Source organism: Edaphobacter acidisoli, assembly GCF_014642855.1.
Lineage (GTDB): Bacteria > Acidobacteriota > Terriglobia > Terriglobales > Acidobacteriaceae > Edaphobacter > Edaphobacter acidisoli.
The window spans coordinates 1,439,250-1,554,592 of record NZ_BMJB01000001.1 but is presented as its reverse complement, the minus strand read 5'-3'; the positions used below and the strand labels follow the sequence as shown (position 1 = coordinate 1,554,592).

At 57.8% G+C, this 115,343-nt stretch carries 94 protein-coding genes, 1 tRNA gene and 1 riboswitch (1 of these 96 only partly in view); of the genes, 56 read left to right on the top strand and 39 right to left on the bottom strand.

All coding sequences use genetic code 11. The annotated features are described in order from the left end of the window. From nuoF to IEX36_RS06300, 9 genes are all read right to left on the bottom strand, one after another. A protein-coding gene (gene nuoF, locus IEX36_RS06340; protein ID WP_188758417.1) for an NADH-quinone oxidoreductase subunit NuoF crosses the window boundary here: on the bottom strand, positions 1-1,240 show its 5' portion. The gene continues 80 nt to the left of window position 1, outside the view; only the first 1,240 of its 1,320 coding nucleotides appear in the window; its start codon is at positions 1,238-1,240; its stop codon lies off the left edge, out of view. A gap of 1 nt (position 1,241) precedes the next feature. Continuing rightward, positions 1,242-1,751 carry an NADH-quinone oxidoreductase subunit NuoE family protein gene (locus IEX36_RS06335; protein WP_188758416.1) on the bottom strand — a complete coding sequence of 170 codons (510 nt, stop codon included), beginning with the start codon at positions 1,749-1,751 and terminating at the stop codon, positions 1,242-1,244. Further along, the gene (locus IEX36_RS06330) at positions 1,744-2,043 is read right to left on the bottom strand and encodes a transcriptional regulator (protein WP_188758415.1); all 300 of its coding nucleotides are present in this window, start codon (positions 2,041-2,043) and stop codon (positions 1,744-1,746) included. Before IEX36_RS06330 ends, IEX36_RS06335 begins: the two co-directional genes overlap by 8 nt. Then, positions 2,036-2,353, bottom strand: a complete 318-nt coding sequence (locus IEX36_RS06325; RefSeq protein WP_188758414.1) for a hypothetical protein — start codon at positions 2,351-2,353, stop codon at positions 2,036-2,038. The genes IEX36_RS06330 and IEX36_RS06325 overlap by 8 nt, the downstream gene beginning before the upstream one ends. Positions 2,354-2,396: 43 nt before the next feature. Beyond that, positions 2,397-3,656 carry an NADH dehydrogenase (quinone) subunit D gene (gene nuoD / locus IEX36_RS06320; protein ID WP_188758413.1) on the bottom strand — a complete coding sequence of 420 codons (1,260 nt, stop codon included), beginning with the start codon at positions 3,654-3,656 and terminating at the stop codon, positions 2,397-2,399. Beyond that, on the bottom strand, positions 3,656-4,138 hold the full coding sequence (locus tag IEX36_RS06315) for an NADH-quinone oxidoreductase subunit C (protein ID WP_188758412.1): 483 nt from the start codon (positions 4,136-4,138) through the stop codon (positions 3,656-3,658). The genes nuoD and IEX36_RS06315 overlap by 1 nt, the downstream gene beginning before the upstream one ends. Then, the gene (locus IEX36_RS06310) at positions 4,139-4,546 is read right to left on the bottom strand and encodes an NADH-quinone oxidoreductase subunit A (protein WP_188758411.1); all 408 of its coding nucleotides are present in this window, start codon (positions 4,544-4,546) and stop codon (positions 4,139-4,141) included. Between the two features lie 146 nt (positions 4,547-4,692). Further along, the gene (locus IEX36_RS06305; protein WP_229668760.1) at positions 4,693-5,628 is read right to left on the bottom strand and encodes a prepilin peptidase; all 936 of its coding nucleotides are present in this window, start codon (positions 5,626-5,628) and stop codon (positions 4,693-4,695) included. 27 nt (positions 5,629-5,655) lie between these two features. Beyond that, positions 5,656-7,137 (bottom strand): carbohydrate porin, encoded by a 1,482-nt coding sequence (locus IEX36_RS06300; RefSeq protein ID WP_229668759.1) that lies wholly within the window; start codon positions 7,135-7,137, stop codon positions 5,656-5,658. Positions 7,138-7,233: 96 nt separating this feature from the next. Here IEX36_RS06300 and IEX36_RS06295 point away from each other — a divergent pair, with 96 nt between their 5' ends. The 4 genes from IEX36_RS06295 to IEX36_RS06280 all read left to right on the top strand — a co-directional run bounded on the left by IEX36_RS06295 (position 7,234) and on the right by IEX36_RS06280 (position 9,885). Continuing rightward, positions 7,234-7,509 (top strand): metal/formaldehyde-sensitive transcriptional repressor, encoded by a 276-nt coding sequence (locus IEX36_RS06295; protein ID WP_188758410.1) that lies wholly within the window; start codon positions 7,234-7,236, stop codon positions 7,507-7,509. A gap of 324 nt (positions 7,510-7,833) precedes the next feature. Further along, positions 7,834-8,604 (top strand): thiazole synthase, encoded by a 771-nt coding sequence (locus IEX36_RS06290; protein ID WP_188758409.1) that lies wholly within the window; start codon positions 7,834-7,836, stop codon positions 8,602-8,604. A gap of 82 nt (positions 8,605-8,686) precedes the next feature. Further along, positions 8,687-9,196, top strand: a complete 510-nt coding sequence (gene ruvC, locus IEX36_RS06285; RefSeq protein ID WP_188758408.1) for a crossover junction endodeoxyribonuclease RuvC — start codon at positions 8,687-8,689, stop codon at positions 9,194-9,196. Further along, positions 9,193-9,885 (top strand): hypothetical protein, encoded by a 693-nt coding sequence (locus IEX36_RS06280; protein WP_188758407.1) that lies wholly within the window; start codon positions 9,193-9,195, stop codon positions 9,883-9,885. Before ruvC ends, IEX36_RS06280 begins: the two co-directional genes overlap by 4 nt. Positions 9,886-9,896: 11 nt before the next feature. Here the strand turns inward: IEX36_RS06280 and IEX36_RS06275 are convergent, their stop codons facing one another. Next, a complete protein-coding gene (locus tag IEX36_RS06275) occupies positions 9,897-11,390 on the bottom strand; it encodes a hypothetical protein (protein ID WP_188758406.1) in 1,494 nt (497 codons plus the stop codon). A 295-nt stretch (positions 11,391-11,685) separates the two neighbouring features. Between IEX36_RS06275 and cpaB the strand changes: the two genes are divergently transcribed. The 5 genes from cpaB (at position 11,686) to IEX36_RS06250 (ending at position 15,944) form a co-directional block, all read left to right on the top strand. After that, on the top strand, positions 11,686-12,540 hold the full coding sequence (gene cpaB, locus IEX36_RS06270; protein WP_188758405.1) for a Flp pilus assembly protein CpaB: 855 nt from the start codon (positions 11,686-11,688) through the stop codon (positions 12,538-12,540). Between the two features lie 62 nt (positions 12,541-12,602). Beyond that, positions 12,603-14,111: a type II and III secretion system protein family protein gene (locus tag IEX36_RS06265; protein ID WP_229668758.1), complete on the top strand. Its 1,509-nt coding sequence runs from the start codon at positions 12,603-12,605 to the stop codon at positions 14,109-14,111. A 17-nt stretch (positions 14,112-14,128) separates the two neighbouring features. Beyond that, positions 14,129-14,539: a DUF192 domain-containing protein gene (locus IEX36_RS06260; RefSeq protein ID WP_188758404.1), complete on the top strand. Its 411-nt coding sequence runs from the start codon at positions 14,129-14,131 to the stop codon at positions 14,537-14,539. Between the two features lie 228 nt (positions 14,540-14,767). Beyond that, positions 14,768-14,962 carry a Flp family type IVb pilin gene (locus tag IEX36_RS06255; protein WP_188758403.1) on the top strand — a complete coding sequence of 65 codons (195 nt, stop codon included), beginning with the start codon at positions 14,768-14,770 and terminating at the stop codon, positions 14,960-14,962. A 280-nt stretch (positions 14,963-15,242) separates the two neighbouring features. Beyond that, on the top strand, positions 15,243-15,944 hold the full coding sequence (locus IEX36_RS06250; RefSeq protein WP_188758402.1) for an L-ribulose-5-phosphate 4-epimerase: 702 nt from the start codon (positions 15,243-15,245) through the stop codon (positions 15,942-15,944). Positions 15,945-15,950: 6 nt separating this feature from the next. Here IEX36_RS06250 and IEX36_RS06245 read toward each other — a convergent pair whose 3' ends face one another. Together IEX36_RS06245 and xylB are read right to left on the bottom strand one after the other, a co-directional pair. Then, positions 15,951-17,024 (bottom strand): oxidoreductase, encoded by a 1,074-nt coding sequence (locus tag IEX36_RS06245; RefSeq protein ID WP_188758401.1) that lies wholly within the window; start codon positions 17,022-17,024, stop codon positions 15,951-15,953. A gap of 40 nt (positions 17,025-17,064) precedes the next feature. Next, positions 17,065-18,537 (bottom strand): xylulokinase, encoded by a 1,473-nt coding sequence (xylB, locus tag IEX36_RS06240; RefSeq protein ID WP_188758400.1) that lies wholly within the window; start codon positions 18,535-18,537, stop codon positions 17,065-17,067. Positions 18,538-18,823: 286 nt separating this feature from the next. Between xylB and IEX36_RS06235 the strand changes: the two genes are divergently transcribed. From IEX36_RS06235 to IEX36_RS06220, 4 genes are all read left to right on the top strand, one after another. Beyond that, positions 18,824-20,284, top strand: coding sequence for a TolC family protein (locus tag IEX36_RS06235; RefSeq protein ID WP_229668757.1), 1,461 nt, complete (start codon positions 18,824-18,826; stop codon positions 20,282-20,284). A 2-nt stretch (positions 20,285-20,286) separates the two neighbouring features. Then, positions 20,287-21,525: an HlyD family secretion protein gene (locus tag IEX36_RS06230; protein WP_188758398.1), complete on the top strand. Its 1,239-nt coding sequence runs from the start codon at positions 20,287-20,289 to the stop codon at positions 21,523-21,525. Between the two features lie 120 nt (positions 21,526-21,645). Then, positions 21,646-22,671 (top strand): VTT domain-containing protein, encoded by a 1,026-nt coding sequence (locus IEX36_RS06225; protein WP_188758397.1) that lies wholly within the window; start codon positions 21,646-21,648, stop codon positions 22,669-22,671. 110 nt (positions 22,672-22,781) lie between these two features. After that, a complete protein-coding gene (locus IEX36_RS06220; protein ID WP_188758396.1) occupies positions 22,782-23,087 on the top strand; it encodes a panthothenate synthetase in 306 nt (101 codons plus the stop codon). 13 nt (positions 23,088-23,100) lie between these two features. Here IEX36_RS06220 and IEX36_RS06215 read toward each other — a convergent pair whose 3' ends face one another. Next, positions 23,101-23,817 (bottom strand): energy transducer TonB, encoded by a 717-nt coding sequence (locus IEX36_RS06215; protein ID WP_188758395.1) that lies wholly within the window; start codon positions 23,815-23,817, stop codon positions 23,101-23,103. 246 nt (positions 23,818-24,063) lie between these two features. On the opposite strand from IEX36_RS06215, the gene IEX36_RS06210 reads away from it, so the two are divergent. Then, positions 24,064-25,632, top strand: a complete 1,569-nt coding sequence (locus IEX36_RS06210; protein WP_188758394.1) for a UbiD family decarboxylase — start codon at positions 24,064-24,066, stop codon at positions 25,630-25,632. Between the two features lie 9 nt (positions 25,633-25,641). On the opposite strand, the gene IEX36_RS06205 is transcribed toward IEX36_RS06210, so the two are convergent. Continuing rightward, positions 25,642-26,163, bottom strand: a complete 522-nt coding sequence (locus IEX36_RS06205; RefSeq protein WP_188758393.1) for a JmjC domain-containing protein — start codon at positions 26,161-26,163, stop codon at positions 25,642-25,644. Between the two features lie 45 nt (positions 26,164-26,208). Beyond that, positions 26,209-26,562, bottom strand: a complete 354-nt coding sequence (locus IEX36_RS06200) for a molybdopterin-dependent oxidoreductase (RefSeq protein ID WP_229668756.1) — start codon at positions 26,560-26,562, stop codon at positions 26,209-26,211. Positions 26,563-26,769: 207 nt separating this feature from the next. Between IEX36_RS06200 and nuoI the strand changes: the two genes are divergently transcribed. From nuoI to IEX36_RS06180, 4 genes are all read left to right on the top strand, one after another. Further along, complete coding sequence (gene nuoI / locus IEX36_RS06195) at positions 26,770-27,294, top strand: NADH-quinone oxidoreductase subunit NuoI (RefSeq protein ID WP_188759861.1); 525 nt, start codon at positions 26,770-26,772, stop codon at positions 27,292-27,294. Between the two features lie 88 nt (positions 27,295-27,382). Continuing rightward, complete coding sequence (locus IEX36_RS06190; protein ID WP_188758391.1) at positions 27,383-28,498, top strand: homocysteine S-methyltransferase family protein; 1,116 nt, start codon at positions 27,383-27,385, stop codon at positions 28,496-28,498. Then, a complete protein-coding gene (gene metH, locus IEX36_RS06185; RefSeq protein WP_229668754.1) occupies positions 28,495-31,245 on the top strand; it encodes a methionine synthase in 2,751 nt (916 codons plus the stop codon). The genes IEX36_RS06190 and metH overlap by 4 nt, the downstream gene beginning before the upstream one ends. A gap of 43 nt (positions 31,246-31,288) precedes the next feature. Then, the gene (locus tag IEX36_RS06180) at positions 31,289-31,657 is read left to right on the top strand and encodes a response regulator (protein WP_188758390.1); all 369 of its coding nucleotides are present in this window, start codon (positions 31,289-31,291) and stop codon (positions 31,655-31,657) included. Between the two features lie 29 nt (positions 31,658-31,686). Here the strand turns inward: IEX36_RS06180 and IEX36_RS06175 are convergent, their stop codons facing one another. Next, positions 31,687-32,325, bottom strand: coding sequence for a hypothetical protein (locus IEX36_RS06175; RefSeq protein ID WP_188758389.1), 639 nt, complete (start codon positions 32,323-32,325; stop codon positions 31,687-31,689). A 213-nt stretch (positions 32,326-32,538) separates the two neighbouring features. Beyond that, a riboswitch (SAM riboswitch) is annotated at positions 32,539-32,645 on the top strand. A 98-nt stretch (positions 32,646-32,743) separates the two neighbouring features. Here IEX36_RS06175 and thrC point away from each other — a divergent pair. Both thrC and IEX36_RS06165 read left to right on the top strand, forming a co-directional pair. Then, positions 32,744-34,027 (top strand): threonine synthase, encoded by a 1,284-nt coding sequence (gene thrC / locus IEX36_RS06170; RefSeq protein ID WP_188758388.1) that lies wholly within the window; start codon positions 32,744-32,746, stop codon positions 34,025-34,027. Then, positions 34,017-34,298, top strand: coding sequence for a MoaD/ThiS family protein (locus IEX36_RS06165; protein WP_188758387.1), 282 nt, complete (start codon positions 34,017-34,019; stop codon positions 34,296-34,298). Before thrC ends, IEX36_RS06165 begins: the two co-directional genes overlap by 11 nt. Positions 34,299-34,403: 105 nt before the next feature. Here the strand turns inward: IEX36_RS06165 and pgi are convergent, their stop codons facing one another. Further along, the gene (gene pgi, locus IEX36_RS06160; protein ID WP_188758386.1) at positions 34,404-36,035 is read right to left on the bottom strand and encodes a glucose-6-phosphate isomerase; all 1,632 of its coding nucleotides are present in this window, start codon (positions 36,033-36,035) and stop codon (positions 34,404-34,406) included. A 236-nt stretch (positions 36,036-36,271) separates the two neighbouring features. Between pgi and IEX36_RS06155 the strand changes: the two genes are divergently transcribed. Beyond that, positions 36,272-37,144, top strand: a complete 873-nt coding sequence (locus IEX36_RS06155; protein WP_188758385.1) for an IclR family transcriptional regulator domain-containing protein — start codon at positions 36,272-36,274, stop codon at positions 37,142-37,144. A 4-nt stretch (positions 37,145-37,148) separates the two neighbouring features. Here the strand turns inward: IEX36_RS06155 and IEX36_RS06150 are convergent, their stop codons facing one another. After that, entirely contained in the window at positions 37,149-38,060 is a 912-nt protein-coding gene (locus tag IEX36_RS06150; RefSeq protein WP_229668753.1) for a type I phosphomannose isomerase catalytic subunit, read from the bottom strand. Next, positions 38,050-40,830: a bifunctional YncE family protein/alkaline phosphatase family protein gene (locus tag IEX36_RS06145; RefSeq protein ID WP_229668752.1), complete on the bottom strand. Its 2,781-nt coding sequence runs from the start codon at positions 40,828-40,830 to the stop codon at positions 38,050-38,052. Before IEX36_RS06145 ends, IEX36_RS06150 begins: the two co-directional genes overlap by 11 nt. Before the next feature lie 286 nt (positions 40,831-41,116). On the opposite strand from IEX36_RS06145, the gene IEX36_RS06140 reads away from it, so the two are divergent. Together IEX36_RS06140 and IEX36_RS17700 are read left to right on the top strand one after the other, a co-directional pair. Further along, positions 41,117-41,998 (top strand): acyl-CoA desaturase, encoded by an 882-nt coding sequence (locus tag IEX36_RS06140; RefSeq protein ID WP_229668967.1) that lies wholly within the window; start codon positions 41,117-41,119, stop codon positions 41,996-41,998. Positions 41,999-42,152: 154 nt separating this feature from the next. Then, positions 42,153-42,836, top strand: a complete 684-nt coding sequence (locus IEX36_RS17700) for a DUF3011 domain-containing protein (RefSeq protein WP_188758381.1) — start codon at positions 42,153-42,155, stop codon at positions 42,834-42,836. A gap of 68 nt (positions 42,837-42,904) precedes the next feature. Here IEX36_RS17700 and IEX36_RS06130 read toward each other — a convergent pair whose 3' ends face one another. After that, the gene (locus IEX36_RS06130) at positions 42,905-43,330 is read right to left on the bottom strand and encodes an NIPSNAP family protein (RefSeq protein ID WP_188758380.1); all 426 of its coding nucleotides are present in this window, start codon (positions 43,328-43,330) and stop codon (positions 42,905-42,907) included. A 94-nt stretch (positions 43,331-43,424) separates the two neighbouring features. On the opposite strand from IEX36_RS06130, the gene IEX36_RS06125 reads away from it, so the two are divergent. The 5 genes from IEX36_RS06125 (at position 43,425) to IEX36_RS06105 (ending at position 51,835) form a co-directional block, all read left to right on the top strand. After that, on the top strand, positions 43,425-44,351 hold the full coding sequence (locus IEX36_RS06125) for a sensor histidine kinase (protein ID WP_188758379.1): 927 nt from the start codon (positions 43,425-43,427) through the stop codon (positions 44,349-44,351). 158 nt (positions 44,352-44,509) lie between these two features. Beyond that, positions 44,510-46,504 (top strand): DUF3857 domain-containing transglutaminase family protein, encoded by a 1,995-nt coding sequence (locus IEX36_RS06120; protein ID WP_188758378.1) that lies wholly within the window; start codon positions 44,510-44,512, stop codon positions 46,502-46,504. 42 nt (positions 46,505-46,546) lie between these two features. Then, positions 46,547-48,577 carry a transglutaminase family protein gene (locus tag IEX36_RS06115; RefSeq protein ID WP_229668751.1) on the top strand — a complete coding sequence of 677 codons (2,031 nt, stop codon included), beginning with the start codon at positions 46,547-46,549 and terminating at the stop codon, positions 48,575-48,577. A 175-nt stretch (positions 48,578-48,752) separates the two neighbouring features. Beyond that, positions 48,753-49,760, top strand: coding sequence for a lysylphosphatidylglycerol synthase transmembrane domain-containing protein (locus IEX36_RS06110; RefSeq protein WP_188758377.1), 1,008 nt, complete (start codon positions 48,753-48,755; stop codon positions 49,758-49,760). A 65-nt stretch (positions 49,761-49,825) separates the two neighbouring features. Further along, positions 49,826-51,835 (top strand): arginine--tRNA ligase, encoded by a 2,010-nt coding sequence (locus IEX36_RS06105; protein ID WP_188758376.1) that lies wholly within the window; start codon positions 49,826-49,828, stop codon positions 51,833-51,835. Between the two features lie 45 nt (positions 51,836-51,880). Here the strand turns inward: IEX36_RS06105 and IEX36_RS06100 are convergent, their stop codons facing one another. Then, the gene (locus IEX36_RS06100) at positions 51,881-53,425 is read right to left on the bottom strand and encodes a leucyl aminopeptidase (protein ID WP_188758375.1); all 1,545 of its coding nucleotides are present in this window, start codon (positions 53,423-53,425) and stop codon (positions 51,881-51,883) included. Positions 53,426-53,495: 70 nt separating this feature from the next. Next, complete coding sequence (smpB, locus tag IEX36_RS06095) at positions 53,496-54,035, bottom strand: SsrA-binding protein SmpB (protein WP_188758374.1); 540 nt, start codon at positions 54,033-54,035, stop codon at positions 53,496-53,498. A gap of 209 nt (positions 54,036-54,244) precedes the next feature. Between smpB and IEX36_RS06090 the strand changes: the two genes are divergently transcribed. The 5 genes from IEX36_RS06090 (at position 54,245) to queF (ending at position 59,486) form a co-directional block, all read left to right on the top strand. After that, positions 54,245-56,827, top strand: a complete 2,583-nt coding sequence (locus IEX36_RS06090; RefSeq protein WP_188758373.1) for a secretin GspD/PilQ domain-containing protein — start codon at positions 54,245-54,247, stop codon at positions 56,825-56,827. A 59-nt stretch (positions 56,828-56,886) separates the two neighbouring features. Further along, complete coding sequence (locus IEX36_RS06085; protein WP_188758372.1) at positions 56,887-57,345, top strand: type II secretion system protein; 459 nt, start codon at positions 56,887-56,889, stop codon at positions 57,343-57,345. Then, positions 57,339-57,767: a type II secretion system protein gene (locus IEX36_RS06080; protein WP_188758371.1), complete on the top strand. Its 429-nt coding sequence runs from the start codon at positions 57,339-57,341 to the stop codon at positions 57,765-57,767. Before IEX36_RS06085 ends, IEX36_RS06080 begins: the two co-directional genes overlap by 7 nt. Positions 57,768-57,871: 104 nt before the next feature. After that, positions 57,872-59,056 (top strand): M48 family metallopeptidase, encoded by a 1,185-nt coding sequence (locus IEX36_RS06075; protein WP_188758370.1) that lies wholly within the window; start codon positions 57,872-57,874, stop codon positions 59,054-59,056. Positions 59,057-59,069: 13 nt separating this feature from the next. After that, entirely contained in the window at positions 59,070-59,486 is a 417-nt protein-coding gene (queF, locus tag IEX36_RS06070) for a preQ(1) synthase (RefSeq protein WP_188758369.1), read from the top strand. 237 nt (positions 59,487-59,723) lie between these two features. Here queF and IEX36_RS06065 read toward each other — a convergent pair whose 3' ends face one another. The 4 genes from IEX36_RS06065 to IEX36_RS06050 form a co-directional block, all read right to left on the bottom strand. Further along, complete coding sequence (locus IEX36_RS06065; RefSeq protein ID WP_188758368.1) at positions 59,724-60,071, bottom strand: hypothetical protein; 348 nt, start codon at positions 60,069-60,071, stop codon at positions 59,724-59,726. Between the two features lie 398 nt (positions 60,072-60,469). Then, entirely contained in the window at positions 60,470-61,648 is a 1,179-nt protein-coding gene (locus IEX36_RS06060; protein ID WP_188758367.1) for a glycosyltransferase, read from the bottom strand. Then, positions 61,645-62,904, bottom strand: coding sequence for a spinster family MFS transporter (locus IEX36_RS06055; RefSeq protein WP_188759858.1), 1,260 nt, complete (start codon positions 62,902-62,904; stop codon positions 61,645-61,647). The genes IEX36_RS06060 and IEX36_RS06055 overlap by 4 nt, the downstream gene beginning before the upstream one ends. Before the next feature lie 134 nt (positions 62,905-63,038). Continuing rightward, the gene (locus tag IEX36_RS06050; RefSeq protein WP_188758366.1) at positions 63,039-65,612 is read right to left on the bottom strand and encodes a glycoside hydrolase family 2 protein; all 2,574 of its coding nucleotides are present in this window, start codon (positions 65,610-65,612) and stop codon (positions 63,039-63,041) included. A 329-nt stretch (positions 65,613-65,941) separates the two neighbouring features. Between IEX36_RS06050 and IEX36_RS06045 the strand changes: the two genes are divergently transcribed. Together IEX36_RS06045 and IEX36_RS06040 are read left to right on the top strand one after the other, a co-directional pair. Further along, positions 65,942-69,517 carry a TonB-dependent receptor gene (locus IEX36_RS06045; RefSeq protein WP_188758365.1) on the top strand — a complete coding sequence of 1,192 codons (3,576 nt, stop codon included), beginning with the start codon at positions 65,942-65,944 and terminating at the stop codon, positions 69,515-69,517. A gap of 135 nt (positions 69,518-69,652) precedes the next feature. Further along, complete coding sequence (locus tag IEX36_RS06040; RefSeq protein ID WP_188758364.1) at positions 69,653-71,860, top strand: endo-alpha-N-acetylgalactosaminidase family protein; 2,208 nt, start codon at positions 69,653-69,655, stop codon at positions 71,858-71,860. A 726-nt stretch (positions 71,861-72,586) separates the two neighbouring features. Here the strand turns inward: IEX36_RS06040 and IEX36_RS06035 are convergent. Beyond that, a tRNA-Arg gene (locus IEX36_RS06035) sits at positions 72,587-72,663 on the bottom strand. 172 nt (positions 72,664-72,835) lie between these two features. On the opposite strand from IEX36_RS06035, the gene ispG reads away from it, so the two are divergent. Next, positions 72,836-74,068, top strand: coding sequence for a flavodoxin-dependent (E)-4-hydroxy-3-methylbut-2-enyl-diphosphate synthase (gene ispG / locus IEX36_RS06030; RefSeq protein WP_188758363.1), 1,233 nt, complete (start codon positions 72,836-72,838; stop codon positions 74,066-74,068). An 11-nt stretch (positions 74,069-74,079) separates the two neighbouring features. Here the strand turns inward: ispG and IEX36_RS06025 are convergent, their stop codons facing one another. Continuing rightward, a complete protein-coding gene (locus IEX36_RS06025) occupies positions 74,080-74,229 on the bottom strand; it encodes a hypothetical protein (RefSeq protein WP_188758362.1) in 150 nt (49 codons plus the stop codon). Positions 74,230-74,400: 171 nt separating this feature from the next. On the opposite strand from IEX36_RS06025, the gene IEX36_RS06020 reads away from it, so the two are divergent. Further along, positions 74,401-75,375 carry a glycosyltransferase family 2 protein gene (locus IEX36_RS06020; RefSeq protein WP_188758361.1) on the top strand — a complete coding sequence of 325 codons (975 nt, stop codon included), beginning with the start codon at positions 74,401-74,403 and terminating at the stop codon, positions 75,373-75,375. Between the two features lie 86 nt (positions 75,376-75,461). On the opposite strand, the gene bla is transcribed toward IEX36_RS06020, so the two are convergent. Both bla and IEX36_RS06010 read right to left on the bottom strand, forming a co-directional pair. Beyond that, positions 75,462-76,328 carry a subclass B3 metallo-beta-lactamase gene (bla, locus tag IEX36_RS06015; RefSeq protein WP_188758360.1) on the bottom strand — a complete coding sequence of 289 codons (867 nt, stop codon included), beginning with the start codon at positions 76,326-76,328 and terminating at the stop codon, positions 75,462-75,464. 64 nt (positions 76,329-76,392) lie between these two features. Further along, entirely contained in the window at positions 76,393-76,965 is a 573-nt protein-coding gene (locus tag IEX36_RS06010; protein WP_188758359.1) for a hypothetical protein, read from the bottom strand. Between the two features lie 219 nt (positions 76,966-77,184). Here IEX36_RS06010 and IEX36_RS06005 point away from each other — a divergent pair, with 219 nt between their 5' ends. The 3 genes from IEX36_RS06005 (at position 77,185) to IEX36_RS05995 (ending at position 81,678) form a co-directional block, all read left to right on the top strand. Further along, positions 77,185-78,153 carry a quinone oxidoreductase family protein gene (locus IEX36_RS06005; protein WP_188758358.1) on the top strand — a complete coding sequence of 323 codons (969 nt, stop codon included), beginning with the start codon at positions 77,185-77,187 and terminating at the stop codon, positions 78,151-78,153. 24 nt (positions 78,154-78,177) lie between these two features. Next, complete coding sequence (locus IEX36_RS06000) at positions 78,178-80,658, top strand: TonB-dependent receptor (protein WP_229668750.1); 2,481 nt, start codon at positions 78,178-78,180, stop codon at positions 80,656-80,658. Positions 80,659-80,724: 66 nt separating this feature from the next. Then, a complete protein-coding gene (locus IEX36_RS05995) occupies positions 80,725-81,678 on the top strand; it encodes a vWA domain-containing protein (protein WP_188758356.1) in 954 nt (317 codons plus the stop codon). Between the two features lie 2 nt (positions 81,679-81,680). On the opposite strand, the gene IEX36_RS05990 is transcribed toward IEX36_RS05995, so the two are convergent. From IEX36_RS05990 to IEX36_RS05970, 5 genes are all read right to left on the bottom strand, one after another. Then, positions 81,681-82,784 carry a Gfo/Idh/MocA family protein gene (locus IEX36_RS05990; RefSeq protein ID WP_229668749.1) on the bottom strand — a complete coding sequence of 368 codons (1,104 nt, stop codon included), beginning with the start codon at positions 82,782-82,784 and terminating at the stop codon, positions 81,681-81,683. Positions 82,785-82,864: 80 nt separating this feature from the next. Next, complete coding sequence (locus tag IEX36_RS05985; RefSeq protein WP_188758355.1) at positions 82,865-84,640, bottom strand: chloride channel protein; 1,776 nt, start codon at positions 84,638-84,640, stop codon at positions 82,865-82,867. Between the two features lie 24 nt (positions 84,641-84,664). Then, positions 84,665-85,822, bottom strand: a complete 1,158-nt coding sequence (locus IEX36_RS05980; RefSeq protein ID WP_229668748.1) for a tetratricopeptide repeat protein — start codon at positions 85,820-85,822, stop codon at positions 84,665-84,667. 197 nt (positions 85,823-86,019) lie between these two features. Beyond that, positions 86,020-87,690, bottom strand: coding sequence for a chaperonin GroEL (gene groL / locus IEX36_RS05975; protein ID WP_188758353.1), 1,671 nt, complete (start codon positions 87,688-87,690; stop codon positions 86,020-86,022). Positions 87,691-87,791: 101 nt separating this feature from the next. Then, positions 87,792-88,091: a co-chaperone GroES gene (locus tag IEX36_RS05970; RefSeq protein WP_188758352.1), complete on the bottom strand. Its 300-nt coding sequence runs from the start codon at positions 88,089-88,091 to the stop codon at positions 87,792-87,794. Between the two features lie 485 nt (positions 88,092-88,576). On the opposite strand from IEX36_RS05970, the gene IEX36_RS05965 reads away from it, so the two are divergent. Continuing rightward, the gene (locus tag IEX36_RS05965) at positions 88,577-89,185 is read left to right on the top strand and encodes a hypothetical protein (RefSeq protein ID WP_188758351.1); all 609 of its coding nucleotides are present in this window, start codon (positions 88,577-88,579) and stop codon (positions 89,183-89,185) included. 21 nt (positions 89,186-89,206) lie between these two features. Next, positions 89,207-89,941, top strand: coding sequence for an SDR family NAD(P)-dependent oxidoreductase (locus tag IEX36_RS05960; protein WP_188758350.1), 735 nt, complete (start codon positions 89,207-89,209; stop codon positions 89,939-89,941). Between the two features lie 48 nt (positions 89,942-89,989). Here the strand turns inward: IEX36_RS05960 and IEX36_RS05955 are convergent, their stop codons facing one another. Continuing rightward, complete coding sequence (locus tag IEX36_RS05955; RefSeq protein WP_188758349.1) at positions 89,990-90,592, bottom strand: D-sedoheptulose 7-phosphate isomerase; 603 nt, start codon at positions 90,590-90,592, stop codon at positions 89,990-89,992. 135 nt (positions 90,593-90,727) lie between these two features. On the opposite strand from IEX36_RS05955, the gene IEX36_RS05950 reads away from it, so the two are divergent. From IEX36_RS05950 to IEX36_RS05900, 11 genes are all read left to right on the top strand, one after another. Next, positions 90,728-91,651 (top strand): alpha/beta hydrolase, encoded by a 924-nt coding sequence (locus IEX36_RS05950; protein ID WP_229668747.1) that lies wholly within the window; start codon positions 90,728-90,730, stop codon positions 91,649-91,651. Then, entirely contained in the window at positions 91,648-91,926 is a 279-nt protein-coding gene (locus tag IEX36_RS05945) for a hypothetical protein (RefSeq protein ID WP_188758348.1), read from the top strand. Before IEX36_RS05950 ends, IEX36_RS05945 begins: the two co-directional genes overlap by 4 nt. Positions 91,927-92,196: 270 nt before the next feature. Next, positions 92,197-93,654: an ammonium transporter gene (locus tag IEX36_RS05940; protein WP_373283029.1), complete on the top strand. Its 1,458-nt coding sequence runs from the start codon at positions 92,197-92,199 to the stop codon at positions 93,652-93,654. Between the two features lie 31 nt (positions 93,655-93,685). Then, positions 93,686-94,024 carry a P-II family nitrogen regulator gene (locus tag IEX36_RS05935; protein ID WP_188758347.1) on the top strand — a complete coding sequence of 113 codons (339 nt, stop codon included), beginning with the start codon at positions 93,686-93,688 and terminating at the stop codon, positions 94,022-94,024. Positions 94,025-94,082: 58 nt separating this feature from the next. Continuing rightward, on the top strand, positions 94,083-96,737 hold the full coding sequence (gene glnD / locus IEX36_RS05930; RefSeq protein WP_188758346.1) for a [protein-PII] uridylyltransferase: 2,655 nt from the start codon (positions 94,083-94,085) through the stop codon (positions 96,735-96,737). A gap of 150 nt (positions 96,738-96,887) precedes the next feature. Next, positions 96,888-97,505 (top strand): NADH-quinone oxidoreductase subunit B, encoded by a 618-nt coding sequence (locus IEX36_RS05925; protein ID WP_188758345.1) that lies wholly within the window; start codon positions 96,888-96,890, stop codon positions 97,503-97,505. Between the two features lie 224 nt (positions 97,506-97,729). Next, the gene (locus IEX36_RS05920) at positions 97,730-99,370 is read left to right on the top strand and encodes an OmpA family protein (RefSeq protein WP_229668746.1); all 1,641 of its coding nucleotides are present in this window, start codon (positions 97,730-97,732) and stop codon (positions 99,368-99,370) included. Between the two features lie 122 nt (positions 99,371-99,492). Beyond that, a complete protein-coding gene (locus IEX36_RS05915; protein ID WP_229668745.1) occupies positions 99,493-101,466 on the top strand; it encodes a WD40/YVTN/BNR-like repeat-containing protein in 1,974 nt (657 codons plus the stop codon). Between the two features lie 31 nt (positions 101,467-101,497). Next, complete coding sequence (gene mqnE / locus IEX36_RS05910) at positions 101,498-102,649, top strand: aminofutalosine synthase MqnE (protein WP_188758344.1); 1,152 nt, start codon at positions 101,498-101,500, stop codon at positions 102,647-102,649. 457 nt (positions 102,650-103,106) lie between these two features. After that, a complete protein-coding gene (locus IEX36_RS05905; RefSeq protein WP_188758343.1) occupies positions 103,107-104,102 on the top strand; it encodes an aldo/keto reductase in 996 nt (331 codons plus the stop codon). Between the two features lie 46 nt (positions 104,103-104,148). After that, positions 104,149-104,610, top strand: a complete 462-nt coding sequence (locus IEX36_RS05900) for a cupin domain-containing protein (protein WP_188758342.1) — start codon at positions 104,149-104,151, stop codon at positions 104,608-104,610. A gap of 198 nt (positions 104,611-104,808) precedes the next feature. Here IEX36_RS05900 and IEX36_RS05895 read toward each other — a convergent pair whose 3' ends face one another. Continuing rightward, a complete protein-coding gene (locus IEX36_RS05895) occupies positions 104,809-106,734 on the bottom strand; it encodes a hypothetical protein (protein WP_188758341.1) in 1,926 nt (641 codons plus the stop codon). Positions 106,735-108,039: 1,305 nt separating this feature from the next. Here IEX36_RS05895 and IEX36_RS05890 point away from each other — a divergent pair. The 3 genes from IEX36_RS05890 to IEX36_RS05880 all read left to right on the top strand — a co-directional run bounded on the left by IEX36_RS05890 (position 108,040) and on the right by IEX36_RS05880 (position 111,140). Continuing rightward, positions 108,040-108,690: a PEP-CTERM sorting domain-containing protein gene (locus IEX36_RS05890; RefSeq protein WP_229668744.1), complete on the top strand. Its 651-nt coding sequence runs from the start codon at positions 108,040-108,042 to the stop codon at positions 108,688-108,690. A 657-nt stretch (positions 108,691-109,347) separates the two neighbouring features. Further along, on the top strand, positions 109,348-109,959 hold the full coding sequence (locus IEX36_RS05885) for a PEP-CTERM sorting domain-containing protein (protein ID WP_229668743.1): 612 nt from the start codon (positions 109,348-109,350) through the stop codon (positions 109,957-109,959). A 557-nt stretch (positions 109,960-110,516) separates the two neighbouring features. Continuing rightward, complete coding sequence (locus tag IEX36_RS05880; RefSeq protein ID WP_188758339.1) at positions 110,517-111,140, top strand: PEP-CTERM sorting domain-containing protein; 624 nt, start codon at positions 110,517-110,519, stop codon at positions 111,138-111,140. Between the two features lie 662 nt (positions 111,141-111,802). Here IEX36_RS05880 and IEX36_RS05875 read toward each other — a convergent pair. Both IEX36_RS05875 and IEX36_RS05870 read right to left on the bottom strand, forming a co-directional pair. After that, positions 111,803-113,881 carry a beta-galactosidase gene (locus IEX36_RS05875; RefSeq protein WP_188758338.1) on the bottom strand — a complete coding sequence of 693 codons (2,079 nt, stop codon included), beginning with the start codon at positions 113,879-113,881 and terminating at the stop codon, positions 111,803-111,805. A 204-nt stretch (positions 113,882-114,085) separates the two neighbouring features. Continuing rightward, positions 114,086-115,270 carry an MFS transporter gene (locus IEX36_RS05870; protein ID WP_188758337.1) on the bottom strand — a complete coding sequence of 395 codons (1,185 nt, stop codon included), beginning with the start codon at positions 115,268-115,270 and terminating at the stop codon, positions 114,086-114,088. Between the last annotated feature and the right edge of the window lie 73 nt (positions 115,271-115,343).

Below are 115,343 nucleotides of genomic sequence, written 5' to 3'. Positions count from 1 at the left end.
TGCGGAACTTCTTGACGAATCCCAGCGTGGGCATTGCCGCTGCGTCGCCGAGCGGGCAGAACGTGCGGCCCATCATGTTTTCGGCCAGATACTGCACGTTGGCCACATCCTTCTTTGAGCCGCCGCCCTGATACACACGCGTCAATGTCTTCTTGATCCAGTCTGTGCCTTCGCGGCAGGGGATGCACCATCCGCAGCTTTCGTGCTGGTAGAAGCTGATGACGCGGAGGGCAAACTCGACGATGGAAACAGTCTCGTCGAGCACGACGATTCCGCCCGACCCAAGCATCGTTCCTGCTTTGGCCATCTGGTCGAAGTCGAGACCAACATCGATCTCTTCAGGTAAAAGCACCGGGCAGGAAGATCCACCGGGCACAACGGCCTTCAGCTTCTTCCCGTCCTTGATGCCGCCTGCGACTTCATAGATGGCGCGCTTCAGGTTGTAACCCATCGGCAGCTCATACACGCCAGGGCGCTCCACGTGACCTGAGATTCCAAACAGCCGCGTGCCCCCATTGCGCTCCGAGCCGATCTTCGCGTACGCCTCGCCACCCATCAGCAGAATGTGGGGCGCGCTGGCGATGGTCTCGGCGTTGTTGATGACAGTCGGGCCGCCGTACAGGCCGACGACAGCAGGGAAGGGCGGCTTGATGCGCGGCACTCCGCGCTTGCCTTCGAGCGACTCCATCAGTGCCGACTCTTCGCCGACTTCATATGCACCAGCGCCGCTCTGCGTGATGATGTCGAAGTCCACGCCTTCTTTGCCGAAGATGTTCTTGCCGAGGAAGCCTTTCGCGTAGGCGTCAGCCACGGCCTTTTCGACGATCTTCAGTAGGTAGCGATATTCACCACGCAGATAGATAAAGCCCAGCTTCGCGCCGATGGCGAGGCCAGCGATCATCGTGCCTTCAATCACCGCGTGCGGATCATGCAGAAAGATTACGTGGTCTTTGCAGGTGCCAGGCTCAGACTCGTCGCCGTTCACCAGCACATACTTCGGCTTCTCCGACTGCTTCGGCACGAACGACCACTTCATCCCTGTCGGAAAGCCAGCGCCACCGCGACCGCGCAGCCCTGAAGCCTTCATCGTGTTGATGACCCAGTCAGGTCCCTGTTCAATGGCCATCTGAACAGCCTTGTAGCCGTCCAGTTCGACGTACTTGTTGATGTCGGTCGCGCCCTGGCCAAACCGGCGGCTGATGACCTTCACTTCATCAGGGTGAGAGACGAGGGTAGGCATCTTATTTCACGTCCTTTCCCTGGCCCTTGCGGTACGTGTCCAAGATCTCGTCCACCTTCACCGTTGTCAGATTTTCGTGGAAGTCGTAGTTGACCTGCATGGCCGGAGCCCAGCAGCACGCGCCGATGCACTCGACCTCTTCGAGCGAAAACACGCCGTCTTTGGTGACTTCTTTGTGGCCGACGCCGAGCTTGTGTTTGCAGTGGTCGAGGATCTCATATCCGCCGCGCAACATGCAGCTGATGTTCGTGCAGACCTGCACGTTGTATTTGCCCGCCGGCTTGGTGCGCAGCATCGAGTAGTACGAAAGCACGTTGCGCACGTCCAACTCGAGAATGCCGATGCGCTCAGCGACCTCGGCGACCACGGCGTCGGAGACATAGCCAATCTCGTCCTGCGCGTAGAGCAGCATCGGCACCAGGGCCGAGCGGCGCACCGGGTAGATCGTCACCAGTTTGTCGAAGCGGGCAGCCGTCTCCGCTGAAAAAATCGTATTGGCGATTTCACTCACTTTGCATCATCTCCCGAGCCAGCTTTTCTGCGGCAAGGTCCATCTCTTGGGCGATACCATCCAGTTTAACAGTTCCGTCCTCCTGAAGACTGAAGACGGCACACCTTCCATCACTTCGTTCCATCGCTTCGTGGGTGAAGCGCAGCCAGCGGCTGCCCACGCGAAGCGTAATCTCCTCTGCTCCAACTTCCACTACCGCATGTTGCGGACTGTTCAGTCCGTGGGCCGCTGCGTAGGAGCGAAGCAGCGATGCCCAGGAGGTCCAGAGTTCAGTGTGTAGGGATCTAATCACGCTTGATTGCGCTCGCTTGATTAGAAGGCTGACTTCTACCGAGGTAGATTATCGCCGTCAGCAAGAGAGCCATCCCTATAGCTTCTTCAAGTAATGATATTGCGTTCATAATCGTCAGGCTGATTCCGATTTCGGGTTTTCTGAATAGCTGGCGATCTGCCAAGACGGCCACCCTTGACCAGAGAAAAGATGCTCCGAGCCATATAAATCCTATATTTCGCGTTCGGATGTAGTTAATCAACAACAATACAAAAGCTGCCACCCAAAGAAGAGTTGTGACGCAAAACGAAATAGCTAAGGACCAGTTCATCGTCTTCTCCTTTCATGGAATGGCGTAACACGCGGGTTAGCAGTTAGCGGTCGATCTCTCCGAGAACAATATCAATCGAACCGATCACAGCAACGACGTCGGCCAGCAGCCGTCCCTTGCACATGACTTCGAGCGCCTGCAATGTGGCGTAGGACGGGTTGCGCATATGGACGCGATACGGCTTGGCCGTTCCGTCCGAAACAACGTAGTAGCCCATCTCGCCGCGCGGCGACTCGACCGCCTGGAAGACCTCGCCCGCCGGAACAGGGAAGCCCTCGGTCACAATCTTGAAGTGATGGATCAGTGCTTCCATCTGGGTCTTCATCTTCTCGCGTTCGGGCAGAATGATCTTCGGCGCGTCGGCGGTGATGGGGCCTGAGGTGGGCATTCCGGCGAGCGCCTGCTGGCATATCTTCACCGACTCGCGCATCTCATCCATACGCACGATGTAACGCGCCCAGACGTCGCAGTCGTTTGAGACCGGCACCTTGAACTGGAACTTCTCGTAGCCCGAATAAGGCATATCGCGTCGCAAGTCCCAATCAACGCCCGAAGCCCGCAGCGGTGGCCCGGTCACGCCCAGCGCAATTGCGTCCGCTGCCGAAAGATAGCCTACGCCCTTGATGCGCTTCAGCCAGATGGGATTGCCCGTCAGCAGGTCTTCATACTGCTGGATGCGGCCGGGCATGATCTTCAGGAAGTTCTCGACCTGCTGGTAGAAGTCCAGCGGCGGCTCGAGCGATAGCCCGCCGACGCGGAAGTAGCTGGTCATCATGCGCTGGCCGGCCACGTTCTCGAAGATGCGGAGAATCTCTTCGCGCTCGCGGAAGCAGTAGAGGAAGACGGTCAGCGCGCCGATGTCCATCGCGTGCGTGCCCAGCCAGACCAGGTGCGACTGGATGCGTGTCAGCTCGTTCAACAGCACGCGGAGATACTGTGCCCGCTCCGGAATCTCCAACCCCAGCAACTTCTCCACTGCAAGGCAGTAGGCGAGGTTGTTCGTCATCGGACAGAGATAGTCGATGCGGTCAGTCAGTGGAACAACCTGCTGGTAGAACTTCGCCTCGCAGGTCTTCTCGATGCCTGTGTGCAGATATCCGATGTCTGGCGCGAGCGAGACAACCGTTTCGCCGTCAATCTCCAGCACAAGCCGCAGCACACCGTGGGTCGAAGGATGCTGCGGACCCAGGTTGATGACCATCGTCTGGTCTGCCGGTGGAGTAACGCCGTGCCTGCGCCGCGCGTCGGCTACAACATCTTCAACATCTGGAATCAGCATGTCAGGAGCAGATGTGGGTGCCATTAGCGATATCCCTCCACCGGATAGTCCTTGCGCAGGGGATGGCCGTTCCAGTCGGTCGGCATCATAATGCGGGTCAGGTTTGGGTGTCCGCCAAAGCGCACGCCGAAGAGGTCAAAGACCTCGCGCTCATAAAAATTCGCCGAGGGCCAGACACTGGTGATGCTGTCGAGCGAAGCATCTTCGCCATTCAGCCGCACGGCCACGCGGACGCGCTCCTTCAGCGAGTGCGAAAGGATGTGATAAGTGACTTGAAACCGCGGCTCAGAGGGATACCAATCGACCGCCGTAACATCTTCAAGAAAGTTATAGCCAGCCTGCTGCACTTCCTTGCAGGCGGCAATGATGTTCTCTCTCGCGACGGTAATGGTCAGCTCTTTGCGATCAAACTTTGCATCGGTTGCCAGGCTGGCAAGAGCCTTCACCGCGGCGTTCTCCGGGAGCGCCTCCAACACAGCTTGCGTGCCAAATACTCCGGCGTCCATTTACAAGTCTCCCTTGTCGTTGGCCCAGTCCAGGATGCCCTTCTTCCATACATAGAAGAGGCCGACGGCGACGAATCCGAGGTACACGAGCATCTCCCAGAAACCAAACAGGCGAGAGCCAGTCAGATGCGGCAGTCGCCGGTAGATCACCGCCCAGGGCAGCATGAAGACGGCTTCTACATCGAACAGGATGAAGAGCATCGCCACCAGGTAGAACCGCACGGTAAACCGTCCGCGGGCGTCCCCGATGGGATCCATGCCGCACTCGTAGGCGCCAGCTTTTGTACGTGAATTTTTGTGCTTGCCGACGAGGTAGGAAATCCCCACCATGCCGAGGGCAATTCCTAGTGCAAAGAGGGTCTGAAGAACGAGCGGAAGGTAGTTCCAGATGTATGGATACTCGCGCATGGCCATCTTCCACTCTAAGAGTGGGGCTGGCAAGTGTCAAATAATCAATGCGCGCTATTCGCGCAGGATCAATGAGCTGCAATATTCATCGAAAATTGCGGATGATTGCAATGTCATTTGGTGTTGCGATTGTGATCCGGTGCTGCCTAAGTGAGGAAGTCTGCATAAATTCCGATGATTTTTTCTCCATACACGGCCGCGATCAGACCGCCAATGGCGAGAAAGCTCCCAAACGCCAGTTTTGTCGAAGCGCTCGCGCGTCCTCGTGCAAGCAGGAAAACAGCATAGATACTGGCGAGCATCGAGCCGAGAAACAACGCAAGCATTGCAGGCCAGAAGCCGAGAAACGCAGCAATCATCGCCAGCAGCTTCACGTCTCCCAGGCCCATCCCCTCGCGCTTGCGCAGGGCCTTGTATCCCCAGCGGACGATGAGCAGCACCAGCGCCGCCATGCAGATGCCGAGAAGCCTGCCGTACAGCAGGTGCTCGGGTCCGGTCAGAAAAACATTACCCGTATCCACCGCGCTGCCTACGCTGGTCAGTTCGATGTGATTGTTGCCGAGCAGCACCTGGTCCTGGCCCGGCGCCAGAAATCCTGCGCGTACGCAGACCAGCACGTATCCCACGAAGATGCCCCAGAGCGTGAACTTGTTGGGCAGCAGATGCGTCTGCCAGTCCATCACCATCAGGCCAATCAGCAGAAATCCCAGAGCCGCAGCGCCCACACTGGCGACGATCAAACCCACGTAAAACTCAGTGACGGTCGAGCCGTGAAAGCTGCTCGCGGCGCGCAGGCAAAACGCGGCAATCCAGGTGAACCAGAGACCAAGTGCCAGCTCCACCAGCGGATATCGCCATGGAATCGGCTGCTTGCAATCGCGGCAACGGCGACCCAGCAGTACCCAGCTCAGCAACGGAATATTGTCGTACCAGCGAACCGCCGCTCCGCATTGGGGGCACCGTGATCGCGGACGCACTACCGACTCACGCTGCGGCATGCGCGAGATGCACACGTTCAGAAAGCTGCCAAACAAAAGCCCAAGGACAAACGCAGCAAGCACGATCAGGTCAGGATGTTCCACCGCACAAGTATACGGTTCGGCCCGTGATTAGAAGTCGACGTGCATCCGCACCGATTCCACCAGCACTGGCCCACGGTCCTGGTTGTATCCCGGATGGCTGATGTACTGGGCGTCGAGAGCGTAGTAAACACCCTTCCACGCGTGCAGGTTGTAGTAGCCCTCGATGATGTCTTCGCGCGCGTAGTTCAGGTTGCCGTCGCCCAGCAGAAATCCCAGGCCGCCTAGCTTCAAATACTCTTGATGGTCCTTCTTGATCGCATTCGTCACTAAGGTCAGACCTACTTTGTCATTTGGTCGTGACCATGCATGTCCGGTGTAATCTCCGCCGAACTCGAATGTCTGGTCTACCTCGGTGTAGGCGAAGGACTCATGCTGTCCCTCGTTCCAGCCGAACCGCCCGAAGAGCCGCAGGTTGCTTGTAATCTCCTGTTCCACGTTCAACCCAAAGCCGTACTTCACCGCTCCAAACTTCTCCACTGACACGATGTTCGGCGTCGGGGTGGTGCCGTCGAGATAGGCTTTCACCGCATCGTGATAGTTCCCCATGTGAGCATGGTTCACATAGCTCAGCACACGTACGACGCCCTTGCGATCGGGACTCACCAGTCCGCCCAGCAAGGACTTCCGCAGCTCAAACTCCATGTTTTGCCCGCTCGCCCGACGCAGGTCCCAGTCGAGGTCGATTCCGTTGGCGACCTTCGGCATCAGAGCCAACCCATAGCGTGCGGACCAGTCTTTGTCGTCGTACTCAGTCGTGACCGCATAGGTATAACCGCGCGTATCGGCCGCGTAGTCCCATGCGCCGTTATTATCTACGGTCCAGTTCAGGAATTGCAGATGGCTGTCGGTGCCAATGTCGTTGATGTCGAAGTAATCGGGCAGGCTCATCTTGCCTGCGTGAAACTCCAGCCTACGTTCTGGCGCTTTTGTTGCGAGCGAAAAAGGAGTGCGCTCCACATCGATCATCTTGTCTGTGAATCCAATCGTCTGGTGCACCTGCACGCGTGCAACATAAGGTGTCGAGCCCAGGTTTGGATTCCGTACGACATCCAGATTCGTAAACCCGGCCAGCCCCAAAGCCTCGCTGATGCCGCGTCCTCCGGAAGACTCCAGGTCGAAGATCACGTCCGTATTCGTCTTCGGATCGGTGCGAAGCTGGGCTCCAAGGAACAGCGTCCCCAGCAGAGAGGTCTTGTACTCACCACGGCTCAGCAGACTGTTCGTGCCGGAGTAATCTGCATGGAACGGACCGTGCGCCTGAAAGATGATGTTCGCCTGTCCCGCCATGAAGAAGCGCGAGCTCTCCGGATGCGGAAACACCGTCAGCGCCGCGTTCTCCGTCTGGGTCGCGGGTTCAGGCGCGTTCGGCAAGCCGGCATCTACGCTGGCCGCATCGGTCACCGTCTGGGCGTAAATCGGCATCCGCGCTGCGAGCAGAAAGAGCGGCAGCGAGGCAATCAGGCGTAACCTGAATTGCAGCCAGAAGCGTGGGTGCATAATAAACGTCATATTCTTTGCAGGTGAATAGAGTGCAAATCGCGCTCCGAGCATGGTTGTCCACCTGGATGTAATTATTATACCCCCCTATGGTATTTTGAGGAAACGATGAAAGAAGAATCCAGAGAGCGTACGAAGCTCATCAACCGCGTCAAACGCATTCGCGGCCAGATGGACTCGGTCGAGCGCGTGCTTGCCGACGGCGGCCGCGAGTGCAGTGAAGTGTTGATGTTGTTGGCCGCTGTTCGCGGAGGCATCAATGCGGTGATGGCCGAGGTGCTCGAAGACCATATCCGCCTCCACCTGCTCAAAGGCGGAAAAACTCCGCTCACGCCTGATCTTGGAGAAGAGCTGATCGATCTCGTCCGCGCCTATCTCAAATGAACCACTCGCGAACTCTTGCCCGTGCTGCGCGAGAGGAGTACTCTGCCTGTACACGGGAAAGGAGGATGATCCAGCCTATGAAAATTGACAGTAACAGTTGCACGACAACACGTGAGGTGACTGAGGCTTAGAGCGCGCCTTGCTCTAATTTCCTGGTAGAAGTTTTCACCGAGGAGTCCGGCATGGGCGCCTCAGGTCAATCTCAGCAGATCACCGGCAACGGCCCGCAGGCTCATTGAGCGCGGGCCGTTTGCTTTTTCATGAAACCAGGTTCCCCATCTTCGGCGCAGCTTTAGCGCTCATGAGGTGGGTTAAAATGGACACATGAACCCTCTCGTCATCGCAGGCCGTGCCTTTCAGTCGCGTCTTATCGTAGGAACAGGAAAGTACAAGGACGGCCCCGAGACGCAGGCTGCAATCGAGGCCTCCGGCGCAGAGATGGTCACAGTCGCAGTACGGCGCGTCAATCTTGACCGATCGAGCGAATCGCTGCTCGACTACATCGACCCGCGCCGCTACTTCCTATTGCCGAACACGGCTGGCTGCTATACCGCAGAGGAGGCCATCCGCGCAGCGCGCCTCGGCCGCGAAGTGGGCTTGTCCGACTGGGTGAAGATCGAAGTCATTGGCGATCAGAAGACGCTCTATCCCGATGTGCAGGCTACGCTCGAAGCCACGCGCGTGCTCGTCAAGGAAGGCTTCACGGTTCTGCCCTACACGTCGGACGACATTGTTTTTGCCAGGCGGCTCATCGATGCGGGCGCAGCAGCAGTCATGCCGCTTGGCGCGCCCATCGGCAGTGGGCTTGGCCTGCAGAATGTGGCGAACCTGCGCATTCTCCGCGAGCTGATCTCCGAGGTCCCGCTGATCGTCGACGCTGGCGTGGGTACGGCCTCGGACGCAGCTGTTGCGATGGAGCTGGGCTTCGATGCCGTGCTGATGAACACCGCCATCGCACAAGCCGCTGACCCGCTCCTCATGGCCGAGGCGATGCAGCATGCAGTGCTTGCGGGACGGCAGGCGTATCTTGCAGGCCGCATGCCGCGCAAGCTCTACGCAACTGCTAGCTCTCCACTGGAAGGCATCTCGAAGTAGGCGTCGTTCAGCCATTGCATCACTCGCTCCGTCTCCGTCGATTCGCGCCCTCCTCAGCGCAAAATGCAGTAAACTTTCGCCCATGCGGGTCTTCGGCATCGATTGCGGAACGGAGTTCACTGGGTACGGCGTCGTCGAATCCTGCTTGGGTTCAAAATCGTCAAGCCTCATTCGGATCGCAGCCGGGACCATTCGTCTCAGCAAGAAGGAAAAAACTCCGCAGCGGCTCGCCCAGGTCTACGCGGAGCTGACCGCACTGATTGCGCTGCACCAGCCTGAGGTAGTGGCGATTGAAGATGTCTTCTTCTCTGCAAATGCCAAGTCTGCACTCAAACTTGGACAGGTTCGTGGCGTCGCCATGCTTGCTGCGGCGAGTTGCAGTCTACCGGTTGCTGAATACGCACCGCTCTCGGTCAAAAGTTCGGTCGTGGGCCACGGTCTGGCTGCGAAGGAGCAGGTTCAGTTCATGGTGAAGCGGCTCTTGAACATCGAAAACGCCTTCGATTCGGCTGATGCTGCCGATGCGCTCGCCATCGCCATCTGCCACATCCACACCGCGCAGACGTTGGAGTTGCAGGGAGCAGCTCGATGAAGGCCGCCGTGCGGATTGCTCTTGGCGCAATGCTGACGTTGTCTCCTGTTCTGTTCGCGCAAGCGCCTGTAGCGGCTGCAATTCAACCGGTCATCAGCTTTCAGTTCGAGCGCACCGGGCTGCCAGTTCCGAAGTTCACCATCAAGGTCGAGGAAAACGGTTCGGGAACCTATCAGGCGGATGTTATTCCTGGCGTTGGTGACTCCGGATCAGGCGCACCTGCCGAGGCGACTCAGCACGTGAACCGAGCCATTACGCTTACTCCAGCGACGGTGGCTGAGATGTTCAAGACCGCAAGGGCGCTCAAATACTTCAGCGTCCAGTGCGACTCGAAGGCGAAGAACATCGCTAACACTGGCGCCAAGACACTGAGCTACTCCGGCGCCGATGGTCACGGTTCCTGTTCCTACAATTACTCCGAGAACAAGGATATAACTTCGCTCACGAATACGTTTCTCGCGATTGCCTTCACCCTCGATGAAGGGCGCAGGCTAGCTTTTCTGCATCGCTTCGACCGGCTTGGTCTCGATGCAGAGATCAACACGCTGGCTGATCAGGCAAAGTCCGGAGGCGCTCTCGAATTGGGCACGATAGCTCCGACATTGTCCTCGATCGCGAGCGACGATCAAGTGATGGAGCGCGTGAGGGTTCGTGCATCCAGGATGCTGGAGCAGGTCAAGGCGCAATAGCTACTTGCTCATTAATCTGTCTCCTCTGGAATAATCAGCAGCACTTCAACGACGGTTGCTTCTCCGTTCTGCTGCGCGGGGCGGAATTGCCACTGTTGAAGTGCATGAAGCAGAAAGCGTGCCTCGGCTAATCCATTGGGAAACACAACGGCAAGATTCTCAAAGCGGCCCGAGGTGTTCACGAATCCGTGGACCATAATTGCGTCGGCGTTCAGGTCCGGGTCGATGCTTGGGCGCAGGATGTCATAAGGCCAGGGAGCATCCAGCTTCACTACGCTGCCTGCGGCTGCGGCGTCCTTCGATCGAGGCAGCGAATACTGCAGTATCCAATTCTTCGTCGCTCCGACGTGCAGATAGACGGTATAGGCCAGCCTGCCGCTCCAGATCCCTACCGTCTCCGGGTAGTCCTCGGCGATGGACGAGCCTACGACGACGACGCCGAACCTGCCGTCTCTGGGCAATGAGACATGCGCGATGGTGTATGCGCCACCCGCATCGTTGCCGATTCCACCACCCAAGCCCTGGCCGCTGCCCCCGCCTGCGCCACCTGCGCCATGCCCTCCCGCTCCGCCTGCACCAACGCCGTTCCCACTCCCTGCTCCTGTGCCTGCGACGGTGGAGTTGCCCGCGCCATTTCCAGGCGTTGTGCCGGAACCGTTCCCGCTTAGCTTGCTGTTAGCGGCTCCTCTTCCAGTCTGTGCAGCTCCGCCCGGCTGTCCGGGAGCGAGCGGGCCAGGCAGTGCTCTCGCAGAGATCGCATTAAATTGCGGCACAGCGACTGTACCCTCTTTTAGCTGAACGTCAGAGAGCGAGATGACGCTGGCTGGCGCGAGTTCAACCTCGCCCTTGGTTGCTGTCTGGGGAATGTGGGCAGCGACGGGGGCCGCGGCCGCGACGGTCACTGGAGAAGTGGTGCTCGGCGGAGGAAGCGGTGTCACCGCTGGCGTAGGTGTCGGAGCGATGCGAATGTCAGCCAGCCGCTCTGCTCCATTGGGAGCAGCCAGCGAAGGCTTGGTGGTGATCGCGGCTACCTTCGGCTGTGGCGGGGTGACAATCTTCTTCACAGGTATCTGGCGCGCGCTCCATACCATCATCTGCGGCGGCGCCGCCTCTTGAGGAATGGCGAGGTTGTACTTCGCGTCAGGCTGAATGACGGTTACGGTCGTCTGCTTTATTACTGGCAATGGAACCGGAATGTGTGGCGCCGCGATCTGTCCAGCACTGCCCGCCGATGCGGATGCCTGCATCTCCGACGGCTGGCCGGGCAGCGTTGGCGGCTTTGGCGGATACCACTCGACCTGCGGTGGCGTGGGCTGAAGCTCCATGATGCGCACTTCGTATCGCTGTGGCGCAGGCTTTGGCGTTCGTGCAGGCTGCCCCGCGATGAGAAACGCAAAAACGCAGACGACTCCATGCACCAGAATGGACACCATCATCGCCGAAGGTTCCCGCGTAGGCGGCTCCGGCGGCGTGGCGAACAGCACGATCATTTGCGAAGAGCGCATGGTGTATTGAGCTACAGGTACAGCACTCCGTGTGCATGAAGCGAAGAGCAATTTCGAGGCCAACCGATATATCTGTAACTACCTGCTAAGTCGTGCGGCGGCGCTTGCAAGCGTGTCTCGAAAGCTACATCGGCGTCGCTGCTGGTATACAGGTGTTCACACCTGGGCCCCTCGGCAAGGGCTAAACCGCTGATTCTCCATCAAAACGCTGCTTTCGTCCTTTGGCACAGCAATTGCCACCTATAGCCAGCGAAGCGGAACGGCTCGGGAGCCGGCCGCGAGGGGAATCGCTCCAATGAATCGTCGAATCTTCATTATCTTGTTGAGCGCCTTTCTGATAGCTGTTGCCTGCAGCTATCTCGTCTTCCGTCTGGTGGGACACCGGCTGGCTGGATCGCACGCTGCGACGACAAGGGTTGTAGCCGCGGCTGCAGACATCAAACTTGGCTCCGTGCTCAAAAGCTCCGATCTGACGACAGTCGAAATATCCGGCACCCTGCCCAAGGGAGTTGTTCTGAAGCGGGAAGATGCCATCGGGCGCGGTGTCATCTCTGACCTGTACCAAGGCGAGCCGATTCTTGAGAGCCGGTTAGCTGCACCGGGATCTGGTGGCGGCCTCGCCGCGACAATTCCTCAGGGCATGAGAGCAGCAGCGATTAAGGTAAACGAGGTGGTGGGTGTCGCCGGGTTTGTGACGCCGGGCATGCGCGTCGATGTAGTGGTCTCCGGCACACCTCCAGGGCAGCAGCCCACCTCCGCGCAAGGATCAATGGCCAAGACCTTGCTGCAGAATATCCAGGTGCTTTCGGCCGGCACCGACATCCAGCGCGATGCCGAGGGTAAACCGCAACAAGTCCAGGTGGTGAACCTGCTGGTAAGCCCGGAGCAGGCGGAGATACTGAGCCTGGCCAGCAATGAAGCGCGTATTCAGCTTGTGCTGCGCAATCCTCTCGATACGCAGATCGCCACGCCGCCCGTCACGAACACGGCGGAGCTGTATTCGGGGGCCAGCGTGCCGGTGAAATCTCCGGTCGTGTACCACAAGCCGGCGCCCAAGGCCGCGGATACGTCGCGCGTGTACGTCGTTGAAGTTTTGAATGGCTCGAAGAAAACAGAAGCCAAATTCCCATCTGGCGAGGAAAAACAGTGAAACAGCGAAGCCGGATCTTCCTTATTCGTTTGACTGCGCTTTCTTTTGCAGCGTGTCTTGCCGTGGCGCCTCAAGCACATGGCCAGACTGCGGGCCTCAGTCAGGACTCGACCAACGACCTTGCCGTCAGTGTTGGCAAATCGGCCCTGGTGGACTTCGACAAGCAGGTTACTCGCGTTGCCATCGGATCGTCTGACGTTGCCGAGGCTACTGCCGTCAGTCCGACCGAAGTGATGGTGAACGGCAAGGCCGCGGGCGATACGACGCTGATTGTGTGGGAACAGGGAGGCGGGCGGCAGTTCTTCAACGTCTCTGTTCATCCCAGCCGATTCGCCGCCGAAGATCGCGTGACCGATCTGCGCAGGGAGCTGCGCGCAGCGTTGCCGGGGCAGAACATCAACGTCACCGCCGTCAACAATCTGGTCTTTCTGCGCGGAACGGTGAAGGATATGACGAGTTCAGACCGCGCTGTAGAGATTGCAGCCACAGCGGGAAAAGTCGTCAATCTGCTCTATGTGGAAGTGCCGTCTACACCGAGGCAGATTCTGCTGAAGGTGCGGTTCGCCAGTATTGATCGCAGTCTGGTCAACCAGCTTGGAGTGAATGTCTTCAGCACCGGTGCGGCGAACACCATCGGCACGGTTTCGACAGGGCAATTCTCGCCTCCGACAGTCACGATGCCAACCGCCTCAACGGGTGCGGTGGCCACAGTCAGTCAGGCACTTAATCTGTTCTTCTTCCGTCCGGATCTCAATCTTGGCGCGACGATTCAGGCACTGGAGAACAAGGGCGTCGTTCAGGTGCTTGCCCAGCCGAATGTCCTGACGGAGAACGGCAAGCAGGGCAGCTTCCTTGCGGGCGGTGAGTATCCTTATCCGATCGTGCAGGGCATTGCCGGAGGAGTGGGAGGCGCCGTCACGATTGAGTTCAAGGAGTACGGCGTGCGCCTGAACTTCATCCCCACTATCATGCCCGATGGCAACATACGGCTCCAGGTCGCGCCCGAGGTCAGCTCGCTCGACTTCACCAACGCCGTGACGATCTCAGGCTTCACCATCCCTGCTATCACGGTGCGTCGTGTGAATACCGAGGTCGAGCTTGCACCCGGACAGAGCTTCGCCATTGGTGGCCTGCTGGACAATCGTGAGACCTCGACCTTCGAAAAGATGCCGTTCATCGGCGACATACCCGTCCTGGGCAAGTTCTTCCAGTCGGTCTCGAAGAACCGCACCAATACGGAGCTGATCGTCTTCATCACGCCTGAGATCGTCGATCCCATCAAGGCGGGCGAGCCGCTGCCTGGGTTGAGCTATCCGGATAAGTTCCTGCCGCCGAACTCGAAGATTGCGATGCATCAGCCAGATGGCACAACGGAGAGCCAGAACACAACTGTTCCTGCCAGCACGGCGGCTTCTGCGGCTGCGCTGCCCGCTACGGCGGTCCCCGTCGAGCAGCTCAAGGAGAGCATGAAGCCGGAGACGCCGCTCGTGACCGAGGGCAGTTACACCGTGGGTGTAGCTGGCGGTTCGGGTGCCTCGACCGGCGCGTCGTCCTCTTCCATGCCGCAGTGAGGAGACCTGATTCTGGTATGGGGTTCTTGCGCTATCTCGGCGGCCATCATGCTCAGCCCCAAGCGAAGCTGCGCGTGAGAATCGCGAACGTGACGCGGCAGTCGGTTCTTGCCGACAATGTCGAGGTTGCCGACCACGGCGCGGCAAGAAGCAAAGGGCTGCTTGGGCGCGATGGTCTTGACCAGGGCGAAGGCCTCTGGATCGTGCCCTGCGAGGCCGTCCACACCATCGGTATGAGATTCCCTATCGACCTGGTCTACATCGACCGCAACAAGGTTGTGAAGAAGGTCAGGAGCAGCGTGCGTCCGTGGCGTCTCTCCGGGTGCCTGACGGCGCACTCGGTCATCGAGCTGGCCTCCGGCGCCGTTCTGGCTGCCAAAACCCATCGCGGAGATGCACTTGAGTTTTCACCCGTGGATGGTGTCTGAGGCCGCGCGCTCTGGCTTCAACGTGGCATTTTGCTGCGCATGTATACGCCAGTGTTACCCGCTTGGAAAAGCTGTAAACACCCGTTCACAGGGCTCTTGGATTGAGGTATTCAAAACGCTGATTCTGCAAGGGTTTCGTCCGCCACAAAAGTGGCCATTCACTTGCCATTACCTAGGGCAGGAACCAGCCAAGGCTGGAGATCAAACTTCGTAGGGGAGATGACTCACATGATGAACAAACTATGGAAGCTTTCGGTAATGCTTCAGATTCTGAAGGACGAGAGAGGACAGGACCTCGTTGAGTATGCCTTGGTCGTCGCTCTGGTTGCTCTGGCTGCAACTGCCGGTATGAACTCGCTGGCGACAGCCATTAACGCCGCGTTTACTGCTGTTGGCACCAAGCTCGGCACATACGTTGGCTAGTCCTCAAAGTAAGGACGAGCATTTGCAGTACTGGCTTTTTTGCTTGGCTATTATTGAGTGGAGGATGCGCTCTTGCCCATGGTCTGGCGCACCTCCTCTTGTTCTGCTGTTGAAGCATCGTTCCGGCGGAGTTGCAGAATGATCGTCGGAGAGAGTGTCGGGCAGATGCTAATCCTGTCCTCGACTTCCTGATGACTTGAAGATGCAGGTGGGTGATGGTGGAGCGTACGTGAGCTGTTCTATCCTGTAAACGTATTCCCATCGAAAGGCCTTCCGCCCGATGTTTCTTAAAGACCTCCGCACCCAGGTGCTTGAAGCCAACCTCGAACTCGTCCGCCGCGGGCTCGTGCTCTACACCTTCGGCAACGCCAGCGGCATCGACCGCGAACAGAACCTCATCGTCATCAAGCCTTCGGGCGTCGACTACGACGAGCTTAAGCCCGAGCACATGGTCGTCACCGACATCCACGGCACCGTCGTTGAAGGCAATCTCAAGCCCTCGTCCGACCTCGACACCCACACCCTGCTCTACCGCGAGTTCCCGTCGATTGGCGCGGTCGTCCATACGCACTCGGAGTTCGCCACCAGCTTTGCCCAGGCAGGCATGTATATCCCGGCGCTCGGCACCACGCACGCCGACTACTTCTACGGCCCCGTTCCGGTGACGCCTCCGCTGACCGATGCGGCGATTGGCGGGCGCTACGTTCACGAGACCGGCCTCGCCATCGTGAACTACTTCCGCCAGCACAAAATCGACCCGCTCGCCGTGCCAGCGTGTCTGGTGAACGGCCACGCGCCGTTTTGCTGGGGCAAGGACGCGCAGGACGCCGCGCACAACGCCGTGGTGCTCGAGGCCGTCGCGAAGATGGCCTACAACACGCTCACGCTCAAGCCGAACTCCGAAGGCGTCAGCCAGGCGCTGCTCGACCGCCACTACTTCCGCAAGCACGGCCCCAGCGCCACCTACGGACAGGGCCAGTAACTCTGACTACAACTCGACCTTGAGTGTTTTGCCCTCGGCGCTGCTCTGACGTGCAAGCTCCAATAGCCGAACGACGCGGTAGCCATCTTCCGGTGTGACGGCGAGCTTCGCGTCTCCGTTGATGGCATCACGCACGTTCGCGTAGTAGAGGCGATAGTCGCCATTCGCAGTCCTGATAGGCTCTCGAACGAGCGTTGCCGGATTCGCAGGGTCTGGCGCGATCGTCAGCGTGCCCCACTCCGACTCTGGTTCGCCGAGCCAGTCGCCCGTGCCCATGCGCGGCACCTTCGCGCCGCCGAGTAGTGCAGGCTCCTGTGGATCGAGTCCATATTTCTTGAAGCTGCCCTTCGTGCCATGCAGCAGAAAGCGCGGCGAAGCGTCGCAGGCCAGGTAGGTAGCGCGGCAATGCGCGAGCAGACGCGGGTAGTGCAGTGTGATGTCGAAGGCATCTTCGATGTCGGTGTGATCGCGATCTTTGCGGACGCTGGCCGTAATCGCTTCTGGAATGCCAAACAACACGAGCGCCTGATCGACAAGGTGCGGTCCCAGGTCGAAGAGCATTCCGTTCGCAGCGTTGCCAGCTTCCTTCCACGTGTTCTCACGCGGCTCCGGACGGAAGCGATCGAAGTGCGATTCGAAGGTGACGAGACGACCTACGGCGTTCGATTCCACCAGCTTGCGCACGGTGAGAAAGTCTCCGTCCCATCGCCGATTGTGAAATGGCACAAGCACCAGGCCCTTTGCCCGCGCAAGATCTGCAAGCTCACGCGCCTCGACGCTGGTCGCGGTGAAGGGTTTGTCGATGACAACGTGTTTACCGGCCTGTAGCGCCTGCTTCGCAAGCTCAAAGTGCGTCTCATTGGGCGTGCCGACGACGACAAGCTGGATCGTGCTGTCACCGAGCGCTTCTTCGACCGAACGCAGAATGCGTGCATTGGGCCACGCTTTGGCGGCGGCATCGCCCTTGCGTTGCACAATCGCTTCCAGCTTCAGCCCTGGCACAGCGCTGACAAACGGCGCGTGAAACACTTGTCCGGCCAGGCCGAACCCGATGACGGCAACCCCGATCTCTCTGCTCATTCATGTCCTCGCAAACAGGCCCTGCAATTTTTCCAGTGCTTTAGGCCTTCGCAATCTCTTTGAGAGCAGGATATATCCGACGGTACTGTTTGTACGCGGCGTTCATTGTCGCAGCATCTTTTGGCGCGACCGTGGAAGCGACGCGCACAGTTGCCGCGCAGGCTTCTTCCACGTTGCTCCACGCTCCAACGCCAGTCCCTGCCAGCAATGCTGCGCCGAATGCTCCGCCTTCTTCGGCTTCGAGAATTTCGACAGGCTGCCCGTAGACATCGGCCTGAATCTGTCGCCACAATGGCCCTCGCGCTCCGCCTCCGCCAAGACGGATTGCTTTTACAGGAACATGCAGCTCTTCGAAGAGCGTGAAGGTGTCGCGCAGGCTGAAGGCCACGCCTTCAAGCACCGCACGAACGAAATGCGCCCTCGTGTGCGAGGCCGTGATGCCGACAAAGGCCGCGCGTGCATTGGGATCAAGATGCGGTGTGCGCTCGCCGAAGAGATACGGCGTCCACATCAGGCCGTCGCTGCCTGCTGGAGCCGTGGCCGCAAGCGCAGATAATTCGTCGTAGTTCATCCCAATAGCGAAGGTGTCGCGAAAGTAGCGCAGACTCAGGCCCGCACCGTTGGTCACGCCCATCACGTGCCAGCGTCCGGGGGCCGCGTGGCAGAAAGTATGGAGGCGTCCCAGGCGATCTTTTGCGGGCGAGTCGGTAGCGGCGAAGACCACGCCCGACGTGCCGATCGTTGCCGAAACCGAGCCCGGCGCAAGAATGCCCATACCAACCGCGCCTGCTCCCTGATCGCCCGCGCCAGCGGCTACCGGCGTACCTGCTGCCAGCCCTGTGGCTCCCGCGCCAGCTTCGCTGATGCGCGCGCAAATCTCCGGACCTTCGAAGAGGCGCGGCAGCCATTGCATCGGAATCCCCGCGGCCTCGGCGACCTCGGTAGACCAGCGCCGGTGCGCAACGTCAAGCAGGAGCGTGCCGCTGGCCTCCTGCATGTCCATCGCAAACTCGCCCGTCATGCGGTAGCGCACGTAGTCCTTGGGGCAGAGCACATGCGCAATTTTGCTGAAGATCTCCGGCTGGTGTTTGCGCACCCACAGCAGCTTGGTCAGCGTGAAGTTCGGCAGCGCTGGATTGCATGTGAGCTCGATGAGGCGCTCGAAGCCAATCTTCTCTGTCAGCCAGTCACACTCCGGCTGAGTGCGCTGGTCGCACCAGATAAGCGCGGGCCGCAGCACATTGCCCGAGGCGTCGAGCATGACGCAGCCGTGCATCTGCCCCGTCAATCCGACGGCCTCGATCTCGTTGCCCGCCAGGCCGCTTGCAGCCATCGCCCCCGTGATGGCTTCGCGTGCGGCGCGCCACCAGTCTTCCGGGTCCTGCTCGGCCCAGCCGATGTGCTCCGAGCGGATTGGCGCGTGCTCTGCCGCGTGTGAGGCGATGAGCCTGTCCGCGCGGTCGATCAGTACCGCCCTTGTTCCACCCGTTCCGACGTCCACTCCTAGAAACATGCAGTCACCCTTGCTAAATCGGTTGAATTTGTATTACGAGTGTATTCGGGTGTGTGTCCGGATGCGAGAGAAATCCTGCTCCATTCCACTTTGCGGCATCGGAATTCGGCGAGGATTCTTTTTGAAGCCTTCTTGAGCCTGCACGCATCAGAACCAGTGCAGACATTTTGTTATTGGATAAGAACAACATCCCAAAATGCATTGCCCTTCATCTAAAGGAAAAGATACAGGTAACATCAAGCATATGACCAAGTGCAAACCAGCGCGTGTGGCCGGAAGCATTGCCGTGGCTCTGGCAGCCTGCCTGCTTGGCGCAACGGGCAAGGCGCAGGCGCCGAATACTCCAGCCAGCGGAGCCAGCACGGCCACAGAAAGCTCTCCCGTCGCTGGTGCGCAGCAGCAACTTTACACGGCCTCCGGCGAAAATGGCGCGAAGACCACGCAGGGTTCATTTGCCGGCAGCGTAGTCACAGGCAAAGCGACCAGTGGTGTGATAGACCTCTCGCTCGACGACGCAGTTCAGCGCGGCCTTCGCCAGAACCTCGGGTTGATCCTTCAGTCTTCTGCAGAGAAGAACGCCTCCGGCCAGCGCCTCGAAGAGCTGCAAGCGCTGTTGCCTACCGTAACCGGCACGGCCGCCATCGAAGTGCAGCAGATTAACCTCGCCGCGTTCGGTCTGAAGTTTCCCGGCCTCAACCCCATCGTCGGGCCGTTCCAGACAGTGGACTTCCGCGCCTATCTGACGCAGAACCTCGTGAACGTCTCGGCGCTTCAGAACTACCTCGCAGCAAAACACAACTTCAACGCCGCGCACCTGACTGCGCAGGACGCACGCGATCTCGTGGTCCTTACCGTCGGCAATGGCTATCTGCTCTGCATCGCCGACAGCGCGCGCATCGATGCCGTGACGGCAGAACTCGCCACGTCGAAGCTCTCGCTCGACCAGGCCAACGCCGCGCACGACGCCGGCACCAGCCCAAAGCTCGACGTGCTGCGCGCGCAGGTGGATTACCAGAACGAGCAGCAGCGGCTCATCTCCGCGAAGAACGAGTTCGAGAAGGACAAGCTTGCGCTGGCCCGCGCGATTGGCCTGCCGCTTGACCAGCAGTTCAATCTGACCGACAAAGTTCCTTTTGCCGCGCTCAACGGCGTCGATCCACAAACAGCCTTCGCGCAGGCGCTCAAGACCCGCAAGGACCTTCAGGCGTCCGAGGAGCAAGTGAAGGCCGCCGAAGCCGAGAAGAAATCGGCATGGGCCTATCAGCTTCCTGTCGCCAGCTTCTCCGGCGACTTCGGCGACCTTGGCACCACGCCAGGCCACTCGCACGGCACCTACTCGGCCACCGGCCAGATCACGGCGCCTATCCTGCAAATTGCGAAGACGCGTGGTCAGGAACAGGTCGCGGGAGCGCAGTATGACGAGGCTCGCGCGAAGCTCGCCGACCAGACCCAGCAGGTCAATCAGGATGTCCGCGACAGTCTGCTTGATATTCAGGCGGCGGAGAAGCTTGTCGACGCCACTCGCTCGAACGTCGAGCTGGCGAAAGAGGCGCTTGACGAGGCGCAGCAGAGGTTCCACGCCGGCGTCAGCGACAACCTCGCCGTTTCCGAGGCGCAGGCTCAGACCGAGCAGGCCAACGATCAGTACATCAGCGCGCTCTACCAGCACAACGTAGCGAAGCTCGCTCTGGCGCGCGCTCTTGGCGCAGCCCAGACCAACTACAAAGATTATCTTGGAGGAAAGTAATCGTGTCAGACCATACTCCGAACGCAGAAGCGGATCAGGAACAGCAGGAGCAGCAGGAGCCGCAGGAGAAGAACCCGCGCCGCAAGTTGATTGTCATCCTCGTCATCGCGATTCTGGCCATCGGCGCAGGCCTTTTCTACTGGCATTCCACCTTCACCGAGAGCACGGACGACGCGCAGGTTGACGGCGATCTCTATCAGGTCAGCTCGCGCGTGACCGGGCAGGTCATCAAGGTCTACGTCGACGACAACCAGAAGGTCGAAGTCGGACAGCTGCTCGCTGAGATCGACCCCAAGGACTATCAGGTTGCTCTCGAACAGGCGCAGGCCAACCTCGCCAGCGCGCAGGCTTCGGCGCTCCAGGCCACGGTCAACGTGCCTATCATCAGCACGAATGTGAGTACGAGCGTCAGCACAACACGCTCCGATGTAGATGCCTCGCAGGCAGCCGTCGATGCCGCTGAAAAGCAGGTGCAGGCCGCACAGGCGCGCGTCGATGAGGCCAAGGCCAATCAGACCAAATCCGACCTCGACGTTGAGCGCTACACACCACTCGTCCAGAAGGACGTCATCTCGAAGCAGCAGTATGACGGCGCCGTTGCTCTCGCTGCAGCGAACAAGGCCAGCGTGCTCGGAGCCGAGGCGCAGTTGATTGCGCAGCGCGCTGCCGTCACGCAGGCAATTCAGCGACTCTCGCAGTCGAAGTCGCAAGCGGCTGAGTCCGTCAAAAATGGGCCCGACCAGGTGCGTGCCCAGCAGGCTCGTGCCAACGCTGCGCTGGCCGAGGTCAAACAGGCGCAGGCCAAAGTCGATCAGGCAATGCTCAATCTGAGCTACACCAAGATCACCGCTCCCGTCACAGGCATCGTCAACAAGAAGAGTGTGCAGGTAGGAGAGAACCTCAGCGTCGGCCAGGATCTGCTGACCATCATTCCGCTCACCAACCTGTGGGTCACAGCCAACTTCAAGGAGACCCAGATTGACCACATGCGCTCCGGCCAATCCGTCACCATTGAGGTAGATGCGCTGGGTGGCCGCAAGTTCTCAGGCAAAGTAACGCAGATTGGTGGAGCAACCGGCTCACGTCTCTCGCTCTTCCCCCCCGAAAACGCAACCGGCAACTATGTGAAGGTAGTTCAACGCATTCCGGTCCGCATTGACTTTACGAATCTTCAACAGGAGAATTCCGACCTCAAGCTTCGTCCGGGCTACTCCGTTACGCCCGACGTCCGCGTGAAATAACGCTGCATTTACAAGACCCGCGCCCGGATGCGACATCGCCCCGGGCGCGAGTATCTTTAAGACACAGGCTGCATCCCGGGCCCCGCGTGGCTCATCTAGGTAGAAAAGAGACTTTTTGTTATGCCGATCGCGCTCGAATTTTTCGTGCACTATGCCTACGTCATCATCTTTCTATGGGTGCTGATGGAGCAGATCGGCGTGCCCGTTCCCAGCATCCCTGTCTTGTTGACGGCAGGTACTCTTACTGCCACCCATCGCATTCACCACTGGCCTGTGCTGCTGGTCACTGTAGCCGCCTGCATGCTCTCAGATACCGCATGGTTCTACCTTGGGCGCCGCTATGGCAACAGCGTCCTTCGGCTGCTGTGCCGTCTCTCGCTCGAAGCATCCACCTGCGTCAGCAAGACTGAGAATTATTTCAGCCGGCGTGGTGCATCGACGTTGCTACTGGCGAAGTTCGTCCCCGGCCTCAGCACGGTCGCACCGCCTATTGCTGGACAGGTCGGCACGCCGTATATGCGCTTCTTCGCCTGGGACCTCGCGGGCTCAATCATTTGGGCTGAGGCGTTCATTCTCGCAGGCCGCTTCTTCGGTGATATTGCCCAGCGGAGCGAACGTTTCTTCAGTTGGCTCGGCCACTTTGCCTTCTTCATCTTTGTCCTGATGGTGCTCGGCTTTCTTGCTTATCGCCTATGGAAGCAGCGCACCTTCCTCACGCAGGTGCGGGAGATGCGCATTGAGCCGGAGGAATTGAAGACGATGCTCGACGATGCCGAGCGGAACGGAAACACGCCGCCGTTCATCGTTGACCTGCGCCATCCGCTCGACTACCTTCCTGATCCACGCGTGCTACCGGGTGCGCTGCGTATTGGGCCGAACGAGGTCCGTGAGCACAACGAGATCATTCCGCGCGACCGCGACGTCATCCTCTATTGCACCTGCCCCAGCGAGGAGACCAGCGCGAAGCTTGCCATGCAGCTTCACAAGCTGGGGATCTACCGCGTGCGCCCGTTGCGCGGAGGCTTCGACGGGTGGAAGAAGGCAGGCTATCCGTTGGTCGATTACACCAGCGATACGCCAATAGCGGGCGCAGTCGTTCAGAAGATACTGCCTGCTTCTGCAGCGTCATCTACTCATTCCGCATAGATCGTCCACATTTTCCTCCTCGCAGTTTCTTGCGTAGTTGCAAGAACTGCGTCCTTGACGCTTGTTCATCGAAGGCATACGCTGGCGCGGTTTTCAGAAAGGACTAGGTAATGCGGATTCTCTTTCAAGCACGATTGCCACATGAGCCCTTCAACGCCTATGTCAAAGACGGAACCGCCGAAGCAAGGATGAAGAAGATTATGGACGACTTGAAGCCCGAGGCGGCTTATTTCACCGACTCGCACGGACACCGCAGCGCCTATCTGATTGTCGACTTGGCAGACGCTTCGGGAATACCTTCTCTTGCAGAGCCGTGGTTCCTCAACTTCAACGCTGATGTTGAATTGCACATTGTCATGAAGCCCGAGGATCTTGCTAAGGCGGGTCTCGCAGGCATTGGCAAGAAGTGGGCTTAGCATATTGAGCGCGCTAGCCACCGATCCTGAAGTTCACCGTGATGGTGGTCTGTACGTCCGTGGGCTGCCCGTTTAGCGTGTAGGGCCGATACTTTGCGCTACGAATGGCCTCGACCGCTGCGCCGCGCAGCATCTCCGGCCCGCTGACGGCGCGCAGGCTCTCAATCGTTCCTGTGCGCGAGATGATTGCATCGACCACGACCGTTCCCTGAATCCCTGCGGCCTTCGCAATCACAGGATACACAGGCTGAATCGGCGTGAGCAGCAACCCCGCCGTCACACCCGTCGATACACGCAGAGGACCAGACGACCGCTCCGGCCGAGCTGTAACTGTGGGACTGCTGCCCGTTTCGCTCGTGATCGCATCTCCAAGTACGCTGGTCATACCGTTGCCGAAGTGCAGGCTCGCAAGAGCAGGTGGAATCGTCGATGGCCCGTGATGAGGCAGCAGGGATGGCAATAAGGGTCGCGCAGCGGCAACAGGCATAGCGGTGGCCGTCGCAGCGTTCGCAATCTGCCGCACGCGTACCGGTACAGGCGGTTTGGAGAGGATTGGCGTCAGAACGCGCGGAGCCGCAATCTCAATCGGCAGCGCAGCCGGATGCAACAGCGGTACGGCAATGATCAGCGCAGCAAGCAGGCACTGCACGGCAATTGAGCTAGCAACTGTCCACCGTTTGTTTGTAGGAATCCCGCCAACCCGCGACTCAACCAGACTGTCCTCAAACATGAATGCACCTCCATCGATCAGGTGCGCATCCAGCGAGGAACGCGGCCACTCTGTTAGACCATCAGGCCCAGCCGAAATGTTCCCGAAACCGGATGGCAGGACTTGACAAAGCCTGTTCACGGAGAAGGGGGTACACTGAACAGGTACCCCGGAGTACCACCGAAAATTCGATACCTAAAGCCTCTGAATCGAATACTTTAGTAGTTGAGTACGGGGAGGGGGGTACCACCCCCTGAAGGAGAGAAATTGGCCTACACCGACCTGCGCGACTGGATCAACACCCTCCACAAAGCCGGCGAGCTCAAGACCATCACGGAAGAGGTCTCGCCCAACCTGGAGATGGCCGAAATCGCCGACCGCGCTGCAAAATCCGGTAAGGGAACATCAAAAGCCGGAGGCCCCGCGCTCCTCTTTGAAAACGTCAAAGGTCATCCCGGAGCACGCGTGCTGATGAACCAGTTCGGCAGCGAGAAGCGCATGAGACTCGCGCTCGAAACGGACTCTCTCGACGCCATCGCTGAACGCATCCGAGTGCTTTTGAAGCCGGAAACTCCAACCGGATTCATGGACAAGCTCAAAATGCTGCCAAAACTGGCAGAAGTCGGTAGCTTTATCCCGAAGGTTGTTGCTGCAAAAGACGCTCCATGTAAACAGGTCATTCTGCGCGGCGACGAAGTGAATCTCCTGAAACTGCCCGTCCTCAAAACATGGCCGCAAGACGGAGGACCATTCATCACACTCCCTTGCGTCATCACCAAAGACCCAAAAACCGGCAAGCGCAACGTTGGAATGTATCGGATGCAGATCTACGACGAGCGCACTACGGGAATGCACTGGCAACGCCAGAAGGTCGCTGCGGAGCATCTGCGCGAACGCTTGCGCGCCGCAAGCACCGATTCAGCAGCACGAGTCGATGTGATGGCCGAAACTGCGGGAGGAACGACAAGCACGGACTTACTCGATCCCGGCATTCGCAGCGGTCGCATGGAGGTCGCAGTCGCTATCGGCACCGATCCTGCAACGACCTTCAGCGCCATCGTTCCTGCGCCACCTGATGTCGAGGAGTATCTGATTGCAGGCTTCCTGCGTCAGAAGCCGGTTGAGCTGGTCAAGGCCGAGACGGTCGATCTGGAGGTTCCCGCGAACGCTGAGTACATCCTCGAAGGCTACGTGGAACTCGGAGAGCTTCGCACGGAAGGGCCATTCGGCGATCACACCGGCTTTTACACCATGCAGGATGAGTATCCCGTCTTTCACGTCACCTGCGTTACACACCGAAAAGGTCCGGTTTACGCGGCAACGATTGTAGGCAAGCCTCCGATGGAAGATGCGTGGATGGGCAAAGCGGTCGAGCGTATCTTCCTGCCGCTGATGCAGCTTACGCTGCCAGAGATTGTGGATGTGAACCTGCCGCCTGAGGGCGTGTTTCACAACCTGATGATTGTGTCGATCAGGAAGTCTTATGCAGGCCAGGCGCGTAAGGTGATGAATGGAATCTGGGCGATGGGGCAAGCGATGTTTACCAAATGCATCATCGTGGTGGATGAGGATTGCGACGTACAGGATTTGGCTGAGGTCACGCTGCGAACAACGAACAATATCGATCCTGAGCGCGATACTCAGTTCACGCTTGGACCGATTGATTCGCTTGACCATGCGAGCAGGTTACCGAATTACGGCAGCAAGATGGGCATCGATGCTACGCGGAAGTGGGCTGCAGAAGGATTTACGCGCCCGTGGCCTCCGGAGTTGGTGATGGATGCCGGGACCAGGACGCGCGTGGATGCTATCTGGAAGAAGCTGGGGATTGATTAAGCCCGAGTGCTAAGCGGGAACGGCCCCGGTTGTCGCGATCAGGATCAGTGTGACGCTTGCCTCAGTGATGCGCTTGTGTGGGGTGCCGCGGGGTAGGACGAGCATGTCGCCTTTATTCAAGGTGAGTGCAGTTGAGCCTTCGGATTCAGGTGCGAGCCATTCGCCGGGACGGATTTTGCGGGGGTTTTTGGGCGTGCCGCCTACGTCGTACCTTGTTGTGCCGTCGAGGATAAGGAAGACGTGGTCGCGGCCTTCGTGGTACTCGAACTCTTTGGCGCTCTTGTGCTCCTCGAGGGTCATCACAACGGTGAAGGGTAGCGATTTTGCTTCGAAGAGATTGTCGTTGCCGGGTTTTGCCTGGAGCGCCTTCATGGCGTCGTCGAGCTTTTGTGCGGTGAAGAGTTGGAACGGCACAGGAGTTGAGGGCGCGGGCGCGCTGGCGGCGAGGAGGAGCTTGTCGGTCATGGGGAGAGCGGCGGCGGCGAGTGGGGCTGCTTTCAGGAAGGTGCGGCGGGTCGGTTGGTTAGCCATGCGAAGAAGTGGAACACATCTGTGCGCGCTCTGCCAATCGCCTTGCTACTCTACGCTCTTTACGGTGATGGCTGTGAGGTTTCTGACCCAGCGCTGGGGCTTCTTGTCGGCGGAGTCGATCAGCTTTAATTTGCCGTCAGTATCGAGTGGTTTGCCGTTCAGGGATATTGCGACGATGACGGTAGCATCGTGAGCCGATGGCTCAATCTCCGCGACGGAATAGACGACGTAGTATTTGTCTGTGCCTTCGGCTGTGAGATAGCTTCGGATCATTTGGTGGTGATGCGCCTGATCTGCAGGCAAGCCGTATTTCGCCAGCAGGTCTGCTAATGACACGCCGGTGTAGTTTTCGTCGATCCTTGTGTGCTCGTTATGGACTTTGACTGTTGTCTGTGACATGGATTCCAGCTCAGCTAGCGATAGTACCGTCGATTTGCCGTTAATGTTGAGAGTCAAACTGGTCGACTGGGCAGCGTGAGCGTGCTCCATGTGTTCGACTGGAGCGCCTTGCGCCATAAGGAATGTGGGGGCAAGCGGTGCAATGCAGGCGGCGAGCAGGCAAGTGAGAGAAGCGCGAACGGCGTTCATGCCTTTCAGGCTATAACTCTGTCGTCGTATACTCAAGATATGTCAATCGTTCGCAACGCCTCAGCCATCGCAAAGGGTATGAGCATCACCCTTAAGGAGATGTTCCAGCCGACCGAGGTCGAAAACTATCCCGACGGCAAAGGGCCCATGCGTGGGGCGAAGTTTCAGGAGCGCTTTCGCGGCAAGCACCAGCTTCAACGTGATGAGAACGGCTTGGAGAAGTGCGTTGCGTGCTATCTGTGTGCCGCGGCCTGTCCTTCGAACTGCATCTATATTGAGGCTGCAGATAATACGGCCGAGAAGCGCATCTCCAGCTCCGAGCGTTTTGCCAAGGTCTATAACATCGACTACAACCGCTGCATCTTCTGCGGTTACTGCGTCGAGGCTTGTCCGACGGATGCCATCACGCATGGTCATGGTTTCGAGCTGGCTTCGCTGAACGCCACCACGCTGGTTATGCGGAAGGAAGACCTGCTTGTTCCTGCGCCCCATCTTCCGGACGCGGTTGAGTCCGACCGGGATACGGCTGAAGTTCTTGCCTAGCCTCAGTATCGCTTGAAATTCAGAGTAGATTCCGAACCACGATCTGCGTGCGGTTGCACCGTGCACGAGTGAAGGACATCTGATAAGAATGAGCCGAACTGCTGAACATCCTCTGAAGAAGATTATGGAGAGCCGTATCGCCATTATCGATGGGGCGATGGGAACGACGATCCGTACCTATGGTATGAAAGAGGCCGATATCCGCGGCGAGCGCTTCAGGGACGCGAAGAAGGACCTGCTGAATAATGGCGATCTTTTTTCGCTGACGCAGCCGGAGATGATTTCGGACATTCATCGGCGGTTTCTGGATGCAGGTGCAGACATTATTGAAACGAATACATTTGGCGCGACGACGATCTCGCAGAGCGAGTTCTTTGTGGACGATCCGCGTGAGCATGGAGGACGCAAGGATCCTGAGTTTTATCAGAAGATCATCGATGATGTCTCTTTACGCAGTCTGGCTCAGGAGATTAATGTGCGATCTGCCGAGCAGTGTCGCGAGTGGGCTGATCGTGTGGCAAATGCGACTGGACGGCAACGTTTTGTTGCGGGAGCAATTGGGCCGCTGACGGTTTCACTTTCGAACTCGCCGGATGCGGATGATCCTGGTTTTCGCGTTGTCACGTTTGACCAGGTGAAGCAAGCTTATGCTGAGCAGGTGCGCGCTTTGATTGCTGGCGGCTCGGATCTGCTACTGGTGGAGACGATCTTCGACTCGCTGAATGCGAAGGCAGCGCTGGTCGCGATCCGCGAGGTGTTCGATGAGGATGGCCTGACAGCGTTGGGCAAGGAATTGCCGATTATGATTTCGGCGGCTGTAGGGCGCGGTGGCGAGACGATGATTTCGGCGCAGACCACGGAGGCGCTGTGGAATGCAGTTGAACATGCGAAGCCGCTGTCGGTTGGGCTGAACTGTTCGCTTGGGCCGGACCTGATGTATCCGTTTCTCGAAGAGCTTGGTGCGAAAGCGAACGCGGCGATCTCGGCTTATCCAAATGCTGGATTACCAAATCCACTGTCAGAGACGGGGTTCGATCTTGGCCCAGAAGACATGGCGCGTTATCTTGGCAGCTTTGCTGATGGCGGACTGATTAATATCGCAGGCGGATGCTGCGGGAATACGCCGGAGCATATTGCTGCGATTGCAAAGGCACTTGAGGGCAAGGCCCCGCGACAGATTGGCCTGATCGAGGTCGCGGCGTGAGCGAGAACGAAATCGGAAAAGCAGCCGCAGGCGCTAAGACAAAGCCGCTGCGGCTTTCTGGTTCGCAGCCATTCACGCAGCAACCAGGCGTCTTCATCATGATTGGCGAAAGAACCAATGTTGCTGGTTCGCCGAAGTTTGCCAAGCTCATCAAAGAAGGGAAGTATGAAGAGGCTGTCAGCATTGCGCGGCAGCAGGTGGAGAACGGCGCCAATGTCATCGACATCTGCATGGACGAGGGGATGATCGACGGCGTTGCTGCGATGAGTCGCTTTTTGCAGTTGCTGGCGAGCGAACCTGAGGTTGCCAAGGTTCCCTTCATGGTGGACTCGTCGAAGTGGGCCGTGATTGAGGCGGGGTTGAAGTGCCTGCAAGGGAAAGGCATTGTGAACTCGATCTCGCTGAAGGAAGGCGAAGAGGTTTTTCGCCGGAATGCCGCGACGGTGCTGAAGTATGGCGCTGCTGTGGTGGTGATGGCGTTCGACGAGCAGGGGCAGGCTGCGACCTACGAGGACAAGATTCGGATATGCGAGCGTGCATATCGGATTCTGGTGGACGAGGTTGGGTTTCCGGCTGAAGACATCATTTTCGATCCGAACATCCTGACCGTGGCTACGGGCATGGAAGAGCACAACAACTATGCGGTGGACTTTATCAATGCCACGCGGTGGATTAAGCAGAACCTGCCTCATGCGAAGGTCTCGGGTGGCGTGTCGAATGTGTCGTTCAGCTTTCGCGGAAACAACAAGGTGCGCGAGGCGATTCATTCGGCTTTTCTGTACCACGCGATTGCTGCGGGCATGGACATGGGCATCGTCAACGCGGGGATGCTTGAGGTCTACGAGGAGATTGAGCCTGAGCTGAAGGAGATGGTGGAGGACGTGCTGCTCAATCGCCGTCCTGATGCCACCGAGCGGCTGGTTGACTATGGCGAAGTACTGAAGGCGGCGAGTACTGGCTCGATCGCTGGAGCGAAGAAGGCTGAGGAGTGGCGCAACGGCACGGTTGAGGAGCGGCTTTCGCACGCGCTGGTGAAGGGGATCGATACCTACATCGATGCGGACACGGAGGAGGCGCGCGCGAAGCTGGGCCGTCCGCTGCTGGTGATTGAAGGACCGCTGATGGATGGGATGGGCGTGGTCGGCGACCTGTTCGGCGCGGGCAAGATGTTTTTGCCGCAGGTGGTGAAGTCGGCGCGCGTGATGAAGAAGGCTGTGGCTTATCTCACGCCGTTTATGGAAGAGGAGAAGGCTGCGCTGGCCGCCGCCGGCCACGAAGTCAAGATGCAGGGCAAGATTGTGCTTGCGACCGTGAAGGGCGACGTTCACGACATCGGCAAGAACATTGTGGGCGTGGTGCTGGCTTGCAATAACTACGAGGTCATCGACCTGGGTGTGATGGTTCCGGCGGAGAAGATTCTGGAGCGTGCGAAAGAGGTGCGCGCGGACATCATTGGACTGAGTGGACTGATTACGCCTTCGCTTGATGAGATGGTGCATGTGGCGCGCGAGATGGAGCGGCAGGGGTTTAAGCTGCCGCTGCTGATTGGTGGTGCAACGACCAGCCGCAGGCATACGGCGATCAAGATTGCACCACACTACAGCGAGCCTGTCGTGCATGTGCTGGATGCGAGTCGCGCTGTGCCGGTGGCGACCAGCCTTTTGAGTGATGAAGGCAAGGCGGAGTTTGTCGCGCAGCACAGGGCGGAGTATGAGGCGCTTCGTAAAGCTCATGCGGCTCCTGCACAGCAGACGGTCTCGCTGGAGGTTGCGCGATCACGACGAACGCCGATTGTTTGGCACGCCGAGGATATTCCTACGCCTGAGTTCACGGGCGTGCGTGTATTGGATGATTTTCCGCTGGCGACGCTGCGCGAGTTTATCGACTGGACACCGATTTTTCATGCGTGGGGTCTGAAGGGCGTCTATCCGCGCATTCTTGAGCACGAGCAGCAGGGCGAACAGGCGCGGCAGATTTTCAAGGACGCCAACGCTCTGCTGGACCGCATGATTGCGGAGAAGCCGATTACGGCGCGCGGAGTTTACGGGTTCTTTCCTGCGAATGCTGTGGGCGATGATGTTGAGTTGTACACGGATCATTCGCGCACAAAGGTTTTAGATTGCGTTCACTTCCTGCGGCAGCAGGCGAACCGTGAGGGCAGCGAACCGTGCCGGTCGCTCGGTGATTTTGTTGCGCCGAAGGAGACCGGGCTGCAGGATTACATCGGCGCATTTGCTGTGACGAGCGGGATTGGCCTCGGTGAGCTGCGCGACCGCTTCCGTGCGGAAAACGATGACTACAACGCGATTATGGCGGAGGCTGTCGCCGACCGACTGGCTGAGGCGTTTGCGGAGTGCCTGCACAAGCGCGTGCGCGATGAGTGGGGCTACGGCCACGCGGAGCTTTTGAGCAACGACGAGCTTATCGAGGAGAAATACCGCGGGATTCGTCCGGCACCGGGCTATCCTGCTTGCCCCGATCACACGGAGAAGGGAACGATCTGGCGGCTGCTGGATGTCGAGAAGAACACCGGGATGCAGATCACCGAGTCATTTGCCATGTGGCCCGGTTCGAGCGTCAGTGGGCTTTACTTTGCGCATCCGGAGTCGCGCTACTTCAGCCTGGGCAAGATTGACCGTGACCAGGTGGCCGACTACCATACGCGCAAGGGGATGAGCCTTGCAGAGGTTGAGCGATGGCTGGGCCAAAACCTTAACTACGATCCGGCGCAGAGTACGAACGGTTGACCTACCATTTTCAGGCGTAATCGAGCCCGGAAAGAATGTTTTTATGAACGATAACGTCAGAAGTAGCCGCACGATTCTGCACATCTGTAACCGCGAGAGCCTTCGTCCTCTGCGTGATCAGATTCTTCGCGTCTCCGGTTTCGATGTGGATTCCACGCTGGACACGAAGGAGGCGCTGGTGATGTTCTGGGGCCGCCAATACGATCTTGTGCTCATCGACGTGGAAGGTGAGAAGGGAATTAAGGACGCGGAACATCTATGTTCGGCGATCAAGACGGCCCAACCCGAGCAGACCGTCGCATTTGTGTGCAACTGGCGTGTGGCCATTCAGACCGATTGTCCCGACGAGATCGTCCGCACAGAGTTTGATCCCGCGGCCTTCGCACAAGGCGTACAGGACATTTGCCCATAAATTTCGTGCGTGTTGAAGAAATGATCAACTCACCTCTTGGTTGCCTGGACCTGGCCGAAGTCTTGCTTGACGGTTTCGCCTGATGAGGAAGTGCTTGACTGCTGTCCGGCGGCGGTACGGTTCTCGTACTTGACGCCTGCGGGGTGTTTCCGGGCGAGCGCATCGAATCCAGTTGTTCCCTGGTCGCTCTGCTGGGAAGAGCCGCTCTTCCTCATCTCGAAGGCCTCGCCATCCTTATATCCGCTGGATGACGTATCCGGCTTTGCGATTGCATCCTTGCCGGACTCGTACATTGGATTGGTGCCGGATTTTCCATGGTCTTCGTAGAGTGGGTTTTCGCCTTTCGCTGCGTTGGCCGGCTGGTTCAGCGATTCGGTTGCATGGGCGCTGTTTCTGGAGTTGAGCGAGCGGGGGAAGTCGGCGCGGTTTTTGCGCTGCGCGGAGCTGTCCGAGTCTATAGTCTGCATCGTGGGGGAGTATTGCCGCCGTCCGGTGGCCATGCCTGAGCCTGCCTCACGCGCGCTCTGGCGGTCGGCGACGACGATGCTGCCGCTTTTTCGTACAGTCCGTGCGGTTGTGGTCTGGCTGGATTGCGCGAAGGAAAGCCCTACGATCAGGACACTTGCCGCGGATACTTTTGCGCAGTGAAACAGGAATTTGATCTCCATGAAGGAAGCCCTCTCCGAAGCCTGCACTCACGCGTTGCCGAGAGCGTTGACTCCAATGACAAACTTGGCCCGTGGAAGCTCAGCGACATCTGTTTGACCAGTACACGCGGGATGGCTTGCCGGGTCGATACAACTTTCAGGCACAGAGCAAGTTGCAGCGCTGACCCGTATGTGTTACAAACGATGTATTCCAGTCTGCTTCGGCAGATTTGAATTTCATGAAGAGTGGTTGAGGGACGAGCCCTTTGACGCCACGACAACCGGACAGAACAAAGGCGTACCGGTGTCAACTCTCTCCTGTTAGACAGGGAACATGAGATTCGGAGTTAGCCCATCAAGGCCAGCCCGCAATTCTCCTCCTTGGCCTACCTCAAGAGACAAGTCAAAATGCTCCCGCTTCGCACTCGGAGAGAGCGAGATGAACTACTCCTGTAGCAGGTACGAGCTCAAGTGCAATGACTGCGGCAAGCGTTTTGGCAACCAGCCGCTTTCAGCGTGCCCCGACTGCCTTGCGCCGCTTGAGGTGGCCTACGATCTGGACGCCGTGCGCGGCATCTTTACGCGCGAGAATATCGCAGCCGGGCCGCCGAGCATCTGGCGCTATGCCGCGCTGCTGCCGATTCCGGATGGCTTTCAGCCCGACCTGCCTGTGGGGTTCACTCCGCTTATTCATGCGAAGAACCTCGGCAAGCGCATCGGCGCGACGAACCTTTATGTGAAGAATGACGCTGTATGTTTCCCGACGCTCAGCTTTAAGGACCGTGTTGTTTCGGTTGCGCTGGCCAATGCGCAGCGGTTTGGATTTGAGACGGTTGGTTGTTCTTCGACCGGCAATCTCGCCAACTCTGTAGCAGCGCAGGCGGCGCGGCTTGGCATCAAGGCCTGCATCTTGGTGCCTGCCGACCTTGAGGCCGCGAAGATTTTGAACACGCAGGTGTATGGCGCGCGGCTGGTGCGCATCGATGGCAACTACGACCACGTGAACCGGCTGTGCAGCCAGATTGCGGACGAGTACACGTGGGGCTTCGTGAATGTGAACCTACGGCCCTACTATGCGGAAGGCTCGAAGACTGTTGGCTACGAGATTGCGGAGAAGCTGGGTTGGAAGTTGCCTGACAACGTGGTTGTGCCGATGGCTGGCGGATCGCTGATTCGCAAGATCCGCAAGGCGTTTCAGGAGCTTATTTATCTTGGTCTGGTCGAAGAGAAGCACGTGCGCTTCTTTGGAGCGCAGGCTACTGGCTGCTCGCCGATTGCGACCGCAGTAAAGCAGGGAACTGAGGACGTGCAGCCGCAGAAGCCGAATACGATTGCTCGTTCGCTTGCGATCGGCAATCCGGCTGACGGGCCTGCCGCGGCGAAGATGATTCGTGACAGCGGAGGCTGGGCTGAGGATGTTTCGGATGTCGAGATTGTCTCGGGCATGCAGGAGCTTGCTGAGACCGAAGGCATCTTTACCGAGACTGCTGGCGGCGTAACGACTGCCGTGACTGCGCGGCTTTATGCGCATGGGCGCATCTTGCCGGACGAGATTACCGTTGCCTGTATTACCGGCAATGGGCTGAAGACCACCGACTCGCTTGTCGGCCACTACGCGGAAGAGCGTGCGATTCGTCCGCGACTGGCAGACTTCGGAGACTATCTGCGAGAGCTGGAAGGCGCGCAGGAGCTAGCTGTTGCAGGAGATATTCATGGCAATTAAGGTTGTACTCCCCACCGCTTTCACCCGCCACACAGATGGACGCAAGCAGTTTGACTCGTCCGCGCATGACTTACCGGGCCTGCTGGCGGATATCGATCAAACCTTTCCAGCGCTCTCAACACAGATTAAGGACGACGATGGTAAACTGCGTCGCTTCATCAATATCTATGTGAACGATGAGGATATCCGCTTTCTCGGCGGCGAGAGCTATGCGTTCAAGGATGGCGATGAGGTGATGCTGATTCCCTCCATCGCTGGTGGGAAGATATAGCGGCAGATCGATGTCTGCAGACTCACCGGGCGAGTTAGCCTCGGCGGTGAGCTTGTACGACGCTCCTGGCCGTCTCCGGTTTGCGCCGGAGACGGCATTTTTGTGCTACTTGTTCTTTCGATATAGCCGGATGAGGTTGTTGGTAGAACTGTCATGTGCCAGCTTCGGCTCGTCGGTGCTTTCGAGTTCGGGCACGATTTTTTGCGCGAGAACTTTGCCCAGCTCAACTCCCCATTGATCGAACGAGTCGATATTCCAGATGGCTCCCTGTGTGAAGACCGAGTGCTCGTAAAGTGCGATAAGTTTGCCGAGGAGTCCTGGGGTGAGCGTGTCGGCGAGGATCGTGTTTGATGGGCGGTTGCCTTCAAAGACGCGGTGCGGCACGAGCCAGTCAGGTGTGCCTTCTGCCTTGACTTGTTCGGCGGTCTTGCCGAAGGCAAGAGCTTCGGCTTGCGCGAAGACGTTGGCCATCAGCAGGTCGTGGTGATTGCCGAGCGGATTGAGCGTCTTGTAGAAGCCGATGAAGTCGCAGGGAATCAGTCGCGTTCCTTGGTGGATGAGCTGGTAGAAGGAGTGCTGGCCGTTTGTGCCAGGCTCGCCCCAATAGATGGGGCTGGTATCGTAACTTACTTTGATTCCTTCGAGCGTGACGTGCTTGCCGTTTGACTCCATCGTTAGCTGTTGTAGATAGGCAGGAAAACGCTTGAGGTATTGCTCGTAAGGGAGGATGGCTTGCGTCTGCGCATCGAAGAAGTCAGAGTACCAGACGGTGAGCAGGCCGAGAAGGACAGGGAGGTTTTTTTCGAACGGAGTGGTGCGGAAGTGGACATCGATCTCGTGGAAGCCGGCGAGCATTTCGCGGAAGTTGTTTGGGCCGATAGCGATCATGGTGGAGAGGCCGATGGCCGAGTCCATCGAGTAGCGACCTCCGACCCAATCCCAGAAGCCGAACATGTTTTCAGTGTCGATGCCGAACTTTGCCACTTCTTTGGCGTTGGTGGAGATGGCGACGAAGTGCTTTGCTACGGCCTTTTCGTCACCGAGCCGCTTAAGCGTCCAGGCGCGCGCGGTGTGCGCGTTTGTCATGGTTTCGAGGGTGGTGAAGGTCTTCGAGGCAACAAGGAAAAGTGTTTCCTCTGCATCGAGATCGCGGACGGCTTCGGCGAAGTCGGTGCCGTCGACGTTGGAGACAAACCGGAAGGTGAGGTTGCGTTGGCTGTAAAGCTTGAGAGCTTCATAGGCCATGACGGGACCGAGGTCCGAGCCGCCAATGCCGATGTTGACGATGTTGCGGATGGGTTTGCCGGTGTGGCCTTTCCAGTCGCCGTTGCGCACGCGGTCGGCGAACGCAGCCATTTTGTCGAGCACAGCGTGGACTTCGGGGACGACGTCAACGCCATCTACGAGGATCTTCTCGTCTTTGGGGGCACGCAGGGCCACGTGCAGAACGGCTCGGTTCTCAGTGATGTTGATCTTGTCTCCACGGAACATCGCGTCGATTTTGTCGCGCAAACCAGATTGCGTGGCGAGTTCGATGAGCAGCTTCAGGGTTTCATCGGTGATGCGGTTCTTCGAGTAGTCGAGGAACAGGCCTGCGGCTTCGACGGTGAGGCGTTTGCCGCGTGCAGCGTCCTGGGCAAACAACTCGCGCAGGTGCTTGCTGTGAATCTGCTGAGCGTGTGCTTGAAGTGCTTTCCAGGCAGGACGGTCGCCGAGCTGTTCTGTTTGCGCTGCCATCTCTTCTCCTTAATTGTTTGGTTTGCTTATTCACATAGATGCAAATCCGGAGGGGCCGGGCACCCACAAAATTTGAAGTGCAGACGTGTATCTTCTCATAGCGCTCGGCACAGGAGGAAATGCTGCCTAGGATGTTTTGCAGATTGCAAAAATAAAGGTGTGCGTTTATCGTAATAATAGTCCGTCTATCGAACGATCTGTTCCGACCCCAGCCGATAGCAGGGAAAGGGCCAAGAATGAACGTCACCACCCGCCGTTCCGCTCCGTCCGCTATGCCCGCAAGCTTGCCATCTGCCGTTGCACCTGCTCTAGCCTCGAAGCAGACTCCTGCATCGGCGCTGGATGCATTTGCAGGTGACCCGAACTTTATGACCTCACTGGCTCGCGGGCTAGTGGTGATTCAGGCGTTCACGCAGCAGTCGCCTCAGATGACAATTTCGCAGTTGAGCGTGAAGACGGGCCTCTCCCGTGCTGCTGTCCGGCGCTGTCTTTATACGCTGACGAAGCTGGGATTTGCAGGTGCGGAGGATGGAACGCGGTATTCGCTGCGCCCCCGCATGTTGACCCTGTCGCATACGTACACCACCTCGAACACGCTTTCGAGCGCGGCGCAGCCTATTCTGGAGCGCATGTCGGCTGCACTGCATGAGTCGTTTTCAGTGGCGACGCTGGATGGCGAGGATATCGTCTATATTGCGCGGACAAGTGTGTCGCGCGTGATGGCTGTGGACCTGCACATCGGCAGCCGGTTGCCAGCGTATTGCACGAGCATGGGGAGGATTCTGCTGGCTTGGCTGCCTGTCGACCAACTGGAACAATACTTGGCGACTGTCAACCTGATTCCTCATACGACGCGCACGGTGACTTCGGTCGATAAGTTGCGGCTGATTCTTCGCAACATTCGGCGGAATGGTTATGCACTATGCGATCAGGAGTACGAAGTTGGGCTGCGCTCGCTGGCTGTCCCTGTCTACTCTCCGTCGGGCCGGGTGGTTGCCACTATTAATTTGAGCGGCAACGCACCACGGATGTCTGTGTTCGATATGCAGACTCGGTTTTTGCCGCACCTGCGGAATGCTGCGAATGAGTTGAGCGTCTTTTTGCGTTAGGCTGCTAAACCATCGTGGGAGCCTGGCAGCGGACGAAAGATGTCCCGGTGGCGGCTTCGACTAAGATGCTTCCGGTTCCTACAGGGATAACGACGGCTCGTCCGGGAACTAGTTCTACTGAACTGCCTGCGGTCTTGACCGTGCCTGTGCCGCTTAGGCTGACCAAGCAGCCGGGGCCTTCCATTTTTACCGTTGTAGAAACGCCGGCCGCGACTTCAAACCGGTCCACTGCGAAGTACTTCTGTTCAATGAGGCGAGTGAATCCGTTGATCTGTTTTGGCGCGACTTTTCCTGCAGCGGTTTTAGTCTTCATGACGGCAAGGCCCTTTTCGAGGTGCAGTTCGCGGGGACGGCCGTAGTCGTAGAGGCGGTAGGTGACGTCGCTGGTCTGTTGGGTTTCGAGCAGGACGACACCAGGCCCAATGGCGTGAACTGTTCCTGCATCGACGAACAGCATGTCGCCAGTGGAGACAGGAACCTGCTGCAGGAGGTCTTCAGCGGTGCCGTCGGCTACGGCGGCGCGGAACTTTGCCGCGTCAACGTCGTCCTTGAGGCCGAGCGAGACGTAAGCGCCGGGTTCAGCTTCGAGCGCGTACCAGCACTCGGTTTTGCCGCGCACTTCGCCCATGGCGCGAGCCTCGGCATCGTCGGGGTGGACCTGTACGGAGAGCTTTTCGTTGGGAAAGAGCAGCTTGACGAGCAAGGGAAACTCACCACCAAGCTCGGGCGCGAATGATTGAAATTCGCGCCCGGCAAAGTCTCCGGTTTCAACAAGGCACTGCGGCCCAGTCAGCCAGGCTTCACCCACCAATTCAGTCGTTCCGGTGTTGTCGTACCAAGGGCGCAGATCTCGTTTGCCCCAGACTCTTTCGCTAAACCACGGCTTCAACCGAAAAGGCGCAATACTAGTCGTCATCGTCATCCTTAGGTGCTTTTTTGTAGTGCATGAGCAACTGTGCCGGAACCGGCTTGTCGCCCATTGCGTCCTTCCATAGGATAACGTTCAATTTCGACGAATCAGCTCTGTCTGCGTGGGTAAAGTCCATCTTTGCGGATTCTTTTGCGCCAACTGCGTTTTTCTTGTTTGCGGTATAGATCAGTCCATTGTCGCGGTTCACATAGTTTGCGGTGAAAGCAGCTTGGTTGCCCAGACCACTGAACTCTGATGACATCACGCTGGTGAAAGCGTCGTTATTGTTCATTGGCGGTAGCCCGAGAATCATCTCCATCGTGCGCACCAACGAGACGGTAGTGTAGAAGTGGCTGTCGACGAACGCGCCGTCGTTTTTGCCATGTGGGGCGTACTTGCTGATGATCAGCGCCATGCTCCGATGCGCGTCTACGTGATCGGCTCCGTTCTGCGCGTCATCTTCGAGGATGAAAAAGGCAGTGTCATTCCAATAGGGCGAATGGGAGACTGCATCGACGGCGCGTCCGATTGCCAGGTCATTGTCTGCTACGGATGACTTTGGCGAAGGGCCTCCGGGAGTTGTGCCGGCGGTATGGTCGTCGGGCAGGCGAAGCATCACGAAATCCGGCATGGCATCATGGCCAGTCTCGCGCTCCTTAACCCATTGATTGAAATGGCGAAGAAAGATCGCGACGCGAATTTGGTCGGGAATGTGCAGGTTGAAATCCGGATAGTCTGGAGCGAAGTGGCCTACAAGCTCCGGCTTTGTCGCGACATTGCGTGCGAGCAGGGGAATGTTCCAGGGCCATTTGCTGACACCACCACCCCAGTTGGCGGGGATCTTCTCACCTGGCTTGATGAATTTGCGTGCGCAGGCTGCGGTCTTGCCTGAGGTTGCTCCTTCCTGCGGGTTCAGGTTGATCGTGGCATTCTTCTCGTTGCAGAAGGTTGAGGAGATGTACTCGGCGAAGTGATAGAGCGATTTGCCGTGCGCTGCGAGGTCGCCCCAGAGGTATCCGCTCGCTGGCTCATTAACGTCAGGGATCTTCTGCTGGATGGGATACCCGTCGGCGACCATGCCTTCGTAATCGTATGTGCGCTGGTCGCCGCGGTAGTTCTGTTGCCAGGTTTTGTCGAGATAGTCGGTGCCGATGGCGGCGTTTGACCAGGTGTGGCCCTCGCCGGAGACTTCGCCTGAGTCGTAGAAGTTGTCGATGACGCCGAACTGCAGGGCGAGTGCGTGCTGGTTGGGGGTGATGTCAGCGCCGTACATCGTCAGACTCGAGTCGCCGTTGCCGACGGGTTTGCCGTTCTGTGTGAGGTCACCAAAGAGTTGATCGTAGGTGCGGTTTTCCTTAATGATGTAAATAACGTGTTTGATTGGGTTTTTACCGCTTGCGAAGTCAATCTTCTGAGCGGCGGCCTTCATGCGGTTCGACTCAACTACCTCATGCGTCCATTGCGACAGGTTCTGCTCGATTGCCGATGCGTTTACCACGGCTAATGAGCCATACAGCAGCGTTGCGATGTAGGTATCTTTCCGGCGTGTCAAAGACAGATGCTTTGTTAATTCAGAAGACTTCTGCGCGAAGTTGTTCGGACCAGTACCTTTGCCCTTCGCTGTAGCTACGTAAAGCTTGTCTCCGGTAAATGCCATCGACATCGGCATCCATTCGGTAGGCATAAAGCCGATCGGCTCGATTAGGCCTTTTTTTGCGGCACCATTGGTCAGCTTGTGCGTATCCATTACGGCAACTGCGTCAGTGATGGCGTTGGCAACATAGAGACGCGAACCATCTGCGGAGAGCGCTAGCGCTTCGGGTTCAGCGCCGAAGTAGCTTTGACCGGGCAGCCTGGTGTCGAAGTACCCCTTCACGGAAAAACGTCCAGCAGAAATGTTAACCGCAGCGACCGCGTCGCGGTTTGCCAACGCAACGTACATCGTACGACCATCGGGAGAGATCGTCAGTGCGCAGGGATGCGTGCCGGGAGCAATGGGACTGCGTGGCTTCAGCAGAGAAAGTTTGCGCGCGATGACGAGACGCTTTAGGTCTAACTCCACGACCTCACTCGCATTCCACAGCGCAACAAATGCGCGCGTGCCGTCTTTAGTGACTACGAGATCGACAGGATAGGTGGAGGGCACAGCATAGCTTTCGGAGAGGTCAAAGCGTTTTTCGATTCTCCCAGTCTCTGCGTCCATCAGGAGTGCGTCGTCAGAGAGATTGTCGGCGACGAGCAGTTTTTCGGTGCCAGTCGTTCCGACTACAGCAAGTGCGGCAGGAAACGGCACGCCTTTGTCACCTGCGACGCCACCGACCTCCATTGTTGTTTGACCAGGAGCCAGTTGTTGCAGAGGAATCTTCAACATTCTCTCGCGCGTGAGCTGGCCATCGTTGAATCCGAAGATGACAACACCGTTGCCCACATCATTCGCGCCAGTGCCCTCGGGGTCTGTAGTCGACCCCATGCTGGCGTAGACGTGTCTACCGTCGCGGCTGAAGGCTAGCCCTGAGTAGAGCGTCTGCTTGGCCCCTACCTGAGTCTGGTCGTCGGGGAAGTCCGTTACCTTGCCTGTCTGGGTATCCATCACCGCCAAAGACTGCATGTAATTGGATTCAAATGTTCCATAACCTGCGTTTACCGTTACGACGTAGCGGCCATCAGGCGATACCGCCATCGACATCGGCAGGCTGTTCAATCTTTGTGGGCTTCCCGGCACTTGCCCAATAATCTCCTTGCCCGTTGGCAAGTCGATCGTTTGCGCTGTGGCCACCACTGACCCTGTGAAAACCAGAAGAGTTACCAGTAACTGACCCGTTCGTGTCATCCGAACACAATACCAAGATCTTCAGTAGTGTGGCATTACAAAAGTCTTACAACGCGTCTTCTTCGGCCCTGATAGCGTGGAAGCTGTAGTTCAAAGGACAGCGATTACTTCCATGAGCACCTCCCTGATTAGCCCCGAAGAAATAGTCTCAGTGCAATCTCCCTCTTCCCAGCACCATGCCGCCACTTCTTCTGCGGAGGTTGCTGTCCGCAAGATTAAGCAAGACCTCCGTATGGGACGTGAACATCAGGAAGGTCGCATCAACTGGATCACGGCAGTAGCGATGACCATCTTTCATATTCTGGCCATCGCGGCCTTATTTTTCTTCTCATGGAAGAACCTTGCCATGGCGGCTTTCATGTATATGATGGCCATCAATGTCGGCATCGGCATGGCATATCACCGTCTGTTGACGCATCGGGGCTACAAAACGCCGAAATGGGTCGAGTACTTCATCACGGCCTGCGGTTGCCTTGCGCTTGAGGGCGGGCCAATCTTCTGGGTGGCGACGCATCGCGTTCATCATCAGAACTCCGACCATGAGGGAGATCCTCACACCCCCCACGATGGTACATGGTGGGCGCACGCCGGTTGGATCATCTCTGGCCGCGCGCTGCATTCGGAGACTGCTCTGCTTGGCCGCTACGCTCCTGACCTGACTCGTGATCGCGTTCATGTCTGGCTGAGCAAGTATCACTATCTCCCGCTCATCATTACGGGCCTTATGCAGATTGCTCTTGGCGCCGCACTCGCCGGCCCTGGTCATCGCATCATTGGGGGTCTTGGCATGGTTCTGTGGGCCACATTCCTCCGCGTGACCGTTGGTTTGCATGCTACCTGGCTGGTCAATTCTGCCACGCACATGTGGGGCTCGCGACGCTTCCAGACCAAAGATGACTCACGTAACAACTGGTGGGTCGCCATTCTGACAGGTGGCGAGGGGTGGCACAACAACCACCATGCTCATCCGGTCAGTGCTCGTCACGGGCTTGCATGGTACGAGTTCGATCCCAACTATTACGGCATCTGGCTGCTCTCAAAGCTCGGCCTGGCGGAAAAGGTTCAGATTGCGAAGTTCGATCAAGCTAACCCTAAGCCTTCAGGCATTCAGTAATCTTTCAGAGTCGATTATGAATGGCGCGGAGCAACTGCTCCGCGCCATTCGTGTTTTGGTTTGCTCGACAAACAAAGTCGCCAGTTGTATGCTCATGCACCGGAAAGTTGCTTCAGTCCGCACGTGATCAAATTCCGTTTTGAAATGAGGCAAAATGAACTATTTGTCGAAGGTATATTTTCTTGCGCTGGCCCTGATATTATGCGCCGTTATTACGATCCCGCGGTCCGTAAAAGCGCAGATGTATGGTCCGGGCCAATCACTGACCTGCTCATCCGACGATGGACGCCGTCACTATTGCAGTGTCAATACGTTTGGAGGTGTCCAACTGACTCGCCAGATTAGTGGTTCACCATGCATTCAAGGGCAGACCTGGGGCTATGATCGGCAGGGAGTATGGGTGGACCGCGGATGCCGCGCCGAGTTTTTTGCTAGGGTCAATAACCAAGGTCCTGGCCAGACGCTTACCTGTTCCTCGAATGATGGGCGACGCAATTTCTGTAATGTCGATACCCGTGGAGGTGTTCAGCTATCCCGTCAGATCAGCGGCTCGCCTTGTATTCAGGGTCAGACCTGGGGCTACAATCGCAATGCTGTCTGGGTGGATCGAGGCTGCCGTGCTGAATTTGTTGTAGGGGTGGCAGCGCGGCCGTTCAATACTGTTACTTGTTCGTCAAACGATGGGCGTCGCAACTGGTGTGCAGTCGATCCACGGGCGGATGTTCGACTCTCGCGCCAGATTAGCGGTTCTCCCTGTATCCAGGGTCAGACGTGGGGATTAGATCGTCGAGGCCTATGGGTGGACCGTGGCTGTCGTGCCGAGTTTCGGGTCCGATGAGCATGTATGTCGATTGAGAGACCAGAAGGCCGTGCCAAAGAGCACGGCTTCCTGTTTCTCCGTTCAAGCTATAGGACTGGTGAGAAATCTGTTAGTGCAAGAAATGTCGATTCGTGTTTTTCGACGAATGCCCCGTTCGCTTCGGTTTCAGCTTTTAGCTTGATCCATTCCGGGTCCTTGCTAAAGCGTGCCCAGTTCTCTGTGGCCGCAGCGCGGCTTCTATGCCGCAACATGTAGACAAGGGTACGTCCCTTCAGTGGGTCATCGGTCGGTGTCCAGAACGCTACGCCATGCATTCCTAACCTTTCGAATATCTTTGTTTCGTGCTCCCGGAAGCGCTTCAGAAGCGGCTCCAGCTTTCCTTCATAAGTGTGATAGATACGCAACTCGTATACCGTTTCGGTACCTGCCTGCTGAGCTTTGGCTTCTGTAATGCTTAGCAAGGGTAATGTTGCTGTGGCACCCATGATCTGCAGTAGTTTGCGTCTGTCCATTCGGATGTCCTCTCCAGGCCGCTGGGTATGAGGAAGGTAGCGGCACGAGCCATCATAATCCAAGGCGTCGACCCGCTATACTTCCCGAGAAGCTATGAACATTACACGACGCCGCGGAGCCATTGCTTTCTTCATCACACTTGGCGTCCTGCTTGTTGGATTGGCTATTACGCTCGATGTCGGCTGGATCGTCGTCGCCAGTGAGCGTACGGTTGCGTTGCTTGTATTGGGGATATTTTTCTTTGCTGCCCTCATCGCGGGTGTCGTGCTCAATACAGTCTTTCTGGTGCGTGAGATCAACCGCAATGAGCGTCAAGATACATTTCTTAACGCTGTTACTCATGAACTTAAGACGCCAATTGCCAGCATCCGGCTTTACCTTGAGACGCTCCAGCGGAGACCGCTCGATGAGCCGCAACGTCAGGAATTTTACAAAATAATGCTGGCAGATTCTGACCGCCTACTCGCGACCGTGGAGCAGGTGCTCAAGGCTGGACAACTTGGCCTGCGCCATCGCCAGCAAGGTCGCACCGTGATTGATCTCCAATCGCTCGTTGCTGACTGCATCGCAGTCACGCTTCAACGCTATCATCTGCCGCCAGAAAGCATTGTCTTAGATCCCACGCCGGGTGCTGTACGTCTTTATACGCTGGGTATTTCGGATGACCTCCGTACTGCCGTTCTCAACATCCTTGACAATGCGGCCAAATATTCACCGGAAGGTGTGCATGTGAGGTGTTCGCTTGCCATTGATCGTTACACCTGGGTCGCGTTAACGATCTCAGACACCGGCATCGGCCTTGCTCCAGACCAGTTCAAGCGAATCTTCAAACGCTTTTATCGTGTACAGGGACGTACGGTCTCGAAGATTAAAGGCACAGGTCTCGGATTATTTCTGGTTCGCACGATTGCACGCCAACATGGCGGATCGGTTACGGCTGAGAGTTCCGGCCACAACCAGGGCACGACTGTCACCCTTACCCTTCCAAGGGCGAATCCAGCAACGCAGTCAGCGTTCTAATCTGGATTCCGAACTGAAACAGGCATCAATCACCCAGATGAGCCATCTGCATCTTCGAAATTTTCTTGCTATCCATGAATCACCGTCGTATAACACTCGCACATGTGCCACTTACGGGCGGCTAAACGTCCGATAAGCGGTCAATGCAAGGGACCCAAATGATCTGCCGAACTGCAAGACTGTGTAAGCCTTACGCAACTCTTTCTGTCTTCTCTGTTTTGATGCTTGCCGCTACGCCGTTTGTGTTTGCTTCTAAGCAGGATGCAGTCCCCGATTGGGTTACAACTGCAACGGCGCAAAAGCTTCCTGATTATCCTGCCGAGACAAATGCCGTCGTCCTGCTGGATGACACGACGTATACCGTCGCGTCTGATGGTACGGCCATCGAGCATTGCCGCCACGTCGTCAAAATTCTCCGCCCACAGGGGCGCGATGAGGGGCTCGTTTCCATTCCGTTCGACAAGGACGACAAGATTCTTTCACTGCATGTCTGGAGCATTGGCCCCGATGGCCATCAGTATGCACTTAAGGACAATCAGATCGGCGAAGTTGGCTATGGTGACGGGGATATTTTGTTTGAAGATGTGAGGGCGAAGACTGCGACCCCTCCGGGACGAGATCCTGGAGGTGTCATTGCGTATGAGTATGAGCAGCGCAGCCGGCCTTATCTCACCGAAGACACATGGTCCTTCCAGGGGGAAATCCCAGCACTTACTCAGAGCTACACGCTCGTTCTTCCTCCTGGTTATACCTTCGGCACGGTCTGGGCGAATCATCAAGAGGAGAAGCCCATCGATCTTGAGAACCAGCACTGGCGCTGGGAGATGAATAATATTCCTGCCGTCAATCTTGACCGCGTGCTTCTTCGGCCTTCGGAAGAGTCCCTTGTAGGACGTATGACCATTCACTATGCCGGGCCTGGCATTCCTTTGGCGAGTGATGGAACGTGGAAAAGTATCGGCGAATGGTACACGTCTCTTTCGAAGGACCGTCTTGTTGCTACGCCAGATATTGCTGCAAAGGCCACTGAACTGACTGCCGGCAAGACAGATTTTTATGACAGGGCTGCAGCAATTGGCGACTTTGTTCAGACCCAGATTCGTTATGTTGCCATTGAGCTAGGTATTGGCGGCTATCAACCACACTTTGCCGGGGACGTCTTCCGCAACCGCTATGGTGACTGCAAGGACAAGGCTACGCTGCTTTCTGCGATGCTTTCGTCCGTGGGTATTCATTCAGCGCTGGTGATGGTTGATACCAGCCGCGGGGTTATCGCCGCCGATGCGCCATCTATTGTAGGCAATCACATGATTGCGGCCATAGAGATTCCTAATGGCTACAGTTCTCCCAAACTACATAGCGTCATTACTGCGAAGACAGGCCGCCGGTACCTCATCTTCGATCCGACCTGGGACAAAACCCCTTTCGGCCAGCTTGAGTACAACCTGCAAGGAGGGTATGGTCTTCTGGTTGAGGGCCAGGATAGCCAAATTGTGCAATTTCCGGTGCTCTCACCAGAGCTTAACACGATTGAGCGTACGGGCAGCTTTAAGCTGGCGGCTGATGGTTCGCTTCAAGGCACAATTACGGAGAAGCGTTACGGAGATGTCTCGGAGAACCGCCGTCGTCTCTATACCATGGGGGACGCCAAAGAGCAGACGGAGTTTCTCGACCGTGTTTTAGGGCAGGACTTTGCGGCGTTTTCCATCTCCGGGTTCAAGGTGGAGAATGCCGGTGCTCTCGATAAAGATCTAACTACCTCATTCGCAATTACGGCTGATCACTTTGCTCGAATGATGGGCCCGCTGCTTGTCATACGTCCGCGTATTCTTGGTAGCGATGAGCCGGAAGTAGACCATAAGGTACGGCACGTCCCCGTGAATCTGTACGAGACGATGCAGGAAAAAGACGACTTCACTATCACTCTGCCAGCCGGCTATGGGGTTGATGAAGCTCCTGATCCTGTCAACGTGGATCTAGGCTTTGCGTCGTATCAGAGCTCCAGCACTGTTCAAGGCAATGTGCTCCACTACACGCGAATCTATACTGTGCGTCAGATCACCTTGCCGGCAGATAAATACAGCGAAGTCCAAAAGCTCGCCGGAATCATCGCGTCCGATGAGCAGAGCCGCGCAGTTCTCAAAAAACAATAAGATTTCTGTTATTCCAGACAAATGGAAAAGGGAAAGATATTCATGAATCGCATGATCGGCCACCGTTGCCTCACCCTCATCACTTTCGTTCTTCTGTTCTCCACGGCTCTGCCGTTTGCTTCTGCCGACGAATGGACAACGCCTACGCATGAAGAACTGACTATGACATCTGAGCCTGAGGTCCCTGGTGCATCGGCCATCTATCTCAATTATGAAGAGATTGCCAGCGATGACATGCATGATTTCAGCGTCTATGCTCGCATCAAGGTCCTGACCGATGCAGGCAAAGAACGTGGCGATGTCGAGCTTCAATATGCTTCATGGCGCGAAGGCGCGAGCTTTACCATTGGCGAGATCCGGGGCAGAACTATCCATTCCGATGGCACGATCATTCCCTTCAGCGGCAAGCCTTATCAGAAGCTCATCGTCAAGAGCAACGGCCTGAAAGTTATGGCCAAGGTCTTTACCATGCCCGATGTTCAGACCGGCAGCATCATTGAGTATCGCTACAACATTCGCTATGACGACGAATATGTTGTACCTCCTAGCTGGTACATCCAGACGGACCTCTTTACTCGCAAAGCACATTATGTCTGGAAACCCACAACCCGGGATATTCAGAACGATCGCGGCATGATCAGCACCATCGCATGGTTCCCCATTCTTCCTGAAGGCGCAAAGCTGGATCACAGGGAGCTTCCGGCAACGACACTCAACGGCCCGCAGCAAGTCTTTGAATTGAGCGTCGACAACGTGCCGCCGGCTCCTCATGAGGACTTTATGCCTCCTATTGGAAGCCTTACTTACAGGGTTCTCTTCTACTATTCAAACTTCCGTAACGGAGACGAGTTTTGGGCAAAGGAAGGCAAGACGTGGAGTAAGAATATCGATAAGTTTGTCGGCCCCGGCCACGGCGTTACCGCGCAGGTTCAACAGCTTGTCTCTGTAGCCGATACTCCCGATCAAAAGCTCCGCAAAATTTACGCCTTTGTTATGCAACTGGAAAATACGAGCTACACTCGCGAGCAGGCCGCTCAGGAAGATAGGGCTCACGGCTTGAAAGAAGTTCATGACACCGATGACATTCTCGCGCTCAAGCACGGGAATGACGACCAGCTCGCAGAATTGTTTGTTGCCATGGCCCGCGCCGCAGGCATGAAGGCTTACGTCGCTGCCGTCACCAATCGTGACAAAAACATTTTTATCAAACAGTTTCTGGCCTTCACACAGCTCGACGACTACATCGCCATTGTCAATGTGGATGGTAAGGATGAGTACTTCGATCCAGGAGCGCGCTATTGTCCCTACCAGCACCTCGAGTGGAAGCATACGATGGCTGGGGGCATTCGTCAGGCAGATGGGGGGATTGCGTTCATCGAAACACCACCAGAGCCTTACAAAAATTCGCGGACTGAACGCATTGCCGACCTCACCATGGATGAGCATGGAGTGGTAACCGGAATCATCAAGATGACATATGTGGGTGCACCCGCGCTTACATGGCGTCACCGTTCACTGACTGGCGACTCAACAAGCCTGGAGCGCGAGTTCCAAACCAGTATGGAACATCTCGTGCCGCAGGGTATGGATGTCAAAGTAATTTCCATCGATAAGCTTATGGATTATGAAGAGCCTCTAACCGTCAACTTTGAAGTCAGAGGGCCCATAGGTGAACCAACCGGGAAGCGAATTTTTGTTCCGTCCGATATCTTCATGGCCAACGCCAAGCCAGTCTTCACAGATCCAAAGCGTGATATCCCCGTCTACTTTGATTACCCGCACATCACGCAGGACGCCGTCCGGATTAAATACCCTTCGACATTCAGCGTGGAATCATACCCGTCCGCGGACCAGTATCAGTTCGCAAGTTACGCAATCTATAACGTATCGAGTCAACCAGCAGCCAACAGCATTACATTCCACCGCAACTTCTACCTCGGCGAGTTTATCTTCTTTGTCAAAGACTACCCGGGCCTCCGTGACTTTTACTCGAAGATGACGAACAAGGATCAGGAGAATATCGTTCTCACAACCGCATCTTCATCTGCAAAACCTGCGGTCGCTGCTAATTGAGTCACCTCGGCGTATTGCGGGGCATTTCTCGTGCCGGTATTGCGTCTTTGGATGCGCGTCCGTTCTTAAGGGGAAAATGAGACAGCGGATACAATTGAGAGTGCATGTGCCTGATTGTTCATCATAGGACCCGCTCTACGGCCACACTTTATCGTGAAAACGGGATGGCTATCCGATGAGCGCCTCCACTAGAGGTCGCGATCTGTTCAAGGCCATTCCTGGCGTTCTTATCAGTATCTTCTTTCTCTGGTACACGTTTAAGGGAATATCCTACAGCCAGATGAGGTCGCTTCGCTTTGAGCATCCAGCATGGATCCTCGGCGTCGTAGCCTTTACATTTGTCGGCTACACACTGCGTTGTGTGCGCTGGACTTCAATGATGCGCCCCACGGGCGCTCGCTTTCCGGTTTGTGCTCGTGTTCTGATGGTTTCGCTTGCCGCCAACAATATTTTGCCGTTGCGGATCGGCGATATCATGCGGGTTTTCACTTATGCAGGAGATCTCGGGGCGTCGCCATCTGTCATCCTCAGTACGGTGATTCTTGAGAAGCTGCTCGACATTTTCACGCTGGTCCTGCTGTTTGTTGCAACGATGAGTAGTATTGCGACGCACAAGTTGCACATGGTCGCGTATATATCGCTAACTATCTCTACTGGTGGACTGCTTGTTCTTCTTGTTGGCGCGCGCGCACTTCAGCCGCGTGTGGCCGCTCTCTTCCAACGCTTCGAGCAGAACCCAAAGCTGGCAAAGCTCGAGCACTGGATTATGCTTGCGCTCGATGCTGTCGCCCGCATCGGCATTGCAGGTTCACTGCTGTTGTTGGCGCAGTCGGCAATTATCTGGTTCTGCGAGGGCATGATTTATCTCGCCAGCATCAATGTTTTTGGCATTCACATGGACCGCGTTACTCCATGGCTCGCGGTCTCATTTGCTAACCTGTCGTACCTCATCCCGAGTTCCCCTGGCGCGATTGGCCCGTTTGAACTCGCTGTCAAGACCGCACTCGTCAGCCATGGCGCTCCGGGGTCGCAGTCGGCAATCTTTGCTTTAGCTCTGCACTTCTGGCTTCTCGTCTCGATTACCGGTGCTGGAGGGATCATTTTCTTGGTCCATCGGGTCAAGACACACAACCACAAGCCACTCATGAAAGAGATCGAAACACTTCCCACGGAACTTCCATAGCAATGCCTTCGCTCGCGTAAACTGAAACAAGTCCCAGAAATCAAATTTGTCGGTGAAGCCGAAGCATGTATCGCATCATTCAGCAATCACTTTTGGCCCGCATTCAGGCCATTCTTTTGACAAAGTACGGTGTTACGCTCACGAACCTCGTGGTGGAGCAGCCTCCCAGTATTGCTCTTGGAGAACTCGCGTTACCTGTTGCATTTGAACTGGCCAAGCGTCTTCGAAAGGCTCCACGCGCGATTGCAACTGAACTGGCCGCCGAACTGACCGCTTCACTCAGTGAGATCGAGGACATTACGGGAGTCGAAGTTGCTGGTGCGGGCTACCTGAATATCCGCATCGACCGCGCGGCTGCCGTCCGCGACATCGCGGCCGACAAGCACGCCGATATTGGTGGACCAGGCTTCCGACTCGTTGAACATACAAGCATCAACCCCAACAAGGCAGCTCATATCGGGCACCTCCGCAATGCGATCCTTGGTGACACTTTTCAACGGCTGCTCCGCAGCGACAGTTATAAGAGCGGTTATAAGGTTGGCGTGCAGAACTACATCGACAACACAGGGGTCCAGGTGGCTGATGTGGTTGTCGGCCTGGTTCATCTGGAAGGGAAGAACCTTCTCAATACGCGTGAACTCCTTAGTGAACTCGCTGCCAGAGGTCAGCGCATTGATTACTACTGCTGGGACCTCTACGCGAGAGTCTCGCAATGGTATACCGCAGATCCTGGTCAAATTGCTGCGCGCAAGCAGGTTCGTCTCGATGCGCTGCATGCGCTTGAATCTGGGGGTAATGAAACGGCGGAGATCGCTGATCTTATCGCAACTGCGGTTCTTCGGCGTCATCTCGAAACCATGGAGCGTCTTGGCATCGAATACGACTTTCTTCCTCGCGAGAGCGAGATATTGAGCCTCCACTTCTGGGACGCCGCCCGCAAATTGATGATCGAAAACGGCGTCCTTTATGAAGAGACCGAGGGCAAGAACAAGGGCTGTTGGGTGATGCGTCGCGCGGGCTCGGAGACTGAGCAGGAAAGCGATGGGCCGGATGAGGATGCTAAAGTCATCGTCCGTTCCAATGGAACCGTCACGTACGTTGGCAAGGACATCGCATACCATCTGTGGAAGTTTGGGCTTCTGCCGGGCAAAGACTTTGGCTACGAAAAGTTTTGCGAGTACCCAAGCCATACCTGCTGGATTTCTACGCCTGACACTAGCAAGCATGAGCGCCCGACCTTCGGCCAAGCTGATGCCATTTACAACGTCATCGACTCTCGCCAGAACGACCCACAGACGCAGGTCATTCAGGCTCTCCGCAGCATGGGCTTCACGCAAGCGGCGGACAACTACACCCATTTCAGCTATGAGATGGTCGCACTGACACCGCGCTGTGCGCTTGACATGGGCTACGAGGTTGCTGAAGAGGACCGCAAGAAACCATATATCGAGGTCAGCGGACGCAAGGGCTTTGGTGTTAAGGCAGACGATCTTCTTGACCAACTCATCGCTGCTGCAAAATCCGAGGTTGACGCGCGCCATCCAGAGCTTTCTGACGGTGAGCGTCTGACCATCGCCAGACAAATAGGTGTGGGCGCACTGCGCTACTTCATGCTGCGCTTTACGCGCAATACCGTTATAGCTTTTGACTTCAAGGATGCACTCAGTTTCGAGGGCGAGACCGGACCTTATGTCCAGTACGCGATCGTTCGCGCTGCGAATATTCTTCGCAAAGCGAACACGACAGAGGCTGAGGTTCTTGAAGCTATTCCCAAAATCAATCTCGGAAGCATCCTGGATAGTGACGAAGGCAACAGTCTATGGGAGACATGGCTGTTGGTATCAAAACTCAGCCTTGTGATTGAACAGTGCCTTACTACATCCGAGCCTGCCTATCTCGCTAAGTATGTCTTCCAGTTAGCGCAGCAGTTCAATAACTTCTACCATCGGCACCATGTTCTTCACGAGACTGACCCTGAGCGCAAGACTTTCCTTCTGGCAACTGCTGTGGTCGCGCAGCGAGAGTTGACTCGCGCCCTCGGCTATCTTGGTATTGAAGCCCCACCAGTCATGTGACAAGGAGGAGGCTAAAGATTCAACCGATCAGCATGGGTGCTCTGGCTATGCAGAATAGCTGCGCACCCACTCCACAATTGAGCGTACGGCGATACCGCTTGGTCCATAAGGGAGCCAAGACTTTGGCTCTTCATTCCAGGCGCATCCGGCGATGTCCAGATGTATCCATGGAATTTCTCCTGCGAATTCCTTCAGGAACATTGCCGCGTTCGTTGCGCCGCCATAGCGGCTCTTTCCGGTGTTCATGATGTCGGCGATCTGGCTCTTGATCTGGTCTCTGTAGTCGTCCGTGCAGGGTAACCGCCAAAACTTCTCGCCCGAGACCTTCAGGCCCACCTGAAATTTCTCGCACGTCGCGTCATCGTTTGAAAATAATCCGGCATTGATCATTCCCAGTGCCACGACACACGCGCCCGTCAGTGTTGCTGCGTTGATTAGGTGCGTGCATCCGAGTGTCTTTGCATAATGCAGACCGTCTGAAAGTACGAGGCGTCCCTCAGCATCAGTGTTTACAATCTCAATTGCTTTCCCCGACATGGCTGTGACTACATCGCCAGGTTTGAATGCCTTGCCGTCAGGCATGTTCTCCGCCGAGCAGACGATGCCAATCACCTTGATCTTCGGCTTCAGTTGCGCGATGGCCTGCATGGAGCCGATCATCGCTGCAGCCCCTGCCATGTCGTACTTCATCTTCTCCATACCTTCGGCTGGTTTAAGAGAGATGCCGCCCGTATCAAATGTAATGCCCTTGCCAACAAGGCCCAGAACCGGGGCGTCCTTGGTTGCTCCGCCCTCTGGCTCGTAGGTCATTACGATCAGGGCGGGGGGTTCTGCCGATCCCTTTGCTACGGCCCAGAATGCGCCCATCTTCAATTCGTGTAGCCTTTCTGTCGAATGCACGTCGCACTTAAGGCCATTTTGTTTGCACATTGCAGTGGCGCGCTTGCCAAGTTCAGTCGGCGTCATGACATTACCGGGCTCGTTGACCAGTGAACGAGTAAAGTTCTGCGCACCAGCGATGATCACGCCCTCATTAAATCCTTGCTGGATCTCTGCACGTGCAGTCTTATCCTGCTCTTTCGCAACTACCGTGAGTGAGTGTACGGAGCGGTCCTTTCGGTCGCTCTTGTAGGTGTCGTAGTCAACCTCGCCGACGATGGCGCCCTCGGTTAACACACGCGAGGTCAGCAGTGCGGGTAAGGCATCTACGTGTTCGTCAGAGAGTGCGTGGTCTTCTGGAAACGCAATAGCTACTTCGCGTAGCCCTAGGGGTTTGGCAGCGCGCGCCGCGGTGCCTGCACCTTTGCGAACATCGTCGACCGAAAGAGTCTTGGCCTTGCCAAGTCCCACCAGCAGCAGCCGCTCGGCCTTCAGGCCAGCAGGAGCGTGAAGCAATACGGTCTCCCCCAGGCCTGCTTTGAATTCTCCAGTTTCCAGTACCCTTGCAGTAGATTTCGACACTGTGTCTGACGTGCTCAGAAGGACTGGCAGAGCTTCTGTGTCTTTGCCAGTGGCGATGTCCACAGCAAATATTGCAAGCAGCGGTGTTACGAACTGTGCGGCATCTTCAAAGAGGAGTTTCGTATCCATAGCTTTTATCGTAGCGCGAGTCTCGGCAAATCTTTGCACAGCGGCTACAACAAAGATGTCGGTTTCGAAACTAGCGGCGCTGGCTTCTCGCAACCGCCGCGCGCGCTTCCTTGTCAGCCTCGCGTCTGCGTTCGGTCTCGCGTTTGTCCCAGTCCTGCTTGCCCTTTGCGAGCGCCAGTTCGCATTTCACGCGGCCATTCTTGAAGTAGAGCCGCACGGGGATCAGCGTGAAACCCTTCTGTCTAGTTAGGGCCTCAAGCTTACGCAGCTCGGTTTTGTGCAGCAGCAGCTTCCGCGTTCGCAACGAATCGTGGTTCATGATGTTGCCATGGGAGAATGGGCCAATATGTGCGTTCAGCAGAAAGCATTCGCCATCCTTAAGTAGCCCGTAGGCGTCCTTTAGATTGGCTTTGCCCTCACGAATGGATTTGACCTCAGTGCCGCGCAGCGCCACTCCGGCTTCAAACCTGTCGGATAGAAAGTAGTTGAAGCTGGCTGAGCGGTTAAACGCGGCATCACGCAGCCCTGCTGCCACAGGATCGCGGTCCTTGGCCTTTGCCGCGGGCTTCGGCTGATAGGCTGCCGTCGGATTGGATAAGGAACGAGGCATGAACCTTCTACTTTAACATGCAGGTACGTCCCTCTAAAGAGGCAGAAGGGGCGCCCTCACTTGCTGCTGTGGCCTCGCGTCTAACCATTGGCCCGAAACACCGGCAGAGCGGCAGGCCAGACGCACATTTGAAAGTGGTGGCAGGGTATCCTGCGCCGCAAGATGACTCAAAATACGCACCCCTCACTCACAGGTCGGTAATCGAGCAAATGGTATACTCACCCGAGCGCAAGGGCCTGGAAGGCGAAGCCAGCACAGGCAGCGTCCTCCCCAATTTCGACCAGCGGGCAGGCATATTTTCCTCCAGACGCCCCACACACAAGGACGCCAACGGAAGCAGCATGGGTTGCGGTAACAGATCAATCGGCAAAGCATCGGTATCGTTTATCAGGGCATTTCCGGTCGTCCTCGTCGCGGGAGTCTTTGCAGCGTCTGCCTCCCCGGCTCACGCACAGTCGGCCAGCAAGTGGGACAAGCGTGGCCAGGTCGCGGAGTCGCATCAGGACTATGAGGCCGCCATGAATGACTACCATCAGGCGTTGCTCAAGAAGCCTAGCGATATCCGTTATCGCGGTCGTTATGAGCGCATGAGGTTCCTTGCCGGAGTGTCACACGTTGACCGCGGTCGTGTGCTGCGCCAGAGCGGCGACTATAACGGCGCACTCACCGAGTTCCGGCGAGCTGTTGAGATTGATCCCTCTAACCAGACCGCACAGCAGGAGCTTGACCGTATGCTGCGCGAAGGAGCGCCACCGCCGACTTCGTCGGCTACTCCTACGCCTATCGAATCGCAGGAGCAGAAACAGGAGGCCACTGAGGTAAAGGAGATCAGCTCTGTAGCAGGGCCAGTTCAGCTTAAGCCTGTCTCGAATGAGCCTATTACGCTTCACATGGTTGAGGACACGAAGGTCATCTACCAGGCCATTGGCAAGGCTGCCGGGCTCAATGTTCTCTTCGATCCGAACTATACCTCCAAGCGCGTTCCGGTAGACCTGACCAATGTAAGCCTCTCCGATGCTTTGCGAATTGTTGGGACGATCTCTGGAACCTTTTACAAACCCGTTACTTCAAACACGATTTTTGTGGCCCAGGACACCCGTCAGAATCGCACTGATCTTGAAGAACAAGCCGTACAGACCTTCTATTTGACTAATGCCAGCCAACAGGCGGAAGGCAATGAGATTGTCACAGCGATCCGCAACCTGCTTGACCCAAGCACGAAGATTTACCTCGTTCCCAGCCAGGACGCAATCGTCATGCGCGCGACGCCAGATCAACTCCTTCTGGCGCAGAAGCTGCTGAACGATCTCGATAGAGCGAAGCCCGAGGTTGTCGTTGATGTTGCGATCCTCGAAGTTAATCGGGACAAACTGCGCAACTTGGGCATCACGCTACCACAGTCCGTGACGCTCACCCCGCAAGCCAATCCGTATGGCACTGCTGCAACGAATACGGGGTCCTCCTCTAGCGGTAGTTCAACGACCAGCCCCTCGACTTTCACGCTGAACTCGCTGGCTCATATCAACGCAAATAACTTTGCCGTTGGAATCTCTGGCGGTACGCTGAACGCGCTGCTCACCGATACGGATACGCGAATCCTGCAGAATCCGCGTATCCGTGCAACTGATGGTCAAAAAGCCGAACTAAAGATTGGCCAGAAAATTCCTATTGCGACGGGGTCTTACAATGCTGGCGTCTCAACCGGTGTGGCCAGCATCGGTGTGCAGACTCAGTTCACATTTGTGGATGTGGGCGTACTCATCGACATGACACCCACGGTGCACTACGACAACGATGTGACCCTCAAGATGCACATCGAAGTCTCCTCGCAGAACGGCAACGTCACGATCAGCGGGGTTACCGAGCCTATCATCGGCCAGCGCGTGGTAGACCAGACCATCCAGCTCAAAGAGGGAGAACCAAGCATTCTTGCCGGTATTATTACCAAGCAAGACAATAGGACTGTTAGTGGAACGCCTGGTCTGGGCGAGTTGCCCTTCTTCAAGTTTTTCTTCGCATCGAACTCCAAAGAGGTGCAGGATAATGAGATTGTCTTTCTCCTCATTCCACATATCGTCCGTGAATCTCTACTGACTAACCTCAATACTCGTGCTATCGATACCGGCACAGGTCAGTCGATCGAGTTGCGCCATCTCTCTACCCCGGTGCAGTCTGTTTCGGATACCTCGAACCCTGGCACAGCCGAGAAGCCTGCTGTGGGTCAGCCCACAACAGCAGCTAACGCTGCGGCGGCTATGGTGGAACAGCTTAAGCAGCAGGCGCAGCCTATTACGCCGCCATCCATCACTCAGCCCTCTGCCACTTCGCCACAGCCGACAACGTCTCAACCGCAGGCTCAACCCAGCCAACCTGCGAATCCGTCTGCAGTCAGTCTCAGTGTTGCCCCTGGGGAATCTACGGAAACAGTCGGCAGCACCTTCCAGGTGGCTGTCATGCTGAACAACGGGCACGATATTTTCTCCGTTCCGCTTCAGCTTCAGTACAACCCTGCCGTGCTCCAGTTGGTGAACGTTGATGCGGGCAGCTTCCTTGCGCGTGACGGTCAGGCTGTTGCGGTTGGTCATCGAGATGATAGTGGTCTCGTGACTATCTCAGCGTCGCGCCCACCCAACTCCGGTGGGGTTAATGGGCAGGGTAATGTCGTTACTATGACGTTCAAGGCCATTGCCGCAGGAGATTCAAACCTGTCTCTGGTAAAAGTAGGTGCACTTAATAGCGCACAAAATAATCTGCCGGCCACCGGGTCGCAAGCCGTGGTGCATGTGAAGTGAATGCAGGTGCCAATCCGGGCTTTGTCCTAACCAATCCGCAAGTTCCGCGTCCAGCAGATATGCGCAAGGGGAGTGCAAGTGAGACTGGCCTCACACTGGTCGAACTGATCATTACTGTGGCTATCGTTGCTATTCTTGCTTCGGCCGCGCTGCCCATCGCGCGCTTTCAAGTGAAACGTGAAAAGGAGCGCGAACTTCGCCGCGATCTCTGGGAGATGCGTGATGCCATTGATCGCTACAAAGACGCTGCTGATAAAGGAGCGTTTCAAGTCAAGGCCGACTCTCTCGGCTATCCTCCCGATCTTCAGACACTCGTCGATGGAGTGGATATTCAGGACAAAAAGGTGAGGTTTTTGCGAAGTATCCCTGTCGATCCAATGACCGGGAATACTGACTGGGCGCTGCGGTCGAATCAGGATGATCCGGACTCGGATAGCTTCGGTGGTCAGAACGTCTTCGACGTACACTCAAAGAGCGATGGCACGGCTCTTGACGGGACAAAGTACTCAACATGGTAGAGACTTATACAACTCGTACGGGCGTAGCAGATTGCAGCCATGAGCACGGCTTCACATTGCTTGAACTGATGATCGTGATGACGATTATTGGCTTGTTAGCTGCCATCGCGATCCCGTCCTACGTCAATAACGTGCGTCGCGCAAAGGAAGCTGTCCTGCGTGAAGACCTTCACACCATGCGCGAGGCCATCGACTCTTACACGGTGGACAAGCAGAAGGCGCCACAGTCGCTTGATGATCTCGTTCAGTCGGGCTATCTAAAGACGATGCCAGTAGATCCCATTACTGGCCGTTCTGACACGTGGATACCCTCGCAGGATGATACTCTTTCGACTATTGACCAGACTGAACCGGGCATCAGCGACGTCCATTCTGGGGCCCAAGCCACGGCTTCCGACGGTACTTCTTACTCGACCTGGTAGCCAGCCTTGTTCTCGCTCACCGAAAGGGCGCATACTACGTCCAATAGTGTTGGGCTGCGTCCATCTTTTCGGTAGGTTAAGCCAGTCCACCCAGGAGAACTGTTATGCGCTCGGCAATGTATCTCGGACTGGTAGCCGTTCTCGTGTTTTCAACGACGGGTTTTGCGCAAAGTACAGATTCGCAGACGCAGACTGCGCCATCTTCTCAGCCTACCGCCACTGAATCGCAGTCCTCTGCACAGCCTTCGGATAAAGCTCCGCAGGCGAAATCTGACAAGGACAAGAAGGCGGCAGCTGCTACCGCTGCGGCTAAGCCCGAGACCGACTCAATCCCATCGCCCGGCGAAGATCTTGACACACATATCAAGAAGGGCAGTGAGGATGATGTCAATGCCATCGGTACCCGCGACATCGGGGGACGCGGCGTGGGTAACTGGTATTCGACTGACTGGGAGATCCGCAACGGGAAACAGTACGCTACGGAGATCGAAAAGTCGGCCCACATGGTCACCGATCCGGTCATCAACGAGTACATCAACCGCGTAGGCCAGAACATAGTCAAGAACTCTGACTGCAAGGTTCCGTTCACGATAAAAATCATCGACTCGGACGAGATCAATGCTATGGCTCTTCCTGGCGGTTTCTTCTACGTCAACTCTGGCCTGATTTTGGCGGCTGATGAAGAGGCCGAGCTCGCTGGGGTTATGGCTCACGAGATCGCTCACGTCTGTGCGCACCACGCTGCGCGTGAGGCTACGCGTCTGAATTACATGCAGATCGGGTCCATCCCGCTGATGATCGTGGCGTATGGTTCATGGACTGGATACGGTATCTACGAGGCGTCTCAGATCGCCATACCGGTGACGTTCCTGCAGTTCTCGCGGAACTTTGAGGCGGAGGCTGACTGGCTGGGGTTGCAGTACATGTACAAGGCTGGCTACGATCCACAGGCTTTCGTGCAGTTCTTCGAGAAGATATCGGCGTTGGAGAAGCACAAGCCGGGGACGCTGGCGAAGGTCTTCGCGGACCACCCGCAGACGCCTGACCGGATTGCGCGCTCCGAGGAGGAGATCGCGACGATCATGCCGTCGAAGCCGGATTACATCGTGACGACCAGCGAGTTTGATGCGGTGAAGGCGCGGCTGGCGCGGTTGGAGAACCGGCGTAAGGTCACGAACGGCAAGGAGGGTAGCCGTCCTACGCTGCGCCGTACGGCGGACAGTAACAACAATCCGAACACCCCGTCGGATTCAGGTGACGACCGGCCGACGTTGAGCCGCCGGGACTAGGTAGAATGGCGGTATGACCAAGAAGACTACCGGCTACACGGACGACCACGCGAAGGCGGGTCTGGATACGAAGTTTCCTGCGATCGAGACGTGGAAGAACCAGTTCCCGGCTTACGAGATTCTGATCGACGATCCGGAGTTTACGTCGGTGTGCCCGAAGACCGGGCTGCCCGACTTTGGGCGGATCACCATCCGGTACATGCCTCGGAAGACCTGCCTGGAGTTGAAGTCGCTGAAGGAGTACCTCTTCACGTACCGGAACCTCGGGATCTTTCAGGAGAACATCGTGAACCAGGTGCTGGATGATGTGGTGAAGGCTTGCGGGCCGGAGTGGGCGCTGGTGGTGGGGGACTTCCGGCCTCGGGGTGGGATTTCTACCGTGGTGGAGGCGTTCTATCCACGGCCGAAGAAGTCCAGGGGACCGCGGTGAGGACCCCCTCCCCGTACTTAAGTGTGTAAAGTCTTCCAGAGACATAGGTTAAGTCTGGACTTCCTTTCTGGTTGCAATGGAAAAGCCCCGGTTTTTGGCCGGGGCTTTTCTTACTGGTTCTATTTTACGAAATGGGAGGAAACTAAACCGCCAAGTTGCGCTTGGAAATATCTCTTTTGGGATGTGTTGGTTGCGGGGTTTTCCTCAGGGATGGGGGCTTGACAGGGTTTTGTGCGGCTATTGGGGCTGGGCCTGGGACGTCAGTGCGTTTGGGGGCCAGACGCCGACGATGTGGCCCTGCGGTTTGGTGGTGTGGGTGGCGGTGCTTGCGGTTGTTGTGGGGGCGGTCTTCTTTTGTGCGGTGGTTCTGGCGTGTCTGGGCGTTGTTCGGTGCGTGTTCGTGACCTCGGTTACTTTGCCGCCTGTTTTGTTGTCGAGGTTGGAGACGCCCATCTTGTGGCTGGTGGCGGAGGTGATGCCAGAGACCGCTCCTGTGAGCATGCCAGCTTCCGCGGCTGCCTGGGCTTTGGCTGCGGTTGGGTAGAGGAGTAGTAGAGAGGCTAGCAGGAGTGCGGTCTTGGGCATGGCCTTGTCCCTCCTTGCGGTTGGAGTGTACGCCTCTCGGGTTGAATGTGCAGCAGGAATCGTGGGGTTCGCGTGGGCTTCTATGAAGCGAGCTTTCAGCCCTTTAATTTTCGGGAGCTAACCTGGGGCTTGCGCCCCAGGCTGGTATGAGGCGGGCCTTTGGCCCTTGGATTTGTGCCTGCTGAGGCACGATATTTGTGGGGTTGTTGGCACGGATATGACGGCATATCCCGGGGGCTGAAGCCCCTGTTTCTTTTTGTGGCCGGTATTGCCCGGACTGAAGTCCGGGTCTATCTGAGATGACGTGCTTTTGGGGCAGAGCGGGAAGAGATCATGACAAGGACAGTGCCGGTATTGCCGGACTGAAGTATCGATGCGTGATTGTGATGTAGGCCTGTTTACGGTTTTGCCTTGCGGAGTTCGGTGAGGGGGTAGAAGGTGCCGCGCCAGATGACTCCGCCTTGACGTAGGGTGGCTACGGTTGAGAGGAGCAGGCTGATGAGGAACATGACTGCTCCGGCGGGGAACAGGATTGCGTTCCATGCGGAGATGCGGCTGTAGCGTTGGGAGAGGATGTAGAGTCCTGCGATGGCGGCGAAGGAGATGATGGCGGGCAGGCAGGTTTCGGGGAAGAACAGGAAGATGACGGGGACGACGGTGAGGAGTTTGATGCCTGCTGCGGCAAGGAGCATCAGCCAGAGGCGAAAGTTGAAGACGGCGAAGAGGTTTTTGGTCATCGTGCGGACGATGCCCATCGCTCCTGAGGCCCAGTGGAGCGAGACCATGCCGGGGGCGATGGCTACTCGTTGGCGGAGGCCGGATTTTTTAATGTTGCGAGCGAAGTTGACGTCCTCAAGAATCTCAAGGCGGAGGGATTCGAAGCCGCCGATTTGCTGGTAGGCTTCGGGACGCACCATGCAGAAGGCTCCGATGCCGAGTGCGTCTCGTTTGGCGCGCGGGTTCGATGCCAGCCATGGCCGTGTGACCCAGAGACCCATGACCTGGAGGAAGCCGAGCATCATGCCTTCGCCGGGGCTTTTGACGAGCGGGGTGGGGAAGGTGACGAAGTGGTCGGCCTGGGTTGCGACGGCTTGGGCTAAGGAGCGGCGGAGGGCTTCGGGTTGAAAGAGGACGTCGGCGTCGGTGAAGAGGAGGTAGGTGGGCTGGTGGAGAGCGATGGCGTGGCGGGCGGCGAGGGCCATCGCGTGAGGTTTTCCGAGCCAGCCTTCGGGGAGGGTGACGACGTGGAGTGTGGTGAGGTGGTCGCGGTATTGGGCTGCGAGCGCGTCGATGATGGCGCCGGTTCGATCGGAGGAGCGGTCGTCTACGGCGATGATTTGGACCGGGTAGTCTTGCGCGAGCAATGATTCGAGCGTGGCCGCGATGTTTTCGGCTTCGTTGCGCGCCGGGACGATGACGGTGATGGATGGTTTGCCTTCGGGCGTGCGGTTGTATTGCGCGTCGCAGAGGTTGGGGATGCGCGGGAGGCCGCGGGCTGCTCCGATGAACTTCCAGAGCCATGCGAGGGCGATGAGCCAGGCGAGGGTTTCGGCGATGATTTTGAGGCTGTGCGTCATGCTGCGGTGACGGCTTCTACCGAGTGCAGCGGTGGGGCGAAGCGTGCGCCGATGAAGAAGATGATGGCGCCGATGAGCATGGTGACGAGTGTGGAGCCGAGGCCGAGGTTGAGGTTGGAGTGGTCGCTGACGGTGCCGATGATGCGTGGGCTGATGGCGTCGCCGAGCGCGTGGATGATGAAGAGCTGGCCGGCCATGGCGGTGGCGCGGATCTCGGGGCGCACGGCGTTGAGCGTTGCGGCGTTGACGGGGCCGGTGCCGAGGAAGATCAGGAAGATGGCGACTGCGAGGCTCGGCAAGGTCAGAGAGTGTGGTCCGAAGAAGCAGACGAGCGCGGGTGGGACGGCTGTGGCTGCGCTGATGGCGGGGACGAGGTAGAGCGCCTTCGGGTTGCGCATGGACCACTTCTGCGCGATGGCTCCGCCGGTGATGGTGCCGCCGAGGCCGGTGACGACGGTGATGGCTCCCATGAGGAAGGCGGCGGAGGATTCGCTGCGGCCGTCGACTCGCTGGAGGAACGAGGGCATCCACCAGGAGATGCCTCCGAGTGAGAAAGTCACCGCCGCGTAGCCGAGGATGGAGCAGAGATACGCCGGGTTGTGCAGCAGCGAGCGCACGGTCTCTTTTTCGAACTTCGCCTTGTCGCGCTGGCTCGCGCCGCGGGCGGGCTCCTTCATGAAGATGGCGATGAGGATCGCGATGATCGTGCCCGGCACGGCGGAGACGATGAAGGAGGTGCGCCAGCCGAAGTGTTCGCCCACGGTGCCGCCGACGAGGTAGCCGAGCGCTGCGCCGACAGGGATCGCGACGTTGAAGATGGTAAGGACGCGGTTGCGCTGGTCTTCGGGGTAGAAGTCGGCGAGGATGGCGGGGGCGAAGATGCCGAAGCTGGCTTCGCCGATGCCGAGGGCGGCGTGGCGGAGGTTGAGCGAGTCGTAGGAGTGGACGGAGGCGGTGAAGAAGTTGATGCCGCTCCAGAAGAGCGCGGCGATGACGATCATCGGCTTGCGGGGGAAGCGGTCGCCCAGCCAGCCGGTGATGGGCGAGGTGAGCATGTAGGCAAGCATGAACCAGAGGGTGAGCGAGCCGATTTGAGCATCGGTGATGTGGAACTCGCCCTTGATCTGCTCTTGCACGCCGGGGAGGATGTAGCGGTCGATGTAGTTGACGAAGTTGAGCGCGGTGAGCAGCACCAGCGCGGTGGTCGCGCCGATGACGGAGGCGGTGTTGCCGGTGGGTTTGCTCGCGGAGGTCATCTGTGGATGAGGATAGCAGTTGGATGTGTCATCTATGCTACCCGCGCGGAATGGGATGTCTGGCACGGGGACGAACCCCACCTTAGGCGCGATGAAACTGCGTCGAAGATGGGGCACCCGGATTTGCGGAAGAGTTATAGCAGGGTGCGTGAGGTCAGGGGCCTGGTGTTGAGTTGGAGGGTTGCGGGCTTGAGTCCGGGGCGGCTGGCGGTGATGGTGATGGCGCCGGGTGTGAGTGTGGAGCGCACGGCTACGCGGTTGATGCCGCATTCGGTGTTGAGGTAGAGGTTGTTGGTGGAGTCGAGCTTGCCGCTGTTGTATCCGCCACGCCAGATGGCTGGGCCGGTGCAGGTGAAGTCGACGCGGGCGTCGTCGGTGGGGACGCGGCGGCCTTCGGCGTCGATGACTTCGACGTCGAGGAGGGCGATGTCTTCGCCGTCGGCTTGCCAGCCTGCGGGATTGAGTGTGGGTGTGAGGCGTATGGCGGCGGGTGTGTCTGTGGTGGTGAGGGTTTGCTCGGCTACGGCGCGGTTGCGGATGCTGCCGACGGCTTTGAGTGTGCCGGGGGCGAATTCGATTGCGGAGAATGAGAAGATGACGCCGCTCGTGCGCTGCGTGCTTTTGCCGAGCGAGCGGCCGTTGAGGAAGAGCTCGACGGATTCGGCGTTGGAGATGATGTAGATGGTCTTGACGGTTTTGGTGGGGTAGGTCCAGTGGCCGAGGATGTGCAGGTCTGGCTGCGTATTTTGCATGACGCGGTGCGCGAAGTAGATTTCTTTTGGCAGGCGCACGGCGTCGACTTTGCCGCTGACGCGGGCGACTTCGCTGGAGTCCTGGCGGCCGTCGGCGTCGGAGTCGGAGAAGTAGATGGAGGCGTAGCCGGACCATTTCGCGTGGGCCGGGTCGGTGTTGGAGATGCGGTTCGTCCAGTAGTCCCAGTAACGTTTGATTCCGGCGAGGGCGAAGGACTCGGAGGTGTACTCGTAGGCGTCTTGCGGGCCTTTTTTGAAGCCGAAGTAGGGTGGGGAGTCGTTGTCCCAGTAGCGGCGGGAGGCTTCGTCGCGGAAGTCTTCGCACTCGATGATGGGGGCGCGGTCGCGGCGCTGGGCGCTGTAGCCGCGGAAGATGGCGGTAGGGCCGGTGAGCTGGTCGGTCCTGGGATCCTGGCCGATCATGACGCCGAAGTATTCGGCGATGGAGGAGATGGCGGTGTTGGCGGAGTCGTCGCTGTTGCCGCGGCAGCCGATGACGCGCTGGCCGTGCGGGTCCCACTGCTGGCGCAGGGCAACCATCTCGCGCATGTGGTCGGGTGTGATGACGGTGTTGCCTGCCTCCCAGAAGAGGATGCTGGGGTTGTTGCGGTAGTAGATCATCGAGTTGCGCATGACTTCGACGCGCTGCTGCCACTGGCGGCCGGTGGCGTCGCGCTCTTTGTCGCCGGCGGGGCAGACCTGGATGATGCCGTTGCGGGCCATCGCGTCGGCGTCGACTTTTTGCGGCGAGATGTGCATCCAACGGATGTAGTTGCCGTGGCAGGCGCGGATCATGTTCGCGGTGTACTCGTGCATCCAGTCGGGATAGGCCTGGCCGAGCCCGGCCCACTCGTTGGTGGAGCGCTGGGCGAAGCCTTTGAGGTAGACGAATTTTTCGTTGAGATAGACGCCGCCGGTTCCAGCGCCGCCTTTGAATTCGGCTTTGCGGAAGCCGGTGGTGGTTTGGGCGACGTCGACGACTCGGCCGTTGACTTTGAGGATGGTGTAGACGTCGTAGAGCGCGGGGTCCTCGACGCTCCAGAAGCGCGCGTGGGTGAGCGAGCCGGTGGCGCTGAGCACGAGCTTTTCACCTGCGGCTACTTCTGCGGGTTTGCCTTTGAAGGTTGCGGCCTTTTTGCCTGTGGGGTTGACGATGACTACCGAGAGTGCGACGGTGGCCGGTTTGCTGGAGGCGTTTTGCACTTGCGATTCGACGGTGACGGTCTCGTTGCGTGCGGCGATGTTGAAGTTGCCGGCGTGGATGTAGACGCCGGTGGTTTCGAGGCCATAGTAGAGCGGCAACGTCTGGTGGATGTTGTCCATGACGTGCAGCCAGACGCGGCGGTTGATTCCGCCGAAGTTCGGGTTGAAGTCGTCGGCGTTCCACTCGAAGGGCGTCCCGGTGGCTCGCTCCTTGTAGGTGGAGCGGTTGTCGACTTTGACGGCGAGCACGTTGTCGTGGGCGCCGAACTGGACTGCGTTGGAGATATCGACACCGTATGCGTTGATGCCGTTTTCGTAGAGGCCGATGGCTTTGCCGTTGAGGTAGATGTCCCCGGCCTGGCGCATGCCTTCGAACTCGAGTATGAGTTTCTTTCCGGCAAAGTCTGCTGGAAGACGGAAACGTTTGCGATACCAGGCAAGGCCCTGATAGATGCCGACGTCTCCGTGGCTGTGGGAGATGAGATCGCGGAAGGAGTCGACGTCGTTATAGGTGTGGGGTGTGCTGATGGTGGCCCAGGAGGAATCGTCGAATGAGGGGGCTTCTGCACCTGTGGCATCGGAGCGCAGGAAGCGCCAGTCGATATTGAAGCTTAGTTTTTGGCGCGGCGATTTTGGAGGGAAGTACGGCTCGGCTGCCAGCGCTTGCATGGGTGAGAGTGCTGAAGAAAATGCGGCTGAAGTGGCGGCTGCGCCTCCGATGAACTGGCGTCGTGACAGAGTTCGCAGGAACATCAAACATTCTCCATAGGGCTGGATCTAAGGCGGGTATTGGCTGGGTGGCCTCTGGTACGCATGGTAGCGCGGGTGAAGACCAAATGTGAAATTATTTTTCAATTGATATTTAACTTCCTTTTTTATGCGGGAAAGCCGTTCGCTGCATTCAGTTGCGGCAACAAAGCCTGATGCGGCTCGTTTTGTCTATTTCGGAAATAAAAATACATTTTCGCAATTGATTTGACAGCGGTGTTTCTCAACATCTAAAAATTGCGTTTTATAGAAGAAATAATGCATTTCGAACCGGCCCCCTGTTTTGCTCGAATTGCGAATTTAAGGAGGAGAATATGTATCCGAAAAATTTCAATCTGTGGTGTCTGGTTTTGACGCTGTTTGCGGTCATGTCATTGCCCCTGGCTGCTCAGCACACGTCTGCAGGCGTGAACGGGACGGTCAGCGATGCGTCGGGGCTGGTGCTTCCTGGTGCAGACGTCGTGCTGACCAACGTCGACACGAACGTAGCGGCACACGCGAAGACGAACAACAGCGGGTACTTTGCATTCGTCAACGTCAATCCTGGTCAATACACGATGACGATCAAGAAGTCTGGATTCAAGACGGTGATTCTTCCGCCCTTCCAGCTTGTGGTTGACCAGACATTTACCGCAAACCAGAAGATGGATATTGGCACGGTCAGCGAGACGGTTACGGTGGACGCGAGCGCGGAAGGTGTGATGCTGCAACGGAGCTCCTCGGAGCTTGGCAATGTAATCGAGGCAAAAGAGATTCAGAATTTGCCGCTCAACGGGCGCAACTTTACGCAGTTGATGATTCTTTCTCCTGGCGTGACTCCGATTTCGACGGCGCAGGGATCTGGCATCAGCACGACCGATGCCGGCATCAGCGCGATTCCCGGCACTGCATTTTTCAAGCCGTCGTTCTTCGGTCAGCAGAACCGCGAGACGTTTTACCTGATGGATGGAATCGTCAACACGGACCTTCGCGGCGCTATCTATGGCTTTCTGCCCATCATTGATGCGATGCAGGAGTTCAAGATGCAGTCGCACATGGACAGCGCGGAGTTTGGTGTGGTGACCGGCGGAGTCATTAACATGCTCTCAAGGTCTGGCACCAATCAGTTTCATGGGTCCATTTGGGAGTTCGACCGGAACAACCTGTTCGACGCGCGCAACTCGTTCTCCGATTTCTGTTCTGTGGGCCGGTGCGCTCCTGGCACTCCGACGACCACTCCCGCTGCGCCGGGACACTACACGCAAAATGAATTTGGCGCCGCAATCGGTGGGCCCATCTTCAAGGACAAGCTGTTTTTCTATGGCGCGTATGAGGGCTGGCGCTACAGCAAGCCGGTCCTCTCGCAGACGTTGCTTCCGACAGCGCAGGAAATCGGCGGCGATTTCTCCAGCTCTTATTACCAGAATCCGATCTTCAATCCTTACTCGACGACGTGTGCAGGAGGAAAATGCACGGTTCAGCAATTTAAATGCGATGCCTCCGGCAACCCGATCACACCCAATTCGAATGGCATACAGACAGGCGGCACGAATTGCCTGAAGGTCCCCTCGGCTTTGCTTAGCTCCACGATGCAGGCCTATATGAAGGCTTATTACCTGACGCCGAATGCGGCGAGCTCGGAGCCTTCTGGATACAACTTCATCGAGAGCCGCCCGAATATCGATAACAACAATAGCTATCAGCTTCGGATTGACTTTCATAAGAGCGATAAGAACTTTGGCTTTGGCCGAATCAGCCAGATGTGGGTCTATGACACCTCGCCCATTGCAGGGACCATCGGCTCGAACGTCTCGCACTACCACGCATACAACTTCGGCGGCGGATACACGCATGTGTTTGGCCCGAACCTCATCATGGATGTTCGTGGCGGAGCGATGCTGAAGCCTTATCAGTTCAGCCAGGCGAATGCACCTGGAGGCTATAGTGCGGCGGAACAGGCTGGATTTTCCAACCTGGCTCAGTATGGTGGCATGTACGTCAATCTGGGTGGTCCATACAGCACTTCGAATGCCGGCCAGGAAGGCACGCTGTATCGTGGCAATCCTGTAATTAATGGCGGAGGCAGTGTGACCTGGATCAAAGCCAACCACACGCTGAAGGCAGGTGTTGACTACATCTATCAGAACCGTCTGCAGCGCAACCTGTATCAGCAGTTCACGTTCAGCGATTCGACGACCAGCAACATCAATGCATCGAAGACAGGCAATTCGCTTGCATCGGCACTGCTTGGGCTTCCGGCCACCTTTACAGCGCAGAACCCTGACTTTTCGGAAGACTACTTCAGCATGTCACTGTGGTCTGGCTATATTCAGGATTCGTGGAAGGCAACTGCCAAGCTGACCATCAATGCAGGAATTCGGTACGACTACATTCCTGCAATTCACATGCTGAACGACAGGCTCGCGAATGCTCTCGACATTCCGAATCAGAAGTACATCATTCAGAAGAACGTGTCTGCGTGCACTTCTACCTTCTCGAATCCATGCATCCCTGGCGGCATCGAGTCTGTGTCGCACAACAGCAATATCTCCTTTGCCAACGGGACACAGCAGGTCGGATCGCCCATCGAGGACAACATCGGGCCGCGTCTTGGTTTTGCATACCAGGCTTATGACAAGACCGTTGTCAATGGTGGTGTCGGCATTCTGTACGACACCATTACGGCCCGCAGCCAATGGGTGCAGAACAATATCGAAGGTCCGACATGGCCATGGACGACCGGCATCTCGGCGCAGCAGGTGAACTTCTCACAAGGCGGTGTATGGCAGGGAGGCGCAGGCAATCCTCTGACGCAGATCACCAATCTTGAGGGCAACTTTCCGAATCCGGTGATCGCGGCTACTCCATGGTTGAGCACGGGCGGCGGATATGTCAGCGCACCAAACTTCAAGGACCAGCGTGCGGTCGAATACAACCTGCAGGTTCAGCAGCAGTTGGGAAACAGCTCGGTCTTCACGCTCGGATATGCGGGTTCGAAGAGCACGCGTCTGGACTTCACCGGCTTTGCGAACGCCGCGTCGCAAGCGTCGCCTGCCGGAACGGCTCTTACGACGATTGACACGTACAAATACATGCCATGGATGGCGCCGGGGTGGCACTACTCCACTGATACCGGATATGCCAACTACAACGCATTGCTGGCGCAGTTCCAGAAGCGCATGTCGCGTGGGCTCAACACCATTGTCTCGTATACGTGGTCGAAGAATCTGGACAACAGCAGCGGATGGTTCAACGCAGAAAACGGAACGGGAGGCGGATCGGTCGTTCAGAGCTTCTTTACACCTCGCAACGCATACGGAATCTCATCGTATGACACACGCCACTTCTTTAGCTGGAGCACGGTCTATAGTCTTCCGTTTGGCAAAGACCAGCGCTGGATGCAGACGGGATGGCTCTCGTATCTGTTCGGTGGTGTGACTGCCAACTATGTCTTCCAGGCGCACTCCGGTCAGCCATATAACCTCGGCGTAGGAGGCGATCCGGCGAACATATCCGGCGATAACGGCTCCATCACCAGCTACTCGCGGCCAAACGTGATCGGCAATCCAGCGCAGGGTGGTTGTGGAACCACTCCCATCGGCAAGCGTGGCGCGACGGGTTACTGCGAATTCAACCCCAACGCTTTTGCGATTCCAAGCGGATCGTTCGGAAACATGGGCAAGATGATTTATCGGATGCCGAACTACAACAACCTGGATTTCTCTCTCGTCAAAGTGACGCCTCTGTATGAGGGATTCAATCTGGAACTGCGTGCCGAATCGTTCAACACGTATAACGCCGTCATTCCGGGCGGTCCGGGCACCACCATTGGAAACTCATCTGCCGGGTTGGCAACAACGCTCGGAAATACTCCGCGAGAGTTGCAGTTCGGTGCGAAGATTACGTTCTAAAACCGCTGCAATGGCATGACAAATGGGCCGGGCGATCCAGCCGAAACTGTGCTGGCTGTCCGGCCCGCGGTATAGCTCTCAACACTGATTCATGAGCATCCACGAGGAAATGACATGCGTAAGGTCGGTACAGATATGAATCGCCGAAAACTTTTGAAGCTTGGTGTTACTGGTGTAGCCGTTGCCGGAAGCCAGAAGATGTTTCCGCAACTGGCTGCACTGGATACGCATGCGAAGCAACAGCATGTGGTGTTGCGGACGTCCTCGCTTGAGCTGGCGCTGGATAGCTCCAACGGCCTTCCACTCACGTACCGTCTGCTGAAATCCGGCATTGTCTTCCGTGGTGAAAGCGCCGGCACTCCGCTGCAGGCACGCATTTGCCGTCATAGTCCGTGGTCCTTCTCGGATGTCGAAGTGCGACCGACAGGTCATTCCACGGCGCAGCGTCATGCGGATTTTCACTTTGCAGCAGCCATCTCGGGTACTTCGGCTGCAACGTTCACACTGCGTTATGCGCTCCAGGGCAATACCGTTCGCGTTACGTTGGAAGACATTCGGGAGAGTCCCGGTTTCGAACTCATCTCGCTTCCCATGCCGACGCTTGTAAGCGTCAGCGAAGACGACAGCGCTGCGTGGCTGGCCCATGGTGACGATGGCGGAGATTTCGTCTCGCTTGGCGAAGCACATGCAGGCAAGCTCGGACTGAATACATTCTGGGGAGAGATCAACGGTGTGCTTCCCGTGATCATGACTGGACACTCCGGTGCGGTGTGCGTGCAGGAGACAACTGCTTATATGGACGGCACTCTTCTCTCTGTCACAGGAGAAGCCCCTGGCAGGCGCGCGTCCATGGGAACGACCAAGGTCCATCGTGTCGACGGCGGGGCCTGCTATGACATGAACCTGGGTAGAGGAGCACCGAAGGATTGCGGCAACCAGACAACGCCGAACCTGCTCGTTGACCAGCCATCGTCGTGCCGTCTCGATTTTCTTGAACCCTCTGCCTCGGGCGCAGGGCTCGGTTGGCTTGATGGGGCGCGTCTGGTTCGCGCGCGAATGCCTGAGATTCCGAACCATTTTTACGACGATAAGTTTGTCTATGGAATCCGTGTCGATGAGCCGAAGTTTCCCAAACCATCGGCCACCTTTGAACACTGCGAAGAGATGATTCGCACCATCCATGCCATGACGGACGACTCGCCTCAACTGGTGCACCTGTGGGGTTGGCAGTTTCGCGGCAAAGATACGGGCTATCCCGCAGTCAATGTTGTTGACGAGCGTATTGGCGGCTATGACGGCATGATGCGTTTAATGGAACGGACCAAACCGTTGAATGCTACGGTGAGCCTTTCGGATAATTACGACGACGCATACCGCAGCAGCCCTGCATGGAATGAGGCGATGATTGCACGCAAGCCGGATGGCGATCTGTGGAAGAGCCGCGAGTGGACTGGCGAGGAATCTTATATCCAGGGGCTCGCGAAGTACATGGAAGGGCCGGGCCCGGAGCGTGTTCGATACAGCTGCGAACGCTACAAATTGCCGGGAACAATCCACGTCGATGTGCTTTCGTACTATGCGATTCGCAACGACTGGGACCGGAAGCGTCCTGCGAGTGGAATAAGAAATCTTTACGCGGGGCGTTATCGTGTGCTCGAAGAATTTAAGAAGCACGGAGTCGATGTGACCTCCGAGGGGCTTCGATATCCATTCATCGGCAAGATGAGCATGAGCTGGTACGCAGGCGGCCCCAAGCCGTGCCCGTTTGGCGGAAGTCCCATCCCGATGCTTTCCATGATCTATCGCAAAAGCGCGGTCTGGGGGCGCGCGAAAAACTCGGACGACATTCTGCTGTTGATGATGTTTTACGGCGAAGCGCAGCACAACATCTTCAACGGCGATGCGCCTCTTGACCGGATGCTGGATTGCTTTTACCTGGCGATGGTTCCCTGGTTCAAACTTCATCTGCTCAACATTGAGGGCTTTGAACGCAATCAGGACACGACGCTCACCACGTTGGAAGGTGCAGGCAACCACATCGACATTGATTGGAAGAAACAGAGCTACTCTGTATCGCTCGACGGAGCCGAAGTAGCGAGAAATGGAGCAACGTTCTGTCCTATTGGGAGAGACCGTATAGCACTGTACAGTGTGGCCGCTGGTCCGCTTACTGCTGTCCTTCCGGGTGATTGGAATCCCAGCGAAGTGACGGCAGTGGCCCTGTCACCCAGCGGGAAAGAGCCTGTCCATTTTCAACTGGATAATCGAAGCGTCACCGTCAATGTGCAGGCGCGCCAGCCAGTCATGCTCTATCGAAAAGACCTCGCACAGCAGAAGGCATAATGCTTTTTTTCACCAGGGCGCTTTTTATGCAGCCCTTCGAAGAGGCGCGATGCGTTTGTGTTTGCCTCGCATGGCCTTTGCGAGCTCGTAGTTGCTGGAGTCGGCCATCTGGGGATGAGAATAGGAGCAGGCGGTACGGGCTTATGCTATGCAAGGGATGACGTCGGCCTTAATGTGGTGGCCGGCATGACGATGTTGTTTCACTGCCGATTTCATATCTAGGATATGTCGATGAAGCCGATGTTGATTTGCTCGTTCTTAGCAATTATCGTTCTTGCTGGATGTAACCGTGCCGGTAATTCTTCTGCTAGATTTTCGTCGCCGAATGGACGTTGGGTTTTAGAGGTGGACTCGAATGATCATGGGGCAATAGCCCCGGCCGTAACTGTGGTAAATCTACACGCATCTAAGGACGGTTGGGACTCTGAGAACAATGTGCTGATTGTTCCAGGTGCATATACGGTGAATGCCACCTGGAAGAGCAACAGCACTGTCCAGATCGACTGCATTCAATGCCCTATGGGAGATGCTGATCTCATCACGGCAAAGAAGGGTCCTGTCTGGATTCTTTATGGGGGCATAAGCCCTTAGTCTGAGGACGGGGTGGGGTTGGCTGATGGTGGCCCGGGCAGGAGTCCTGACGGGTACCGAGCTGCGAAGATTTGTGGCTAATGGTGGCCCGGGCAAGGAGTCCTGACGGATACCGCGACTCAAACATAAGTAAGCTGGTGGCCCGGGCAGGAGTCCAACCTGCGACCTTCGCGTTAGGAGTGCGCTGCTCTATGCAACTGAGCTACCGGGCCATGGGAGAGGTTTGAAGCGTACCTCAGGGGCTAAAGCCCCCTCGATCATTGATCTCTGAGTGGCACGGCTGAAGCCGTGCCCTTAACAGATGCACATCAAACCAACTGCCGTAACTAGTCTATCGTGCGGGCGCGGACGTGTCGGAATGGTAAACTTGAGGGTGGAGACTTTATGCCTGAAATCGTGCGTCGACGTGCAGTAACGGTGAATATTGGTGGGGTGCATGTGGGGTCGGATGCACCTGTGGTGGTGCAGTCGATGACCAATACCGACACGGCGGATGTCGAAGCCACGGTGCAGCAGGTTGCTGCGCTGGCTCGTGCGGGGTCGGAGATGGTGCGCGTGACGGTAAACAACGAGGACGCGGCTAAGGCTGTGCCTTATATCGTCGAGGGCATCGCGAAGAAGGGTTGGACGACGCCGATTATTGGCGACTTTCACTACAACGGGCATCTGCTGCTGACGAAGTATCCGGAGACGGCGAAGGCGCTGGCGAAGTACAGGATCAATCCGGGCAACTGCTCGATTGGGCGCAAGGATGATGACAACTTCCGCACCATGGTGGAGGTTGCGGTGAAGCACCAGAAGCCGGTGCGCATTGGGGTGAACTGGGGGTCGCTGGACCAGGCGCTGTTGACGAAGATGATGGACGACAACTCGAAGCTGGCGGAGCCGCTGCCGGCGCGGGATGTGATGATGGAGGCGATGGTCGTCTCGGCGCTGGATAATGCGGCGGCTGCGGAGCGGTATGGGCTGCGGCGCGATCAGATTATTTTGAGCGCGAAGGTTTCGGGTGTGCGCGACCTGATCGACGTGTATGGCGAACTGGCCGGGCGGTGCGACTATGCGCTGCATCTTGGGCTGACCGAGGCTGGGATGGGCATGAAGGGCGTTGTTGCCTCGACTGCCGGCTTGTCACCTCTTCTGCTGAAGGGGATTGGCGATACGATTCGCGTGAGTCTGACGCCTACTCCGGGGGGTGATCGCTCGGAGGAGGTGCGGTGCGGGCAGCAGATCTTGCAGTCGCTGGGGATTCGCAGCTTTATGCCGCAGGTGACGAGCTGCCCGGGTTGTGGGCGGACGACTTCGACGTATTTTCAGGAGCTGGCGGAGCGGATTCAGGGGTATCTGGTGGCGCAGATGCCGGAGTGGAAGAAGATCTATCCGGGCGTCGAGGAGCTGAAGCTGGCGGTGATGGGCTGTGTGGTGAATGGGCCGGGCGAGTCGAAGCACGCAAATATTGGGATCTCGCTGCCGGGGACGTTTGAGGAGCCGAAGGCTCCGGTGTATGTGGACGGGAAGCTGTATACGACGCTGAAGGGCGACCGGATTGTCGAAGAGTTTCAGGTGATTCTGGACGAGTATGTGGAGAAGCGGTATGGCAAGGTGTTGGTTGGGGCCTAAGTAGCCTGCGGCTAGTGGCGCTTGAAGTACTGGATCTCGCGCTCGTGTTGCTTGGCTCTTTCGAGCGTGTCGAAGGTGCCGAGATTGCGCCGTTTTCCGGTTTTGGGGTTCGCTTTGCGGGAGTAGAGGCGATATTCTCCGGATTTTAGTTTGCGGATCATACCTGGAGAGACGGCGTTCACGATGCTCGGGGATGCTTGGGTTTCGAGAGAAACGTTGAAATCCTGCGAATCGCCGAGGGGCTGGATGCATCCTTTAATCTGAACCAAACTCGTGTCACGAGCGGTCTAAAGATAGGTAGGAAGAAACGAGAACAGGAGTATTATCAAACCGTGCCGAAGTATTCGATTGTTGTCCCTTTCCATAACGAAGAGGAGAATGTCACCACGCTCTATGACCGGCTGAAGGCCGTGATGGAACACGTGGGTGAGAGCTTCGAGCTGGTGCTGGTGGATGACGGATCGCGTGACCGGACGTATCGGCTGTTGGAAGAGATTGCGGCGGTGGATTCGCGGGTGCTGGTGATCAAGCTGCGGCGGAACTTCGGGCAGACGTCGGCGCTGGCCGCGGGTTTTGATCATGCGCAGGGGGAGTTCATCCTGGCGATGGATGGCGACCTGCAGCACGATCCGGATGAGATTCCGAACTTTCTGGCGAAGCTCGAAGAGGGCTACGACGTGGTGAGCGGATGGCGGGCGCAGCGCGGTGACAACTTCATCATGCGGCGTATTCCTTCGCGCGTTGCGAACTGGATGATGGCGTACTTCAGCGGCGTGAACATTCATGACTTTGGCACGACGTTCAAGGCTTATCGGCGCGAGGTCATCCAGAATATTCCGCTGTATGGCGAGATGCACCGGTTTATTCCGGCGCTGGCGAGCTGGTATGGCGCGAGCATCTGCGAGATTCCGATTTCGAATCCGGCGCGTGAGTTTGGCAAGAGCCACTATGGGATTTCGCGTACGTTCCGGGTCTTCTTCGACCTGCTGACGATTCGCTTTTTGCTGCGCTACATGACGCGGCCGCTGCACTTCTTTGGGACGATCGGTGCGCTTGGTATGACAGCGGGTTCGGGGCTCGCGGTGTGGCTGCTGGTGCTGAAGATCCTGACGGGCCAGCACATTATGGATGTTCATGGCCCCATCTTCGTGATTGCTGGAATTTTGATTCTGGCGGGCATTCAGATGATGGGGATCGGGCTGCTTGGTGAGTTGCAGGTGCGGCACTTCTTTACGGCCTCGCACCGCGCTCCGTATGCGGTGGACCGGATTTTGCGGTTGCGGTCTGAAGAGAGCTTGCTTCAATAAAAATAATTGACCACGGATTGTGCGGATTTGAAACAACAAATCCGCAACTTCAGCACAGTCCGTGGTCTTTATCTGCGAAATGAGCGCTACGTCTTTTGCCTGGTCTGCTTTGCTAATTCCTTCTGAAACATCTCTTCGTGTTGGGCGACATAGGTTTTGTAGCCCTCGGGGTCGATGAAGGGGTTGGGTGCTCCGGGCTTCATGCGCGGGAGTTTTTCCTGTAGATCGAAGTAGCTGCCGTGTGCGCCGAGGAAGATGTCGCAGGGTAGCGATTTGAGCACGCGGAAGGTCTTCTCGTAGTCTTGTGCGATCTGCGGATACTGCTTGTTGTTGACGAGCTTGTAGCCGGGGTTGATGTTCGGGCTTCCGATGATGACGACGTTGTAGGTCTTGCCGGATTCGGTGACTTTCATGGTCCAGGTGGTGCAGCCTTTGGTGTGGCCGGGGGTGAGATGCGCGACGAGAACGGTGCCGCCGAGACGCACCTGGCTGCCGTCGTGAAGGATGCGATCAACTTTTGTGGGTGGGAAGTGCATGTCGGCGGAGTGGGCGTAGGCAAAGTCGTTGCGGCCACCGGATTCGATGACGGGAACGTCGGCGTCCATGACCATGTACTGCGCGCCGGTGAGTTTTTTGATGGCAGAGCTGCCGGCGGCATGGTCTATGTGCGCGTGGCTGATGAGCAGGATTTTGATGTCGCTGAAGTGGAAGCCTAGCTCTTCGACGCTCTTGCGTATCTGCGGAACGGAGCGCTCGAAGTTGCTGTTAATGAGGATGTCGCCTTGCGGCGTGGTGATCAGGTAGGAGGCGAGATCGCGGCTTCCGACGTAGTAGAGGTTTCCGGCGATGTGGAAGGGCTTTTGTGGGGCGTACCAGTCGGGGTTGTTTTGTGCGGCGGCTCCGCTGGTAAAGAGGAGTGTGGTGCAGGCGAGGATGAGGGCGCGAAAGAGCATGAATCAGCGTAATGCTGGGTGATGTGAATTTGGTGTGGAAGGATGCGTTACTGATGAGGTGCGGTTACTGATTGGTGGATGGAGCGGAGTGGATGGCTTTCTCTTCCTGCTGCGTCTGCTCATCGGTCTCCTGCTCGGCTTCTTTTGAGGCTTTGTCGAAGGCGGAGACGTCGAGTTGCTTCTGTTCGTCGTCGGCTTCGACGAGTGGTTGGGTAAGATCGCGCAGATGCGAGGCAAATTGCTGGATACAGGCGATCTGCTCCGCGGGGTATGGGTGTCCAGCGAGGCTGGTTTCCTTTTCCAGCAAGGATTCGAGTCTCCGGGCCTCGCTGAGGCCGAAGGGGACGGCGCGGAAGGACTTTTGATCGCGCAGATCGAGTACGTCTTCGTGCAGGCCTGGCTCGTCGACGATGATGCCTTTGCTGGCGTTGTCGTAAGGCTGGGTTGCGCAGGCGGAGATGACGGAGATTCCTGCGCCGGCGATCTTCTTTGCGGAGGCTTGTGGTGTGTCGACGCGGCCTGCTTCGATGGCTGCGTCGGAGAGCTGGATATGGTGCAGGTGCGAGTGGCAGCCTGCTGTTACTGCCAGACAGGCAATCGCCAGAGAAGCGATGAGATAGGATTTTGAGTCAGCCATTCTATTTTTATCCATCGATTTCTGTTTGCTCTCAAGCGTTTCAGCCGTTGCCGGTGAGGGTCTCGGTGACGGAGCTATTCTAGTTCTGTCTTTTTAGGCATAGCAAAAAATCTTCAGGTAAAGTGTTGAAGGCGTAACGGAGATGCAACGGGTGAGGCTGTTTTTTTTTGCCCACTTCGAGTGAGTGTTCAAAGAAAGATTTTTAAAGGAAGGCAATTGATGCAGGCAATTCAGATGCTTACGACCGGACCGGCAGATGTGCTGACGATGCAGGAACTGCCGATGCCCACGCTTGGCGCGGGTGAGGCGCTTGTTCGCATTGAGGCCGCGGGCGTGAACTTTATTGACACATACTTTCGTGAGGGGCGGTATCCGGCGCGGCTGCCCTACACGCTGGGGCAGGAGGCTGCTGGTGTTGTCACCGCAGTGGGCGCGGGCGTGACGAGCGTGAAGGCGGGCGACCGTGTTGCATGGTGCGGAGTTCCGGGAACGTATGCTCAGTTTGCAGTTGCTCCGGCTGCGCGGCTGGTCAATATTCCGGACGGTGTGACGGCGGTGCAGGCTGCGGCTGTGATGCTGCAGGGGATGACGGCGCATTATCTTTCGCACTCGGCTTATGCGATACGCAGTGGGGATGAGGTGCTGATTCATGCCGGGGCTGGAGGCACGGGGCTGTTGCTGATTCAGATGGCGAAGGCGCGTGGCGCTCGTGTGTTTACGACGGTTTCGACCGACGAGAAGGCCGCGCTGGTGCGCGATGCCGGGGCCGATGAGGTGATTCTGTATACGCGCGAGGACTTTGCCGCGAAGGTGAAGAAGTTGGCGTCGGGACCGGGACTTCATGCAGTGTATGACTCTGTAGGGAAGACAACGTTTGACAAGTCGCTGGAGGTGCTGCGACCGCGTGGCACGATGGTGCTGTTTGGAGGGTCGAGCGGCGCGGTGCCTCCGTTTGATCTGATAAGGCTGTCGCTGATGGGATCGCTTTACATTACGAGGCCGACACTGAAGGACTACATTGCCACGCGCGAGGACCTGGAGGCGCGGGCGGGTGATGTGTTTCGTGGAGTGGCGGATGGAAGCCTGAAGCTGCGGATTGAGCATACGTATCCGCTGGCGGAGGCTGCGCAGGCGCATCGGGAACTTGAGTCGCGCAGGACGACTGGCAAGCTGATTCTGATTCCCTGAGCGCGAGAGCGTGCGGCCGCCGGTATGATGGAAGTACCGATGCTCTTTGCCTTCCGCACACTGTCTTTGCGCATGCCGCGTGGGTTGGCCACGTTGCTGGCTGCGCTGTTTATTGTGACGGCGGCGGCGCGCGCGGTGATCGTTCGCGGAGTGGTGACGGACCCGCTTGGCGCGGTTGTGTCCGGAGCGCAGGTGAGGCTGATTCAGGGGACACTGGCGGTTGCGATTGGGGTTTCGGGTGCGGATGGGAGCTATGAGATTCGCACCGCCGACACGGGCCGCTTTGTGCTGCTGACGGCAGCTACGACTTTCTCGCCAAATATCAGCCCGGATTTTTATGGTGGGCGGACGGATGTGGTTACGCGGAATGTTGTGCTGGAAGCGGCTTCGGTGACGGAGCAGGTGACGGTGACGACGACGGGCATCTCGACGCCGATTCAGCAGGCCAGCTCTGCGGTGACGCTGATTCCGATGAAAGACCTGGCGACGCAGGTAGGGATTGTGAATGATCTGCGGCAGTCGCCGGGGAACGTTGTGGTGCAGACGGGACAGTATGGCGGGGTGGCTTCGCTGTTTGTGCGCGGCGGAAACTCGGATGCGAACAAGGTGCTGATTGATGGCGTTCCGGCTGAGGATACGGGCGGGGTCTTTGATTTTGGGACGGTGTCGACTACGGGGCTGAGCGGGCTGGAGCTTTATCGCGGGCCGAACTCGGCGCTGTATGGGTCGGATGCGGCGGCTTCGGTGGTGAACCTGGTGACGCCGCGTGGCAGCTCGCTGCGGCCGGTGGTGAACTATTCGGGCGATGCGGGGAACTTTCGCACGTATCGCAATGAGGCTGTGGTTTCGGGAGCGCACTCGCGGCTGGATTATTATGCGGGCTTCAGCAGGTTCGACACTTCGAACACGGTGGCGAACGATCAGTATCACTCGGCGACCAGTGTGGCGAACATCGGGTACAACATTACGACGAATACGCAGGCCCGGTTTACGCTGAGGAATGCGGATTCGGCGACGGGGCTGCCGGGAGCGATTGGATTTTATGGGATTGCGGCTTCGGGCAAGCAGAGTGATCAGGACATCTACTCGGGGCTGACGCTGGAGAATCTTGCTGCGGGGAAGTGGCACAACCTGGTCCGCTATGGCATTGCGCGGAAGCGTGAGCAGGTGCAGCAGTTTGCTCCGGTGGGTGAGCCGGTGACGAGCGTGTTCGGCGGCGTCAGCTATACGACTTACTACGGCAACACGGTGACGATTCGCGGGGCCAATGGTTATAGCGCTACGGGACAGGCGGCGTTCTTCTCTCCTTCGGAAGATACGGTTGCCAATCGGGATGAGCTTTACTACCAGTCTGATTATGCGTTTCCTCATCGCATGACTGCGTTGTTTGGGTTTCGCTATGAGGATGAGCGTGGAAGGTTTGTCGATCCGGCGGCATTTGAGGATGAGAAGATCGATCGCCCGAACTTTGAGTACACGCTGCAATTTCAGGGTGACGTGAAGAACCGCGTCTTCTACTCGCTGGGCGGCGCGGTGGAGAAGAACCATCTGTATGGCATTGCCGGGACGCCTCGCATTGGGCTGGCTTATGTGCCGGTGCGGCCGAGTATGCGGAAGTTTCATGGCACGCGGTTGCGCGCGAGCTTCGCTACTGGCGTGCAGGAGCCATCGCTGGCGGCGGAGTTTTCGAGCTTGTACACGGAACTCGTTCAGAGTGGAAATCAGGATGCGATTGCGGCGTATCACGTGACGCCGATTAGTGAGGAACGCTCGCGCACGTGGGACCTGGGAGTGGACCAGAACATTCTTGGGCAGAAGCTGATTGTGAAGGCCGGCTATTTTCATAACCAGTTCAGCCACCAGATTGAGGTTGCGGATTCGACGAGCCTGACGAAGTATTTTGGGATTCCGCCGAGTATTGCCAATCAGCTTTATGGAGCGGCGCTGAACTCGCTGGCTTTTCGCGCGCAGGGAGCGGAGCTTGAGGCGCAGTATCAGCCGTTCACGCATGTCTTCATGCGCGGAGGCTACACGTATCTTGCGCCGATTGTGCTGCAGTCGTTTGCCAGCGATGCGGTGGCGGCAAACAATGGCACGCCGACGACGAATCCGAATATTCCGGGAGTTGCGATTGGGGCGCTGTCACCGCTTGTCGGGAGCCGTCCCTTCAGGCGGCCTCCGCAGACGGGGTTCTTTGCGGTGGAGTACATGCGCACGCGGTTTGCTGCTGCGATCAAAGGCTCGCTTGCCAGTCGTAGTGACGATTCGACGTTTCAGCTTTATAACGACTTCAATGGCGGGAACACGTTGCTGCTGCCGAATCGCAATCTCGACGCTGGCTTTGCCAAGCTGGATGCGAACCTGCTCTTTACGGTCACGAGACACGCTACGGTGTATGCGCAGCTGGACAATCTGCTCAGCCAGCAGCATATTGGGCCGATTGGTTATCCTGGTTTGCCGTTTACGGTTCGAGCGGGATTGAAGATCCGGTTTGGCGGCATGTGAGGCGTACCTCGCAAATACCGCGACATTCTGCACGATTTCAACGTCTAACAGGCTGAAGGGAGCAAAATGACTCGTTACTTCCTCGCACTTACTCTTTCTATTTTGGCCACGGGTGCGGTGCAGGCCCAGGAGGGCCCTACACCGACACAAACGATCATTCAGGTGGATTCGAAGGCGCCTGTTCTTCCTACAACCAGCAACGTGATGTTGAAGGTGAATGACCGCGCTACGCCGCTGACGAGTATCTCGCTTGTCAAGCCTGGCGGAGCGCAGGTGGCGCTGCTGATTGATGATGGATTGAGGTTGGGTGTGGGGCGCAATCTGGATGAGTTGCGCAGCTTTCTGATGGGGTTGCCATCGGGCACGGAGGTGATGGTTGGGTATATGCGGTATGGCGGAGTGACGGTTGCGCAGAACTTTACAACCGATCATGCAGCGGCTGCGAATGCTCTGCGCCTGCCACAAGGCACAGCGGGCGTGAACGCCAGTCCGTACTTCTGCCTCTCGAGCTTTGTGAAGAGTTGGCCCTCAGGGAGCGAGCGCCAGGTCGATCTGCAACAGACATCGCGGCCTGAAGCGAAGGCGCGTTTCGTGTTGATGATTACGAATGGTGTTGATCCGTATAACGGCAGTACGAGCATGGCCAATCAGGACAGCCCATATGTCTCGGCTGCTATCACCGATGCGCAGCGCGCCGGTGTGCCGGTGTACTCGATCTACTATTCGGATGCGGGATGGCGGGGCGGCCGCAGCAGCTTCAGCGGCCAGAGCTATCTTCAGCAGGTAGCCGATGCGACGGGCGGCACGTCCTTCTATCAAGGGAGTCTCAGCCCCGTCTCGCTGACGCCATTTCTCGATCAGTTCAAGAAAGCGGTGTCGGAGTCGTATGTTGCCACATTTACGGCGTCGGGCAATAAGGACCTTGTCCGGATCAATGTGAAGACGAACCTTGCCAAGACGAAGCTGCGCGCGCCGCAACTGGTGCGTCCGGGAAATACCGTTTCGGCGACAGCGGAGTAAGTTCAGGCCACGTCTACGCCTGCGGCGTGATAGATGGCTTTGATGTAGCGCATGTCGCGGAGGCCCTCTTCGCCGGGGCTCGACGGCGTGCGGTTGTTCAGGATGCACTCGGACATGTGGTCGGCTTCGCGGGCGAATTGCTTCGGGTCGCGCTCGGGGTTGATCTCGTCAATCTTCACGAGCGGACTTCCTGGCGTCTTCCAGTAATTTGCCTGCAGGCGTAGGCCGTCGTAGTTGTACGCAGGGTTCATGCCGAGCCAGCCTTTTGTGCCAAAGACTTTGAAGTAGCCGGGCATCTGCGTCCCATAGGTGCTGCTGCCGGTGGCGAGGATGCCTGAGGGAAACTTCATCGTCCATGAGACATTCTCTTCGACTTCGTTGAAGCGGCCATCGTGGTCGAGCGTTGACGTTATGCCGGTGAAGCTTGCGGGCTCTTCGCCGGTGAGATAACGGCACGCGTTTACGACGTAGATGCCTACGTCGAAGAGTGAGCCTCCGCCGCCGTATTTTTTGGTGAGGCGCCACTCGCCTTGAGGAGAGTTGAAGCCGAAGGCGCCGTTGATGGTTTGCACCTCGCCGATGTCGCCGTTGCGGATCATCTGGATGGCCTTCAGATTGAAGGGTTCGTAGTGCAGGCGGTAGGCGATCATCAGCTTCACGTTTGCGGATTTGCAGGCGGCGATCATGGCTTCGGCATCGGCTACGGTGGTGGACATGGGCTTTTCGCAGAGGACGTGCTTGCCTGCTTTGGCGGAGCGAATGGTGTACTCGGCGTGCATGTTGTTGGGCAGGGCGACGTAGACGGCGTCGATCTGCTTGTTGTCGATCATGCGGTCCATGTCTTCGTAGTTGTAGATGGAGTCTTTCGGCACGCCGTATTGCGCGGCGAAGCGCTCGGCTTTGTCTCGATGGCCGCTGACGAAGCCTGTGATCTTTGAGTGGGAGCTCTCCTGCACGCCGCGGAGGAAGTGGTCGGCGATTCTGCCGATGCCGATGACGCAGTAGCCGATTTTGCGGCTGCTGGTTTGGCCGAATCCTTCGGGCAGCATACGGGACGCCAGACCCATTGCACCCAGCTTTGAAAAGTCACGACGCGACAGATTCATGGTGTCCTCTTTCGATGCGGCGATGTTGTTCTAAATCGATTCAGAGGAATCGTAATCTGTTTTTGAGTTTGTGTATATCTTCAATGCTGCTGGTAGCGTTTGAGTACTTCGTCGAGGGTTACGACGCCTTCGAGTGACCCGCGCTGGGCACGGTTGGTGATGGGCAGGAGCGGCCAGCGTTCGAAGTATGGGAGGACGCTGTCGAGTGGCAGGTCGGGGAAGAGCAGCGGGGTGCGCTCTGTGCCGAAGCGCTCGCCTAAGGAGTGGCCAGCGGAGGGGTGCTCGTCTTTGCCTGCGGGGTTGGCGAAGATGGCTGCCAGCTCTTCGCTCTTTGCGGTGTACCAGGTGCCGTTGGTATAGCGGATGAGCGCGATGGGTATGTTTTTGAGGCCACCATACTGAGCGAGTTCGCGTGATGCGTCGTCCAATGTCCATGCGGCGTGAAGCACGGGCACGGCTACCGGGTGCATCGCGTCTTCGATGTGCAGATTGCTTTCTTCGCGCTGCTCTTCCATGGATGGGAGATAGAGGCCGTCCTGGTTGGTCATGAGTTCGAAGATGGGGACTGGTTGCAGGCTGCGGGCGATGAGGTATGCCAGCGTGTTCGCGAGGATTACAGGGATGACAATGGAATAGTTGCCGCTGACTTCGAGCACCATGAAGACGGATGTGAGTGGAGCGCGCAGGAATGCCGCGAAGAGCACGCCCATTCCTACGAGCGCGTAGGAGCCGAGCGAGCCGGTGAGGTGAGGGAAGTAGAGTTTTTCGAATGCGCCTACAGATGCGCCGAGCATCGCGCCGACGAAGAGTGTGGGGGCGAACATGCCTCCTGGTGTGCCGCTGGAGAAAGAGACTGTTGTAGCAATGAGCTTGAAGATGGCGAGAATCAGAAGCATCTTCCAGGCGAACTGCGAGTGCATGGCCTGGTCGATTGCTTCGTATCCTGCGCCCATGACCTGTGGCAGGCCGAAGTAGCCGATGCCGCCTACGATCAGGCCCGCTGCGGCTGGTTGTAGCAATTGCGACCATGTGGGTTGCTTGCGAAGCCATGGGCGCAGATAGCCGAGCGCCTTCGAGAAGATCAGGGCGAAGATGCCGCCGACGACGCCGAGCACTGCGTAGGCAAGCAGCTCGCGCGGGTCGCGCAAGTTGACGGGCGGGATGCGGAACATCGGCTCCGAGCCCCAGAACCAGCGGGCGACGACGACGCTGGACACAGCGGAGAGCACGATGGAGCCGAGGACGGCGGCGCTCCACTGGCCGATGACTTCTTCGATGACGAAGAGGATTGCAGAGATGGGAGCGTTGAATGCAGCAGCGAGGCCGGCTGCCGCACCGATCGGGGCGAAGATGCGGAGCTTCGCTTTTGACATGCCGACGCGGCGGCTGATGAGTGAGGCTACGCCTGCGCCGATTTGCAGCGATGGGTCTTCGGGGCCGAGGGAGTGGCCGCTGCCGATCGCGAGCGCTGAGAGGAGGAATTTGCCGATGACGGTGCGCGAGGAGATGTATCCGTTGTGGATGTAGAGCGCGGCTTTGGTCTGGTTGATGCCGCTGCCGCGCACGTTAGGAAAGACGTAGCGAGTAAGCAACGCGATGATGATTCCGGCGAGCGCGGGCACAATCAGGAGACGATGTTGCCCGGGGCCGGGCGAGGAGCCGAGCAGCAGTACGCGCAGCCACTCGATGGCCATGCGGAATGCGACGACGAGCAGGCCGGAGATGACGCCGATGAAGATAGAGAGCAGCAGGAACAGGCGCTCTTCACGGTCGGGCGCGATCTTCGCCGCTTCAAGCGGATCAGACCACACTGAGCGTGGCGGCTTTATTTCGTTTGCTGCGGGCTCTATGTCCATGACGTCGCTTTCTTCACTCCTGGATTATTCCTCCTGTGCGTTGGGAGACTGCGCGAGCAACAGCAGCAGCGCGTCGTCTCCGGTGGGCGCGCCGCAGACCTGGTTGGTTTGGACCTCGGTATCGAAGATGAGTTTGAGGGTAGCGTCTGCGGCGTCGGGATCGTTGAGCAGCGCTTTGCCGGTTGCGCTTGGCAGATCGCCTGTCCAGGCGGAGCTGAGCACCTGCAGCGAGGAGGGCGACTGGCCGGATTGCGCAACCTGGAGGCTGCAGGCCGCGAACCGCTTCTGTGCAATTTTGCGAGCGACCAGGATGCGGGCTATGCGGTCGCGCTCCTTCAACCTTTTTGAAGGTACGAGCTCGACTCCACGTTGGGAGTTTTGAAGCAGCCCGGGCAGGTCGTCGGGCTTCTTCGTGCCTTTGTGTGCGTCGTACTCGGCGTCGGCACGGTCGAGCAGGCGGCGCGCGTCGAGAAACATGCCGTTTGCATACATCAGGCGTCCGGCGGCCATGAGGGCATCCGCATTTCTCGGCTGGGCTGCGATTACCTTTTCGAAGGATGTGAGCGCGTTTCCCGGATCGCCTGCCTGGGCCAACATTCCGGCCAGCTTCATCTCGAATGAGGGGTCGCTGGGATTGTTGCCTGCTGCGATGAGGAGCTCCGATCGCGCTGCGTTGTCCTGCTTCTGGTCGAGCAGATACTGGGCCAGTTCGAGGCGCACATCGCGCCTGCGCTCTACGCCGTTGCCTTCCCATGTGCCGTAGATTGATGCGCGGTAGTATTTGATTGCGTCGGCGCGGTTGCCTCGTTTGGCTTCGAGCCGTGCGAGCCAGAGGTTGATCTGGCCGTCGCCTGGCTGCGTGGTCCACAGGCCGAGGAAGTAGTTGTAGGACTCTTCGGTGTGGCCGGCTTTGTCCAATGCCTGCGCGAGCAGTAGCTGGTAATTGCGATTGCCTGGCGAATACGTAAGAGCCGTTCGCAGCGCGCCGATGGCCTGGATGGGATGGCCGTCAGACAATGCGCGGGCTCCGCGGCCAGACCAGCGCTTTGCCAGCTCGTCACGGTGGGACTCGAAGGAGCGAAACAGAAAGAGCGTAACGACAAACAGCACCACTGTCACGGCGGACAACACGGCAATAGCCAGAGTGTCGTGGACAATCAATCTCCGTTTTTCGGTGACCAAACTGGCGGTTTCCACATTCATCGCAAACGCAGAGAGTACGCCAAGCTATCGTGCCTGCATCAGCGCCTGATTTCAGTCTAGGCCACGTGGATGGCCGCGCCAAATGAGATACAGAGGTTGCGGCGTGACATGCACCAAAAAGGAAAACCCCGAAGCACGCATGGCCTTCGGGGTTTGTTTTATTTTGCAGCGATGGTTTAGTACATGCCGTCCATGCCGCCGCCGTGGTTGTGGCCGCCTGCGGGGGCTTCCTTCTTCTCGGGGATCTCCGAGATCATCGCTTCGGTGGTCAGCATCAAGCCAGCGATCGAGGCTGCGTTCTGCAGTGCAGTGCGCGTGACCTTAGTTGGGTCGATGACGCCGGCCTTCACCAGGTCCTCGTAGGCGCCCGTTCCGGCGTTGTAGCCGAAGTTGTGCTCCTTCGATTCGTGGATCTTGCCGATGACGACTGCGCCCTCTTCGCCTGCGTTCGAGACGATCATGCGCAGAGGCTCCTCGATGGCGCGGCGGATGATCGAAGCACCGATCTTCTCGTCGCCTTCGAGACCCTTGATGACCTCATCGACAGCCTTCGTCGTGCGTACCAGGGCAACACCGCCGCCGGGGACGATGCCTTCCTCGACCGCAGCGCGGGTGGCGTGCATGGCGTCTTCGACGCGGGCCTTCTTCTCCTTCATCTCGGTCTCGGTGGCTGCACCGACCTTGATGACGGCAACGCCGCCGACCAGCTTGGCGAGGCGCTCCTGGAGCTTCTCGCGGTCGTAGTCGGAGGTGGTCTTGTCGATCTGCGAACGGATCTCCTTGACGCGGCCTGCGATGTCGCTATCGTTTCCGCCGCCGTCGACGATGGTGGTGTTGTCCTTGTCGATGGTGACGCGCTTGGCGGTGCCGAGGTCCTCGATCTTGACGCTCTCCAGCTTGATGCCGAGGTCTTCGGTGATGGCCTTGCCGCCGGTCAGGACTGCGATGTCCTGCAGCATGGCCTTGCGGCGGTCGCCGAAGCCAGGGGCCTTGACGGCAGCGACGTTGAGGGTGCCGCGCAGCTTGTTGACGACCAGGGTCGCCAGCGCTTCGCCGTCCACGTCCTCAGCGATGATGACGAGTGGCTTGGCGGTGCGGGCGATCTGCTCGAGCAGGGGGAGCAGGTCCTTCATCGTCGAGATCTTCTTCTCGTAGATGAGGATGTAGGGGTTCTCGAGGGCCGCTTCCATGCGCTCTGCATCGGTGACGAAGTAGGGCGAGAGGTAGCCGCGGTCGAACTGCATGCCTTCGACGACCTCAAGTTGCGTCTCCATGGTGCGCGACTCTTCGACGGTGATGACGCCGTCTTTGCCGACCTTCTTCATCGCTTCGGCGATGATGGTGCCGATCTGCGAGTCCGAGTTGGCCGAGATGGTGCCGACCTGCGCGATCATGTCGCCGGAAACGGGCTTGGACAGCTTCGAGAGTGCGCCGCCGACGGGAACGCCGTTCTCGTCGCGCTTGCCGATGATGGCCTCGACGGCCTTGTCGATGCCGCGCTTGAGCGCCATCGGGTTTGCGCCGGCGGCAACGGTCTTGACGCCTTCGCGGTAGATGGCCTGGGCCAGAACGGTCGCGGTGGTGGTGCCGTCACCGGCGACGTCGGAGGTCTTCGAGGCGACCTCGCGGACCATCTGGGCGCCCATGTTCTCAAGCGCGTTGCCGAGCTCGATCTCCTTGGCGACGGTGACGCCGTCCTTGGTGATGGTGGGAGAGCCGAATTTCTTCTCGATGACGACGTTGCGGCCCTTGGGGCCGAGCGTCACCTTGACTGCGTCCGCGAGCGTGTTGACGCCACGCAGGATCGCCTGACGTGAATCTTCTCCGTGCAGAATCTGTTTTGCCATGTTGCTGCTCCTGTATTGGTCAGCGACCAATCAAAATGTTTTGAGTGAGGCGCCCGAAGCGCCGATTAGGCGGCGTGGCCGCGGTGTACGGCATGAAGTGGCTACTTCTTCAGGATGCCGAGGACTTCTTCTTCGCGCATGATGAGGAACTCCTCGCCGTCGAGCTTGATCTCGGTGCCGGAGTACTTGCCGAAGAGGATGCTGTCGCCAGCCTTGACGTCGAGCGGGAACACCTTGCCTTCGTCGTTCGACTTGCCCTTGCCGACGGAGATCACTTCGCCCTGCTGGGGCTTCTCTTTGGCTGAGTCGGGGATGATGATTCCGCCACGGACGGTCTCGCTCTCTTCCACGCGGCGAACCAGAATGCGGTCGTGCAGCGGTGTAAACGATGTTTTCGACATTGCTTTACATCTCCTTGGTGCTGATTTGTGCGAACAGGGAAGCCCTGTCGCGTTCGAACGGCGCGGGCGGGGATTTCTCCCGGTAACCCCGCGAAGATCAATGAGATCGGCTTACGCCGAAGCTGTATTGGGAACTCCTGGCCAAGCGCCTTAGCACTCATGCCTTCCGATTGCTAAAGATAGGGCACCGAGACGATACCTGTCAAGGCATTCCCGGTAAAATATGAGTGAAAGTCGCGCATATTTTTAGTGCCTGCGTGTTGGCGGGTGTCGTTTAGTCGAAGAAGTGTACTTTGGTGAGGATAACGTATTTTTTTCTAGTGGCTTACAGAGTCACTGGTGTCAACCCTTGAAGCTGCTTTCTTTCTTGTGGGTGGGGTCCGATGACCCCCTTACCGAGTCGTACTCTATTTTTGATGCTGGTAAAGATCCTGGGCATGGTTGCGGTTGCGACATAGCTCCATGCTGCGTCGTAGAATGTCGTCATGCCGTTACGTCGTTCGCTTGGTTTCTCGCTCGCCTTCACCTTCTGCCTGCTGACAGTTGCTTCGTCCGCTTCGTTCAGTCAGGAGCAGCACTATCGTGGCCGTAAGTACAAGGCTCCGCCACCTACGGCGCATATAGAGGTTGAGGTGTTGAGGAAGGATAACGGTAAGCCACTTATGAATGCCGCCGTAGTCTTCAATCCCTTTGATCAGAAGGGCAAAGACCTGGGCAACCTGGAAGTGAAGACTGGACCGGATGGCAAGGCGGTAATCGACATTATTCCTGTGGGCAGCACGGTGGATGTACAGGTTATCGCTACGGGCTTTTCGACCTTCGCGCAGCAGTATGAAGTCGATTCGGCGACTAAGGATATTTCGGTTTCGATGATTCGTCCGCGTGCGCAGGTTTCGGCCTATCAGAATAACGAGGACAAGGCTTCCGAGAGAAAACCTGGCGTGCAGGAGCCTGATTGGCCGAACCTGAAGACCAATGCCACTTCACAGACCAATACTGCGCCGCCTGCGTCGGGTTCCACTCCACCTCCGTCCGGCTCGTCCTCGTCAGGTTCGTCGCAGAACTCGAACTCTTCCAACTCGAACACGAAGTAGTAGCGCGTTCTATACCTATCTATGGATCAAGCAAAGCCACTCAAGGGGAAGACCGCGCTTGTGACGGGCGCTGCGCGACGCATTGGACGCGCCATTGCTATGGCGTTGGCGGAGAACGGTGCCGATGTGGCGATTACGTATCTGTCTTCGCAGGGTGAGGCTGAGCAGACGGTGCGTGATCTTGCAGCGCTTGGCGTGGAGGCGATGGCGGTGCGCACCGATCTCCGTGATCCGGTGAGCATCGAGGAGTCGGTAGCTGAGGTGGTCGAGGAGCTTGGGCGGCTGGATATTCTCGTCAATAATGCCGGCGTGTTTGAGTCTGCGGCGTTGGAGGATATCTCAGTCGCGCAGTGGGATGCGATGTTCTCGACCAATACGCGCGCGCCGTTTCTGGTGGCGCAGGCGGCGCATCCGCATCTTCGCTCGGCGCAGGGACGCATCATCAATATCGGCTCGCTGGGCGGGCTGCATCCGTGGGCGACGCATGGGCACTACTGTACGTCGAAGGCTGCGCTGCATATGCTTTCGAAGACGATGGCCAAGGCGTGGGCTCCGGAGATCAGTGTGAACTGCATTGCTCCGGGCATGATTGTGCAGGGCGAAGTGGATGAGGCGTATGCGCACTTTGCGCGGAAGACTCCGATGCAGCGCAATGGCACCGCGGATGATGTGGCTGCTGCTGCCGTCTTCTTTGCTACAGCGCCGCACTTCATTACCGGCCAGTTGCTGGCGGTGGATGGTGGGTTGGGGCTCTAGTTCATTTTTCGGGTGGGCAATACAAAATAACTGACGTGGTGTGCTCGGTCAGGATTTCTTTGGCTTGTCGAAGTCCATGCCGAAGAGTGTGCGCTCGACGACCATGCAGAAGATGTGTTCGAGGGCCAGGTGGGATTCCTGGATATTCATCGTGACTTTGGATGGGATGACAACGATGTGATCGCAGAGCTCGCGCATGCGTCCGCCGTCGCCGCCGGTGAAGCCGATGGTGGTGATGTTCTGCTTGCGGGCTTGTTCGAGGGCGCAGAGGATGTTGGGCGAGTTGCCGGAGGTGGAGATGCCGAGGAAGACATCGCCGGGCTGGCCGAGGGCTTCGATCTGGCGGGAGAAGATGCGGTCGAAGCCGTAGTCGTTGCCGCAGGCGGTGAGGATGGAGGTGTCGGTGGTGAGGGCGACGGCGCGCAAGGCTGGGCGGTTGACGGTGAGGCGGACGGCGAACTCGGCGACGAGGTGCTGGGCGTCGGCGGCGGAGCCTCCGTTGCCGGCGACGAGGAGCTTGTGGCCGGATTGCATGGCGTGCGCGGTGAGCTCGCCGATGGCGACGATGGTGTCGGCGATGTGGCCGTCGGCGAGCACGGCTTGCATGGTGGCGATGGACTGGGCGATCTGCTTCTGGACGAGCTGCTTCATCGGGTCTCCGCTTTGGCTATCGCAAGGGTACGGGATGCGTTGGTGGAATGTCGAAGGTGTGGTGTTGAGTGGGTTGGTTCGGGTGGTTGTACCATGAAAGCGGTTTCTGAATAATTTCTAAATGCTGGAGGAGTGGTGAGGAGATTTCTGTGCGGGCTGGCGGTTGCAGTGTTGGGTTCGGGTTTGGTGATGGGGCAGCAGGCGCAGAAGCCCTGGTCGACGACGCTGGGCAAGACGGTTCTGCTGTGGCCGAATGGCGCGCCGGGAGCGAAGGGTAATGACGATGCCGACAAGCCTTCGCTGACAATCTATCTGCCGAAGGGCGAGAACGCGACGAAGACGGGGGTGGTGGTCGCGCCGGGCGGAGGATATGCGCATCTGGCGATGGGGAAAGAGGGCGAGGCTTATGCGCTGTGGCTGAATCAGCACGGCGTGGCGGCGTTTGTGCTGAAGTATCGGCTGGGGCCGGTGTATCACTATCCGGTGGAGTTGGAGGATGCGCAGCGGGCGATGCGCTACGTGCGGGCACATGCCGCGGAGTATGGTGTCGATCCCGGCCGCATTGGAATGTGGGGTTCGTCGGCGGGTGGGCATCTGACGGCGACTGCGGGAACGAAGTCTGGTCCGGGAAACACTGACGCTGCGGACCCCGTGGACCGCGTGGACAGCAGGCCGGACTTTCTGATTCTGGCGTATCCGGTGATTACGCTGGAGGCTCCGTATGCTCATGTGGGGTCGAGGGAATATTTGTTGGGCGATACTCCTGACCCGGTGATGGTGGCCTGGCTCTCAGCAGAGACGCAGGTAACGAAGGACACGCCGCCGACGTTTCTGTTTGCGACGACCGATGACAAGACTGTGCCGGTGATGAATAGCGTGATGTTCTATGAGGCGCTGGTGAGGGCAGGAGTTCCGGCGGAGCTGCATCTGTTTCAACATGGTTCGCACGGAGCGGGATTGGCGGCAGCGAATCCGCAGTTGAGTGTGTGGCCGGATCTGCTGATTAAGTGGATGCGGGAGCGTGGGTATGCTGCGTCGACTGATCCGGTGGCGAAATGACGATTCAGGAGTTTGAACATGGCGATGGCCGCTCGCTGAGCGGCCCTTTGCTTGCCCTGTGGTGGGACGCGCGCGGCGATTGGGACAAGGCGCATGAGGTGGCGCAGGATGTGGAGAGCGCGGATGGGGCGTGGGTCCATGCGTATCTGCATCGCAAGGAGGGTGACGTGGGGGATGCGGCGTATTGGTATCGGCAGGCGGGAAGGCCGGCGGCGAGTGGGGATCTGCGCGTGGAGTGGGAGCGGATTGTGGGGGAGATGTTGGGTAGAGGTTAGGGAACTGCGAGGAAGGAGTGGTGTCCCAATTTTGTTGGCAGATGAGCGGATTTCGATAGGGGACTCGATTTCTGCTTTGTATTGCGGGGTGGGTTGTGTACATTTAACGGCATCGGGACATTTTTGATGGTCACGCTCCCACGATGCGGCGGGACTATCGTTTGCGCAGGTTGCCGAGGCAGGCTGAATTTGCGTGAGCGTCCATGACAGGCGGCAACCTTTGCGTCTGGGGTCTACGTTGACCTAATTCCTGGAATGGGTAGTGTGTCTATGAGATTGCGTCGTTCTGTGGTCAGGGCCTTCCTGTGCCTTGTGTTTGCGCTGGTGGTGAGCGCTTCAGTCTTTGGTGGTTCTTACGTGATGGCCCAGTCGCCGGGCAGCCAGGCGACAGTTACCGAACAGAGTCAGGCGGACCGCATTGCGGCCCTTGAAAAAGAAGACGCAGCGAACAAGGCTGCGATTGTGGCGGCACAGCAGGCGGGAGACAACAGCTGGATGCTGGTCTCGGCGGCGCTGGTGCTGATGATGAGCGGGCCGGGGTTGGCCTTGTTCTACGGCGGTTTGGTGAGGAAGAAAAATATTCTGGGGACGATGATGCAGACGTTCGCCATGATGGCCGTGATTACGGTGCTGTGGGGGCTGGTGACGTACTCGCTGGCGTTCGGCTCCGGCAATGCGTTCATCGGCGGGCTGCACAATGTCTTTCTGCGCGGCGTGGGGCTTACGCCTGACCCGTCGTATGCGGCGACGATTCCTCTGCAGACGTTCATGGTGTATCAGTTGATGTTTGCCATCATTACGCCGGCGCTGATTACGGGCGCGTTTGCTGAGCGGATGAAGTTTTCGGCGATGCTGGTGTTTATGGTGCTGTGGGCGATCTTTGTCTATAGCCCGATGGCACACATGGTGTGGGGCAAGGGCGGATTGCTCAATGCCGCGCTCGGCGGGCGGATTCCGTGCCTCGATTTTGCGGGCGGCACGGTGGTGCATGTGACGTCGGGCGTGTCGGCGCTGGTGACGGCGCTGTATCTGGGCAAGCGGATCGGGTTTCCCAAGATACCAATGCCGCCGCACTCGGTGGTGCTGAGCTTTATCGGCGCATGCATGTTGTGGGTGGGCTGGTTCGGGTTCAATGCCGGCTCGGCGCTGTCGGCTGGAACGCTGGCGACTTCGGCGTTTGTGGCGACGCACTTTGGCGCGGCCGCGGCTGCAGTGAGCTGGAGCGCGGCGGAGTGGATTCGCCAGGGCAAGCCTTCGGCGCTGGGAGCGATCTCAGGCGCGGTGGCCGGGCTGGTGGCGATTACGCCTGCTGCCGGGTTTGTGACGCCGATGTCGGCGCTTTGGATTGGGCTGATCGCCGGTGTCTTCTGTTACTTCATGGTGGCGAAGGTGAAGGGCTGGTTCGGCTATGACGACTCGCTCGACGCGTTCGGCGTGCATGGCGCGGGCGGGACGCTGGGCGCGATCCTGACGGGCTTCTTTGCTTCGAGCGCGATCAATCCGATCTTCGGTGCGGGCAAGGCGACGGGGTTCTTTGAAGGCAACTGGATGCAGCCGGTGCATCAGTTGATCGGCGTGGCTATTGCGTGGAGTCTTTCCATTGTGGGTACGCTGATTATTCTGTTCATCGTGGATAAGCTGATTGGCCTTAGAGTGAGCGAAGAGGCCGAGCACGAAGGGCTTGACCTTTCGCAGCACGGTGAAGAGGGCTACGATTGGGCGCACTAGTGTGGTGCGAGACTAAAGAAGAGGATCCGATATGCAGAAGATTGAAGCGGTGATTCAGCCGTCGAAGATGGATGCGGTGAAAGACGCGCTGGTGGATGCGGGCGTTGAGGGGATGACGATCACCGAGGCACGCGGACACGGACGGCAGAAGGGGCATACGGAGTTCTACCGGGGACGGGAGTACTCGGTGGACCTACTGCCGAAGGTGAAGCTCGAGCTGGTAGTTGCCGACCACATGGTGGACAAGGCGATTCAGGCGATCAGTGGAGCGGCGCGGACGGGGTCGATTGGAGACGGAAAGATATTTGTGTCGAAGATCGACGAGGCAATTCGGATTCGTAACGATGAGCGGGGCGAGATCGCGCTGTAGCGATGGGCGCCGCGCCAGGGCAGTGGTGTTTCAGCAAGAACTTCTCAGGTGATTGGCGATGCAGACGAGCTTACCGGTGGCCAGCGTATTGCGCGAACGATACCAGCGGAGAATGCTGGAGATTCGCGGCGCGTTTGAAGCGGGGGCGACAGGCGCGGCGACGATCATGGCGCGGGCCTCTGCGCTGGACGATCTGGTGCGCGGGCTGTGGCGTCTTGAGACGGAACAGAACGAGCGTCTGAAGACGGGGATCACGCTGGCGGCCACGGGTGGCTATGGACGGCGCGAGCTTTTTCCGTACTCGGATGTTGACCTGCTGTTTCTGCTCGATGGACGCGTGAACGAGAAGCAGGTAAAGGACACGATCCGGCGAGTGAACCAGGAGATGTGGGACTCGGGGATTCGCGTCTCGCCGGCGACGAGGAGACTGGCTGAGTGCGAGCGCTTTGACGATGGGAACGCGGAGTTTGCCATTGCGCTGCTGGATCACCGGCTGATTACCGGTGACGCAGCGTTGTACATGCGCCTGGAACGGCAGGTCATACCGAAGCTGCTTGCGCGCGATTACAAAGCGATGATCGGGCGGCTGGTGGAGCTGACTGAGGTGCGTCATGCGAAGTACGGCGGCACGCTGTTTCATCTGGAACCGAACATCAAGGACTGCCTGGGTGGGTTGCGAGATGTGCATGTCTGCGCGTGGATGAAGACGCTGAGCCATGCAGGAAAGCCGGCGGAGAAGAATGGAGACAACGGAGCGGAGTCGGCTGCGGAGGGCGATGAGTTTCGCAAGGCCGTGGATTTTCTATGGCTCGTGCGCTGCTTTCTTCACTACCGGCATGAGCGTGATGACAATACGCTCGACTGGCAGGCGCAGGCAGCTGCTGCCGCGGCTGGTATCGGGATGACGCCGCGTTCTGATAGCGCAGGAGCGAACGCGGAGAGCGACACGGCGTATTGGATGCGGTTTTATTTCCGTTGCGCTCGCAGTGTAGAGCGCAGAGTGAAGCAGAGGATAGAAGAGGCTTCGGCCAGCAGGGCTACGTCAAGGTTGCTTAGCTTGAAGCGCGAGCGCAAAGCGGAGATGGCAGGGCGGGGATTTTGCGTGGAGCGAGGTCTTGTCATGCTCGATGCTCGTGTAGATGGGCGCGACCCGGCAGAGGACCCGGATGTGGTGCTCGATGTGTTTAACACGATGGCGCAGACGGGGTGCATGCTGGGCCGGGACGCAGAGGAGCGGCTGTTACAGGCGCTGCCCGTGATGTCGGCAAACCTGGAGGAGGGACCGGCGCTGTGGCGGCAGTTGGAACAGATATTGACCGGACCGCTGGCCGGCATCGCGTTGCGATCGATGCACGCACTGGGAGTGCTGGAGCTGCTGGTTCCTGAGTTTCATGGGATTGATGCGCTGGTGATCCGCGATGCGTATCACCGGTACACGGTCGATGAGCATACGTTTGTGCTGATCGATACGCTGCATGGCATGGAGTTGCCACAGAAGGGCCCAATGGCGGAGTGGGCGGCGCGATTTGGCGGGATTCTGCGCGAGCTTCCGCATGCCGGCTTGCTGTATCTGGCGGCGTTGATGCATGACACAGGAAAAGGGCGAGACACGGGCGACCATGCGCTTGAGAGCAAGCAGATGACGGAGAGCGTGCTGGCGCGGCTGGAACTGGATTCCTACGAGAGCGGGCTCGTGTTGGGGTTGATCGCGGGACACTTGGAGATGTCGGCGGCGCTCAGGCGCGACATCTTTGACATGGAGACGGTGCGGGCCTTTGCGGGCAAGGTGCAGACGCCTGAGGCGCTGAAGATGCTGACGCTGTTCACGTATGCGGATATTAACGCAGTGCATCCGGACGCGCTGACGCCGTGGAAGGCGGAGAACCTGTGGCAGCTTTATATTGCGACGGCGAACTATCTGGACCGCAGCGTGGACGATGAGCGTGTAGGGCCGCATGAGGAGAGCGAACTCGTGCATCGGGTGACTGCGCTTGCGCCTGGAGAAAAGGGCGCGGTACTGGAGTTTCTGGAAGGGCTGCCGGAGCGGTACGTGTTGACGCGGACGCCGGAGCAGGTGCGGACGCACTTCAAGATGGCGCAGCGTCTTGCAGATGATCCGGTGCAGTTGGATTTTCGGTACGCTCCGGGAGTGAGCGAGTTGACGCTGGTGACACGCGACCGTGCGCAGCTGTTTGTCAATATTGCCGGCGCGCTGGCGTCGTGGGGAATGAACATCGTGACCGCGGATGCGTTCTCGAACCGGCAGGGCATGGTGGTGGACAGCTTCCGGTTCACCGACAGCTTCAGGACGCTGGAGATGAATGCGTCCGAGCATGGGAACTTCATCAAGAGCGTGCATGATGTGATGACCGGGCAGGTCTCGGCGGAACAACTGCTGAGCGGACGCAGGCGCGGGAGGAAGAAAGCACCTCTGGTTGCGGTCGAGACGAGTGTGGAGTTCGATGACGAGGCTTCATCGCACAGCACGCTGGTGGAGGTGATCGCTCAGGACACCACTGGGTTGCTACGAGTGCTGAGCCTGACTCTGGCCAGCCACGGCTGCAACATTGAAGTGGCCCTGGTGGACACAGAAGGTGAAACCGCAATCGACGTCTTCTATCTGACCAAGAACAACGCAAAGTTAAACGCGGATGAAGAGATTGAATTGAAGCGTGACCTGATTGCGGCCGTTGAGGAGAACGCGAATAGTTAGCTCGCGGTTAATATGCATTCTGGTTCCATGTGGCCAACCGGACCGGATGCGATAGACGTCCAAACAATTAACGCCGAAAAATCTCCTTCGGTAGCTCGAAGCGTGGCGACAGCGTGACCGCGCGGGCGCAAGAGTTTTATTATTAGAGATATGACCACTCCTGCAAATGAAACTTCGAGCAACGGCCGCCCGACAGCGGTTCCGCAGAAAAATGATCGCTACCTCTTTGGAAGCCTGGACAGCTTTGGCAAGAACCAGGACAAACTGCGGGAGGTAAGCTGGGGCGACGAACCGACCGAGGGCATACTGCTCGCGTCGGTGGACGCGGCGATCAACTGGGTGCGGAAGAATTCAGTCTGGCCGATGACCTTTGGCCTGGCGTGCTGCGCGATCGAGATGATGTCGATGGGGGGCTCGCGCTACGATATCGCGCGGTTTGGCGCGGAGGTGTTTCGTCCGTCTCCACGACAGAGCGATCTGATGATTATTGCCGGACGGGTTTCGCAGAAGATGGCGCCGGTCATCCGGAGGCTCTATGAGCAGATGCCGGAGCCGAAGTGGGTGATCTCGATGGGCGCGTGCGCGACCTCGGGTGGAGTGTTCAACAACTACGCATTGTTGCAGGGGGTCAACCAGGTGATTCCGGTCGATATTTACGTTCCGGGCTGCCCGCCGCGGCCCGAACAGTTGCTGTATGCCATTACGCTCTTGCAGGAGAAGATTCAGCAGGAGCGGGGAACGATTCGTAAGACGTTGAATCTGGATTAGATGCGGGTGCACCGTGGGTTAGGTTACTCGGTAGATTCCATATTGCGGGTAAAAGGGAGTTTTTTCGTACTTGGCTGTTAAAGTACTGAAAAGGATAGTCGGCGAAGAGTATTTTTTACCGATTGTGTTAGCAACTGCTGTAAGCTGTAAAGAATCGAACAATTTCAGACGAACTCGGAAGTCAGGTTCGTGAACAATGAAGAATTTGGAGCGGAGGAAGTCGAATGGAGCATAGCCCTAAACATTATCTTGGCCGGTTCGTACTGGCTGCATGTGCAGTCAGCTTTGGAGTTGCGAGTCTGGGCGCGCAGACCGCGCCCAACGCAGCTGCCCCCTCGGAGATCAATCCATCGCGTGTGGATGTTTTCCTGGGCTATTCCTACTTCGGAGCGCATGGGCAGAACAAGCCCTCGGGAATTAACTACTCCTCGATCGACAAAGGCGCGATTGGAAGCGGGGCCTACTACTTTAACAAGTACTTCGGTGGTGAGGCCATCTTTGCGGCGCACCCGGATGGCAACAACGACGGCTTGTACACCATGTCGCTTGGTCCGATCTTCCGCGCCCCGATGGACAACTTCACATTGTTCGCGCATGGCCTGGTTGGCGCGGCGAAGCTGACGGGACCTGACTCGGACTCGGGTGGTTATCACAACCCATGGACGTGGGGACCTGCGCTGACTGCTGGCGGCGGTATGGATTACGATCTGCCGTTCTTCAATCATCGCTTCTCGTATCGTCTGTTCGAGGCGGACTATCGCTATATTCATGCGAACTTCGGTCCTGCCACGGCGCCTCCGACTGGTGGCCCGATCGGCGGTCGTGCGAACCTGAGCGGAGCTGAGCTGAGCACTGGTATCGTCGCTCACTTTGGCCACATCATTCCTCCTCCGCCGGTGACGTACGCCTGCTCGGCTTCGCCTGCGGAAGGTTATCCGGGCGACCCGATCACGGTGACCGGTACGGCTCAGAACCTGAACCCGAAGAAAAACGCGACCTATAACTGGTCGACCGATGGTGGTACGATTTCGGGCACTTCGAACGTAGCCAACGTCGACACCAAGAATGCGCAGCCGGGAACCTACACGGCGAAGGGCCACATCTCCGAGGGCAACAAGCCTGGCGAGATGGCAGACTGCTCGGCGCAGTACACCATCAAGCAGTACGAGCCGCCCACGGTCAGCTGCTCGGCGAACCCCTCCACGGTTGAACCCGGCGGGACTTCGACGATCACTGCTTCGGGCACCAGCCCGCAGAACCGTCCGCTGACCTACAGCTACAGCGCGTCGGCTGGTACGGTTTCGGGTAACACCTCAACCGCTACGCTGAACACGGCTGGCGCTGCACCTGGAACGATTACGGTGACCTGCAACGTGGTGGACGACAAGGGCCAGACTTCTTCGTCGACGACCTCGGTTGCGGTCAACGCTCCTCCTCCGCCGCCGGCGCCGAAGACCAGCGCACTGTGCACGGTCAACTTCGAGCGTGACAAGCGCCGTCCGACCCGCGTGGACAACGAAGGCAAGGCTTGCCTGGACGATGTCGCACTGAAGATGCAGCAGTCTTCGGACGCGAAGCTCGCCCTGGTTGGCAATGCTGAGACCAAGGAACGGCACCGCGACGAGGTTGCGACCGAGCGCGCAATTAACACGAAGGACTACCTGGTCAAGGACAAGGGTATTGATGCCAGCAGGATCTCGCTCTATACGGGTTCTGATGACAGCAAGACCGTTTCGACGACCCTAATCCCGGCCGGTGCGACGCTCGACAACACGGGCATCACCGCAGTGGACGAGGCAGCTTACGCGACGGCGCATGAGAAGCACCATGTGCGTCACCACGCTGCCAAGAAGGCCGCGAACTAAACTGGTAGCTAGTAACCACAGGGCTGACTGGATTTCATATCCAGTCAGCCTTTGTGTTGCGTATGTCTAACCGGAAGCAGATTGTTTTAGACTTTAAGTAGCAGAATGACTGGATCAATACGTTGAACCGAAAGTACAAGTTTCACGCTCTATTACTGGCCTTGGTTGTTGTGTTTTCATGTCCTCAGTTGTGGGCGGTCAATTGGCTGCCATTTGGGCCGGATGGGGGAGACGCTCGCGCTTTTGCGGCGGACCCGCACGACCCGTCGCATATCTATCTGGGAACCGCAACAGGATGGATGTACGAGTCGCGCGACGCGGGAGCAAGCTGGCAGCGGCTGGCCTGGGTGGGCAAGCGGCATGACCTGGTGCTGGATTCGATGGTGGTGGACAAGGCGAATCCCAGACACATCGTTGTCGGTGCATGGGTGCTGGGCGATGTTGATGGCGGAATTTACGTCAGCAACGATGGCGGACATAGCTGGACAGACGAGCCGGAGATGCGCGGGCAATCGATTCGCTCGCTTGCAGAGGCGCCGTCGGACCCGAACCTGCTGGTGGCGGGATCTCTCAAGGGAGTGTACCGCTCGACCGATGGCGGAACGCATTGGACGTTGATCAGTCCGGCAGGCAGCAGGGAGATTCATGAGGTGGAGTCGGTTGCGATCGACCCGGTCGACCCTCAGATTATCTATGCCGGAACATGGCATCTTCCATGGAAGACGACTGATGGAGGAGCGCACTGGGTCAATATCAAGGAAGGCGTGATCGACGACTCGGATGTGTTCTCGATCATCGTTGATCCAAAGACACCCAAGACGGTTTACGCCAGCGCGTGCTCGGGTATTTATAAGAGCGAGAATGGCGGCTTGCGATTTCAGAAGATTCAAGGGATACCTTCCACTGCGCGCAGGACGCGCGTGCTGATGCAGGACCCGAAGAACCTGAATATTGTCTTCGCTGGAACGACCGAGGGGCTTTTCCGTAGTGGGGATTCCGGCAAGACGTGGCTCCGGACGACAGGGCCGGAGATCATTGTCAACGATGTTTACGTTGATCCGAATGACACGAACCGCGTGCTGTTAGCTACCGATCGTGGAGGTGTGCTGGCCAGCCGCGATGGCGGGTATTCTTTTATTCCATCGAATACGGGATTTTCGACGCGGCAGATTGTGTCTTATGTCGCGGACCAGGAGTATCCGGCGCGGATCTATGTCGGGGTGGTGAATGATAAGGAGTGGGGCGGTGTCTTCGAGAGCGAGAATGGCGGGCTGACGTGGGCGCAGAAGAGCGCGGGGCTCGATGGACATGATGTTGTGAGCCTCGAGCAGGCTCCGGACGGCGCTATCCTTGCCGGAACGCGACATGGCGTCTTCAGACTTCAGGGCGATGTGTGGGTCCGTGTGGACAAGATCGATCTCTCCACTGCGATGCGGAGAGGCGCTGTGGTGCGGCGTAATGTGCGGCTGCGCGTGGATCCTCCGGGTGATCCGTTCGATGCGAATGTATCTTCGCTGGCGCGAGCGGGCGACACTCTCTATGCCGCGACTTCGGATGGGCTGCTCGCGAGCTACTCGGCTGGTTTGAGCTGGAAACTCGTCGCGGGTTTGGCGAGGCAGGATTGGAACTTCGTTGCTGCGTCGAGATCGATGATTGCGGTCGCGACACTGAACAGCGCGATGATGTCGGTGAACGACGGGAAGCATTGGGTGCATGTCAGTCTTCCTCCTGCGCTGACGCAGATCTCAGGTTTGGCCGTGGATGGTTCAGGCGGAATCTGGATGGGCGGATTGCAGGGCGTGTTCTATTCGGAGAACGAGGGTGCGACCTGGCAGACGCTGAGTGCGGTCGCGATCAAGGGCGTCAACAGCCTGTACTTTGACGAGGGCACGCAGCGGATGCTGATTACTGCCGATGGCGGGAACACGATTGCGTATGCGGTTCATCTGCCGGACATGCGCGTCGAGTACTGGAACACAGGCTGGAATTTGAAGCTGGTGCGCGCAGTGGGAGATCATCTGGTTGGTGCGACTCTGTATGACGGAGTTGTGGTGCAGCCGAGGATGGTGGACTCGGCTGATGTGCATGGGCACTGATGCTGCCGCTGCCGAGGGGTAGAATCGTAGTATGAGCTTTCGATCATCCAGCCAGCGGCCACGGCACTCTTTTCAGACCGACGACCCGGCGCTTTTGCCGATTGCGGCGAAGGTGCAGGCAGGCGAGCGGCTGAGCTTCGATGACGGTGTTGCGCTCTATCGTACCGGTGACATTCTGGCGGTGGGGTGGCTGGCGAACATGGTGCGGGAGCGACTGCACGGTGATACGGCGTACTTCAATGTGAACCGGCACATCAATCCGACTAACGTGTGCGTGGCTTCTTGCAGGTTGTGTGCGTTTGGCAAGAAGAAGGGCGATGTCGGCACGTACACGATGGCTCTGGAAGAGGCCTGGGAGACGGCTGGCGCCGGTTATTCCGAAGCGGTGACGGAGTTCCATATTGTCGGCGGGCTGCACCCTGATCTTCCGTTTGAGTACTTCATGGACCTGGTGCGCGGGTTGAAGCAGCGGTTTCCGAAGGTTCACATCAAGGCGTTCACCATGGTGGAGGTGGCGTTTCTGGCTAAGCGGGGGAAGATGACGATTCCCGAGACGCTGGAGCGGATGAAGGCCGCAGGCGTGGATTCGATGCCGGGCGGCGGTGCGGAGATCTTTGCGGATCGCGTGCGGCACATCATCTGCGACCACAAGATTGACGGCGGCGAGTGGCTGGAGACGGCGAAGGCGGCGCACAGGATCGGGCTGAAGTCGAATGCGACGATGCTTTATGGGCACGTCGAGAACGACGAGGACCGCGTGGACCATCTGGTGAGGCTGCGGGCGGTGCAGGATGAGACGGGTGGGTTCCAGACGTTTATTCCGCTGGCGTTCCACCCGGACCACACGGCGCTGGCGCACATTCCGAAGACGACGGGGATGATGGATCTGCGGCAGATCGCCGTCGGGCGGTTGATGCTGGACAATTTTCCGCACATCAAGAGCTACTGGCAGATGGTGACGCCGAAGATGGCGCAGATCGCGCTGCGGTTTGGGGCGGATGATATCGACGGGACGGTGGTGGAGGAGAAGATCTACCACAATGCGGGGGCTTCGACTCCGCAGGGGCTGCGGCGGGCGGACTTGATCCGGCTGATTGCCGAGGCTGGGCGGGTGCCGTTTGAGCGGGATACGCTCTACCGGGCGGTGACTCGGAGTGAGGACTCGTTTACCGTGGCGGTGTAGTACCCCCCTCCCCCTACTTTAAGTACTAAAGTATTCCATCGAAATGGTTTAAGTCTGGACTTCAGCTTGAGTCCGAGCCATGAAAAAACCCGGCCTGAGCCGGGTTTGTCTTTTTGAGTTCTGAATTAATTGTAGCGGGTTGAGCAAAACTAACCCGCCAACTCGGGGAGATTTTTATTTGGTTTCGTTTGTTGAGGATGTGGGGATTTCCACGGATTGGGGGCTTGACACGGATTTTTATCCCACACAAAGCGTTTACCTGTCGGCGGCGCAAGCAGTTTACGTTTCCACCCTTCGCAAAAAGCCGTGAAGGATGGAGCACTTGGGCTTTTATGGCGAGTTGGGAATGGTAAGGGCGGGTCGCCCGCCAGTCCCTCAAGAGAATCAGGCAAGAGATCGGCAGAATCGGGATAACGGTCAATGGCCGCTTCTCCTTAGACTGCATGGAGAGGAAATGATGCAGAAGCGAAAATTGGGAAACTCCGGCCTTGAAGTCTCGGCGATTGGCCTCGGCTGCATGAGCATGAGCTCGGGTTATGGTCCGGCAGCCGACAGAGACGAGATGATCGCATTGATACGTGCGGCGTATGACTGCGGTGTGACCCATTTCGATACGGCCGAAGCTTACGGGCCGTTCGCGAACGAAGAACTGGTGGGCGCTGCGCTTCAGCCGATCCGCGACAAGGTGGTGATTGCCACAAAGTTCGGATTCGATATTGACCTTCAGACGGGCAAGCGCGGTCCGGGAACCAACAGTCGTCCCGATCACATTAAAGCTGTTGCGGATGCCAGCCTGAAGCGTTTGCGGAGCGATTCCATCGATCTCTTCTATCAACACCGCGTCGATCCTGACGTGCCGGTCGAGGACGTGGCAGGAGCGGTCAAGGACCTGGTTGCGGCGGGAAAGGTCAAACATTTTGGCTTGTCGGAGGCCGGGGTGCAGACCATTCGGCGGGCACATGCGATCCTGCCGGTCACCGCAGTACAGAGCGAGTATTCGCTGTTCTGGCGTGGTCCGGAGGCCGAGCTTCTTCCGACACTGGAAGAGCTTGGTATTGGGTTCGTGCCGTTCAGCCCGCTCGGCGCCGGGTTTCTGACTGGCAAGATTGACGAGAATACGAAGTTCGATCCGACCGACTTTCGAAACATCGTGCCACGCTTCTCGCCCGAGGCGCGCAAGGCCAATATGGTTCTGGTCGAGCTGGTCAAGTCCGTCGCGGAACGTAAAGGCGCGACTCCGGCGCAGGTCGCACTTGCGTGGCTGCTGGCGCAGAAGCCGTGGATTGTTCCGATACCGGGAACTACCAAGGTCAAGCGGCTGGAGGAGAACCTTGGCGCAGTGAACGTTGAACTGACGGACGGCGATGTCAAACAGATCGAGGAAGCTGTTTCGAGGTTGTCGCTCGAAGGAGAACGTCTCCCCGAAGCCGCCTTGAAGATGACTGGACGCTGAGTCGGCGGTGTGGATGGAGTAAGAGCGCAGGAGGAGAACAGAAAACATGAGGACAAAACTTCAAATCGTCGCTTTCGCGGTGAGCCTTCTCTTCACCTTTCAGGCTCAGGCACAAACAGGGGCCGCAGCTTTCCCAAAAGGTGAACTCTCCACCGACACACACCATACGGGACACATTTGGCTTAACGAGTTAAATGTTGGAGACAGTACGTTCGATTCCAGTATTGCTGTAGCGACCTATGATGCCGGTGCAAAGCTGAATTGGCATATTCATCCAGGTGGGCAGGTTTTACTTATCACCGAAGGCGCTGGCTATTATCAGGAAAGAGGAAAGCCGGTGCGAATCGTTCACAAGGGAGATGTCATAAAATGCGCGCCAGGCGTAGAGCATTGGCACGGCGCATTACCGAATAGCAGCTTTGCTTATATAGCGGTTACACCGACTCAAAAGGGAAAAACGATTTGGTTAGAGCCTGTTCGCGATAAGGATTATAAGAGCTTGAAATAAAGCTCCCGGGAGAGTCTGTGCGTTCCTGCTCTTCGCAAAAAGCGGAAGGATGGGGCGCGCGATCTTTTGTGGTGCGTTGAGAATCGTAAGGACGGGCGGCCTTTTGGATTTTCGCTGCCGCGAGAATGAACCCCACCTTAGCGACGATAAGGCCGTCGCGAAGATGGGGCACCCGACAGTGGTGGCTGGTTGAAAAAGCTAGTCGGCTGGGGTGAAGTGGAGGGTGATGGTGCCGGATTTTTTGAGGTGCAGGTGGATGGCTACTCGGGTGAACGGGTTGCCGTAGTCGTCGATCTTCTCATCGGTGACGGTGAAGGTGGTTGGGGCTTCGATGGTGACGCGGAGATGTTCCGGTTTGGCGTTGGGGTCGATGGGACCATGTTCTTTTCCGGCGTTGGCGTCGATGGTGAACTCGAGCGTCTTCGCGTCGATCTGACGCCAGGTGCCGTGGGTGGGAAGAGACTCTTCGATGTCGGTTGGGGCAGAGAGTTTGAAGTTGTCGGCGATCTCGACGGAGCCCTGGCCTTCGCGTGAATACTTCATGGTGCGGGCGAGGCTCTTCAGTGTGGGCGCGTCGTAGGCGCTGGTCATGTCGATGGTGATGGAGTCCTGCTGCGGCGTGAAGCTGGTGCTAAGGACTTTTGGGTGGAGTTTGGTTGCGTCTTTTTGAAGCGCGGCTCCGATGACCGGGACCGGATGACCGTAGGAGTTGAGCAGGCGCGAGGTGAGGCGTTTGGATGAGAATGTGTCGCTGGTGTAGAAGTTGGGGCCGCCGGGGTCGCCTATCGGCTGGGTTGCGCCGAGCGCGATGACGAAGGAACCGATGTCGTTGTGGCTGTGGCCGCCGTTGCCGCCGGCTTTGATGGTTGCGGCGAGATCGCCTCCGGGAGCCGGACGCGCGATGAGGACGCCGGGGTCGGCGTAGTAGGTGCGCAGGCCGAGGATGTCGTCGTTGGAACTGGCAGGCAGCTCAGAGTGGTTAGGGAAGGCGGTGCGCACGGCGTCGACCAGCGCGGCGGTTTCGTGCGTGGGCTTTGCGGGTGCGGTGATGTCGAGGCCGAAGGTTTTTTCGACGTAGGCTACGAGCGGGGCGCTGGGGACGGACATGAAGTGGGCGTCGCCGAATGCAGCGAAGTTGCCGGGGAGCATCTGGAGCTGGATGCTGAAGAGCGCGACCTTGCGGGCCTGGGGGTTCGAATAGAGATCGATCTTGCCGCTGGTCGCAGCCCAGAGCGCTTCGCGCAGGTCGGCGTAGTGGGAGAAGCCGTAGCTCCAGTAGCCGATGCCTTCGACGCCGTAGCCGCTGTCGGAGAAGCTGCGAAGGTAGTTGGGGGAGTAGAGTTGGGCTGCGGCGACGAAGAGTGCGCGGTCTTCACGCGAGGGTAGGGCGGCGAGGGCGGCGCCGGTGACGCCGTCGAGGCAGACGGCGTTCCAGTTGGAGTCTCGGGTCATCCACCAATATCCGTGTCCTGGTGTGAGAGCCGCTCGCATGGGTGTGTAGATGCGCTGCTCGAGTGCGGTTTGGATGTGCTGACGGGTTTCGGCGGGGAGTTGGTCGCCGATGAGATAGAAGGCTTCGGCGATGTTTTGCCCGAGGGTCGCGGAGTCGAGTGAGATGGTCTGGCGATAGAGCGGCGTGCCGAAGTCGCGCAGGTCGGCGTCGTTGGCCGCTTCATTCCACGTGGGCTGGGTGGAAAGCTGGTCGAGGACCATGGCGATGCGCGGGAGGAATCGCCCGCGGCCTTCGGCGCACTCGGCCAGCACGAGCGGCGCGAGCCAGTGTTCGCGTGCGGCGAGCATTTGGTTGCCACGCGTTCGGGAGCCGGTGCGGAGGTAGTCGCTATAGGCGTCGTCGCTCCAGGCAGGGAAGGGCTCGGTGAGCATGGACTCGGCTTGCGCGATCTGCGGCTGGAACTGCGCGGCGAGCCGGGACCAGGCGGCGCGGTCGGAGCAGGGTGGGCCGAAGCCGGTGGGCTTGGCGGGCAGCATGGAGGCGATTTGCTGAACCTGCTCGGGAGTGATGCCGGCGTATTGGCCGGGGGCGATGGTTTGGGCGGAGATGGCGGTAGTGGCGGCGAGGATGGCAAATGGCAGATAAAGGCCCAGGCGGGAGAGCAGTCTCATTTCGACTCCTGATGGATTGTTTCGGGACGCTGCGGTTCGCAGGTTTTTCTCACCAGATAACATAGTTCATTCTTTGAACCTTTGTCTTGGGTGGCCTCGGGTTCGTTCGGCCTGGATGTGGGAGTTATTGCCGAAGGAGTAAATGATCAAGGTCTAAAAGCGAGATCTGAATCGTATGCAAGGGGTTGCGACTACAGCGAGGAGGGCATGATTCGCGGCCAGTCTGAGGAGGTGGAATGGCATAAAGGTGAATTTTGATGCCATCAATATGTGCAAAGTTCTGCAAGGGAAACAGGTGGATTGGGTGAGGAAATACTGGGGAAATGCAAATTTCCCAGCAAATTCGATGTTTTTGGGTGACCGGGGCATGCCTCGTTAATGGTTCGTTAGTTGCTAATTAGATACGCGTAGCAAAGAGTTGCACGTTGTAGAGAAGTTGCCAGACACCTTACTTGAGGTGTGGGCAGATTGCCGAGACGTGCCCTTTCGACGCGCTATCTGGAGTAGCGCTGCGATTTGGGCGAAACCAACTGGCTGGCTGCTGGAAGCCCTGCGATACGTAGCGAGGCTCTCTGGACATCAGTCGGGGAACCCTTACCTGAGTGCCGCCATTGATGCGGAGGAGGCTACACCATGTATCTGTTCTTTAGTCCTGCTTTGGTTGCTGTGGTTCTGATCGCCTTCATTCACATGCGTGATCAGTTTGCGACGTTGAACTAAGGGTTCCGCTGATCCAGCCGGGTGGTTGGGTGGGGACGACCTTGAATTTTGTGTGAAGCCAGACTCTCGCGGGTCTGGCTTTGCTGCGTTTGGAGGAATATCTGAACTGGTTGCTTTGCTCAGAGAAACGGGCAGGCACATAGGTGATTCCGGAGGTTGTACCAGCGGTGAAGAGAGAATTCCAAATAGGTAACTTCGAGCAGGGGCTATAGAAGTTACCTTTGTTCGCAAGTTATTGTTGGTCATATATTTACACATATTTCAGGCATTCAAAATCTTCCATTTTCTGTGGGCTATGTGTTGCTTTTGGTCGCATCGCGTGGACGTAGAGGCCTGACTTTGACTCGCAAATTGTTGCAATGTCGTAAAGATTTGCACAGCCGTTTGGTGAATTTATGAATGGGCGCTCAATTGCACATCTAAGTCGCGTAAGAAATTTGTGTAAGTAACTGGCTGTGAGCACTTCCTGTAGATTCCAGCGTGCGCGTAGCTCAAACCCTAATCCTCCTTGTGGCCGTCGCATTACCTTCGGTTACTCGCGCAGGGAACGCCGGAAGTGTACCGGAGAGAGTTGTGAAGAAGAGAATGAAGAGATTTGGTGTAATTGCTGCGATCATTTGCCTTGCTATGACCCCTGTATTGGCGAAGGCCGATACGATGACGTTTACTGGCGCTTCCAACAACGGCATTGGACCGTACTCGCTGACGGATGGGAGTACGGCGCTTTCACTGTTTGGCATGAACGACCAGGATGGCGTCAAACATGGCGAAAGCTGGGGCGCAAACGTGGTGAACGGTTCGGCCTTTGCCGGCAGCGCACTGAGCACGACGGGCTTTCAGTATGAAGAGGAAGCCTACATTGCCGGGCAGTACAACGGGACGAACGCCTCGACGGTGCAGTATGCGCTGTGGCAGGTCTTCGATTCGTTAAACATTGGCAACTACAACTCGTCGTCGAATGCGTTGGCTTCGGCGGCCTTCAACTTCGCGCTTGCCAACGTCGGTGACACGGCAGGCAACACGCTTCTGGCGAATGCGACGTTCTATATATGGGATGGCGGGAATGTGACGCACCAGGACCAGAATCTGCCGCCCGAGAACTATGTGGGCAGCAGCAGTGTGGGGAACACTATCAGCAACAACTCGCCTGTTCCGGAGCCTTCGAGCTTGCTGCTGTTTGGCTCGGGACTGATTGGACTTGCAGGGCTGCTGCGCCGTGCGGTGTGGAGCGAATAAGAACGCGAAGAACTGTAATTGAGTTGAAAGTTTCTCTGCGCGGATGAGTCTCTCTCATTCGCGCATTTTTGTTGAACGAATATATACGGATCGAATTGAATAAAACGAATGCGGTGTGGATGTTCTGAAGCCAGGCTCTTGTGGGCCTGGTTTTGCTTTGTCTAAAGGAATATTCGAGAGGTAACTTCCGGCTCTGCACGTAATCATCGACGGTAACCTGCATATTTTCCGCAAGATAAGGGATGAGAGGCATGAAGGTGCCGATATTGCGCAAAATTTTGCATGTTTGCAATGTGCGCGCGGTTCGCGGCTCTGAAGATGCTGGTTGCGATATGCATTTTCCTTTGGAATTTAGCGAATTTCAGGTGTTTGTGAAGAACGGAAGAAATGGCCGGGTGATTGCATTTAGTACATGCAGCAGAAGCTATACGAAGTAACTAGTCACACTGTCTCATCCGTTGGGTCCCCTCAAGACAAGTGGCTGAAACCTTAGTCGTTCTACGCGAGAAGTGACCGGCGTGCATCATGGTCGATTCCGCGCAGAGAGTGGACGTGTGTCGAAGGGAGTTTCGATCGTGAACGTAGATCAGTCAATCTCTTACGACACAGCAGTCCGACATAACCATACGCCCGCATGTTCGGGCGCGGAGAATGATCATGAAGCGAATTGCATCACTTTTTGCAGTGCTTTGCCTTGCAATGACTCCTGTGTTGGCTAAGGCCGACACGCTTACGTTCGACAATGCGCCCACCGGAAGCACCGGGCCCTACAACCTGACGCTGGATGGAACACAGTCCGTGCAACTGTTCTGCATGAATGACCAGAACTATATTCAGACTGGCGAGAGCTGGGGCGTGAATGTGGTGAACGGGCAGTCGTTTGCAGGCAGCAAGAAGAATACGACTGGCTTCGAGTATGAAGAAGAGGCTTACATCTACAGCGTCTACAACGGGACGAATGCTTCGACGGTGCAGAACGCGTTGTGGCACATCTTCGATCCTTCGCACTCTGCTTCGAACACGCTGATCTGGTCCGCCTACAACTTTGCTCTGGGCCTTGTTGGTGACACGGGCAACAACGCGATTTTGTCGGAAGCGACGTTCTACATCTGGAACGGCGGGGATATTACGAATCAGTACCAGTGCTCGCCGCCTCAGAACTTCGTAGGTGATCCTTCACCAGTTCCGGAGCCTTCAAGCCTGATGCTGCTTGGTTCGGGCCTGATGGGTCTGGCCGAAGTGGTTCGTCGCAAGATGGGTCGCGCATAAAAATCAAAGTCGATAACTAACGAGCTTGAATTAACTAGCTTGATAACTGGCTGCGCGGGTGAGTTTCTCATCCGCGCATTTTCTTTTGCGTGGGGATTTTGTGCGCGACGTGAGTGTGCCGTTGTAATGGTCATGTTTTCTGCAGGATGAATGTGTCTCGGCCAGCAAAGGTTTTATGCAAGCTTTTGCGTGTTTGCATAATGGAGTCTCTGTTGCGTTCGAAGTGGAAGGTTTGGTGTCATAATCCCTTCTGATCTTCAGGGAAAACGGGCAAATTTCTCTGGATGGCTCGACGAAGAAATGGCTCGACGATTTACTTCGTACGGGTAGCAGCAGCTACAGCGAGTAACGAGTCACGCCTGTCTTGATCTGCTGAGTCTCCTTAGACAAGTGGCTGAAACCATAGTTCCATGCGGGATATGCGATCTGTCGCATTGGGGTTGCTGCGTCCTTCGCGAGGGCGCGGACGTGTGCCGTAGAGATGAGTGAGTAAGAACCTCTTATGGCATTGCTGTCCTGCTTAGCCAACGCCTGCCATGTGGGCGTGAAGAGGAAATATGAAGCGGATATCGATGTTTCTGTTAGTGGTGTGTCTTGCCACGGCACCTGTGTTGGCCAAGGGGGACATGCTAACGTTCAACAACGCGCCCAATGGAGAGATTGGGCCCTACAACCTGACGCTGAATGGAACGCAGTCACTGCAGCTCTTCTGCATGAATGACCAGAACTTCATTCAGACCGGCGAGAGCTGGAGCGTGAATGTGGTGAATGGGGCGACCTTTGCGGGAAGCGCGCTGAATACAACGGGCTTCCAGTATGAGGAAGAGGCGTACATCTACAGCCAGCTGGTGGGATCGGATGCTGCAACGGTACAACATGCACTGTGGCAGATATTCGATCCATCGAACTCCAGCAACAACAATCCTGGGTCGGATGCGTTGGTTTCGGCTGCCTACAGCTTTGCGTTGGGCAATGTGGGCAATACCGGGAGCAACGCAATGCTGTCGGATACGACGTTCTACATCTATAACGGCGGGACGATTACCCAGCAATATGAGGATTATCCCCCGCAGAACTTTGTGGGCGACACGTCGGTGCCAGAGCCTTCGAGCCTGATGCTGTTTGGTTCGGGACTGATTGGGCTGACTGAGTTGATTCGACGCAAGATGAGCCGCGGATAAGAACGCAGAGGAGTAATAACTAACTCGATGCCCGTAGCCTTGCAGGTGATTCCTATTTGGCCTGGCTGCGGGCATAGTGGATTTGCTCCACTGATGTGCATTTTTTTGCTAGGAGGATTTCCCCATGTACCTGTTCTTTACACCTGCGATGGCTGCTCTGGTAGTGATTGCGTGCATCACGCTACGCGATCAGTTTGCGACGTTGAGCTAGATGGCGCTGTCGTAACCATCTGTCTGAATAGTTCTCTATCTTGATGTGCGAAGCCAGGCCTGAGCGCCTGGCTTTGCTGTGTCTGGAGAGAAGATAGCTTCGAGACTGCTCGATGCTATGCAAATTTTTGCATGTTGATTGTGCTGATCGAGCGTGAGCACTGAGGTTGGTTCGGTGGAGCGTGGCCCATTCGTATACCTCGTGACCTACCTGTGCGGGTGATGTTTTGTTGGCTGTTTACAGGCATATTTGGAGGTGCTTCACTGCTGTACATTTTTTGAGCTAGGAGATTTTCCATGTATCTTTTCTTCACACCTGCAATGGCTGCTTTGGTGGTGATTGCATGCATCACCCTTCGCGACCAGTTTGTTACGTTGCACTAAGATTGTTTCTCCGGAATAAAAGAGGCCAGGCTTTCGAGCCTGGCCTTCTTGCTTTTTGTGATGCGTTCTTACTTTGCTTCGAGAACGGCTACGCCGTATTGGTCAAGTGTGATGGAGCTCTCGTCCTTGCCGCTGAGGACAGCGTGCATGGTTGAGGGCAGCGTGACGGTTTGCGGGTCCTTGTTGAAGTTGACGAGGATGAAGACCTTCTTGCCTTCGCCTTCGCGCGGGTAGACGTCGACGCCGTCGGGGACGGGGCCGAAGGCTGGGGTGACGCCGCTGGTTTCGACCATCCATTTGGCTGCGTTCAGCATCGCGGCATCGTCCATCCATGCGCCGATGTAAGTGATGCTGCCTTTGCCGACCTGGCGGGTGATGGCTGCGGGCTGGCCGTCGAGCCAGCCGTTGGATTTGCCGTAGCGCATGAGGACTTTGGTGTCTGGTGAGGAGACGCTGAGCTGCTCGGCCCAGATCTTGGCCGTGGTGTCGCCCCATGTGCCGGTGACGGGGACGGTGTCGCCTGGTTTGTCGTCGATGGCGTAGAACTGATCGACGCGGCCGCCGAGGAGTTCGGCGAGGGGACCGGGTTCGCGCTGGGGCCAGAGGCCGTTGTCGTCGTTCTTCATGCCGGTGCGCTGGCCGAGGACGAGGTGACCTCCGTTCTGGACGTAGGCGATGAGGTTTTTCGCGGCGGCTTCGGTGATGACTTCGAGGCCGGGCGCGACGACGAGCTTGTATTGGCTGAGGTCAACGGTTGGCTGCACGATGTCGACGGACTGTGCGACCTCGCGGAGTGGCTTGTAGTAGCTGACGATCTGCGTGACGGGATCGAAGTTCTTGTTGTGGCGCTGCCAGTTGATGGCCCAGCGCGAGTCGTAGGAGTGGAGGATGGCGACTTCGGAGTGGACGCTGGTTCCGGCGAGGACTGGGCCGGCTTTGGCGAACTCTGCGCCGAGTTGCTGGGCTTCGGAGTAGACAGGGACGGGTGTGCCGTCTGCGCCGACGAGCGTGCCGTGGAGCTCTTCCTGGCCATTGAGCGCGGAGCGCCACTGCCAGTACTCGACGGCGTCGGCGCCGTGGCCGATGTTGTGCCAGGCCATGGCGCGGACTTCGCCTTTGTCGAGCGGGGTGTTGACGGGCGCCCAGTTGACGAAGCCCGGCTGCGTCTCCATGACCCAGAAGTTTTTGCGGAGGAAGCCGCGGGTGAGGTCGTCGGCTGCGCCGTTCTTGTACGGGTCGAGATGGCCTTCGCCGACGTAGTCGTCCCATGAGGCGAGCGAGAGGTCCTGCGAGACGGTGTAGTGGTCGTAGCCGTCGAACCAGCCCATCATGTTGGTGGTGATGAACTGGCGCGGGTCGGAGTTGGCGCGGATGACGTCAAGCTGGTTCTTCTGGTAGCTGCGCCAGGTGTCGGAGACGAAGCGCTTCCAGCTCAGGAGCAGGCCGGGGTTGCCGTAACGCTCTTCGATGGGGATCTGCGACCAGTCGGTGTAGGTCTGCGACCAGTAGGCGGTGGTCCAGCGGGTGTTGAGATTGTCGAGCGTCTTGTAGTGCTCGTGGCACCACTCGTCGAACTGCTTCTGGTCTTCGGGGCCGTAGGACTCGGCGGCGTACTCGTTGTCGATCTGCCAGCCGATGACGTTGGGATTGTGGCCGTAGCGTTTGGCCATGCGCTCGGCGATATCGCGGGCTAGTTCGCGGTATTTGGGATTGGCCCAGTCAAACTGCTGGCGGTTGCCGTGCTGGTCGCGGCGGCCGTCTTCCATGATGCGGAGGGTCTCGGGGTACTTCGTGGTGAGCCACGCAGGGGGCGCTGCGGTGGGTGTGCCGAGCACGACGTAGATGTGGTGGCGGGCGGCGTCGGCGATGGCGCGATCGAGCCACTCCCACTGATAGTTGCCCTCGGTTGGCTCCATGGTGGACCAGGCGAACTCGCCGACGCGGACGAAGCGGATGTGGGCCTGCTCCATCAGGGTGAGGTCGGCGTCCCAGCGGGACTCGGGCCATTGCTCGGGATACCAGGCGGCACCGAGATAGAGAGCAGGGTGCTCGTTAGGCTGTTGCTCTTGCGCGCGGGAGGCGGGAATGAGGCTGGTGACGAGTAAGGCGAGGAGGAGCGGAAGGAGTTTGCGGGGCGAAACGATCATGCGGTCTCCGATTTGCTGCGGCTTGATGGATGTAAACGGTGACACGGGCGAATGCGGCAAGGTGCGATTCAGGGTTTGTATTGCACCTGCGTTTGCAGGGCATTACAAAAATGGGCTATGAAAACGTTTTTACGGCGCACCCATAGTAACTGTTTTGTTGTACGAGAGGGAATGGGGAAGTGCGAGGCGTTCGCGCTGCTGCGGTCAGGATGATTTGGCAACGGCTTGCTTAAGCCTGGGTTTTGATTGCTGCGCAATAACGGTTGCCAGCAGGAGAATCAGGAAGGTTCCGATGGTGGGAACGATGAGGCCGGTGCGGAGATCGTGGAAGTGCGTGGAGACGATGCCGGTGAACCATGGGAAGGTGGCTCCGCCGAGGGATGCGCTGGCGAAGAGCGGACCGAGGTGTGGGTGCTTGCCGGTGCGGCTGAGGAGGAAGGAGAGGATGAGCGGATAGATAGGGGCGATGGCGAGTCCGGTGGCGATGGTCAGCAGTTCGATGCGGCTTCCGGGGAGATGGGGGATGGCGATGAAGAGGGCTTGTGCTGCGATGAGAAGCGTGGCGGCGGCTTTGTAGAGATTCTTTTCGCTGAGGAAGTTGAGGGGCGTGGACATGAGGAAGCGACCGGCCATCTCGGCGAGCCAGAAGCAGAAGGAGATGTCGGCTGCGTGGGCTGTGGGGTCGACGCGGACTGCGTAGGTAGGCAGCCAGCCTCCTAGCGCGTTTTCAATGCCGACGTAGAGAAGCAGCGCGCAGGAGAAGAAGAAGATCATGGATGGCGAGAGCGGAAGGCGCGACTTCGTTTGCGGTTGTTGCCGCTCGCGGGCGGATGCGCGGGGGATGGTGACGGACGCGGCAGCAGAGATGAGGAAGATGGCGGAGAGGACGTAGAAGAAGATGTTGATGTGTGAGGGGCCACAGGCGCGGACGAGGACGGGGCAGAGGATGGCGCCGATGCTCCAACAGGTGTTGAGCAGGGCGAGCAGGCGAGCGCGGCCTTCGGTGACGTAGGTGCCCGCGATGACATTGCCCGCGGTTAGGCCGAGGCCGAGACCGAGACCGTTGACGAAGAGCGCGAAGTGGGCGAGGTCGAAGGGCGCCCATGCCATAGCGAGGCATCCGGCGACTGAAAGCAGTGCGCCGTAGAGGACGCTGGCGCGGAGATTGCGGACGGCGATCCACGCTCCGCAGAGCTGACCGGCGAAGCTGAAGGTGAAGAGTGTGCCAGCCTGCGCGTCCTGGATTTGATAGCGGCCGATGAGCGCGGGCAGCAGCGGCCCGAGCATGACCGTGGCGACTCCGCCGATGGCGAAGTAGAAGAAGACCGGCGCGAGCGCGCGGAAGGCTTCCGCGCGGGAGTTGGGTTGTACGTCTGACGCGGGGTGCATGGGTGGTACCGGCCTCGGGCTGTTGCAGTTTAGCCCGAACATCCGAGCTTCCACTAGAAGAAATACAGAGGTT

Coding starts and splice junctions, on each gene's coding strand:
- smpB (WP_188758374.1), bottom strand. CDS start 54,035: ATGCCTCGTTCCTTATCCAATCCGACGGCAGCCTATCAGCCGAAGCCC.
- IEX36_RS06315 (WP_188758412.1), bottom strand. CDS start 4,138: ATGGACGCCGGAGTATTTGGCACGCAAGCTGTGTTGGAGGCGCTCCCG.
- nuoD (WP_188758413.1), bottom strand. CDS start 3,656: ATGGCACCCACATCTGCTCCTGACATGCTGATTCCAGATGTTGAAGAT.
- IEX36_RS05890 (WP_229668744.1), top strand. CDS start 108,040: ATGAAGAGATTTGGTGTAATTGCTGCGATCATTTGCCTTGCTATGACC.
- IEX36_RS06220 (WP_188758396.1), top strand. CDS start 22,782: ATGCGGATTCTCTTTCAAGCACGATTGCCACATGAGCCCTTCAACGCC.
- IEX36_RS06005 (WP_188758358.1), top strand. CDS start 77,185: ATGCAGGCAATTCAGATGCTTACGACCGGACCGGCAGATGTGCTGACG.
- glnD (WP_188758346.1), top strand. CDS start 94,083: ATGCAGACGAGCTTACCGGTGGCCAGCGTATTGCGCGAACGATACCAG.
- mqnE (WP_188758344.1), top strand. CDS start 101,498: ATGAGCTTTCGATCATCCAGCCAGCGGCCACGGCACTCTTTTCAGACC.
- IEX36_RS06000 (WP_229668750.1), top strand. CDS start 78,178: ATGATGGAAGTACCGATGCTCTTTGCCTTCCGCACACTGTCTTTGCGC.
- IEX36_RS05925 (WP_188758345.1), top strand. CDS start 96,888: ATGACCACTCCTGCAAATGAAACTTCGAGCAACGGCCGCCCGACAGCG.
- queF (WP_188758369.1), top strand. CDS start 59,070: ATGACCAAGAAGACTACCGGCTACACGGACGACCACGCGAAGGCGGGT.
- IEX36_RS05875 (WP_188758338.1), bottom strand. CDS start 113,881: ATGATCGTTTCGCCCCGCAAACTCCTTCCGCTCCTCCTCGCCTTACTC.
- IEX36_RS06245 (WP_188758401.1), bottom strand. CDS start 17,024: ATGAGCAGAGAGATCGGGGTTGCCGTCATCGGGTTCGGCCTGGCCGGA.
- IEX36_RS05985 (WP_188758355.1), bottom strand. CDS start 84,640: ATGGACATAGAGCCCGCAGCAAACGAAATAAAGCCGCCACGCTCAGTG.
- IEX36_RS06040 (WP_188758364.1), top strand. CDS start 69,653: ATGAATCGCCGAAAACTTTTGAAGCTTGGTGTTACTGGTGTAGCCGTT.
- bla (WP_188758360.1), bottom strand. CDS start 76,328: ATGCTCTTTCGCGCCCTCATCCTCGCCTGCACCACACTCCTCTTTACC.
- IEX36_RS06140 (WP_229668967.1), top strand. CDS start 41,117: ATGGGACGTGAACATCAGGAAGGTCGCATCAACTGGATCACGGCAGTA.
- thrC (WP_188758388.1), top strand. CDS start 32,744: ATGAACTACTCCTGTAGCAGGTACGAGCTCAAGTGCAATGACTGCGGC.
- IEX36_RS06085 (WP_188758372.1), top strand. CDS start 56,887: ATGCGCAAGGGGAGTGCAAGTGAGACTGGCCTCACACTGGTCGAACTG.
- IEX36_RS05895 (WP_188758341.1), bottom strand. CDS start 106,734: ATGAGACTGCTCTCCCGCCTGGGCCTTTATCTGCCATTTGCCATCCTC.
- IEX36_RS05995 (WP_188758356.1), top strand. CDS start 80,725: ATGACTCGTTACTTCCTCGCACTTACTCTTTCTATTTTGGCCACGGGT.
- IEX36_RS06295 (WP_188758410.1), top strand. CDS start 7,234: ATGAAAGAAGAATCCAGAGAGCGTACGAAGCTCATCAACCGCGTCAAA.
- IEX36_RS06215 (WP_188758395.1), bottom strand. CDS start 23,817: ATGTTTGAGGACAGTCTGGTTGAGTCGCGGGTTGGCGGGATTCCTACA.
- IEX36_RS05990 (WP_229668749.1), bottom strand. CDS start 82,784: ATGAATCTGTCGCGTCGTGACTTTTCAAAGCTGGGTGCAATGGGTCTG.
- IEX36_RS05940 (WP_373283029.1), top strand. CDS start 92,197: ATGAGATTGCGTCGTTCTGTGGTCAGGGCCTTCCTGTGCCTTGTGTTT.
- IEX36_RS06065 (WP_188758368.1), bottom strand. CDS start 60,071: ATGCCCAAGACCGCACTCCTGCTAGCCTCTCTACTACTCCTCTACCCA.
- IEX36_RS05945 (WP_188758348.1), top strand. CDS start 91,648: ATGACGATTCAGGAGTTTGAACATGGCGATGGCCGCTCGCTGAGCGGC.
- IEX36_RS06275 (WP_188758406.1), bottom strand. CDS start 11,390: ATGCGCTCTTCGCAAATGATCGTGCTGTTCGCCACGCCGCCGGAGCCG.
- IEX36_RS06325 (WP_188758414.1), bottom strand. CDS start 2,353: ATGAACTGGTCCTTAGCTATTTCGTTTTGCGTCACAACTCTTCTTTGG.
- IEX36_RS06100 (WP_188758375.1), bottom strand. CDS start 53,425: ATGGATACGAAACTCCTCTTTGAAGATGCCGCACAGTTCGTAACACCG.
- cpaB (WP_188758405.1), top strand. CDS start 11,686: ATGAATCGTCGAATCTTCATTATCTTGTTGAGCGCCTTTCTGATAGCT.
- ispG (WP_188758363.1), top strand. CDS start 72,836: ATGCCTGAAATCGTGCGTCGACGTGCAGTAACGGTGAATATTGGTGGG.
- IEX36_RS05955 (WP_188758349.1), bottom strand. CDS start 90,592: ATGAAGCAGCTCGTCCAGAAGCAGATCGCCCAGTCCATCGCCACCATG.
- IEX36_RS06175 (WP_188758389.1), bottom strand. CDS start 32,325: ATGGAGATCAAATTCCTGTTTCACTGCGCAAAAGTATCCGCGGCAAGT.
- IEX36_RS05970 (WP_188758352.1), bottom strand. CDS start 88,091: ATGTCGAAAACATCGTTTACACCGCTGCACGACCGCATTCTGGTTCGC.
- IEX36_RS06205 (WP_188758393.1), bottom strand. CDS start 26,163: ATGGCTAACCAACCGACCCGCCGCACCTTCCTGAAAGCAGCCCCACTC.
- IEX36_RS06090 (WP_188758373.1), top strand. CDS start 54,245: ATGGTATACTCACCCGAGCGCAAGGGCCTGGAAGGCGAAGCCAGCACA.
- IEX36_RS05900 (WP_188758342.1), top strand. CDS start 104,149: ATGAGGACAAAACTTCAAATCGTCGCTTTCGCGGTGAGCCTTCTCTTC.
- IEX36_RS06190 (WP_188758391.1), top strand. CDS start 27,383: ATGAGCCGAACTGCTGAACATCCTCTGAAGAAGATTATGGAGAGCCGT.
- IEX36_RS06225 (WP_188758397.1), top strand. CDS start 21,646: ATGCCGATCGCGCTCGAATTTTTCGTGCACTATGCCTACGTCATCATC.
- IEX36_RS05920 (WP_229668746.1), top strand. CDS start 97,730: ATGGAGCATAGCCCTAAACATTATCTTGGCCGGTTCGTACTGGCTGCA.
- IEX36_RS06105 (WP_188758376.1), top strand. CDS start 49,826: ATGTATCGCATCATTCAGCAATCACTTTTGGCCCGCATTCAGGCCATT.
- groL (WP_188758353.1), bottom strand. CDS start 87,690: ATGGCAAAACAGATTCTGCACGGAGAAGATTCACGTCAGGCGATCCTG.
- IEX36_RS06290 (WP_188758409.1), top strand. CDS start 7,834: ATGAACCCTCTCGTCATCGCAGGCCGTGCCTTTCAGTCGCGTCTTATC.
- IEX36_RS05935 (WP_188758347.1), top strand. CDS start 93,686: ATGCAGAAGATTGAAGCGGTGATTCAGCCGTCGAAGATGGATGCGGTG.
- IEX36_RS06075 (WP_188758370.1), top strand. CDS start 57,872: ATGCGCTCGGCAATGTATCTCGGACTGGTAGCCGTTCTCGTGTTTTCA.
- ruvC (WP_188758408.1), top strand. CDS start 8,687: ATGCGGGTCTTCGGCATCGATTGCGGAACGGAGTTCACTGGGTACGGC.
- IEX36_RS06045 (WP_188758365.1), top strand. CDS start 65,942: ATGTATCCGAAAAATTTCAATCTGTGGTGTCTGGTTTTGACGCTGTTT.
- IEX36_RS06125 (WP_188758379.1), top strand. CDS start 43,425: ATGAACATTACACGACGCCGCGGAGCCATTGCTTTCTTCATCACACTT.
- IEX36_RS06055 (WP_188759858.1), bottom strand. CDS start 62,904: ATGACCTCCGCGAGCAAACCCACCGGCAACACCGCCTCCGTCATCGGC.
- IEX36_RS05965 (WP_188758351.1), top strand. CDS start 88,577: ATGCCGTTACGTCGTTCGCTTGGTTTCTCGCTCGCCTTCACCTTCTGC.
- IEX36_RS06165 (WP_188758387.1), top strand. CDS start 34,017: ATGGCAATTAAGGTTGTACTCCCCACCGCTTTCACCCGCCACACAGAT.
- IEX36_RS05885 (WP_229668743.1), top strand. CDS start 109,348: ATGAAGCGAATTGCATCACTTTTTGCAGTGCTTTGCCTTGCAATGACT.
- IEX36_RS17700 (WP_188758381.1), top strand. CDS start 42,153: ATGAACTATTTGTCGAAGGTATATTTTCTTGCGCTGGCCCTGATATTA.
- IEX36_RS06120 (WP_188758378.1), top strand. CDS start 44,510: ATGATCTGCCGAACTGCAAGACTGTGTAAGCCTTACGCAACTCTTTCT.
- IEX36_RS05960 (WP_188758350.1), top strand. CDS start 89,207: ATGGATCAAGCAAAGCCACTCAAGGGGAAGACCGCGCTTGTGACGGGC.
- IEX36_RS06150 (WP_229668753.1), bottom strand. CDS start 38,060: ATGACGACTAGTATTGCGCCTTTTCGGTTGAAGCCGTGGTTTAGCGAA.
- IEX36_RS06110 (WP_188758377.1), top strand. CDS start 48,753: ATGAGCGCCTCCACTAGAGGTCGCGATCTGTTCAAGGCCATTCCTGGC.
- xylB (WP_188758400.1), bottom strand. CDS start 18,537: ATGTTTCTAGGAGTGGACGTCGGAACGGGTGGAACAAGGGCGGTACTG.
- IEX36_RS06310 (WP_188758411.1), bottom strand. CDS start 4,546: ATGCGCGAGTATCCATACATCTGGAACTACCTTCCGCTCGTTCTTCAG.
- IEX36_RS06155 (WP_188758385.1), top strand. CDS start 36,272: ATGAACGTCACCACCCGCCGTTCCGCTCCGTCCGCTATGCCCGCAAGC.
- IEX36_RS06260 (WP_188758404.1), top strand. CDS start 14,129: ATGGGGTTCTTGCGCTATCTCGGCGGCCATCATGCTCAGCCCCAAGCG.
- IEX36_RS06255 (WP_188758403.1), top strand. CDS start 14,768: ATGATGAACAAACTATGGAAGCTTTCGGTAATGCTTCAGATTCTGAAG.
- IEX36_RS06200 (WP_229668756.1), bottom strand. CDS start 26,562: ATGTCACAGACAACAGTCAAAGTCCATAACGAGCACACAAGGATCGAC.
- IEX36_RS06180 (WP_188758390.1), top strand. CDS start 31,289: ATGAACGATAACGTCAGAAGTAGCCGCACGATTCTGCACATCTGTAAC.
- IEX36_RS06250 (WP_188758402.1), top strand. CDS start 15,243: ATGTTTCTTAAAGACCTCCGCACCCAGGTGCTTGAAGCCAACCTCGAA.
- IEX36_RS06010 (WP_188758359.1), bottom strand. CDS start 76,965: ATGGCTGACTCAAAATCCTATCTCATCGCTTCTCTGGCGATTGCCTGT.
- IEX36_RS06300 (WP_229668759.1), bottom strand. CDS start 7,137: ATGACGTTTATTATGCACCCACGCTTCTGGCTGCAATTCAGGTTACGC.
- IEX36_RS06080 (WP_188758371.1), top strand. CDS start 57,339: ATGGTAGAGACTTATACAACTCGTACGGGCGTAGCAGATTGCAGCCAT.
- IEX36_RS06025 (WP_188758362.1), bottom strand. CDS start 74,229: ATGATCCGCAAACTAAAATCCGGAGAATATCGCCTCTACTCCCGCAAA.
- IEX36_RS05870 (WP_188758337.1), bottom strand. CDS start 115,270: ATGCACCCCGCGTCAGACGTACAACCCAACTCCCGCGCGGAAGCCTTC.
- IEX36_RS06050 (WP_188758366.1), bottom strand. CDS start 65,612: ATGTTCCTGCGAACTCTGTCACGACGCCAGTTCATCGGAGGCGCAGCC.
- IEX36_RS06130 (WP_188758380.1), bottom strand. CDS start 43,330: ATGGACAGACGCAAACTACTGCAGATCATGGGTGCCACAGCAACATTA.
- pgi (WP_188758386.1), bottom strand. CDS start 36,035: ATGGCAGCGCAAACAGAACAGCTCGGCGACCGTCCTGCCTGGAAAGCA.
- IEX36_RS05905 (WP_188758343.1), top strand. CDS start 103,107: ATGCAGAAGCGAAAATTGGGAAACTCCGGCCTTGAAGTCTCGGCGATT.
- IEX36_RS06280 (WP_188758407.1), top strand. CDS start 9,193: ATGAAGGCCGCCGTGCGGATTGCTCTTGGCGCAATGCTGACGTTGTCT.
- IEX36_RS06060 (WP_188758367.1), bottom strand. CDS start 61,648: ATGACGCACAGCCTCAAAATCATCGCCGAAACCCTCGCCTGGCTCATC.
- IEX36_RS05880 (WP_188758339.1), top strand. CDS start 110,517: ATGAAGCGGATATCGATGTTTCTGTTAGTGGTGTGTCTTGCCACGGCA.
- IEX36_RS06115 (WP_229668751.1), top strand. CDS start 46,547: ATGAATCGCATGATCGGCCACCGTTGCCTCACCCTCATCACTTTCGTT.